The sequence below is a fragment of the Methylophaga sp. UBA3603 genome, from assembly GCF_002375335.1.
Taxonomy (GTDB): Bacteria; Pseudomonadota; Gammaproteobacteria; order Nitrosococcales; family Methylophagaceae; genus Methylophaga.
This window is the reverse complement of sequence record NZ_DFMC01000008.1, coordinates 294,275-376,608: the sequence shown is the minus strand read 5'-3', so window position 1 is coordinate 376,608 and position 82,334 is coordinate 294,275. Positions and strand designations below refer to the sequence as shown.

The window sequence follows — 82,334 nt, the reverse complement described above, 5'->3', positions numbered from 1 at the left end:
TACACAGAAATCAGGACAGGCTCACTAATGCAGGTGACCTATGTGGTACTACATAACTAAAGTTGTCGTTAGCGCTGTTGTTATTGTCGTAATTTCTGAACTAGCTAAACGAAGTTCCGTCTTTGGTGCCATTATGGCCTCAGTACCTTTGATTTCAGTTATTGCTATCATTTGGTTGTATCAAGAAACGGGTGATGTAACAAAAATCAGTATCTTGGCATCCAATATTTTCTGGTTGGTTCTTCCCTCTTTGGCTTTGTTTATCACCTTGCCTATTTTGCTGAACATGGGCGTAAATTTTTACTGGAGCCTTTTGATTGCCATCAGTGCCACCGTTATTTGTTATTACTTTATGCTGATTGCATTACGAACATTTGGCATTAATCTCTAGACTTATATTCCTGATGACATTCTCTATGATGTCCGCCTTATTCGTTTATTTGATTGAGGTTAATGTTCTGTTAATACCATCTGAAATATTTTAATGAATATCCTATTTATCTAAATAGCATCTCGTGTAAACCTCCCCTCAACTTGTTTAACTATAACTAGGAATCTCTTATGAAAACTATCGGTTATGCAGCTCAATCTTCTGATTCTCCCCTAGCACCGTTATCTTTTGAAAGACGTACATTACGTGCCAATGACATTGCCTTGGAAATTTTGTATTGCGGTGTCTGTCATTCTGATTTGCATGTGGCGCGAAATGATTGGGGGAGCTCGACCTATCCTGTGGTTCCTGGCCATGAAATCGTTGGCCGAGTAATCGAAGTGGGATCTGCGGTGACCAAATTCAAACCAGGTGAAAACGTTGCGGTGGGTTGTATGGTGGATAGCTGTCAGGATTGTGATGAATGCCATAATGACCATGAGCAATACTGCCGTAATGGATTTACCTTGACCTATGGCTCTCCCGATAGAATCACCGGTGATATAACTCATGGTGGTTATTCCAAACATCTGGTAGTGCGTGAAGAGTTTGTATTACGTATCCCGGAAAATCTGGATTTGGCACTTGCCGCCCCACTCCTTTGTGCCGGTATTACCACGTATTCACCACTCAGAGAATGGAACGTCGGTCCAGGTAGCCGCGTAGGTGTTGTCGGTATGGGCGGTTTGGGTCATATGGCAATTAAACTGGCGGTGGGTTTAGGTGCTCACGTAACAGTTATCAGTACATCACCGAAAAAAGAACAAGATGCCATGGATCTTGGTGCCCATGCTTTCCTGGTCTCTAAAGACGAGGCAGCGATGGAAGGCGCAGGTTCGAGCTTTGATTTAATTATCGATACCGTTCCAGTCAATCATGATCTGAATCCCTACATTCCATTGCTGGATAATGATGCCACACTGGTATTGGTTGGGCAGATCGGCCCGGTTGAAGGGCCAAATACGGCACCTATGATTTTCGGACGACGTAGGATTGCAGGCTCGTTAATTGGCGGGATTGCTGAAACGCAGGAAATGCTGGATTTTTGTGGACGTATGAACATCTTGCCGGAATGCGAAATGATCAAAATGGATGAGATTAATGAGGCATTTGATCGTATGGAAAAATCCGATGTCCGTTATCGTTTTGTGATTGATATGGCTTCATTAAGCGCATAACTTAATTAATGATTTACAACAGATTTTTTAATCGAAATGCCTAGGCGTTTTGCCATTCTGACCAAATTGGCCCGATCGATTTTCAGTGATCGGGCCGCTTCACTCCAGTTTCCATCAGCTTGTGTAACGGCCGTTAAAATACAATGTTTTTGAAATTCATTGGTAGCGGTTTTGAGATCCATGTCGAGGGATAGCATAGGTTTAATTTCAGCCGTTTTTGCAACTGAATTCTCAGCAATAGTTCTTGCTGGCAACTCAAGAAACGCTCTATTTAATGAAATAATACCGGTCGTTGTCGGTTTTGCCTTGGCTTTTAACGAAGCACGGCTGATCACATGTTCAAGTTCACGAACATTGCCCGGCCAGTGATAGCTTCTTAATGCCAGTTCAGCATCCTGAGCGAGACGTAATTGCCTGATACCTAATTTACGACTGGTTTTTTCCAGAAAGTAACCTGCCAGTAATAAAACATCCTGATCTCTATCTTTTAATGGTGGAACCTTGATTGGATAGACCGACAAACGGTGATAGAGATCGGCTCTGAAACGTCCCTCGCTAACCTCTTCTTCAAGATTCCGGTTGGTCGCAGCAATAACACGAACATTAACCTGTTCGACATTATCTTTACCCACCGGTTGTATTTCACCACTTTGTAATACCCGTAACAGCTTACTTTGTACAGCTAACGGCAACTCTCCGATTTCATCAAGAAACAGAGTGCCACCATGGGCTAATTGAAATTTACCGGCTCTTTCACGATCGGCTCCGGTAAATGCGCCTTTGGTATGACCAAATAATTCGGCCTCAGCCAATGTTTCCGGCAAAGACGCACAGTTGATATGAACTAAGGGTTTATCTTTTCGCAATGACAATTGATGCACAGTGCGTGCAACCAGCTCTTTTCCCACGCCGGTTTCACCGGTTATCAGCACGGTATAATCCGAACCGGCGACCAGCTGGATTTCGTTTTTCAACGTCTGCATGGCAGTACTTTGCCCAATCAGTTCTCCCCCATCTTTTAACAAGGCTTCCTGAGTCAGTTCCTGCACCAGTTGCTGCGCATGCTGGGCGCTAATTTCGAGCTTTTTAAACTCGAGGGCTGTTTTCAATGTGGCTGCAGACAATGCGGCTATCAGTTCCAGCGTTTTGGGACTGATTGCATTAAAACTCCCAGACTGCAGACTGTCGATGGTGACCAGACCAATGACTTTTTGGTCAGAATACAATGGCAACCCCATACAAGAATGCACCGGAAGATCGCCGGTTCTGGCTAATAGCAAACCATCATAGGGATCGGGTAAATCACAGTTATCGGGGAAAATAAGTGGTTTAGTGGCATTGCATAGCTGCTCAAGTCTCGGGTGCTCAGTTAGATAAAAACGTCGACCCAATACTTCGGAGGACAAGCCTTGAATGGCCAAAGGCGTTAGCAGGTTTTCATGCAAGCCCAATAATGCAACGGCATCGCATTTAATGGCTTTGCGAATGGATGCCAACAGGCGATCAAAACGATCATCGTTATTAATACTGTTCGCCAGATCCAGCGCGACTTCAAGTAATAATGTTGAATCAAAATCTTGCATAGCCAACTCAATTATTCAATTAAGGTCAATCTATCACTAAAAAGTCAAAAAGACACGTTTTTTCCATGTCAATATGACACATCTACTGATGAGTATTTATGTATTTAATTGATTTATATGCTTTTTTATAAATGGCACAACCTCTGCAACCTCTAAAAAGAATCCGTTGTTTGAATTAGTTAAGAGGTTATTTATGTTAGATAACAGAACCATTGAAATCGTAAAAAGTACCCTGCCATTGCTGGAAAATGCCGGGGTTGAGGTCACAGACCATTTTTACAAACGCATGTTCAGTCACAATCCTGAATTAAAAGATATTTTTAACCTTGCTAATCAGGCAACCGGAAGACAGCAGTTTGCCTTGTTCAGCGCCGTAGCAATGTACGCCAAGCATATTGATGATCTGGGCGCTTTAGGTGAACTGGTCGAAAGAGTGGCCCATAAACATGTCAGTTTTGATATTCAGCCTGATCAATATCAGATTGTCGGTCATCATTTGATTGAAACGTTGAGAGAAATGGCGCCAGAAGAATTTACCGATGAAGTAGCCGACGCCTGGGTGCAGGCTTATGGACTATTAGCCAAAGTGTTAATTGGTCGAGAACAGGATATCTATAGCGAATACCAAAACAAAAGCGGCGGCTGGACCGGTTCACGTTTATTTAAAGTGAAAGATAAAAAACCGGAATCAGAACTGGTTACCAGCTTTACCTTTGTTCCGGTTGATGGTGGTGAAATTGCCAATTACCAACCCGGTCAATATCTGGCCGTTAAAGTAAAACCTGAGCAGGCAGAAAATATTGAAATCCGTCAGTATTCTATTTCTGATAAATTCAATGGCGAAAGTTACCGGATTAGTGTCAAACGTGAAACCCAGCCAAGAGCAGGTTTGGTTTCCAATCATTTGCACGACACAGTGCAGGTTGGTGATCATGTTGAGTTAATGCCACCCACTGGGGATTTCTATTTGGCACATTTAGACAAACCGACGGTGCTGATATCTGCCGGTGTCGGTATCACACCGATGATGGCGATGCTTGGAACCCTGTTGGAGAATCAAACCGAGCAACCAACCTGGTTTTTGCATGCCTGTGAAAATAAGAATCAGCACACTTATGCCGATCAGCTTAAAAACGCGGCAAATCAGCTGGATAAGCTGCATTATTACTATTGGTATAAGCAGGATGATGCTGATGATAATCAGGCGCTAAATGGTCTGATGCAATTAGACCGCCTGCAATTTGAGCTGCCCCTGACAGATGGTCACTTTTATATTTGTGGGCCCGTTGGATTTATGCGCTTCATCAAACAACAATTGTTGGATTTAAACGTGGCTGCAGATCGAATTCATTACGAAGTTTTTGGTCCTCATAGCGATATCTGACAAATGCATGGAGAGCAAATCATTGCTCTCCACTTTTTGAATTGGCTTACTCAAACCAAGCGTTGCCAAACGCCCAGAAAGCTGGAAAGAATCACTACAGCCCAAACAAATATCGCCACACCGGCAGCTGCAGCAGCGATATCTTTAATGATGCCGATTTTATGGTTATGACGTTCTTCCACGAAATCACACATGGCTTCAATGGCAGTATTAAACAATTCTGCACTCAGGGCAAAGCCAGTTGCCATAATGATTAATGCGGCATCCACCCATTTGTGAAACCACAACGAAACCAGTACAACGATGACTGAGACAACTACTTTGTAAAGTACACTGAAGTCACTTAATACTGCATAACGCAGTCCTTTAATAATGGTGCGAAATTTTTTCAGTGGGTGATAGCCTGCTTCGCCACTTTCCAGAAATTTATTTTTCATCGCGATCACTTTATTGTCTTATGAATTCTACAGAGCATCATGGCGTGACTCTAAGCCAATTCACAATAACCTAAATCATCAAAAAAGTTGTTCGCTCAATCCTTTGACAAAATCTTCATCTCGCTATCAGTAAAGTTATCGTATAAAAATTTAGGATTTTATAAATGAAACAAATCGTGTTGAGTTTCTTCTTTGGTGGCTTTTTGCTGACAAATGCCATTGCCGTTCAGGCTGAGCAGGCACAAGTTTGTGAGGAATGGGCCAGCAAAGCCGGCTCATATATGCTATTTCGACAAATGAATACACCGATTCACGAGGCAATGGAAAACGCCATGGGTAATGTTACGCGGGGCTTGCTTCTGAGTGCCTATCAACAACCGGTTGCTGAAACTAATGAAGGTAAGCAGCAAGCTATTGATGATTTTAAAAACAAAACGCTTGAGGAATGCATTTCACAAATGCAACAGCGTTAAAACTCATATTCCAATAATGCACGCCAGTTGGTATCGGCGGTTTTGGCAGACAAGCCGGTCAGAACGCCAATTTCCCAATGCAGTTTTTTACCGGGAGAAAGACTGATATCGCCCAAAAACACTGGACCTAATGCACGAGTATCTTCGCCAGCATAAAATTCAACCGCCGGCTCAAAATAGCGAGAAAGTCGATAACGGGTTTGTAACGATAAAGCGGTTTCAAATTCACTTTCCTGCGATTCGCCCCATTCATATTTAAGCCAAAAATTGCTGGTTGCAACCCATCTCCCCCACTCTTTCAAAGCGATTAATCCTGCAGCTGCTTCCCAGTTATTATCATCACGTTGTCGTTCAAGTTCGGTTATAAGCCCCCAGTCAATACCGTATTCACCTTGCTCGGTCAGTTGCCAAAGCGCTTCGATTTCATATGCCTGTAAGCGAAAATCATTATTTTGATTATCTTCACCGATCAAATAGCCTTCAATAAACAGTCGGTCGGTAAGACTTTTGCCCACCCCTAATCGTTGAAACTGCTGCCCATCTGAATCGGTCATTCTCCATTCAATTTCACGCTCCAATGGCTGTACATAAGGCGCATAGACTTTATCGACCGGATTACCATCGGCATGACTGAGCGCCGGGAGCGTAACAATAAAAAATAAAAAACTGAGGCGTTGAAAATTAAACATGCGAAATAGCCCTTGAAAATCGTCCCGAAAGAATCACGATCAACATGAGTAACAAGCTTGTCAGATAAATTATTATCTGACTCCAGGTAGGCGTCGCTTCATACGCCATCAATGCATAAAGTAACTGACCGGGTAACGAGTGTTCACTGATAATATGAGAGCTGTCCCAGACGGGTTCTGTTGAGGCTAACCAATCTGCTTGAATAAGAAACTGAGTGGCCTGAGACATCATGCTGCTCCCTACAATCACAACCAGCACGCAGATGAATTTGGCTGCGGCTGCAGGTTTTAAAGCAATCATCAGGTGATATAAAAAAATACCGCAGCTAACCCCGATGCTTAAGCCAATTAAACTGCCTGACACGACGGATTGCAGCAAAAAATGATCACTGCGAAAGCCGGAAATATATAACATGATTTCGGCACTTTCCCGACTAATTGCCAGGATAATGGCTGCCATCATCATGCCTTTTACCAGCCGATTGGGGAGGACAATATCTCTGGAAATAAGCCATAAAAACCCCATCAGAAATACATAAATACCTATATGAATAATGGTATTGGTTATTTCCTGACCAACGCCCTCCAGCCAGTTTGATATCTCGGGTAAAAAATACGCATAAGCGCCACCGGCAATCAATCCCAGCAGAATTGCCTTGAGCAGAAAGCTACGTGCTTGCTGACTCACAGTGGTAAATGCCATGAACAGGCTTACGACCATGGCGGCTTCCAGTACTTCACGTAACACCAGAATAACGCTATTCAGCAACATGATTATTTACCGCTCTCTTTGACAATTATTCTGCCTTGGGCCGTTTTAGGAAAAAACTCACCAAAAAATGGATACGTCCCTGGCTTTAATGGGCCGACAAAAATGATCGCCTGAGTATTGCCGGGGATGACTTTTTCACGGTTAAGCTCATAACTTTCAAATTCTTCAGGAGTAGCATCTTGATTTTTGACCAGTAATTTCACCTTGGTATCAGCGGGAATCACTAGTTCATCCGGATAAAATAGATGATCTTTGATGAGGATTTCAAATACGGGTGGCGCAGCGTAACTCTTTATTGGAATCAATAGGATAGCCATGCATATAAAAAAATACTTCATCATTTATTCATCACTGCAGGAAAATCTATAATGACCTTAAGGCCTGTTTCAAATGCTGATTTGGTCAGTTTGATCTCAGCATGATGCATTTCAATAATATGTTGAACGATAGCGAGACCTAGACCACATCCGGGTAATTGGAGATCACTGTTTTCGTTCTGGTATCGATAAAACCGGTCAAAAATACGCTCATACTGGTCTGGCGGAATACCGGGACCATCATCCTCAACGGTTAATCGCACACCTTTCTCAGTGGGATGAACATGAATGACAATATGCCCCTTTGACGGTGCATATTTGTTGGCATTGTTTAGCAGGTTCTGTAACAGTGTTTCCAGGGCAAATAAATGACCATACACCTGAGCAGATTCACCAATCAATTCAATATATTGCTGACGCTTCTCAAACTGTTGATAATCTCGTGCAATAACCTCGCTGGCCAATTTGTACAGATCAATGGCTTCGGCTTTCGCTGCAATTTGCTCAGGCGCTGTCCGATACAGCATCAGGATCTGGTTGACCAGATGGCCCATCCGGTCAACAGCAGCCTGCATGAGTTGCCAATCTTCTGTGTTATCCCCGTAGGTTTGTCGAAGATTATGTAAATGTATCTGCAAGGCACTGATAGGGGTACGTAATTCATGTGCCGCATCAGCCGCAAAACGCTGTTCACGTTGAAAACTTTGGTCAAGACGCCAGAATAGTTGGTTAATAATTTTCACCAACTGACTCATTTCAATGGGCAATGGGGCCAATTCAATCGGTCTTAAATCATCAGCCTGTTTGCTGGAAAGTTGCGCAGAAAGCGTTTTCAAGGGCTTTAACCCGGTACCAATTAACCACCAGATTACTATGGCTGCCACTACGATGCCGAAAAACGCCGGTAATATGGTGGCTAAAACAATATCTTCCGCCATAGAACTGCGAACATCACTGCGTTCTCCGACGATAATCCATCGTTCAAATTGCAGATCAGGATGTACATAGTTATGCCAGCGAAAGCCTTTGAAATTGACGTCATAAAATCCTTGTTCAAATTGACTTAGCGCAATATGGGGAGCAGTTTTAGAGCGAGTTAATAATTGGCCGTTGGCATCCCAGATTTGAAAAAACAGATAATCACTGGTGGGACTTTGCGTCGAATCGACTGTATTTTGACCAATGTGAGCGGAGGCAATCAGTTCAGCGGTGTTGATTAAACGTTCATCAAACAATTGTTGTGCCGTTTCAATACTGGACTGATACCCTTTCAGTAACGACACAAACATCACCAGTACCAGAGTAGCTACTAATATCAGCAGGAGATACAGTCGGATTGATTTCATGGATTACTGATTTGATACCCTACGCCGCGGATGGTTTTAATAAAGCCTTCTGGAAGTTTTTTACGTAAATGATGAACATGTACTTCGATGGCATTACTGCCGACCTCTTCACCCCAGCTGTACAGCTTTGATTCCAGACTATCCCGGGTCTGTACACGACCAACATTCTCCATTAAGATTTTCAGCAACATAAATTCACGTCGCGGTAATTCCACCAACGCATCATCCACTTTTAACTGCATGGCTTTGCTGTCCAGACTGACGGAACCGATTTGTAATGCAGCGTGTTGCTGACTGCTCAATCGGCGTTCGAACACTCTTAATCTGGCCAGCAGTTCATCAATATCAAACGGTTTAGCCAGATAATCGTCGGCACCGGCATCCAGTCCGATGACGCGATCATTAATACTGCCACGAGCCGTTAATACTAATATAGGTACTGTAGCATTGTGCTTTCGGATCTCTGCCAGCACGTCGGTGCCATCCATATCGGGCAGTCCCAGATCCAGAATTACCATATCAGGCGGTGTAGTTTTGATGCTGTTAATCGCCTGACGACCAAGACTTAAATGATTTACCGTAAACCGGTCATGCCGCAGCGACCGCATAAGACCTTGCGCCAATGACAGATCATCTTCAATTAACAGTATTTGCATGCGTTTGGTTATTCATATGTTTGTTGACTTCTGCCAATGCCTTATCAATTTCCATTAAACGGCCTTTATCAGCCAGTGGTCTATCTGCTCTGGGTGCCGCCTTTTTCGCGAATAACAGATAAGACTCCGCTTTTTTATATTGTTTTTTATCTACTAAAAACAAAGCATAAAAATAATTACTATCAATGCCTTGTGGATTTAATCTCAATGCATTTTTTAATAGCTTTTCTGCGGTAGCCTTATCACCGAACCCCAATGGCCAACCTGGGACCTTATAATACAGTGTCCCTAATGTAGTATAGGCTGAACCATTCAATGCCTGATCATCAATTTCAATGGCTTTTTCCAGATCCGCTTTGGCTGTTTTTGCCATGGATAATGCACCAAGGCCGCCTTTAATACCGGCATAACTGGCATAAATAATTCCCCGCCAGATTAATACATCCGGTTGATCAGGTGAGAGTTTTTTTATCTCATCCGCCTTTGCAGTTAATGATTCAAACGCCTCTATCTGTTGTTTGTCAGTTAACTCATAATTGGCATGTTCCCAGGCGGATTGCAATTGCAATGCTTCAGGCGATATTGCCTGAGCCGATAGACTGAAAACAAATAATCCCAGACTATAGAATAAAACAAATACTTTTTTCATTTTGCTGCTCCTGTCCAATAACGCTGAATCAGCGGAAGTTTTTTGGCTAGGCCTTGATCCACCCAGCGACTATTGATTGAATTCAACCAACCGAATAAACGTTCGGGCCAGCCTAAGAACTGTTCACTACGTTGTGTTTTCTGATAAAAATCGACGAACTGACTTGCCACGTTTTCAACACTATCACTATGATTTCCAAGTGCTTTATTCATTGCAGTCACGTTGTCATCGTTCATTGCTGTAGTAATGGTGCGGGGCGCAAATAAACGTACAGTGATAGGCGTATCGGCTAACTCTCGACGCATTGCTTCCGTAAAGCCTCGCAGACCAAATTTGCAGGCACTATAAACACTGAATCCCGGAAACCCGAGTCGGCTGAATGCCGAACCGATATTGATGATCTGGGCTTTATCTGCTTTTCCCAGTAATGGGAGTAGTAAGCGTGTTAATTCGATAGGTACCATTAAGTTGGTGATGAGCATCTTCTGAATGCTGCTTTCATTCATCTCTTTGAGTGGACCGAAATGATTGCTGGCCGCATTATTAATTAATGCATTAATACCTCTGGGAAACTGTTGGCAATACGAAAGCACTGCCTGACGGCCTTCACTTGTCGTTAAATCACTGGCAATGCAGTGATGTTGACCACCTAATGTACGATTAAGCTGTTCCAGTTGAACATGATTCCGACCACACAACACCAATAAAAAACCTTGAGCAGACAAGACTTTAGCCAGTGCAGATCCCAGTCCACCGGTGGCACCGGTTAAAACGATAGTGTTGGACGATGAATTCAGGGGCGTATTCATACTGTAAGGCTCCGAAAAATATCGCCATACAAACGATAGAACATTTTGCTACTGTGAATGATCAGTTGTTGTGCCTCTGGATCGTCAATCCGGTTCATCAAAGCTTCAAAAAATTTCACATGCTCCTGATCCAAAGCGCCATGTGAACGTAGATAACTAAAGGCTTTATCAGGCAAAAACAACGCATTTTGAATCGCTGTCGCGGCATTATCTGCGGTGGCAATACTGGTGCCCTCAAGTACATGAACCATGCCAAAAAAACCCAGTGGATTGACGCGGAAAACCGTATCGTAGGCATAGGCCACCATCAGCTCGGTGGCAGAATTTGGACGACTGTTTCGCACCAATTCTTTATCATGACCGCATGCAGCGATATCATTCAGAATCCACTCTTGATGCCCCAGCTCTTCTTCGATATATTCCGCAACAGCTTCCCGTAACCACTCATACTGTTCTGGCAATTGTGAGCCAACGGCCATCAGCAATGGAACGGTATGTTTAACGTGATGATAAGCCTGCGTTAGAAAAGCTATATAAAGATCCAGCGTCACTTCACCCCGCATCGCCTGATTAATAATTGGGGCAGAAAATAAGTGTTGTCGCTCAACGTCTGTCTGCTGGCAGAGTGTGTCAAAAAATCCCATACTGTGACTCCTGATAGATAGCTTCCAAATCATGCTGAAAAAAAGTAAAAATTCGATCGCGTTTTGGTCGACCATTGGCTGTGAGTAGTCCAGCTTTTGCTGTTAACGGCTGTTCAAGACGCTGCCATTTGGTAATTTGTGCGTAGACTGGAAGCTTTTTATTAACGTGTGATAGCCAGTTTTCCAATGCGGCATCGTTTAAATGGGTATAAATTAATGCGGTGCAATACGGTTTAGCATCACCAAACAAAATACATTGCAAAATCCCAGGACGAGCAAGTACTTCGCTTTCTACCCATTCGGGATTTATATTTCTACCGTAACTCGAAATGAGCAGCTGTTTTTTACGTCCCTGGATGACTAAGAATCCATCCTGATCCAGATAGCCCATATCGCCGGTGGAAACAGTATTTTGATGTGATAGGTCCGTGCCGATATAGCCCAGAAAAGTATTACCCGACACCATTATTTCACCCTTTTCAATTTGGATATCTACATGGGGTAATACCTTTCCGGCTGTTCCAGGATTGTCTTGTACTGGCGTATTGAGACTGACCACTGAACTACATTCAGACAAGCCATATCCTTCATATACTGGGAGACCAATCTGACGAGCACGTTCAATCATTTCGCTGGCGACGCGACTTCCCCCTACCGCAATAAATTGCAAGGATTCAGGTGGCTGCCATCCCTGTTCAGCGGCGATTAGTAAAGCCGACAATAATTCTGGAACCAGAATCAGACTTTCTGGTTGATAATGCGAAATGGTGGTTAATAACTGAAAAATGTTGCCTGACAGACTGCCGGAAAAACCGGTTTTCTCCATGCCAAGTAATATAATCTCTCCACCACTTAATAAAGGTGTGTAAAGCCCAGCAATATTTTCCAGTAATGTGCTTAATGGAAGTAAGGCCAGATGCCGAACATTTTCCATTTTCAGCACGCTTAATAAACTCTGACTGACTTGGTATTGATTGTCGTTACTCAGGCACACCCCTTTTGGGTCGGCTGTTGATCCTGAAGTAAATGTAATTTTTGCCGTGCCAGGAGGCAATGCGATGACTGAGATATTTCGGCAGGCTGTAAAGGTCAACATCAAACTTTTTACAAAGTGACTTTCACCCAGAAACTCATCATCAATCATTAATGGACGATCATGAATCAGCCCAATAGCCCCCGCACTCTGTAGTGCATGTTGCAGTTGATCTGGGGTAAAAAATAATGGCAATGGCAATAAAATGATTCCGGCGCGCTGTGCTGCCAGATCCATAATCAACCATTGCACGCTGTTATCAGCCAGTAAACCAATAACCTGATGTTGATATTCCATTAATTCGGTTGCGACCGCTTCAACCTGCTGCATCACCTGTTGACGTGTTCGTTGCTGAACGTCATCTAGCACACAAATGTTGTCTGGCTGTTCAATGGCTAGTTTTTCAAAGGATTGTAAAATTTTGCTGTTCATTGACGAATTATCCTCGCCGTGCTTTCCACAAAATCCTGATGGGTTTCCAGTAACGATTGAATCACCTGATGTTGGCGCAGGTGTGCAATAGCTGTCGCAAGATGACCAGCCAATACCATCGGTTGATGTTGGTAATAACTGCCCCACTGTTGAGTTTTATCAATCAAACGCTGGGGATCAGCTTCACCTAACATGATGGTTGAGAGCTGGAGTCGAGAAATCAGATGCCTGACCTGGCGGGTTGCAGTGAATACCACCCACTGATAGTTAGCCTTATCCAATACGGCGGCCAGTAAAATAAATAATAATGGACTACCACTATTAAAACTGGCTGCCAAATTACCTATTTCGACCATGTCCGACCGTTGGGTGTGGACACCATACAACTTCAGGGTGTGTTCAACTGGCTGCGAAAGATATTGTTCCAGAAATAATGGGTGCTGCTGAACCGGTTGAAAACCAATGGCAGAGTCAATCTCACCTTCCATATGACTGGCGAGAAAGTACGGCAAAAAATGGCAGATTTCCGCTCCGAAAGCATCATTAAACCGCTCACTGATAAATGACTGAACAGCCGGTTTATCAATTGATTGATTATCTATGAACGAAAGTGATTTATGTGGAAACAACAAACGTTGTTGCCAATGCTTTGCAGTCTTCAGTGTCGTATTATTTAATATGGTTGCTTCCATAAATCATCTCCAGATGTTTATGGTTGCCTAGCATAAAGCCGGATACTTAAGAAAAGCTTAAGCTGCTTTTAAATCTAACAGTGATAAAAAAAAGCCTGAAACTATCTGACAGATAATTTCAGGTCGGTTATTTATTTCCAGACTGTTTTTACTGTATTAAATTGGGCATATCGTAACGTTGTTCCCGATACAGCCATGAGGGTAATAGCACATGTGCCAACGCTTTTCGTTCATCTTCTGCAGCGGCAGGCCCGATGATTTTCAATTGCCGGGTACTCGGTGAATAATATCCTTCAAGCGCCGTATTTTGCGGCCTGAGAACAGTGACTTTCTCACCCTGCATCAAGGCGTAATAGTCGGCAAATTGCATCAAAGCCCGGCCGCTCGACTGCTGCTCTCTTTCCAGACTTAAATCACGGCCAATCATCGGGGTTTCCGCACTTATTCCCATTAAGGATAACAAGGTAGGCGGCATATCAATCTGACTGGCAACTGTGGGTATGCTCCGTGGCTGGATATCCGCGCCTAAAATTAGCCCTGGGATCTGAAAGCGCTCTATCGGCACTAAAGCATCACCAAACACATTCAAGTCATGATCGGCAATCACCAGAAATAGGGTATCTTTCCAGTAATCGCTTTGCATAGCCTTATCAAAAAACTGGCCCAACGCATAATCAGCATATTTCACTGTATTGGTATTACTGTGTTTAACAGGATTGTCTAATTCAATGCGGCCATCGGGAAATTCATAAGGTGAATGATTACTGGAAGTGAATACCAAGCTGAAATAGGGTTGTCCTTCAGCATGTTTTTGTTGCAGTTGCTGGTGCGCTTTATTCAATAAATCTTCATCGGATACACCCCAACTTCCGGTAAAGACCGGATTGTCATAATCATGCTGATCAATCACCGACTCGAAGCCATTGCCAATAAAAAAGCTCGCCATATTGTCAAAGTGTGACTCTCCACCATAGATAAACTCAGTGAAATAACCTTGTTGCTTTAATAGGTCGGCAATGGTGAAAAAGTTTTGTTGAGAGAGCGATAACTTCACCACACTTCGTGCAGGCGTCGGCAAATAGCCACTGATTACCGCCTCGATACCTCTCACTGATCGGGTGCCGGTGGCATAAAGCTGTTCAAACCACCAGCCTTTTTTCTTTAGGCGTTCAAGTTCAGGAGTGACAGAATATTCGCCGCCAAGCGATTCCACAAACGTAGCTCCCATACTTTCTTGCAGAATAATCACCAGATTGAGTGGCTTATCTCGCTGTACAGAGGCCTGACGGGTATTCAAGGTGGGAAATTTACGCTGAGTATCTTCATCAATCCATGGATAATTTTTATGTAGTTCCGACAGGATCGCTTCATCAGTCATCGTGCCATACACTTCAGCAGCATTGGATTCGTGCTGCATATTGTAAATCGCAAAATATACTGACCAGGCTGAGTTCAGCATAAGACTATTGACCATGGCATCCGGTGTCAGAGCAAAGCTGGACGGATTGGCAGGTCGATGACCAATAGACGATCGAATCATTAAAGCAAGTATCAGCAGCAACAGTGGCCAGGCAAGCCAAATCTTCCATACTGGCCAGGGTTTCTGATTATTGTTCAACCAGCGCTGCAATAGTTTTACTGCCACGCTGCCGGAAATAACGGTGAGGGTCACTCCAATCAATAACGGCCAACGAAAACCCTGCCAAAGTGTGGCAAAGACTTCTTTTGGATAACGTAGATATTCCACAAATAAGCGGTTAGGACGCAGATCATACTGACTGATAAACGCGGGGGTAGAAGCTTCCATAAAACTGATAAGGACAATAACCAGCACGCCCCAAATCAGAACCAGTTTTTGCCAAATCTTCCATCCTAATTGATTTGCCAGTAATGGCAAGCCCAGCGCCAATGGCACAAGCAGCATACCCATCATAATCAAATCTGCACGAATTCCTTGCCAGAAAATAGTGGGCAGTGATGTCGCAGCAACCACCCTATCCCACTGCCACACGACTAAGCCTATACGCGATAAACTCAGAATAACCAAGCCGGTGAGAAGCAGCTTTATCAATATCAGATAAGGGCCAAAAAAAGACTGTAATTTAGTCATCATCAGCCTCGCACTATTAATGGCCACAAGATGGTCAGCCAGGTAGCCAGAGCGATAATGAGGGCAATAAGCACCGCCAGAGAACCATAGTCTTTGGCTCGTCCCGATAGCAGATGAGGTTCGGTGCTAATACGATCAACAACGCATTCAAATGCTGAGTTCAGTGCTTCAACCATTACCACAAGCAATAAAACCGTGATCATGGCTAGTCGTTCAACGGATGATACCTCGAGAAAGAAACTCCCAATGCCTGCAATTAATAACAGCAGAAAGGCTTGTCGAAAAGCGGTTTCATAACGCAGTGCAGCGAAAAGCCCCTGTATGGAATAACCAAAAGCATAAAGCAGCCGTTTGCATCCAGTATGTTTTTCCACAAAATTGCCCCATTACTCAAAATGAGGCTAATGCTACGACACCAATACTTAACTAAACCTTACGGAATTGAATTTTGTTTGATTAGTCAGTCTTTTTGTTTTAAATCTTGTCTAGAAGTTAATAGCATCAATTAACGGGAGACTTTATGAGATCCAAACTAACTTTCTGGCACTATCTTGTTATGGGGATTATTGCCTTTGGTTTTATTGATGCTGCGGTGATGTTTTATCTTGCCACCATGCATTGATATCAGCGTCGGGTATGTGGACGATCCAGATTTAAGATTGGCCCGGCAGGAACCACACCCGTTGGATTAATCGTTTTATGACTACGATAATAATGATTTTTGATGTGTTGCATGTTGACGGTTTCAGCCACGCCGGGCCATTGATATAACTCACGAACGTATTCAGAAATATTCGGATAATCTTCAATGCATTTCAGGTTGCATTTGAAATGGCCGTGATACACGGCATCAAAACGAATCAATGTGGTAAACAATCGCCAGTCTGCTTCGGTAATATCATTACCGACTAAATAGCGATTTTTGCTCAGACGCTCTTCAACCTCATCCAATGCATTAAATAATGGAAAAACAGCCTCTTCATAAGCCTGTTGTGTGGTGGCAAAACCCGCTTTATACACACCATTATTAATGTTGTCGTAGACATCATCATTAATGGCATCAATTTCTTGTCTTAACGCCTGGGGATAATAGTCACCGGCCTTGGCACCGATTGAATCAAATGCACTGTTGAACATACGGATAATTTCAGCAGATTCATTGCTGACCATCGTGTTCTGCTTTTTGTCCCACAACACCGGTACCGTTACCCGTCCACTGTAATCTGGATCGGCAGTGGTATAAATCTGATGCAGAAATTTCGCCTGATGCAGCGGATCTTCAATCACCCCTTCCGCGTAATCAAAGGTCCAGCCATGTTCCAGCATCAATGGATTGACTACCGAAAGGGAAATCATATCTTGCAGATTTTTAAGTTTGCGAAAGATAAGCGTTCTATGTGCCCATGGACAGGCTAAAGAAACATATAAATGATAACGACCCGCTTCAGCTTTAAAACCACCCTCTCCACTTGGACCGGCACTTCCATCAGCAGTCACCCAATTGCGGAACTGTGATTTGCTGCGAATAAATTTTCCCTGATTGGAATCTGTGTCATACCAGCGATCGACCCACTGGCCTTCCATTAATAAACCCATAAAATACCTTCCTTAAAATAGTTGGATGTTTGCTGTAATTTTCATTGACTGTTTTATTGGCGAAGCTCACAATTTGTGCACTTGATAGCGAATAAGTTCATGAAACATCTCCACACACAGCAGCTTGACCAGCACCCTGCCAATTTCTGGCAACTGTTTGTATTGCTATTTTTGCTTAATAGCCTGGCCTTTGCTGGCTGGGTAGATTTCCGTCAGGTAACGGTTTCAGCCCACTCCGGTTTTGTCGCCGAGTTCGATCAGCTTACCTTAGCTAATCAACGTGATCATTTCCGGTCCCTGTTAGATATTGAAAATCTGGCTACACCAAGTGTAGATGATGGTGATAACGAACAACACTGGCTGGTTTATTCATCTGTTCTGATACTTCCTGCTGCGGCACTATTGCTTGCTGAGGATCTGTATTATTTGACGTTACTGATTATCAGTGACGGCAAATATCATTTACCGTTAAATCGCGCACCTCCACTCCAATAATCCTTTTAAAAACTTTTTTGTTTAACGAAGCTTTCTTCGAGGATTATGTATGCGTTCATTCTATTCACGGGCTGTTTTATTCAGTCTGATTATTATTGTGGGCTTGCTTAGTGCATTGCCTAATGTGTTGCCGCATTCTACGACACAACATTTACCTTCCTGGTTTACCGACAATACCTTTAAATTAGGATTGGATCTTAGTGGTGGTTCCCATTTGCTGATGCAGGTGGATATCGATGATTTACGACTAAATGATCATCAGCAATTAGCTGAACAGATCACAGATGCTTTACGTGAGGCAAGAATCTTTATTCAGCCAGTTTCAGTCAATAAAAACCAGCTGATTATCATCCCAAAAGATTCCAACCGCCTGACTGAAATCAAGCAAATCGCTCGTTCCTATATAAAAGATCCAAAAGGTGGTTTGGCCTTGTTTTCAATAGAGGATGACCATAATCGCTTAACCATTACCCCCACTAAAGCGCATAGCGAAAATCTTACGAAAGATGCCGTTGAACATAGCTTGAAAGTTGTTCGGCAGCGTCTGAACGAAAGCGGTCTGGTTGACCCGACTATTACTAAACAAGGTAGTGATGGCATTCTGGTGCAATTACCTGGGGTGGATGATCCAGGTTATATCCGCACCCTGCTTGGAACCACCGCCAAAATGACCTTTCACTGGGCGGCTAATGCAGAAACATCGGGTGTAATCAAAGCTCAGGGTATGACTGAAGGTGAAGTCTATACTCTGGAAGAGCGGGTGGCGCTTGAAGGTCAGCATATTAAGGACGCCAATCTGGTATTCAGTCAGGAAAATGGCCAGCCAGTGGTCAGTTTTGAGCTGGATAAAGAAGGTGCCCGGTTGTTTGGTGAAATGACCAAGAACAATATTGGCCGCTCTTTGGCGATTGTATTGGACGATAAAGTTATTACCGCTCCGGTTATCCGCAGTGTCATTGCTGGTGGTCGTGGAGAAATCAGCGGTTCCTTTACGGTGGCAGAAGCCAATGAACTTGCCTTGTTGTTACGTGCCGGTGCATTACCTGCACCACTAAACGTTATAGAAGAACGTACGGTGGGACCGGATTTAGGCAGTGATTCCATTTCGATGGGTATTACTACAGGGGTGATTGGTGCCATATTGGTATTGGTCTTTATGCTGGCTATTTACGGCAGCTGGGGTTTTATTGCCAGTTTGAGTCTTACGCTCAATATAGGTCTGATTTTTGGTGTTTTGAGTGTATTAGGTGCGACACTGACACTGCCTGGAATTGCCGGAATTATTCTGAGCATTGGTATGGCAGTTGATGCCAATATCCTGATAAATGAACGGATCCGCGAAGAAACCCGTCGTGGCAAACGTGCACTAATTGCTTTGGATGCTGGTTTCAGACGCGCTTATAGTACGATCCTGGATTCCAATATCACCTCATTGATCGCGATCAGTCTGCTGTTTATGTTTGGCAGTGGTCCAGTGCGAGGTTTTGCCGTGGCAATGGCGATTGGTCTGATTACGTCAATGTTTACCTCGATTTCTTTTACCCGGTTATTGATGGAATGGCGGGTAAAGCGGATGCCAAAACAGACATTACTAAGTATTTCGGGTATAAAGTCGCTGGATCGTCTCAGCAATAGCAAGATTGATTTTATGCGGGGACGGTTTGTAGGTATTACGGTTTCTGCCATCCTGTCACTGGCAGCGATTGGTTTATTCTTTCAACCCGGTTTGAAATATGGCATCGATTTTAGCGGCGGCACGGTGATGGAAGTGCAGGCGCCAGATACCAATGTTGAACAACTGCGTAAAGCCCTGCAGGATAAAGGTTTTACCCAGGCAGCAATCCAGGAGTTTGGAGATAATGACTATTATCTTGTACGGTTACCTATGGAAGGAGCCGAACAAGTAGCGAGTGGTAAGGTGGTTGAAACCATCAAAACCACGGTAACGGAAATATCGGCTGATGCCAGTTTTCCGCGTGTTGAAATGGTTGGACCAAAAGTCAGTGGTGATTTCCGCGATGCCACTATTCTGGCCATTGTATTTGCCGGATTCGGCATGCTGGCGTATCTGTGGATCCGTTTTGAGTACCACTTTGCTTTAGCCGCTACATTAACCATTGCGTTAGATTTAACCAAAACCATCGGTTTTTTTGTACTGGCCGGGGTAGAGTTCAATCTTACGGCGGTTGCTGCGTTATTGGCATTGATTGGTTATTCGGTGAATGACAAAGTGGTAGTGTTTGACAGGGTTAGGGAAAATCTACGCTTAACGCCTGACAAACCGATGCTGGAATTACTTAATGAAAGTATCACTTCAACGCTGACTAGAACGGTCTTTACGTCAGTCACCACATTTCTGGCATTAATACCGATGGCAGTTGCCGGTGGCAGCGCAGTAGCTAGTTTTGCTCTACCGATGTTATTCGGTATCGTGATTGGTACAAGTTCATCGGTGTTTATCGCTGCACCGATTGTGTTTTGGATGGGCCAGCAACGCTTACGCAAAGGTCTGCCACAATTACGACTTTCTGCTGAAGAAATGCAAAAGAAACTGGACGCCATTATGTAGATAAATTCAGATTTAAATTTAAACGCTAAGTAATTAATAATTAATGCTTTATGGTGAACAAGATCTCACTGTAAAGCATTTATCAAGGATAAAAAGATGACGTGGTTGATGTTGGTTGCAGGATTAATTCTACTGATTATAGGAGCTGAATTACTGGTGAAAGGCGCCTCGCGTTTAGCAACCAGTTTCGGAATTCCCGCTTTAGTGGTTGGTTTAACGGTGGTGGCATTTGGCACCAGTGCTCCTGAAATGGCTGTCAGTGTCAAAGCGGCTTTTTCCGGTCAGGCTGAACTGGCCATCGCCAATGTGGTGGGCAGTAATATTTTCAATATTCTGTTTATTCTCGGTCTCGCGGCTTTAATCATGCCGTTGATGGTTTCACAACAATTGATCCGTCAAGACGTACCGATAATGATTGGCATCAGTTTTGTCGCGTTGTGGATGATTCAGGATGGCACCATTGGCAAACTTGAAGCAGCCATTTTGTTAGCTGGTGTTATTTTATACACGGTGTTTCTGTTTTATCAGGGCAAAAAAACGGGCATTGATGCAACAGTAGAGGTTGATGAGAAACCGGCACCGACCTGGCTAAATATATTACTAATTATCGTCGGATTAGCCTTGCTGGTTTTGGGTGCGCGCTGGTTGGTTCAAAGTGCGGTGACGATTGCCTCATCGTTTGGTGTCAGTGAAGCCGTTATTGGCTTAACCATTATCGCCGCTGGCACGTCACTTCCAGAAGTCATGACCTCTGTTGTTGCGACCATCAAAGGTGAACGGGATATTGCTATTGGTAATGTGGTAGGAAGCAATATCTTTAATATTCTGGCGGTATTGGGTTTGTCGGGTTTGTTTTCCCCTACTCCATTACTGGCAAGCGAACAGCTGATGCAGATTGATGTACCTGTTATGTTGGCTGTGGCGATTTTATGTTTACCCTTATTCTTTTTGGGAAGCACGTTAAATCGATTTGAAGGCTTCTTATTCCTGGTGTTATATGTCGCCTATGTCTGGTTTACCATTGCAATGGCCTTGTCTTTACCGTACCTCCCACAACTGCAAGCCGGACTAGTCTATGGATTGGCTCCACTGGTTGGCTTTTACGTGTTACTTTGCCTGGTAAACGATTTATTACGCAGACGCTATAATTAGTGTTAACCATTATCTCTCACTTCAAATAGGTATTATTTGGGGTGAGGGATAATTATTTTATGGAGCATTTTCTATCTCAGGCCAGCCGTTAATCTCCGGGTCAAACCCGGGTTCCAGCGCCTGTATTCGTTTTACCAAAGGTGGATGTGTAGACAGCATTCCAGACATTTTATTTGAAAGCTCGGCAAACAACATGTGCCTAGCCTCTTCCAGTTCATCATGTCTGACTTTATTGGCACCTTGTTGACTGAGGGCCCCTATTTTTTTTAACGCGCCCGCTAACGCAATAGGATCACCGGTATAACGTGTGGCATCCGCATCAGCAAGATATTCACGTTGACGAGATATCGCTGCCTGCATGATTTTTCCCATAAAAGCCCCTAGTAATCCCAGTAGAATCAGAGCAATTCCGATTAACAGTATTTGAGCACCACCTTTTCTGCCGCGCCCACCTGAATGCATCAGAATCCGTCCGACAACATAAAGTGCCATCAAGCCGTGAATCAAACCGATTACACGAAGGTTGAGCCGCATATCGAGGTTACGAATATGAGCAAATTCATGGGCGACTACTGCTGTCAGCTCATCACGATTCAATAACGTTAATGCGCCACGAGTCACGGCAATAGCCGCATTATCGGGAGAGCTACCCGCAGCGAAAGCATTAATTCCGGGTTCGTTTTCAATGATAAAAACCTGCGGTGTCTGAATGCTGGCTCCCAGCGCCACTTCCTCAACGATGTTTTGATAACGTGTAACCAAGGGATCACCGGTTATCTCGTTAATATCAGTCGCTCCCAAAGCCTGAGCAACCTTTGCACCGTCACCGCCCATGGTGACTATTTTCCAAACAGAGGTCAGAACAATCACCATAGCAACGCCGGCAGCAACCAACCCAAATAGTTGCCAGTTAACCATTAATTGTTCAGTCTGATTAATACTGTCGCCGCTCATCCTGACAGAAGCCAGCGAGGCAATCACGGCTGCAATCAACGCCACAGAAAAAATAAACAAAGTCATCATCAATCGACTTTGTTTTCGGGCATATGCACCCAGTTGATAGCTGCTCATTGCAGCCATTTTTAAAACTCAACCTTGGGCGCGTCTTGAATCGCTTCACGGTCATCAAACTCCAGCTCTGAGGCGCGAGTAAAGCTGAACATATTGGCTAGGATATTGGTCGGAAAAGTTTCCAGAACATTGTTATATTCAAGCACCGTATTGTTGTAGCCGCGGCGCGAGGCTGCCACTTTGTTTTCAATGCTGGTCAGCTGTTCCATCAGATCACGGAAAGCACCATCCGCTTTCAGATCCGGATAAGCTTCTGATAAAGCGAAGATGCCGCCCATTGCTTTACCTAACACACCTTCAGCCTGTCCAAGCGCCAGCATTGACTTTGCATCGCCCGAGTCGGTTTGATCACGCATTTTTTCTGCTTGATTGCGGGCTTCAATTACCCCATTAAGCGTTTCCTGTTCATGCTTGGCATAGCCTTTAACGGTGCTGACCAGCTGCGGAATCATGTCGTGACGTTGCTTAAGTGTAACGTCTATCTGTTTGAATGCATTCTGGAAGATATTGCGATGCCGAACCAATTTATTGTATTCAATAATCACATATAAAATCAGCAGGCCGACAATCCCTAGTAATATCCATTCCATATTTACTCTCCTTCTATTGAATTTAATGTCGTGATTGATTATGGATTAGTTACCCATAGTATTAAACAGCTTACTGACTATGAAAGCTAAGGGCTATTAACGTTCAGCCAAATACTATCTCAAAATCACGATCAGTCTTATTAACGTATTACTGCCAATATCGCATAGTTTGACTGATTACCATTTGTCTGTATTATCGCAGGCAGTTTCAGGTGCCTTTATTGCTACATGTGATTAAGGTTAAACGGGAAACAGGTGCGCCTCTTATTTGGTTATTCCTGTACTGCCCCCGCAACGGTAAACAGTTATTTCATTGCTCTGGTCGCTATCTGCCTGATAGATCGACAGTCACTGTACTTAACAGTATGGGAAGACGAGACATGATGCCGAGGATCTGTTTTTATCTTTCATCGCCAACATTCGTAATGGCCAGTAAAGAAAATCAGCCCCCAATATGGCTAAGCTGTAAGTCCGGAGACCGGCCCGAAGCTAACTAAGGAGTCGTGGCGGGGTGCCTGAACGTTCCGAGATTACACCCATACTGTCCCCTGCCCGCTATTTACCTAACTGGTAGCTGCTTTTGCTACGGCAGGATGTCTGATGTCTTATATTGTTAAATATCGCTTGTGTTTTCACCGACCCATTTTTCTATTTGCCCTGTTGTTTTCTCTGATAACTTCAAGTGCGTATGCCAGTGAGCATCATGTAATGGTTATTGTGTCAGATCGCTCTGCCCCGACTTTGGTCTCTGGAGCACATCAATTATTACAACAACAGCCTGATGCAGACATTCAAATCCGCACGGTCAGTCAGCTTAATGCTTTGACTGATGCTGACTTACAGCAATTGATTGATAACAGTGCAAGCATATTAGTGGTTGGTGTATTTGGCGATCCTGTGGAACGATTACTCGTTCGGCAATATAACAATGATCAAAAACGCTATGTTTTACATAGTGACCAGCGGCTTATCGAATTAAATAGCGATCCGGTTACACAATCTATTCCTAATCATATCTTGAGTGATAAAGCCTCATTAAGCACAACAACTCTGTTAGAGGCCAAACAGGTTCAATATCCCGAGTATGCTAACTGGTTACAGGCTCGTGCTTACTGGGTTAACCGTTCGACAGAGAATTCACGCAGTCTGCTGGACATGTTGCTCACAGAAGGCAGTAAAAAAGCCGAATTACAACCTGTTGGGGCTTTACGCTTTGCTTTGCATAAAGACGATAAAACTCAATGGTTAAGCCCAACTGAACTAGCCAAACAACTTGATACAACAAATCCTGTTGTCTGGTTGGTCGATCATGATACCGGCGATTTAACAGGTGAATGGAAACTGCATCAGCAGTATTGTCAGGCGCTGAACAGTCAATGTGTTTCCGTATTGGCCGCCTGGGGCGAACCCAGTGTTGAGGCTATTGAGACGATCAAAAAGGTGATGAACAAATCTTTGCCAAACACACCATGGGGAATCGTTTCTTTTCAGGACTTTGTGATTGGTGGTGGTGATGGTCGTGAGCAGGTTGAACAATTATTTACTGAGCTTAATGTTCCGGTTTTAAAAGGTATTCGTCTTAATAAATTAAGTGAGGCGGATTATGCCTTATCTTCACAGGGTATTCCTCGCGATTCGATTCATTATCGGATTGCCATGCCGGAGTTGCAAGGTGTCAGTCAGCCACAGATTCTGGCATTGACCGAGCCTGCAAAGATGGACCCACAAACCGGGGCCCAGCTGACGCAAAGTCTACCAATTAAAGAACATATAAACCGTCAGGCACTGCGCATGCAAGGCTGGCTGGCTCTACAACAAAAAGACAATGCCGATAAGCGTGTCGCCATTGTGTATTACAACCATCCCCCCGGTAGACATAATATCGGTGCTGATAATCTGAATGTGCCTGAAAGTCTGCTGGAAATATTGAATAGCCTGAAAAATGCAGGTTATCAGACTGGTGAGCTGCCAAAAGATGCGGAATCTTTGCTGGATATGCTGCAACTTAAAGGGGTGAATTTACCTGAAGACGCACAAGCATTATCAGCGATGTCCAAGGTCGCCAACACCATGACAGCGGATGAATATCAACGCTGGTTCAAACAGTTACCGGCAACTGTTCAGGCTGAAATGATTGATGGTCCTTTGGCAGCATTACAGCAGCGGATGCGTGATGCTATTGAGCAGGCACTGGCATTGGACAGTGTGACAACTCGCCAATCTCAACTCAATTTGCTAACGGCATTTATGCAGCAAACATCCACGGATCTGCATCATGCACTGGATGGTTTACGTCATCCCGGCCGCAGTCGAGCATTGGATTTATTAAATCAGCTGGAACAGGATTATCAGCAGATCATCGATGCAGCTGCTCAAGGCCATCAGCCCGACTGGCAGCATAGCGAATCCTTACATGATGCATTATTGGAAATGCAGATTGAAGGTATTCGCGGTTGGGGTGAAGTACCCGGCAAAGTGATGGTCTGGGATAATCGATTACTGATTCCCGGCGTGCAATTTGGCAATGTGTTTATCGGCCCGCAACCACCGCGTGGTTGGGAGATTCACGAAGAACTGTTGCATGCCAATATGTCTTTCCCTCCGCCACATCAATATCTGGCGTTTTATCACTATATTCAGTCGCAATTTAACGCTGATGCCATGGTGCATGTTGGTCGACATTCAACCTATGAGTTTTTACCCAAACGCAGTGTTGGCCTGGGTGAAGATGATTATCCCACTATTATTGCCGGTGATGTTCCTGGTCTATATCCTTATATAGTTGATGGTGTCGGTGAAGGCATACAGGCCAAACGCCGTGGTCAAGCGGTAATTATCGATCATTTGACTCCCCCGCTCGCCGTCACTGAACTTTATGACGATCTGCTACAACTACGTCAGTTGATTGAAAGCGCCGAAGCTGCTTCAGATAAAGCCACACGGGATCGGGCTATTCGCAGCCTGCGTGAACAAATCGAAACTATGGGTCTGCGTAATGAATTGATCGCCAGCATGGATGAAGAGCTGCAAGTGCGTGGTGCCGGTTTCGATGAAATTGATGATGATTTTCTACTGCATGAAGTCGGTCATTATCTGACAAATTTTCAAGAGACCTTTATGCCACTGGGTCTGCATGTATTTGGCCGGGATTGGTCCGCGGATGGACTCGATACCATGATGAACTCAATTCTGGACAACACCGATTCCAGCGAGGCTCAACGTCAAGCTATCTATCAAAAATTGCAAATGTCTCCAGCGGCTGAGATTGAAGCGCTTTTGAATGGTTTGAATGGTCGTTTTATCTCTCCGGGGAAAGGCAATGATCCCATTCGCACGCCGGATGCTCTGCCCACTGGCCGTAATTTTTATGCGTTGGATGGCAGCCTGCTGCCAACCCGTGTGGGTTTTGATATCGGTCAACAACTGGCCGCACCGGTCTTGGCCGGCGAAAAGGGCAATATTGAAGGTCATGAAGTAGGCGATCGCAATAAACAAGGGGTGATTTTATGGGCCTCTGATTCAGTGCGGGATGAAGGTGCCATGATTGCGTTTGGTATGAAGCTGCTGGGTGTCCGCCCGATATGGAATAGCCGTGGCATTATCAAAGGTCTCGAACGTCTGCCATTAAATGAGGAACAACCACAGCGGCTGGATGTGTTGTTTACCACTTCAGGTTTATTCCGGGATTTATATGGCGAACATCTGGTATTGCTGGATAAAGCCAGCTTATTGGCCTTGGATGCCAGTCGGGATCTGATTATCCGTGATTATCCTGCTTTGGCTGTCGCCCTTAACGCTGCTTTGGAAGCTTTAGGTGAATGGCAACAAGGCGGCGATGAAGCGTTGGATAAAAACTTGGTGGCCGCCAATTGGGTAAATGAGGCCATACAACGGCTGGCCCAACAACCGGATATCGATCCGGCACAATTAGGTCGTGAAACAAGCCTTCGTGTATTTGGTATTGCCCCGGGGGCTTATGGTGCTGGCATTAATCGTCTGGTTGAACGTTCAGCTGCCTGGGAAGATCGCAGTGAACTGGCTGACGTATTTATCAAACGTATGGCACATGCTTATGGCAGTGGTTTGCAGGGTGAATCGCAACCGGACTTGTTCAAACAGCAACTTGCCGGAGTGTCACAAACCTTTTTGGGTCGTGCCAGTAATCTGTATGGCCTGATGGATAACAATGATGCATTTGATTATCTGGGTGGTTTTAATCTGGCGGTGGAAACAGTTAGTGGTCAGCAACCAGGCAGCGCGGTGATTAATCACAGTAACAACGATAATCTGCGAATCGATGACTTGCCACAAGTCCTGCTGGGAGAGCTGCGTGCCCGTTATCTGAATCCACAATGGATTAAGCCGTTAATGAATGAAGGTTATGCCGGTGCGCGCACCATGGGCAGTGAATTTATCGAATATCTTTGGGGGTGGCAGGTAACCAGTCCAGAGATCATTACCGATCAGGTTTGGGAAGAAGTGAAAGCCGTTTATGTGGATGACAGTCTGCAACTGGGATTGGATGAGTTTCTAGGTGATGGTCATCAACAACATGTTCAAACCAATATCCTGGCAGTGATGCTGGTCGCCATAGATAAAGGATTCTGGGATGCTGATCTGGATACTCAAAAACAATTGGCCGAGCAGTTTGCTGCCAATATTATTGAAAAAGGCATTCCCGGAAGTGGTCATACCCATGCGAATCATCCAATGTATGATTTTGTGAAATCACATCTCGATGCGGATCAGGCTAAAGCTTTGGAAGCCGTATTGGCGCGAAGCCGAATACAGACTTCAGAAATGGCCTCCTCTCCAAGTCATATACAGGAATTACAATTGAATCAGCAGGATAGCCAGCAAATCGAGAATAGTAATCAAGCTGCTGAGGATACTACAGAAACCAGCTCCACCGATAGCAAAATGCTTTGGCTGTGGACGTTGCTGGCATTATCAGTAATCGTTGCCGCAGGATTATGGCGCGGTCGTAAAGGAGCTATGTAATGTATCCACATTTTTCACTGGAATTGATGCACCAGCTGACCGGACTGTTATTAACCCCGGTCGTCTGGGCGTTATTGTTTTTTGTCGGTTTGGCCGTATATGAAACCGGTATTGCCATTGGTGAGCGCTTCTGGGGAATCGCCCGTTTATCACAGCATTCTGATAGCCAAGCATTGATTGCTCTGGGCAAACGCCGAATTGAACGGGCCGATTTTATTACCAGACTGGCACCCATGCTCGGTTTGATGGGCACCTTGATTCCCTTGGGCCCAGGCCTCGCCGCATTAGGCGAAGGACAACTAAAAATTCTGACTACGGCGATGACAGTGGCGTTTGATACCACGGTTATTGGATTATTGGCTGGCATGTTCGGCTTTGTCATTGGTCGGATGCGTCGGCGTTGGTATGACGCTGCTTTAACTGAATTGGAAAAGCAAAATGGATAAATGGCGTCGCAGTTCATTTCTCGATACCGATGAAGATCCGTTAGGTCCATTGGCCAATTTGATTGATATTGTGCTGGTATTTGCCTGTGGGCTAATCGCTGCACTGGTCGCGTTCAGTTCGGACTTACAGGATCATTTTGAAGTGCAGCCGCAGGAAATCACTCTCGGTAAGGAACTGCCAACAATGCCAGATACTATGCAGCAGCAGGTGCAGGATGGTAGTGGTTACGAAGCTGTTGGTCAGGTATATCGAGATCCACAAACCGGTAAGCTGATTTTAATTGATGACTAATTTTTTCATTAAAAGATTTTCGCTCAGCCCGCGAATCCAAAAGTAATTTCAGGTAGAATCACCGCTTCTACTGAACTCCTGTTTTATTGGATTTTAAAATGGCTCAATACGTATATAGCATGAACCGCGTTGGCAAAATCGTGCCGCCCAAACGCGAAATTTTAAAAGATATTTCCTTGTCATTTTTCCCTGGTGCCAAAATCGGTGTATTGGGTTTAAATGGCTCTGGTAAGTCTACCCTGCTCCGCATCATGGCGGGTGAGGATAAAGATTATATTGGCGAAGCCAGACCGATGCCGAATATGAAGGTCGGGTATCTGCCTCAGGAACCTGAGCTGGATGACAGCAAAACCGTTCGGGAAATCGTTGAAGAATCAGTCTCTGATGTCAAAGCCGCTTTGGATGAACTGGATGCGATTTATGCAGCTTATGCCGAACCGGATGCCGACTTTGATGCACTCGCTAAAAAACAGGGTGAACTGGAAAATCTGATCACCGCTAAAGATGGTCATAATCTGGACAATGCTCTGGAACGTGCAGCAGATGCGTTACGCCTGCCGCCCTGGGATGCCAAAGTAGCGGTGTTATCCGGTGGCGAGCGTCGTCGTGTTGCATTATGCCGGTTATTACTCGATCACCCGGACATGTTATTGCTTGATGAGCCGACTAACCATCTTGATGCTGAATCGATTGCCTGGATTGAACGCTTCCTGCAGGAATACCCCGGTACCGTAGTTGCCATTACCCATGATCGCTATTTCCTGGATAATGCCGCGGGCTGGATACTTGAGCTTGATCGTGGTCGTGGTATTCCTTATGAAGGCAATTACTCTTCATGGCTGGAACAGAAAGATCAACGTCTGGCTCAGGAATCGAAACAGGAAGCCTCACACAATAAAGCCATTCAAGCTGAGCTTGAGTGGGTACGCCAGGGAGCCAAAGGTCGTCAGGCAAAATCCAAAGCGCGCTTGAAACAGTTTGAAGAAATGAATTCAAAAGAATTTCAAAAACGTAATGAAACCCAGGAAATCTATATTCCACCTGGCCCGCGTTTAGGTGACAAAGTGATTGAACTGCATAACGTCACTAAATCCTACGGCGACAAACTGTTATTCGAAGATCTCAGTCTGACGATTCCCCCCGGTGCAATTGTCGGCATCATCGGCCCTAACGGTGCCGGTAAATCTACCTTGTTCCGCATGATTACCGGTGAAGAAAAACCCGATTCCGGTGAAATCGAAATCGGCAGTACCGTGCAGCTGGCTTATGTAAACCAGGCACGTGAACTGGATGGCAAGAAAACGGTATTTGAAGAAATAGCTGATGGTGCCGATATGATTACTGTCGGAAATTATCAGACCCCTTCTCGTGCCTATTGTGGACGGTTTAATTTTAAGGGCTCAGATCAGCAGAAATATGTGAAGGATCTCTCCGGTGGTGAGCGTAACCGCCTGCATATGGCCAAACTGCTTAAAGAAGGTGGCAACGTTTTATTACTCGACGAACCGACCAACGACCTGGACGTGGAAACATTACGTGCATTGGAAGAAGCCATATTGGCCTTTCCGGGTTCAGCAGTAGTCATTTCGCATGATCGCTGGTTCCTGGATCGTGTCTGTACCCATATGATTGCCTATGAAGGCGATTCCAGCGTGGTGTTTTTTGAAGGTAACTATAGTGAATATGCCGAAGATTACCTCAAGCGTTATGGCAAAGATCATCAGCCGGAACGTATCAAATACCGCCGGATGAATTAAAGTTAGGTTTTGAATGATTAACCACAGAGACACAGAGTGCACAGAGGTTTAAAAGAAATATATCCGCAGATTACGCAGATTTTCACAGATATAAATAAACAATAAGGTGAATGCAGGTTTGTTCCAGAAGTAGGTCGGGTTAGCGTAGCGTAACCCGACACAAATCAAATATTTCGTTTAAAAAATCTGCGCCAATCTGCGTAATCTGCGGATAAAAAATCTCTGTGACTTCTGTGTCTCTGTGGTTAACTTTAATCTTTTAAAGGCTTATGCATCATTTCTGGTGTACGTTCGGCGCCGAGGATACCGACACGGATCAGAAAGTCGCCAAAATGCTCGTCTTTCTCACGTTCAGCAGCAAACTGTTCAATCATTGGTTTTAGCGTATTCAGGATGGTGGCTTCGTCCACATTTTCAAGATACAGACGGTTTAGTCGCTGACCACTGAAATCAGCCCCCAGATTCAGGTTATAGCGTCCTATCGCTTTACCGGTTAACGCAATTTCACCCAGGTAAGGTCTGGCACAGCCATTCGGACAGCCGGTGATGCGGATATTAATCAGCTCTTCCGGTAGGCCCACATCACTCATTATTTGTTCCAGCTTACTGAGAAACGTGGGTAAATAACGTTCTGATTCAGCCATCGCCAAAGCACAAGTAGGCAATGCTACACAGGCCATCGCATTTAAACGCAATGCCGGACGGCGTTCACCGATATCCAGTTGGTACTGCTCAACCAATGCTTCAATAACCGGTTTTTGTTCAGGGCTGATATTGGCAATAATCAGGTTCTGATTACAGGTCATGCGAAATTCGCCAGTATGGATTTTGGCGATTTCACGCAATGCTGTGCGCAATTGAAGTGTTTCAGTATCCTTAACCCGCCCACTGTAAATATATAAGGTCAGATGCCATTGACCATCTTCACCCTGGATCCAGCCAAATCGATCACCATTGCGTAATAACTCAAAGGGTCTGGCAGACGTCATCGCCTCACCATGGTATTCGGTAAATTTTTCGTTAAACCAGTCAATACCATGATCATCAATGGTGTATTTAAAACGAGCATGCGCCCGGACACTGCGATCACCAAAGTCACGTTGAATGGCAGCAATGGTTTCGCAGGCTTTGACAATCTGGTCTTTTGGCACAAAACCGGCCATGGTGGCTAAGCGTGGGAAAGTTGCCGTTTCACCATACGTCATGCCCATACCGCCACCGACGGCAACATTGAATCCAACTAATTCGTCGTTTTCAATAATGGCAATTAACGCAATATCATTGGCCAGTACATCACTGTCGTTTTCAGGTGGAATGGCGATACCGATTTTAAATTTACGTGGTAAATAGCGATCCCCATAAAACGGTTCTTCAGATTTACCCGGTTGATAGACACATTTTTCGCCCAGCCAGATCTCGGCATAGGCACCCGACTGCCAGCACAAATGATCACTTATAGCTTGTGAAATCTGATGAACTTCGGCATGCACCGAAGACTGATGCGGATTGACATTTGTCACCACATTTCGATTCACATCACCGCATGCGCCTTTTGTATCCAACCCTAATGCATTGACTTGCTGCATTAATGAACGCAGATCTTTTTTCAAAACCTCGTGATATTGAAACGTCTGCCGGGTAGTAATACGTAACGTGCCATTGGCGCAATCATCAGCTATCGCATCGAGTCCGAGCCATTGCTGTGGAGTCACCACTCCACCGGCAATACGCAGTCGAACCATAAATGAATATAACGGTTCCAGCTTTTGACGACGGCGTTCATCACGCAGATCGCGATGATCCTGCATATAGCTGCCATGGAATTTGGTCAGTTTGTTGTCATCTTCCGAGATCGCACCGGTAACGGCATCTTCAAGCCCTTCGGCAATGGTGCCACGCAGGTAACGACTGTCGAGTTTGAGTTGTTCGGCTTCAGGTAATTTTGTATTCATTAGTACACATCACGTTGGTAGCGTTTATCACGCGTCAGCTGACGCAGATATTCAGTGGCATCTTCGCGGCTTTTATTGCCTTGCTGACTGATAATATCAATCAGGGCTTCATTAACATCCGGTGCCATATTGTCCGCATCACCACATACATATAGATAGGCTCCTTCCTGCAACCAGTTCCATATTTCAATGGATTTTTCACGAATACGGTGCTGTACGTAGATTTTCTCGGTCTGATCACGAGAAAATGCCACATCCAGATGGGTTAATAATCCAGATTTACGCCAGGCCAGCCACTCGGTCTGATAGAGAAAATCAGTCAGGAAATGCTGATCACCAAAGAACAGCCAGTTACGTCCCCGAGCTCCTCGCTCTTCACGCTCCTGCATAAAGCTTCTGAATGGGGCCACGCCGGTGCCAGGACCAATCATAATAATTGGCGCATCGTCATCGGCAGGCAATTTGAAGTTTTTATTGGGATCGATGTACACCGGAATAGTGGCATCTTCGGCCAAGCGATCGGCTAACCAGGTTGAGGCTACACCGCCCCGTTCACGGTTATGGGCGTTATACCGAACCGTTGCCACGGTGATATGTACTTCTTCATCAACTGCGGCCTGACTGGATGCAATCGAATACAATCGTGGCGGCAATTTACGCAGCAACTTGATAAAACCGTTGGCATCTATATCGGCTAATGGGTAGCTTTGAACTAAATCCAGAACATCACGGCCTCGGATCCATTCAGTGACAGCAGCTTTGCTTTCCATCAGCTTATTCAGTTCATCGGATTGCGCCAATTCAGCCCATTTTTCGACCAATGGGCGGGTCAGCACGGTAATTTCACGATGGTGCATCAATGCATTGGTTAAAGTTTCGGTTTGTTCTTCAAGCTCTACTGGAGTATCAGCATCGAATCCCAGCGCATCAATCAGCATGGAGACCAAAACGGGATCATTCTGTGGATATACACCTAATGCATCACCCGGCTGGTAGTGCAATCCCGAACCTTCAAGTGAAATTTCAATATGCCGCACTTCCTTGCTGGAACCGCGACCACTGAGGATCTGGTTTTCCAGCAAAGGTGCGGAAAATGGATGTTTGCGATCATATTGAACGGAGGTTTCAAGCTGGCTCATTGCAGCAGAGGCTGACGGTGGTGCGGCACTGGCCTGCATGGAACTGGTCAGTGACTCAATAAATTCAGCGATCCATTTTTCCGCCAAATCATCATAATCCACATCACAATCAACTCGAGGAATTACCGCGGTTGCACCAAGTTTTTGCAGACGTTCATCAAAGTCTTTGCCGGTCTGACAGAAATATTCATAGCTGGAATCACCCAGTGACAGCACACTGTATTTCAAACCCTTTAAACCAGGTGCTTTACGGCTTCCCAGAAACTCATATAAATCCATTGCGTTATCAGGCGGCTCACCCTCACCATGTGTCGAAGTTAAGACTGCCAGATATTGCTCGTTCTTCAGTTCTCGTGGTTTGTATTCCGCCATATCCCATAATTTGACTTCAATACCACTGGATTTTGCTTTCTCAGCTAGTTGGCCGGCAACCGTTTCGGTATTACCGGTTTGTGAACCATAAAGCACGGTCAGTTTGATCGTTTGGTCCGGCAGAGAAGGTGCAGCTTCCGTAGCAGCTGTTCCACCCTGAGCCGCACGATAACCTGACAAATAGCCTGACAGCCAATCTACCTGCCAGCCTTCCAGGCCTTGCAGTAAATTATTAAGCTGTTGCAATTGTTCATCGGTTAATGGAGCGTTGGGCAACCTGATATTCATGTTGTTGGCTTATCTCTTAAAAGTTGAGCTTTGAGTCTGCACAAAATAACAAAAACTATATATAAATAGAAACTATATGTTTGGATTTCCATATAATTAAAATAAATATACTTCGATTCTAACAATCATTATGTTAGAAGAATTAATGCAAAATATTGTGAATGTTTTGGTGTGAAGCAGTAAAAATTAATGAACTACCTTTAATATTGGTCCATCGCTTTATATTTCAACCGCTTTAAGCTGTGTTGAACTTTCAGAGACGGCTATGAAAGATCAACAAGCCCTAGTGACTTTTATGCTCGTATAGATCGGTATCTGCGTACATATATAGAGATTGCAAATCGATGTTGTCCATCGAGCGACTGGAAGCCGTACCAACAGTATATTCTACATTTAGATGTGGGCTGACATTAGCATTATAGTTTTTTACTGCGTCAGCCAGTTGTTCTAGTTTGTTTTCTGATTGCTCACATACACTCAAAACGACAAACTCGTCATCGACCAGTCGAGATATTAACTCTGTATCGGTAAAGATTTCTGTCAATATTCGGGAAAAATGAATAAGGGCTTCATCACCTGCAGAAATCCCGTGAGCATGGGAGATGCGCTTGTAATTATTCACATCAAAGTAATACATGGTAATACTGGCTTGGTACGGTACAAAAATATTCAGTAATTTTTGTGCTCTGCGTTCGAAAGCCTCACGATTCAGTAAGCCGGTCAACTTATCTTCATCTAACAGTGGGTTATAGTCGATTTCTTCTTCGACCATTTCGGTCAGTTGTTTTAATAATTGTTTATCTTTATCTGTAAAAGTTCTGGGAATAGAGTGTTTTAAACATAAAGCCCCCAACTTCTCCCCCGATCTTGCCCGAATTGGACAACCAGCATAAAACCTTATGTGGGGTGCTGACGTAACCATGATGTTTTCTGCATAGTGTTTATCATTCAGCGTATCGGAAATAACAAAAATATCTTCCTGAGCAATCGTCTGATTACAAAATGCCACTGAACGTTCGGTTTGCCGTTGACTGAATCCCTGTGACGATTTTATCCATTGTCGATCTTCGTCTATCAGCGAAATCAGGCTAATCTCCACATCAAATAAACGTGTACAAAGTTTGGTTAACCGGTCATAGCGATGTTCCGGTTCACTATCCAGAAGTCCCAGACCATGTAGGCGTTTTAGCCTTTGTAAATCAATATGTTCTGACGTGTTTTTCGACCAGTCAATAAAAGCCTCAGGTAACATGGGACGACCAATAAAATATCCTTGAGCCTGATCACAGCCCATTTTACGTAGCAGCTCCAGTGCAGCATTATCTTCAATTCCTTCTGCAGCCACCTGCATGTTCAGACTGTGGGCAAGTTCAATAATCGCCTTAATAACCAGTCTTGATTCGCGTGAATCCGCAGAAGTCATGACAAAGGTTTTATCCACTTTGACTTCTGAAAACGGCATACGAACCAAGGCCAACATCGACGAAAAACCGGTCCCAAAATCATCTATGGATAAACGAAATCCTCGCAGTCGCAGTCTGGTCAGAATATCCAGAGATATCACAGGGTCATCCATTGCGGCTGTTTCCGTCAACTCCAGGATCAGTTGATCCGGTTTGATATTATGGGCTTCACAAAGCATTTCAATTTGTTTGAATAGCTCGAGGTTACTGAGTGATGCCGCAGAAATATTGACCGAAAGCAATAAGCCCCTGTTCTGGACTTTTAGCGACGGATCGGCTTCCTGAAGCTGATTTAGAAAAGGTAATGCCTGTTCAAATACCTGTAAGGTTAATTTGTCGATAAGATCATTCTGTTCGGCTAAGGGAATAAATTTTTCCGGTGAAATGAAGCCCTTTTCTGCGTGCTGCCAGCGTGCAAGCGCTTCAAGGCCAGTTAGCGTGCCACTGACACAGGATACTTTTGGTTGATATACCAGATAAATGTCATGCGCGTTAATCGCTTGTTCCAGCTCATTGACGGTAAGGGTATTGGTCTGGTTTTCAGCGCGGAGTTGCTGACCAAAGGTGTTGTCAGCTGTGTTGATGGATTCAGCGTTAATCAAATCCCGGAAAGCTTTGGGATTAAAGGGCTTGGGAAGAATCCCCAGAACATTAAGACCATGCGCACCGGCCGAACGTGCTGCAGCATGCAATAGTTGCTGCCCGGCGCCACTTGTGATGATTAACTGGGCATCGATTTGCATACGGCCCAATTCGCCAAGCACTTCCACCCCATCCATATCCGGCATAATCAAATCAATAATCAGATATTGTGGGCTCCAGTCATTGATGATCTCCAGAAAACTTTGAAAGTCAGAGGTTATTTTGGCTGACAGACCGATAAATTCAGCGACATTAGCAATTGCTCTTGCAGTGAGATTGTTGTCATCCAGAATGAGTACTTTTAATTCGGTCATCGCCCCAGATTACTCTTGGTTATCCAATAAAAATAAACTCTGTAGACACTTTGACATTTATGACTCGTTCTGCAAAGACTTTCGGATTTTCGTGGTGAGTTCATCTCGACTATATGGTTTACTCAGTAACATGACTCCAGGGTCCAACCGACCATGATGGACGATAGAGTTCTCGGTATATCCTGAAGTGAACAAAACTTTTAATTGTGGTCGGATTCGCTGCGCCTTATCAGACAGCTCTCTTCCACTCATACCACCTGGCATCACCACATCGGTGAATAATAAGTCAATATCTGCATCACTTTGAATGATTTCCATTGCTTCGCTTCCATTTGATGCACTTATTACCTTATATCCCATAAACTCTAATTGCGAAATAACATAATTGCGAACCAATTCATCATCTTCAACAACAAGTATGCTTTCATTGCCGATTTGCGGTTGAATATGCAGTACAGAAGCGTTTTCTGCCGTCGCAACCTCCTCAGGTGAGCGGGGTAAATACAGTCTGATGGTCGTTCCCTGACCGACTTCCGAATAAACGTTTATGTGACCATAACTCTGTCGGGCAAATCCATAGACCATCGCCAAACCAAGACCGGTACCCTTATCTTTGCTTTTTGTGGTGTAGAACGGTTCAAACACTTTATCCAGATTCTCTGGAGCAATACCTACCCCGGTATCTGACACCCCAATGATGACATAATCACCCGGGGTAACATCGTGTTGTGAACCATAGTCTTCGGAGAGTGAAACATTGAGGGTTTCAATTAATAACCTGCCACCTGATGGCATCGCATCACGCGCATTGATGGCCAGATTCAACAGTGCATTTTCCAATTGTCCCGGATCTACCTGCGCCAACCAGAGATCTGGTTCCAACGCCAGCTCAAGCTGAATCGCCTCGCCAATTGATCGGCTTAGTAACCCCTGAAAATTATTTAATAATTGATTGGCATCAATATGTTTTGGATCCAGTGCCTGCTTTCTGGAAAAGGCCAGCAAACTGCGAATTAATTCTGCTCCGCGGTCTGCTGCCTCCTGGATCATTTCAGACAGGCCACGTAGTTTGGAATCGCTGGCAAGTGACTCAGTAATAATTTCGGCATTGCCGACAATGACTGTCAACAAATTATTAAAGTCATGAGCGACGCCACCGGTTAATTGACCAACGGCTTCCAATCGTTGGGATTGCCGTAATTTTTCTTCTATTTCAAGACGATCGGTTATATCCGTAATACCACCAACCATTCGGATTGCTTCGTTAGCGTTATTGTAAATAACATAACCCCGGTCAATAACATCTGCATAGTCCCCATCCTGACGTTGAAACTTATAGTTCTCTGACCAGCTCTGCTGTTGGGTTTCAATTGCTCGCTTAAGGTTGTTTAGGACTCGATTACGCTCATCAGGATGAATGCGTTTTTCCCAGCCTTTAATAGAAGGTTTTTTTGATTGGGTATCAATGCCAAACAAGGTTGCAAAACTATCGCTCCACCAAAGTTCGTTTGTCAGGAGATCCCAGTCCCAGATCGCATCGTTGGTTGCTTTGGATAATAATTGAAAGCGTTGCTCACTCTCCCTAATATTGGCGTCTGCTTCTTTTTGCAGCGTAATATCGGTCATGTAGCCTTCAATCGCTACTATGTTGCCGTCTTTATCTCTTACACCGCTACCCTGCTCCCAAAACCAGCGAATACCACTATCTTTATGAATTATTCGATACTCGACCTGAAACGGCTGGTTTTGCTCAATTGCTTTTATTGTTTCAACATACATCTTCTCGCGATCATCTGGATGGATAAGGCTGGCAAATTCAATCCGCTGGTTGCCGATAACATCTTCAGCGTTATAGCCGGTTAAACGTTCGAATGCTTCGCTTACATAGAGCATAGTCCATTGCTCATCAGATAGACTACGATAAGCAACTCCCGGCAGATTACGCAGTAACTGCATTAATGATCGTTCGGCCTCAGAACGCTGCGCCTCGGCAAGCTTGGTATTGGTAATATTTTCGGTGATGGCAATAAGATGCAACGGATTGCCACTGTCATCACGTTGCAAGGTGATACTTAATCTTGCCCAGACCGTTTCGCCGGTTTTATGGATGTAGCGTTTTTCCAGAATACGGCTATCAAGGATACCAAGCAGAATATCGCTGATTTCCTGCTGGTTCTGTTCTTTATCATCAGGATGGGTAAGCTGATGAAAATCCAGTTGCGTCAGTTCTTCAGCTGAATACCCCAGCATTTCACAATAAGCTTGATTGCATTCCAGAAAACGGCCGTCTGTTGAGGCAATGGCCACACCGGTAGCCGCATCCTGAAATGCTTGACGAAACCGGCTTTCGCTACGACGAATTCGTTCTTCATTGCGGTGCTTGGCAATGGCAATAGAAATAATTTTTGATATACGCTCGATAGTATCAAGCTGCTCGGGTTCCGGGGTTTTTACCGTGTTGTGATAAATGGCAAAAGTCGCGATAACGTTAAGTTTTTCATCAAATATAGGATGAGACCAGCAAGCCCTTAAATCATAAGCCAATGCAAAGTTGCGATAATTTTCCCACAGAGGATCATTTTCAATATCACATACAATGACTGGCCGTTTAAGAAATGCTGCTGTTCCACATGAGCCCGCAAGCGGGCCTATAGGCTCGCCATGAATGGCATCGTTATAACTGACCGGTAAATTGGGTGCTGAACCATGCAGCAGGCGTTTACCCTCTTCATCAATCAGTAAAATGGAAGCGATGGTATTGGGCAGAATTTCTTCGATCCCCAGTACAATTTGCTCCATAATCTGTTGTAAATCCAGAGAGGAAGCCACGGCTTCAACCATGCTGGATTCCAGTTTTTGTATCATCTCCAGGCGTTTACGTTCAGTGATATCGATAATCATGCCTAAACGACGAACTTCCTGACCACTGGCATTAAATACTGATTTGCCACATTCAAATAACCAGCGAATGCTTGCGTCGTCTTTACGGGTAATTCGATATTCAGCCTCTACTATACCGCTGTTACTGGGTTTTGCCCGTGCTGATTCCAGAGTTTTTATATCTTCTGGCAGAATAAATTGCTGAAAACTCTCTATTGTTCCATCAAATTCTTCAAGCGTTATGCCAAAGAGTTCAGCCGTCTGTTCAGACCAGGTTACTTTGTCATTGAGCAAGTTGATTTCCCAACTTCCCATATGACCTATACGTTGACTTTCATCCATCAAACGCAACATATGATCTATATGACCCATATGTTGACGAATATCTGTCAAATCCAGCACTGTGCCAAATAATTCATTTTTATCAGGCTGCCAGGTGGCACGTTGTCGGATAAACCTTAATTCATTATCAGCCGTTAATATCCGGTGACACACATCAAGACTGTCCTGCTGTTCAATCGCACGATTGAAAGCCCGTGTAACGTCAGCTTTATCATCCGGATGTACCTGCTGTAAGTGACCTCCCAGTGTGGGAGAAAACTCTTCTAATGATTTTGCAAATATTTCAAATGTCTGTTCCCCCCACCACAAATTTGATGTTTCAGGGGTATAGACCCAGTGACCTATAAGCGTTGGAGAAGCCCCGAGGTCTGTAGCCATCCATTGTTGTACCGGACCTGGAAGAATTTCGCTGGATAAGATAACCAGCAATTTGTTGTCATCATCATCCAGAACTAATGTTGCTGGGTAGCGCTGAGCCTCGCTTCTACCAATAAGGGTTAATGGGGAATGAAATGGAGATCGTGGATTGAATGTATTTCTATCTAGTTCTTCAGCAAAAAATGCTTCAAATGGCAAGCCAATAATATCGTTTTCATCAGAAGCTTCGATTAACCGCAAAGCCTCTGAGTTTGCGGTTAACAGTAAGTTCTCGCGAAAAATAAAGACAGCTTGGTTGTGCTGGTTCATTAGCACGGTTAACAGATAATCATGAGCCCCAGAGTTATTACTCAATTTTTCACCCACTTCTAATAGTTAAGGCCAACTCTGTTTACCAAGATATACCAGAGTTGGCCTGACCGGCTAGTGAAATATTAAATTTTGAACTGACTGATTTGTGTTTCCAGTCCATTCGCCAGTCTGGCCAATTCCTGACTGGTTAACGTGGTTTGATTGGTACTTTCAGCATTTTCCTCAGCCACTTGAGCGATACTGACAATATTTCGGTTTATCTCTTCAGCAACGGCTGACTGTTCCTCTGCCGCACTGGCAATATGGGTATTCATATCACGAATCGAGGCAACTGATTCGGCTATAACATCCAAAGATTGGCCCGCTTTCTCTGCTTTTTCAACACTACGGCTAGCCTGCTCAAGCTCTTCATCCATTACCTGAACCGATTTTTCGGCTTCTTTTTGCAGTCGTTCGATTATTTTTTTAATTTCTTCTGTTGAGTCGTGGCTACGTTTAGCGAGTGTTCTGACTTCATCGGCCACCACAGCAAAACCTCTACCTGACTCACCAGCTCTGGCGGCTTCAATCGCGGCATTTAAAGCCAATAAATTGGTTTGTTCGGCAATCCCTTGAATGACAGTAAGTACACTACCAATATTTTCGCTTTCTTTTTGTAAATCCTTGATCGATACTGCCCCCATTTCCACCTGTTTCGCCAGTTGCTTGATTCCGTCAATTGCATCCATCACCACTTGTTTTCCGGCTTTGGTTTCGTTATCTGCTGTACGCGAAGCATCAGCAGCCTGCGAAGCATAACGTGCCACTTCCTGGACTGTGGCCGCCATTTCATTCATTGCTGTGGCAACCTGTTCACTATCGCTTTGCTGGCTCATTACACCACGACTTGTTTGCCCGGTAATGACGGTTAACTCTTCAGCAGCCACGTTGAGCTGTCTGGACGAATCAAAGACTTCTTGAATCAGGTTACTGAAAACGCCCATCATCTGATTAAAAACATGTGCCATCTGCACTATTTCATCTTTACCCTCTATATCTGCGCGCTCTGTGAGATCTTTATTTTGTTGTGCCCGTTTCATCACTTCAGCCAGCAAATTGATGGGATTCACTACACTACGACTGATGAATCTGGATAATAGAACCAAGATGGCTAAAATCAACACAATTGAAATAATAGCCGTAATAAAAATGGATCTTTCGTGTGCCAGAACTTCATCAGTTATTTGTTCCGATGTGGTATGAAGTAAGTCCTGTATTTGATAGACAATCGATCGCATTTCACCCATCCGACCTAAATCTTCGTTAAAACCAAATTGTTGTTCAGCATTGACCAGCTGAGTAAAGTCATCGCTGTACTTCATCATCAAATCTGATATCTGCCGTTGCTCAAAGTCACTTAAATAGCTTTGCTGCAAATTTTGATAAAAAACGCTGAGGTTATTATTAAAGGTTTCGAAGTAGCTCACATCTCTACGCAACATAAAATCTTTTTCATTACGGCGTAACATCAGCATATCTTTCAATAAAGCATCATTTTGAAAATTGCCAAGCATCTTTTCAGCTTCCTGAACTGAGCTACGGAGATTGCCGTAAAGTCCATCTTTATGACTGAGTCCGATAGTCTGCCGTAAAGCGACTATCTCGTTAAATGCCGTATGATATTGTTCGATTAAGGTAAGCAGTTGTGGAATCTGTTTAATCTGAATATTTTCAGATTGCAGTTCAGCATTCAACTGAGAGAGTTGCTGTGTTAATAAGCTGATATTGTCATTAAAAACAGTTTGATATTTCAGATCCCGTCGTTCCAGGAAGTCTTTTTCATTTATTCGTAAGTTTCGCATTGTGGTTTCAGCCTGAAGACTCAATGCGGCTGACTGTCCAATTTGTACAAGTGAATGCATGCCAAGGCTAAGTATTACTGCCAGGATGATAATCCCGACAACCATAAGGCTACTTAAAAGCAACATTTTTGCTTTGACGGATAATGACTTCAACATGCTGGCTCCAGGGGCTGACGGGATTATTTCCTAATAATTCCTGTATCGTCTTCCCATGGTAAAACTTTAAAAAATCACATTAAATAAAGCAGCCAATTGAATCAGTGTCTGTTGAACATTCATAGCCGCCTCTGTTGTGGCTTTGAAAGATCAACAGACCCTAGCGACTAATTGCACCAGAATCAATGAGTAAACGATGTATTGATTGCGCGAATTGTTGATAGCCAAGCGCATTCGGGTGCACATGATCAGCCTTTAATGATGAATCAATTAACACCTCACTGAGAATAGTCGGCTCGACGGGTATACCTTTTGATTCAGCAATATCAAGATAAAGTGGTAATGGTGCTAAATTGAGACCCAACGCAGGTACGGCAATTAATATTACCTGCGAACCTGAAGCGATTATCTCATCCACCATCGTTTGAAGGTTTGCTTGTAGTTGCGTTCGACTCTGCTTACGCAATAGATCATTACCACCATGGCACAACACAACCAGATCAGGTTTGGTTTCTTCAAGAAGTTTTGCTAAACGCTTTTTACCATCACTGCTGACTTCACCGGGTACACCTGCATTGATCACTTTGCGGTTAGTCATTTCAGCAAGCAAGGCGGGATAACTCTGTTCTGGCGCAGCACCGGTTCCAAAGGTCAGACTGTCACCAAAAGCCAGGATCACGCCATCCTGGCTAAGCGGTTTTAGTTTGGCAGAAGGCTGATCACAACCTGAAAGTGTAGAAATTCCAATACAAACAATTAAAAAATATTTAAACGCAGCGACGAAATTTCTATTCATCAAGCAGCCAGTCTGGCAGAGGGAAACAAACGGTAAAAATTTTCGGTGGTCACTGCAGCAATCTCTTCTATTGACTCACCCCTTAATTCAGCCAGGAAAGCGGCGACATGTTTAACATATGCTGGCTGATTGGTTTTACCACGATGAGGAACCGGTGCCAGATAAGGAGCATCGGTTTCAATCAGAATACGATCCAGAGGCAGTTTTTGAGCAACCTCCTGTAACTCACGGGCACTTTTAAATGTCACGATACCGGATAACGAGATATAAAAACCAATATCCAAAGCACGTTTTGCCGTTTCCCAGTTTTCGGTAAAACAATGAATAATGCCGCCTGCATCTTTGGCATTCTCATTTTCCAGCATTGTCATGGTATCTTCACGTGCTTCACGGGTATGAATGATCAATGGTTTTTTAGTCTGTCGGGCGGCTTCAATATGGTAACTGAAACGATCCCGTTGCCAGCCCAAATCACCTTCGCTACGAAAATAATCCAAACCAGTTTCGCCAATAGCTATTACTTTTGGATGGTTAGCCAGTTCAATCAATTGTTCCGTACTGAGTGTGCCAGCTTGATCCACATTGGGGTGAATTCCTACACTGGCTGTGAGCTGAGGATACTGCTCAGCAAGTTGACGAACTTCAGCAATACTGTCGTTATCAATGGCAATACAAAGGATATGTTCAATTTGGTTTTCCCTGGCCTCAGCAACCATTGCGGCAATACCGCCAGGTTGATCAGCCAGTAAATTCAGATGGCAGTGTGAATCAATATACATAAATAACCCGGTTGCTGACGGCATAAGCACCGCCATTTTTTTACATCGTATAGGTGGCTTTATCTGATTTCAATTTATCGACCAGATGGTTTTCGATTTTGCCGCGGACCACATTGGCACCGCCGTCACCTTCACTAAAGTGCACGCCTATGCCCGCAGCCTGATTGCCCTGCGCGCCTCTAGGGGTAATCCAGGCAATAGTGCCGGCAACAGGTATTTTTTCCGGCTCATCCAGTAAGGTCAGCAAAATAAAGACTTCTTCGCCCATTTGATAGGGTTTATTGGTGGGGATAAATAAGCCACCATTCTTCAGAAAAGGCATGAAAGAGTGATACAGCATGTTCTGATCACTTATTTTCAGTGAGAGGATGCCTTTACGTGGATTCATGCTCATATAAAAACTCTTTAATTATTTGCCGGTGACGAGATTAATGATTTGCTGCTTTGGTTTGGGTAATACGCATCACTGAAACCATAAAGTCTTCAATTAACAACGTCTTGTTGTAGTTATTTGAAGATGATATTAGCTTTATTGTACTCACTATGCAATCAGCGATATGCCAGTAATGCTGCGTTAGACTGGCATCAGCATACTCCAAATACTGCTGCTGAAGTCGGGCTTTAACAGTCGATAACAATTGATGCATCACTTTAACCAGATCCAGTTGTTGCCATTGGCTGGCAAGTTGCACGGGATTTGCCTGCTGTTGTATCAATTGATCAAAATCCTGCTGAATCTGTTGATATGACTGCCACTCATTGGTCTCGAGCGCATTGACGATAGCAAAAGGCGCATCCAGCGTTAATGAGGAAATTTTTCGTAACTGATCAGCATCAGTAACAACGCCCTGAGAATCCAGCCATTTTAATGTCATCGAATAATCGGGAGTTGACAGATGCATCTGCTGGCAACGACTGCGAATAGTCACTGGCAGTCGATGTACTGCATTGGTGGTTAAGATTAAAATAGTATTGTTCTGTGGTTCTTCAAGCAGTTTCAATAAACTGTTTGCAGCACTGTTGGTCATTAAATCTGCTGACTCAATTACCACTGTTTTCCAATTTGCAACGCTTGGGGTAAGTGATTGTTTTTCTTTTAGTGCACGAATCTGGTCGATTTTGATCGATTTACCGGCCTCCTCCGAACGAATAGTCAGATGATCCGGATGATTCCCTGCCTGCATTATCTGACAGCTGTGACACACACCACAGGCGTTAAACTGTTTGTCAGCAGCAAGACACAATAAACTCTCAGCCATTTTGCTGGCTAACTGCTTTTTCCCCAGTCCGGAGACACCTGTCAACAAGACAGCATGCGGCATACGCTGTTGCTCTACTCTGTCAACAATATGTTGCCAGACCGTCTGTTGCCATGGGAAAAGCGCTGTCATCAACGTGTTGATTCCAGTAGTGGTAACAGCTGATGTTTGAGTTGTTGCTGAATCGCTTCAATATTCTGGCTGGCATCAATTCGCTTGATCCGCTTCGGTTCTGCCTCAGCACGGGCAAGATAACAATTCCTGACGCGTTCAAAAAACTCCTGTTTTTCCTGCTCAAACCGATCTTTTTGCTGTTTTCGTTGTTCTACCCGGGTTTGACCTAAAGCCACGGGCAAATCAAATAAAAATGTGACATCCGTATTACAGCCTTGCAAGGTCCATTCAGCAAGCTGTTTTATGCGTTGTTCATTAATTCCTCGCCCGCCACCTTGATAGGCAAACGTAGCATCAACAAAACGATCAGAAACAACCCAGTCACCACGTTTTAATGCTGGCAAAATAACCTGTTGGATGTGCTCAGCACGAGCAGCAAACATCAACAACAACTCAGTATCTTCAGCCATCGCCTGATCAGTTGGCTTGAGTAACACCTCACGGATTTCTTCGCCCAAAGGGGTGCCACCTGGCTCGCGGGTCACTACAACCTGTTTACCGTGTGAGCGAATATAATCAGCAATAAACTGCAGTTGGGTCGATTTACCGGCACCTTCAATGCCTTCGATACTGATAAATTTTCCATTCATTGTGTTATCTGCTTGTTTTTCCAATATTTTCTAACAGCTCGATTATGGTCCTCCAGATTGTCCGAGAAAACATGACCACCGTTTTCCGCACCGGCAACAAAATACAGGCTGCTGCCTTCAGCTGGATTTATTGCAGCCTCAATGGATTCTTTACTGGGCAAACAGATTGGTGTTGGAGGCAAACCAAATCGGGTATAGGTATTGTAAGGCGTATCCGTTTGCAGATCTTTTTTACGGATATTGCCATCGTAACTGTCACCCATGCCATAAATAACAGTCGGATCAGTCTGCAAACGCATGCCTTTATCCAGACGGCGAACGAAGACACCGGCAATTTCAGGGCGCTCTTCGGGTACGGCACTCTCTTTTTCGATAATGGACGCCATGATCAGTACTTCATATGCAGAGTCATAAGGTAGCTCTTCTGTCATCAGCTGCCAGGCATTCTCCAGCTGAACCTGCATATTCTGGTAGGCACGCCTTAAAAACTGGACATCAGTTGTATTGGCAGGAAAATGGTATGTCTCAGGTAAAAATAAACCTTCAACCCGTTCATTTTCTATAGATAACGCTTCACGAACTGTTTCATTGTTCAATTCGGGCAATGTCTTTTTAATTTTTGGGTGCCCCAGCACTTTTTCAAATAGCTGCTTGGCTGTCATGCCTTCCACGATGGTTATGGAGTATTGGACAACTTTGCCACTGATAAAGAGATTTAATAAATCCGGTAAAGTGGCGTCAGATTCAACCCGATATTCACCGGCCTTTATCTGCTGCGCATTGCCTTGCATTCGAGCATAAATATCCAGATAAACACTGGGGACCGGGCTCAAACCACTATCGTATAGACGCTGGCTGACTTTACTGATGTTATCACCTGGATAAATAGTAAAAATCGTTTCATCTTCTATTAAATTAACCGGCTGATGCAGGAATCGCTGATATTCGCTCCAGGCAACTAACGCGATAATCGCAGCTACTACGACTAAAAAAAGCAGTTTGATATATAAAGGTATTTTCATTCGTTTCTGTTCAGTGAATTTAAAGTGTGCTGCAACGTTTGAGTAATTGGACCATGACTGTAATGCATATCAAGATCAGTAATACGAGTCACTGGCCATATGCCAATCAAACTGTTGCACACAAACACTTCGTCCGCTGACTTGAGATCATCAATGGTCAGCGATGTGATATGCAGGGGTATCGACAATCTGTCAGCAATTTTAATCAGCTGTTGACGCATAATACCAGCGATTCCTGAGTCTGAAAGCTCGGCCGTCGATAATTGGTTGTTATGTACCAGAAACACATTCGACATTGTTCCCTCTATCAATTGATTCTGATAATCAAGCATTAAACCCTCTACGATACTGTCGTCCTGCCATTCATTTCGTGCAAGCACCTGTTCCAGACGATTAAGATGTTTGATTCCAGCCAATGCGGGGTTGATCGCCAAACGCTGTTGACAGAGGCGCACAGTAATGCCGGACTGGTGGGATTCGGGATATTTTGGCATAGCATGCGTGCTGATAATTCGGCTGGTTTGCATATCAGTTTGATAACGATACCCTCGTCCACCGGAACCACGAGTAACCATGATTTTAATAACTGCATCATTATTCAATTGACGACAAACAGTATGGACTTCTCCCGCGAGAGATTGCTGTTGTTCAACAGGAAAGGCAATTTTCAGCCGATGACAGCCTTCAAGCAATCTGGAGAGATGCTGGGCGAAATATTCGAGTTGCCCATTACGATAGGCGATGGTTTCAAACAAACCATCGCCATATTGCAAACCTCGATCTGTAACTTCGATTCTGTTTTCGGGTTGGCCGTTAATCAGAATCATCCGTCACCGACTAATCGAGTTTTTTGAAAATAACAGTACCGTTGGTGCCACCAAAGCCAAATGAATTCGACATGGAAATATCGATAGGCATTTGTCGAGCAGTATGTGGAACATAATCAAGATCACATGCTTCATCCGGGTTATCCAGATTGATGGTGGGTGGTGCAACCTGATCACGAATGGCCAGAATACTGAATACCGCTTCAACACCACCTGCAGCACCTAACAAGTGACCAATCATTGATTTGGTTGAACTGACTGCGACCTGCTCTGAGGCATTGCCAAGAGCGGTTTTAATCGCCTGCGTTTCTGCAACGTCACCTGCAGGGGTAGAAGTACCGTGAGCATTAATATAATGAATATCTTCTGGATTAATGCCAGCATCATTCATTGCATTGACCATACAACGGGCTGCACCCTCGCCACCTTGTGATGGCATGGTCATATGATAAGCATCACTACTCATTCCAGAGCCAATTAATTCGGCATAAATGGTAGCGCCACGTTTTTTGGCGTGTTCATATTCTTCCAGGACAATGACACCAGCACCATCTCCCAATACAAAGCCATCACGATCTTTATCCCACGGACGGCTTGCAGCAAGTGGATCATCATTACGGGTCGACAGAGCACGTGCCGCAGCAAAACCACCTAAACCGGTTTTGGATGTCGCCATCTCAGCACCGCCGGCGATCATCACATCGGCATCGCCATATTGAATCATGCGACCGGCAGCCGAAATACAGTGTGTTCCGGTAGAACATGCCGTGACAATGGCAGTATTTGGCCCTTTCATACCATACATAATCGATAAATTACCGGATATCATATTAATGATGTTACTGGGCACAAAAAATGGTGAAATTTTACGTGGCCCGCCATTTAAAAAGCTGTCATAGCCAGCTTCAATACCTGGTAAGCCACCAATTCCGGAGCCAATAGCCACACCAATACGTTCAGCATTGGCATCGGTCACTTCCAATCCGGCATCTTTAATAGCTTCAACCGCTGCCGCAATTCCGTAATGGATAAAAGTATCCATTTTTTTAGCGTCTTTACGAGAAATAACTGTCTCAACATCAAAGTCTTTGACGCTAGCACCAAAACGAACTGGGAAATCAGTTACATCAAATGATGTAATCGGAGCCACACCACTTTTGCCAGCCAGGATATTCTCCCAGCTTTCTGCTACCGATAAACCGACCGGTGTTACCGCGCCCAGCCCGGTAACCACAACGCGTCTTTTAGACATCAGTTTTCCTCATGCAAATCTTCTCTATAGATACGACATAGCCGTCTAGCATGACCTGCACGCTAGACGGCTACATCTGAAGCAATCTGTAATATTAAGACTGAACAGAATTAATATAAGCGACAGCTTCTTTAACAGTGGTGATCTTTTCAGCTTCTTCGTCAGGAATTTCACATTCAAATGCTTCTTCCAGTGCCATAACCAGCTCTACAGTGTCCAGCGAGTCAGCACCCAGATCATCAATAAATGAAGCATCTGCAGTTACTTCATCGGCATTTACACCTAATTGTTCAACAACAATTTCTTTAACACGAGCTTCAATATCACTCATAACATCTGTTTCCTTTGGTGGTTAAGTACAAACAACGTGCTCGCATTTTATAGTGCGAGCACTGCGGAGACAAGCTGGAAGCCTTGTCCTAAAAATATCTCCACAATAAAAAACCTGAGTCTAAATAGATTCAGGCCCTTAATTCATATACATGCCGCCATTTACGTGCAGCGTTTCGCCAGTAATATATCCTGCTAAAGGACTGGCCAAAAAGCTGACAGCAGCGGCAATTTCTTCTGCTTCTCCGAGGCGTTTAACCGGAACTTGTTCCAGTAATGCGGTTTTATGTGCTTCAGGCAGCCCACTGGTCATATCAGTGTCTATAAAACCGGGAGCAACACTGTTTACCGTAATCCCCCGAGCACCGACTTCACGGGCTAATGACTTGCTGAAACCAATTACACCGGCTTTAGCAGCAGCATAGTTGGTCTGACCGGCATTACCCATTACACCAACAACTGATGTGATATTGATAATGCGACCCCAACGGGCTTTGGTCATAGCACGTATGCAACGTTTGCTTAATTTGAAGATTGGTGTGAGATTAGTGTTGATAATATCGTCCCATTCTTCATCCTTCATCCGCATCAGTAAATTGTCACGGGTGATACCAGCATTGTTGACCAGAATATCCGGCGCGGCGAATTCGGCTTCAATCGCCGTAACAGTCTCATCAATGGCATTTTCCTGCGTCACGTTCAACACCAGACCTTTTCCCTTAATACCGGCTGCCTGCAGGTATTCACTGATGGTAGCAGCCCCCTTTTCTGAGGTGGCAGTACCAATCACGGTGGCACCCTGTTCACCGAGACTTAATGCAATAGCACGGCCGATACCGCGAGTTGCACCAGTCACCAAAGCAACTTTACCTTGTAGGCTCATGATGGTTCTCCTAATACTTCTTGAGTTTTTTGCAATGTAGCCGAATCAAATACCGGTAAGGCCTGTAAGGATTTATCAATACGTTTGGTTAAACCAGCCAGAACTTTACCCGGTCCACATTCAACCAGAATCTCAACGCCCTGGGCAGCAAACCACTCAACAGTTTCTACCCAACGCACAGGATTGTATAACTGTTGTGCCAGTAATTGGCGAATCTGGTCTGGATCAGATGTAGAGGTGACACTGGTATTATGAATCACTGGGATGTTCGGCGTTTGAATAGAGACAGACTCAAGCTCAGCTGATAATTTCTCAGCGGCTGGTCGCATCAACGCACAATGCGAAGGAACGCTCACCGGCAATAACAAGGCGCGTTTGGCGCCTTTTTCCGAAGCCATCATTACGGCTTTATCAACTGCTGATTTACTGCCGGCAATAACTACTTGTCCAGGTGAATTAAAATTCACTGCTTCAACGATTCCGGCATCACTCGCCTGCTCACAGACAGCTTTTACAGTGTCATCATCAAGACCAAGGATGGCGGCCATAGCCCCTTCACCCGCAGGAACGGCCTGTTGCATGAACTGGCCACGTTTTTCCACCAGTTTGATGGCTGTTTTAAAATCCAAAGCGCCAGCGACAACCAATGCAGTATATTCGCCCAGGCTATGGCCGGCCAGATACGCTGGTTTATCATCACTTACTGATTCCCAGCAACGCCAGACAGCAATGCCTGCTGCCAGCATGGCAGGTTGAGTTTTATCGGTCTGATTGAGTTCGGCTTCAGGTCCATTTTGCACAAGTGCCCATAAATCATAGCCAAGGGCGTCACTGGCTTCTGCAAATGTCTGCTGCACTTGCGGAAAGGATTCAGATAACTCGGCTAACATGGAAACAGATTGTGAACCCTGGCCGGGAAAGACAAAAGCTGAATGCATTGGTAAAAATACCTCAGATTAGAATTTGATGAGCGCTGAGCCCCAGGTAAAACCACCACCAAACGCTTCAAACAATAATGTTTCTCCACGCTTGATACGACCATCACGCACGGCAACATCCAGTGCCAGTGGAATAGATGCCGCAGAGGTATTACCATGGTCCTGAACCGTGACAACAACACTTTCCATCGACATGCTCAACTTTTTGGCTGTCGCAGCGATAATACGAATATTCGCCTGATGTGGGATGAGCCAGTCAATATCATGTTTCTTTAGCTGGTTAGCCGCCAGTGTTTCGTCAACAATTTTACTCAGGGTTTTTACAGCAATTTTGAAAACGTCATTACCCTGCATTTCAATATAGGCAGGATCTTCGGTAATAGTACTTCCAGGTCCTGTTGGGACATGTAACAGTTCATTGAAACTACCGTCGCAATGAATATGAGTCGACATGATACCGGGTTCGGCAGATGCCTGTAACACGACTGCCCCGGCGCCATCACCGAATAAAACACAGGTATTGCGGTCAGTCCAGTCAACAATCCGAGATAAGGTTTCCGCACCAATGACCAGAACATTTTTTGCACTGCCAGACTTAATAAATTTATCCGCAACGGTCAGTGCGTAGACAAAACCAGTACAAACCGCCTGAATATCAAATGCTGGGCAACCATGAATTCCCAGTTTTTGCTGGACCAGTGCGGCTGTACTTGGAAAAATCCGAGTTGGCGTCGTTGTGGCAACAATTATCATGTCTATATCACGCGGCTTTATACCCGCTGCAGAAATAGCATTTTTGGCGGCAAAATAAGCTAAATCTGTTGTCGTTTCGTCATCACCGGCAATATGTCGTTTTTTAATTCCAGTACGATCGGTAATCCATTCATCACTGGTTTCAACCATTGACTCGAGTTCAATATTGGTCAGAAATTTTTCCGGCAAATAGCTGCCCGTTCCGGCAATTCTGGAATAAATCACAACATCTGTTCCTCTAAAAGAGTTTCAAGATGTTTAGTAATATTCTTTGGAACGTCTTTTCGGGCTTCAAGAATGGCGATATTAATTGCATTGCTGAAAGCAAATGTATCTGCGCCACCATGACTTTTAATCACAATACCTTGTAAACCAATCAGGTTTGCGCCATTAAATGCACGAGGATCAAGCTCTTTGCTAAAGCTTTTCAACACAGGAGAAGCGATTAATCCGGCAATTTTAGTTAACCAGTTACGATGAAACGCCTGACGCAAATAATGTCGGATCATATGCGCCACACCTTCACTGGCTTTCAGCGCAACATTCCCCACAAAGCCATCACAGACCAATACGTCGACCTCGCCATGATAAAGACCATCGCCCTCGACATAGCCGTAGTAGTTGAGATCAGTCTTGGCTAATAAACGAGCAGCTTCTTTAACCCTCTCATTACCTTTGATTTCCTCTGCACCAACATTTAGCAGGCCAACAGTGGGATTAGGCTTACCATCAATCAACTCGGCTAACACAGACCCCATTAATGCGAACTGCACCAGATGTTCTGCAGTTGAGTCTACGTTAGCCCCCAGATCGAGAACATAAGTATGACCACGCATAGTGGGTAAGGCAGTAATGATTGCAGGACGCTCAATTCCCGGCAGCGTCTTCAGCACAAACCGCGCAGTGGCCATCAAGGCACCGGTATTACCGGCACTGACACAAGCAGCCGCTTGCCCCTCTTTCACCAGGTTAATAGCTACCCGCATGGAAGAATCTTTTTTGCCGCGAAGAGCCGAAGAAGGAGGTTCATCCATACCAACTGTTTGGGAGGCATGCTGAATTTTCATCCGGTGTTTATCACTGAACTGATGTTTAGCTATTTCTGCTGAAATAATGGCTTCATCGCCAACTAAAATCAGCTCTACATCAGAATGCCTTTGCAGTGTTGATATAGCAGCGGGGATCACGACTTGAGGTCCGTGATCCCCGCCCATAGCATCAATCGAAATTGTTAAAGTCAATTTCTGTTAAGCCTTATTCACTCTTATCAGCAATGACTTTACGGCCACGATAGTAACCGTCAGCAGTAACATGATGACGACGGTGTAATTCACCTGAAGTCGAATCAACTGCTAATGTTGACTCGGTTAATGCATCATGTGAACGACGCATACCGCGACGTGAAGGACTCTTTTTACTCTTTTGAACAGCCATGGCTTAAACTCCTAAACCCAAAACGACAAATAAATTATTTCTTCGATTTCAACGAAGATAAAACGGCAAACGGTGAGACTGGTTTTTCAGGCTCAATTTCTTCATCTCCTGCTTGCCATAATTCTTCTGGCAAACATGGATAATCATGTTTTGGCACTATTGGTAAGGCAAGTATTAACTCATCTTCCACAATCTGTGCCGGATCAACTTGTTTTGCATCATTCAAGATCCATGGCTCGTATTGTTCGGCAAGACCTTCAATTTTCCCTTCGTGCCGAACCAGTGCCAATATCGTTGTAATGTTCATTGAATGAGCCATCGGCTCCATACAACGTTCACATAACAGATTAACCGTTACAGCAAACTGTCCACGCATATAGGGCGTGCCGGTTGTATCAATATCAAACTGCATATCGACCGACACTGTTCCTGAATTGTCGTGCAACATTTCGCTCAACCGCGACATTTTACTGACCGGGATTTCCCCCGCTATCTGTAAACCGCTGTGAGCAAAACGAAACGGATCAATCTCTTTTGGCAATTGCTGATGCATAATCGACGGGATTATATAAGAATTGGTATCAAACAGCAAAAAGCTGTTGATTCCTGCTGATTTCAGCAGGAATCAAACGTTTGAAATTAGTACGATGACTGTGCAATTTAAACGTCATTATGTAGCTCAATAGTAACGTTACCTTCTTCTTCAGTCTGTTTGGACATGTCATTACGCAGCGCATCAATGTAATACAAATAGGTTTCATCAATATCGCCGGTAATGTAATCACCATCGAAACAGGACGTATCAAAGCGTTTAACATCACTTTTCTTGTTAATGGCTTCAACCAGATCGTTTAAATCCTGATAAATCAACCAGTCTACACCCAGCTCTTCTGCAATTTGCTTAACATTGCGATTATGCGCAACAAATTCAGAGGGTGAAGGCATATCAATACCATACACATTAGGGAAACGAACTGGTGGTGCGGCGGAAGCAAGATAGACTTTTTTCGCGCCAGCATCTCGAGCCATTTGCACGATTTGCTGGGAAGTTGTACCACGGACGATTGAATCATCGACCAGCAACACATTTTTATCACGAAACTCCAGGTCAATAGCATTGAGCTTTTGTCTCACTGATTTTTTACGTTGCTGTTGTCCGGGCATAATGAACGTCCGGCCGATATATCTGTTTTTAATAAAGCCTTCGCGGTAAACCACACCTAAATCATATGAAAGTTGTAATGCAGCGCTGCGACTGGTATCGGGAATTGGAATGACCACATCAATGTCATGATCAGGAAATTCGCGCTTGATTTTCTCTGCCAGTTTAGTGCCCATTCGCATACGGCTTTTGTGAACAGAGATACCGTCCATCATTGAATCAGGACGGGCAAAATAAACGTATTCAAAGATACAGGGTGATTTAACAGGGTTCTCTGCACATTGCTGGCTGTGGAAACTGCCTTCCATGTCAATAAAGATACATTCTCCCGGCTGGACATCACGCATAAATTCGAAATCCAGCGTGTCCATCACGACACTTTCAGAAGCCACAACATACTCGGTACCCTGCTCTGAGTCGCGCTTGCCAATAACGGCAGGACGGATACCATAGGGATCACGGAAAGCCAACATACCCACGCCAGCAATCATCGCTACTGCAGCATATGCACCTTTACAACGTTTATGTACTTCTGAAACCGCTTTGAAAATATCTTCGGGTTGTGGTTTGAGCTTTCCGGAAGTCTGCAATTCGTGAGCAAGTACATTTAATAACACTTCGGAATCTGAACCGGTATTAAGGTGACGACGATCACTTTTAAACAATTGATCTGATAACAGCTGTGTGTTGGTCAGGTTACCATTGTGGGCCAGTGCAATACCGAAAGGCGAGTTGACATAAAATGGCTGGGATTCAGCTGAGTTGGAACACCCCGCGGTAGGATAGCGTATATGGCCAATGCCCATTGAACCTTTCAGACGAATCATATGACGGGTATGAAAAACATCTTTTACCAGTCCATTATCTTTGCGAAGATAAAACCGTCCGTTCTGGTCACACGTCATGATTCCCGCGGCATCCTGACCACGATGTTGTTGAACGGTCAGTCCGTCATAAAGTGCCTGGTTGACTTCTGAATGACCTACGATTCCGATAATTCCACACATATATTAAGACCCTGTCAGGATTAGTTGAAGTTAACGTGTTCGGCGACATCAGCTGGTAAAAACTGTTTGACCCAAATCGCCAGATCTTCAAAGTGTTGTAACAATAAAGAATTTTGCCACCAACTGTCAGATGGCATGGGTGTTACTCCGGCAGCCAACACTAATATAGTGACAATTGCTGCACCTCTAAGAATACCAAAAATCACTCCCAGAGCACGGTCAGTGCCGCTGAGACCTGTTTTTTCAACCAATTGTGAAATCAAATGATTAACCAGTGCCCCGAGTATTAATGTGACAACAAATAAGACAAAGAATGCAATAAATAGACGTAGTGTAGCTGTATCAATATAGGGCGTTAACAAACTGGCGAAGTTTGCAAAAAACATGAATGCAACCCAAATCGCCACTATCCAGCTAATTAACGAAAGTACTTCTTTTATAAAACCGCGAACGATACTGATGCCCGACGAAATCAAAATAATGCCGATTATTAAATAATCTACCCAGTTCATTATGACTCCGCGTCGAGCGAGCGTGTTAAAAGGAGAATTTTATCAGAATTGCACAAACGAACCCAATATATTTACTTTAAATAACTAGTTAATTGAGTTGTTTGTGATGCATTACTGATATGGGAAAACCTGGGTATTTATATTCAATTGGTTACGTATTGACTCAGCAGTTTTTTCCAGAGCAGATCGATCTGCACTCGGTTGCAATCTCACTCGATAAATAACGTTTCCACCTGAACGGGTTTGCTCAATCGTAGGTTTATAACCCAGCTCTTCCAACTGCTTTTTCCGACTGATTGCATTCGCTTCCATTGAAAAACTGCCTAACTGAAGAATCCAGCGCGAATTTGCTTCTGCCGGAGCAGGAGTCGATTCTGTTTTAGGCTCGGGTTGACTTATCTTGGGAGCTGGAGCTTCTACTACCGGTTCAGGTTCGGGAGCTTTTGGCGCGGGAGCAGGTTTGGGAGCCTCAGGTACCGGAGCTGGTGCTACAGTTTCAGGTTCAGGTGTTACAGGAGCTGGTGCTACAGTTTCAGGTGTGACAGGTTCTGACACAAAAGCGTCAGGTAGCTGCGGAGCAGTATTGTCTTTAACTTTAGGATCAATATCGACAAAAGCTTCGGAGGAAGACATAGCTGTTTCCAACTCTGAGTCATCATCTACCTTTTCCTGTAAAGGCTCAATCACCGATGAAAACTGAATGGGTTCTTCTTCGACTTCCTGTCTGCCGGATTCTGTCTGACTAACTTTGGATAAAACGATATAAGCGAGCACGGCGATGAAAAAGACAAGCAATAGCGTCCCGATTAAACGCTGTTGTTGTTTTTGGGTCATCATAAATCTCCGCTACTCGCTTTTATCAGATTAGTGCCGGTTTTGTGTATTAACTTCGTGAAAACTGGCCTGTTCTGGCGGCAGAACAGTTGCAGTATCCGGAGTCGGTAACACTTTTGTTGGCATATGTTGCAAGGCTTTTTCCAGAACTTCATTAATCCAGCGTACCGGAATAATTTCCAAACCGGATTTTACATTATCTGGAATTTCCCGTAAGTCTTTGACGTTATCTTTGGGAATTAAAACCGTATCAATTCCACCGCGATGTGCAGCAAGCAATTTTTCTTTCAAACCACCGATTGCCAGGACCTCACCACGCAACGTGATTTCACCAGTCATCGCCACATTGGATTTAACCGGAATTCCGGTAATCGCAGATACCAGCGCCGTACACATACCGATACCCGCGCTAGGACCATCTTTTGGTGTAGCACCTTCAGGAACATGGATATGCAAATCGTGACTTTGAAGATAATCCTCAGCAATACCCCACTCTACTGCTCTTGAACGAACAACAGTGGTTGCTGCCTGAATAGATTCCTGCATCACATCACCCAGTTTACCGGTATAACTCGCTTTACCTTTACCTGGCATCACCGCAGATTCAATAGTCAGTAATTCGCCACCGACTTCAGTCCAGGCCAGACCAGTGACCTGACCGATGCGATCATCTTCCTCGGCAACACCATATTGATAGTGGTAAACACCAAGATAATCTTCCAGGTTATCCGCTGTTACAACCACTGTCTCTTTAGGTGATTCACGAAGAATCTGTTTAACCAGTTTGCGACAGATTTTCGAGATTTCGCGTTGCAGATTACGAACACCCGCTTCGCGTGTATAACGGCGAATGATTTCCATCACTGCAGCTTCGGTAATCTCAATTTCTCCGGCCTTTAAACCATTGTCTTTAATAGCTTTTGGAAGCAGGTACTGTAAGGCAATATTCAGTTTTTCATCTTCGGTGTAACCCGCCAGTCGAATGATTTCCATCCGGTCACGCAATGCATCCGGAATATTAAGTGTATTTGCAGTACAAACAAACATCACATCAGACAAATCATATTCAACTTCCAGGTAATGATCGGCAAATGTTGAATTCTGTTCAGGATCAAGGACTTCCAGCAATGCCGAAGCGGGGTCGCCTCGGAAATCCTGAGCCATCTTGTCTATTTCATCTAGCAAAAACAATGGGTTCCGCACACCGGTTTTGGAGATATTCTGAATCACTTTACCCGGCATTGAACCAATGTATGTACGACGATGACCACGGATTTCAGCTTCATCACGTACCCCACCCAGCGCCATTCGGCTAAATTTACGATTAGTCGCACGCGCAATTGATTGAGCAATCGATGTTTTACCAACACCAGGCGGTCCAACCAAACAAAGAATCGGGCCTTTCAGTTTTTTTACCCGTTTCTGGACAGCGAGATATTCAATAATGCGTTCTTTAACTTTTTCCAGACCATAATGATCTTCATCCAGCACTTTCTGAGCGTGATCCAGATCCAGAGTGACACGTGAACGTTTTTTCCACGGCACTTCGAGTAGATATTCGATATAGTTGCGAACCACTGTGGCTTCAGCAGACATCGGCGACATCATTTTTAATTTTTTCAGCTCAGATTCAGCTTTGTCACGTGCTTCAGGGCTCATGCCCGCATTGGCAATTTTTTCCGCTAATTCTTCGACTTCATTACCAGTGTCATCCAACTCGCCAAGCTCTTTCTGCACGGCTTTAAGCTGCTCGTTCAGATAATATTCGCGCTGACTTTTTTCCATCTGTTTTTTGACGCGATTACGAATGCGTTTTTCAATCTGCTGAATATCGATTTCCGATTCCAGAAAAGCCATTAATTTTTCAATGCGGTCTTTTACATCCGCCATTTCCAATAACAGCTGCTTATCTTCAAGTTTTAACGTCATATGCGCAGCAACGGTATCCGCCATGCGCGCGAGGTCTTCAATGCTCGATAAAGAAGCAATAACTTCAGGTGGAATTTTTTTGTTGAGTTTGACGTACTGCTCAAATTGACTGAGCAACGTGCGCATTAAAACGTCAGCCTCACGCTGATCAGGATGTTCATCGATAAAACTGGCAACTTCTGCCTCGCAAAATGCGTTGCTATTATCATACAAAGCAACTTTGGCACGTTGCGTTCCCTCAACCAATACCTTCACGGTACCATCAGGTAATTTTAACAATTGCAGAATATTGGCAAGCGTTCCGGTTTCATAAAGATTTTCGGGCGCAGGTGAATCTTCACCGGAATCTTTTTGAGCGACCAGCAGGATTTGCTTGTTTTCATCGGTAGCATGTTCAAGTGCTTTGATGGATTTTTCACGTCCAACAAACAAAGGAATAACCATGTGAGGATATACAACAACATCACGAAGAGGCAGCACAGGCACTTTTTGCAGTGCATTGCCATCAGTTAATGTAGTTTCAAATTCTTTTTCCATCAATGCGGACCTCTTAAGGGAGTCAACTGACACAGTAATTGTGTTCGTGAAAACAATATGGGGACAGGCATCAAGAAATCAAGCGTCCGGAGAAACCGGACGCGTCGATATCAGCCAAAAATTTAAAGATCCAACAGGTGGGAAATTATTTATCACCTGAAGCGAGATCAGCAGGATGATCTTCGTAAATCAAAATAGGCGTGTTTTCACCGTTGATAACACTCTCATCAACAACCACTTTGGTCACATTATCCAAAGACGGCAGGTCAAACATGGTGTCCAACAGGACGTTTTCAATAATGGAACGCAAACCGCGAGCACCTGTTTTACGCTCCATTGCTTTGCGGGCAATGGCTCTTAGCGCATCCGCTCTGAATTCCAGCTCACAGTTTTCCAGTTCAAACAGTTTTTCATATTGCTTGGTCAGCGCATTTTTCGGCTCAGTTAAAATCTGCACCAAAGCAGCCTCATCAAGCTCTTCAAGCGTTGCAACTACCGGCAAACGACCTACAAATTCAGGAATCAAACCATATTGGATTAAATCTTCTGGCTCAACGCCACGTAATGCTTCACTTGTTGGTGAGTTGGAATCGACACTCTTAACATCAGCAGAAAAGCCAATGCCACCTTTATGGGTACGGTTACGGATAACTTTATCCAATCCGGCAAATGCACCGCCACAGATAAACAGGATCTTGCTGGTGTCAACCTGCAAAAACTCCTGTTGTGGATGTTTTCTGCCACCTTGAGGTGGTACAGAAGCGATGGTGCCTTCAATCAACTTCAATAAAGCCTGCTGGACACCCTCACCTGACACATCACGTGTAATGGAAGGGTTATCAGACTTTTTAGAAATCTTGTCGATTTCGTCGATGTAGACAATACCTGTTTCAGCCTTTTCGACATCGTATTCACATTTCTGCAGCAGCTTTTGAATGATGTTCTCAACGTCTTCACCCACATAACCGGCCTCGGTTAATGTAGTGGCATCAGCCATAGTGAATGGAACATTAAGCTGTCTTGCCAGGGTTTCAGCAAGAAGCGTTTTACCACTACCTGTAGGTCCAATTAGCAGGATATTACTTTTGGATAACTCAACATCATCGTTTTTGTTGCCGTGACGAAGTCGTTTGTAATGGTTGTATACCGCTACCGATAACACTCGTTTAGCTTTTGCCTGACCGATAACGTAATTGTTTAGCGCTGAATCAATCTCATGGGGTGATGGCAATCTCGAATCAGCGGCCTCATCGGTTTTTTCTTGTAGCTCTTCACGAATAATATCATTGCAAAGTTCAACGCATTCATCGCAGACAAATACTGAAGGTCCAGCGATCAGTTTTTTAACTTCATGTTGGCTTTTACCGCAGAATGAACAGTAAAGTAATTTGTCGTCGTTTTTTTTGTCATCGCTCATCGCACTACTTTCCTAACGTTTGTGATTGCTCAAGACTTTTCTTCAGGTCGGCTTTTCATAACAGAATCAATTAAACCATATTCTGCTGCTTGTTCACCATTCATGAAATTATCACGGTCAGTATCACGTTCAATTTTCTTAATATCCTGACCAGTGTGATGGGCCATAATTCCATTTAATCGATCACGAATGCTTAAAATTTCTTTTGCATGAATATCGATATCCGATGCCTGCCCCTGAAATCCGCCTAAAGGTTGATGCACCATAATGCGTGAGTTTGGCAAGGCAAAACGTTTTCCCTTAGCACCCGCAGTGAGCAATAATGCGCCCATGCTGGCGGCCTGACCAATACACAAAGTGCTGACTTGGGGTTTGATAAATTGCATTGTGTCATAGATTGCCAGACCGGCGGTCACAGCACCACCCGGCGAATTGATATAAAGATGAATATCTTTGTCCGGATTTTCAGATTCAAGAAACAACATCTGGGCGACAATCAAGTTCGCCATATGGTCTTCAACCTGACCCACTAAAAAGATAATACGTTCTTTTAGCAGACGGGAATAGATATCGTAAGAACGTTCACCACGTGAAGTTTGTTCAACTACGATTGGAACCAATGCATTTTGAACTGGATTGAGTTGCTCAGAAAATTTAGTGCTCATAGCGGTCCTGTTTTAATGCCAAATAAAAAATAACCCGTGCCCAAAAGTTTGAGCACGGGCTGTCTTTGTAAAAAAACTTGCTAGTGCCTTTAGGCTACAGCATTCATCACTTCAGAAAATGAAGATGCTTTTTCTTCAACTTTAACATTATCGTAGATCCATTCAACAACAGTATCTTCGACAACCATCATTTGGATTTCAGATAATTTATCCTGATTGGTCATGTAATAGTTCATAACGTCTTCAGGATCTTCATAACTGGCAGCAATAGCTTCAATGGCTTCACGAACCCGTTTTTCTTCAGGTTGAATGTTGTTATCAGAAATAATCTTACCGATAAGCAGACTCAGTTTGACACGTTTTTCTGCATTTTCCTTGAAATTACTTAATTCAAAAGGTAAGCCTTCAACGTTAACACCTTGATTGCGCAGGTTATTCTTAGCCTGTTCCATCAAGTAATTAGCTTCACGCTCAACCGGTGCTTCAGGTAAAGCAATTTCATTATTGGCTGCAACACTATCCATTGCTTTGCGCTTGTTCACATTTTTAAGTGCCGCTGCAAGTTCACGTTCCATATTTGAACGGACTTCTTTTTTCAAAGCGGCTAAGCCACCTTCAACGCCACACATTTCAGCAAACTCTTTGTCCAGTTTTGGCAATTTCTTTTTGGCCACCTGTTTAACAGTGACAGCAAAATCGGCTTTTTTACCTCGCAGGTGCTCAGCGCGATAATCTTCCGGGAAGGTCATTGAAATAGTCAGTTCCTGGTTGGGTTTGACGCCAACCAGTTGCTGTTCAAATTCAGGCAGCATACTGTTATTACCAATGACAACGAGAACATCCTGACCTTTACCGCCCTGAAATTCTTCGCCATCAATACTGCCGACGAAATCGATGGTGACACCATCTTCTTCTTTAGCGGCACGTTTTAATGGTTCCCATGTCATGCGTTGCTCACGCAAGGTTTCAAGCATTTTGTCGACATCTTCGTCACTGACTTCTGCAACGGTTTTTTCCAGCTTGATATCGTCTACCTTTACTGCATCGATTTCCGGAAAGATCTCATAATTCAACGTATATATTAATGTTGAATCTTCTTCTTTCATGCTATCGATATGAGGAGGGCTTGCAGGATTAACATTTTCTTGAGTGAACGCTTCGCGCATGCTGTCTTGAACAATCTGATCAATCACATCACGGCGTGCTGAGGGACCATGCGTTTTAACCAGCATCTTCATCGGAACTTTACCGGGACGGAAACCAGCCATTCGAACAGTCGGGCGGATAGAAACCAAGCGTTTTTCAACAGCCTGTTCAATATTTGCATCTTCCACGGTGATGGTCATTTTACGACCGAGTTCGCTGACATTTTCTACAGTTACTTGCATTCTTTAAACCTCAAACACGGGGATTAAGCGCATTGCTGGCGTCTATGCGCCGACAATTGTAAATGGTACGAGAGGAGAGACTCGAACTCTCACAGGTTACCCTACTGGAACCTAAATCCAGCGCGTCTACCAATTCCGCCACTCTCGCAAATCGTTATTAATATGCATTCATATCAAATCAAGTCGGCCATTATAGCCAGATAAACTAACCAAAACTAGCCTTGTATTGTCAAAAAGGTGAATGCCAATGATGCCTGCTGGCAAAATTGACGAAAAGCGATCAGATCCTGACGATTTAATCCCCGCTCAGAAGCATGTCTATCAGCCAGAAATAACCCCACCGGTTTGTTGGATTTTTTTAACGGCATAGCCAGCATCGGTTTGCCCGCCATTAGTTGATTACTTTCCCTGTGCAGTTTTTTTAACAGCGCAGGTTGTGAGTCGTCGATCAATACGGCATCTTCAGCAGCGAGTAAATCTTTAAAAAGGGTTTGAGCATTGCTCTCCATTGATACCTGAAACAACTCGCAAAACTGTTCGTTTTGATTACCAAGTACATAACGACAATTCAGTTGCTTTTTATCTGCGGATAATACGGCAAAAATCACTCTATCCATTCCCGCGCCGCGATAAATACCCTCCATCACCATTTCCAGTATCAGATTGATACCACAATGCTCCTGGATAGCTTGTGAAATGTCTTGCAGAATGCGTAGCTGCATAGATTGGTCGGGTGCCGGATAATCTGAGGTTTCTTCAAAATCACTCACAAAATCCTGCTGCTCTCCTTCAGCTTTTAATTCTGGAGGAAGTGGTATCAAACCTCTCACACGCTCACTACCGGTGAGGTTAAGTAACTTTTGTGCCGACAATGCACTGTCATATACAGAGGGTTTCAAGGTTTCCAGTTTTTGATGTGTCAACGAGACAACTTTCTCAAACCATGGGTTAAGTTTGTCCGCATTCCAACCTTTACTGGTTTCAATCGCCAACTGTCCAGCATATCTAATGATTAGAACGGATTCGGATTTCACATTCGGCCGAAAACTATCGATTAATAAATCATTTAACGACCAGGCTTCTGCCAGGCCCTGAGTAAGTTGCTGAAGCGTAAAACCCAACACGTCACTCTCGGCAGCAACACTGCAATCCTGGTTTTCAAACGCGGTTACGGTTTTGTCATCAGCAAACGCCCAAAAAGTTAAATGTCCTAAACGTGATAACAATGCAGCGATAAAAATATCCTCAGGCGTTTCGGAATGACAGAGGATTGCCATATTTTGTGCCTGAACAGCGGCATGCAGGGAAACAGCCATTTCCTTAAGTACTTTGTCGTGGCGTTTGGTGGCCTTTAGAGAGTCAATCAACACCAGTGTCAGCGCGAGCACTTTGACTTGTTCAAACCCCAACAACATCAATGCCCGCGATACAGTATTAATATGGTGACCCTGAGGATTGTAGTAAACACTATTGGCCATTTTCAGCAAACGACTGGTTAATGCTGCATCACGAAGAATGACCTGCGCAACATCAACTGCCGCGCTATCTTCCTGCTCGAGAATCTGGTTAATCTCCAACATGGTATTTGGAAATACCGGCATGTGTTTATTGGTCAGCTGATGGATAAACCGTTGTGCGGCAACAGGAATTGGTGTCATTCGTTGTTATCTTTCAATATAAGCTGATTGGCAATGCCATGCGGAACATGGCCTGTTGCCACGTGATCTTTTGCAGATATGCAATGTCGTTCCTGATCATCAAAAAAGATATCAGCACCAAACGATTTAAGGAAAGGCCCTTTTTCCATCCCACCCAGAAAAATGGCTTCATCAATACGAATGCCCCATTCTCTCAAGGTACGGATGACCCGTTCATGAGCCGGAGCAGAACGTGCGGTGACTAATGCAGTACGAATCGGCGAACTGTTTTCTGGATATTCAGTTTGAATTTTATTCAGGGCCATTAAAAAGTCTTTAAAAGGACCACCCGTTAGAGCCTGTCTGGCTGTTTGCTGCTCATTTTCGGTGAAGGCTTCAAGACCGCGTTCTTTAAATATTCTTTCAGATTCATCCGAAAAAATCACAGCGTCCCCATCAAAGGCGATGCGCAATTGTTCTGACTCAGAGTTATGTCCCAGATTTGATGGCAGGATAGTCGCAGCGGCAATACCTGCCTCAAGAGCCATACGAACATCTTCGGGGCTGGTAGACAAAAACAGGTTGGCGCTAAATGGTGCAACGTACCGATATGGACTGCTGCCGGAGGTAAACACGGCGCGAATGATGCCTAAATTATGATATTGAATTGAATTGAAAACCCGTAATCCGGTATCTGCACTGTTACGTGACAGTAATATAATTTCAACCCGCGGTGTTTTAGGATTATTGTCGTTTAAGGCAAGTAACTTTTTGACCAGATTAAATGCCCCACCTGGTTCCAAAGGCACATCTTCATTTTCTATCTGAAAGCGGCAATAGGCCTCTGTGCCCTGCTCTTCGTAGATACGGTGGCTTTCATCCAAATCAAACAAAGCACGTGATGAAATAGCCACTACCAATGGTTTTGTCCCCGTCTCCACGTTTACTCCCTGATCAATGATTGAGCATCGTTGCGTATATTTTGTTTAATCACGTTCCACATTTGTTCTCGGCTCTCTTTTGGCAGTTTCGGGCTATTAAACAACCTCTGCATATCCTGTTCAAAACTCGTCAATACTGAAACGGATGCGGGCTTACCTTTGGGAAAATTACTCTCTGCAGTAAAAACCACATGACAGAATACCGGCATTTTAGGAATCAAAGAGCGGATGGCCTGCCGCGCATTTTCAAGATGATGCAGGGGGTTAGTAAATTTATAACTCCGCCCATCCACAATTTGCGTCCATTGTTCAATTTGTTCTGCACCGAATAAATGACCACTAATTGGATAGTCCCGCAAAATCAAAATACCTTGTTCCAGCAGAAAAAGCTTTTCAATTTCCAGTATACCGCCGACCCCGTCTGGAAGAATGACATTGTTAAGTTCATCCTGTTTGTAGGGTTTTAACACTTGCTCGATTTGGAGCTGTGAAGGACTTCTACGAAAAAAAAGCCGATAGAGTAAACAGATAATAATTACTGCAACAATGCTTAGCCCGACGGCCAACTCTACAGAAAATTCTTCAAGCAAATGAATGGTACTCCCGAAATTTATATTATACGGCGATTAAGCCGGGCTTTGTTCAATTGACTGATCGTTGATTGGATCCTGATGAATTATAACTTCTGACTCATCAAATAACCCCTGAATATCCTGACTTACTGCCACACTGACATCATGGGCCTGTTGCAGACTCAGTTCGGGATCCAGTTCCAGATGTAATTGTATAAAGGTAGTGGTACCCGAGCGTCTGGTGCGTAAATCATGTACACCTTTTGCTTGAGAATGCGTTAAGGCAGTTTGGATTATCTGTTGTCTCTCTTTATCAGTAATTTCATGATCCATTAGTAGATCAACAGCATCTCTTAATATTCTCCATGCACTGAACAAAACATAAATTGCGATGAAAATCGCCATGAGCGGATCCAGCCAAATTAACCCAAAATGGGATAAAAACAGCGCGATAATGACACTGAAATTGATTAATAAATCAGATCGATAATGCAGAGAGTCGGCCCGAATGGCAGACGAATTAGTTTTAATGATGACAAAGCGTTGCACAAACAATAAACCGATAGTGGCAAGCATGGAAAACAGCATCACCGCTATTCCCAATTCAATACCGGTTGTTAAGGGTTGAGGAGTTATCAGTCGACCACTGGCCTGAAACAACAGCATTATCGCAGAACCAGTGATAAACATGGACTGACCTAATGCAGCAAGAGGCTCGGCCTTACCATGACCAAAACGGTGTTCTTTATCCGCGGGCTGAAGGGCATGCCGAATGGCGAGCAAATTCACCAGTGACGCCAGCAAATCCAGACTGGAATCAATAAGACTTGCCAGAATACTCATGGAATCAGAAATATACCAGGCGGTTAACTTGGCAGTAATAAGCGCTAATGCAGTAATGACCGACGCATAACTTGCTATTCGCATTAAAGCGGCATTACTGAAGTGTTGAGACCGTAACATGTTCTCAGTATAGTGAGACACAATCACAGTGGAAAGCAAAATTACATTGTATTAACCAATCAGAAATTATTCGCCATTTTCAGGAAATATCATGTCGACCACCATCAATAGTCAGCCGTTTAATGATCAACGTCCTGGCACCTCTGGACTGCGTAAACGAGTCCGGGTTTTTCAGCAAAAACATTATCTGGAAAACTTTGTACAGGCAATGTTTGACTCTGTTGGTGACACTCAAGATCAGACATTAGTTATTGGCGGAGATGGGCGATTTTATAACCAAACAGCCATCCAGACAATTGTCAAAATGGCAGCAGTCAATGGTTTTAAAAGACTGATTATCGGCCAGCATGGGCTGCTGTCAACGCCAGCAGCTTCCTGTGTCATTCGTAAATACCATGCCTTTGGTGGCGTGATACTCTCAGCCAGCCACAATCCTGCTGGTCAGGAGGGTGATTTTGGTATCAAGTTCAATATCCGTAATGGTGGACCGGCTCCCGAGAGTATTACTGAAGCTATCTACAAAAACAGTCAACATATTTCTTCTTACCAGATATTGGAATGTGCAGATATTTCGTTGACAGAAATTGGTACACAATATTTACAGGATATGCAGATTGATATTATTGATCCGGTTGCCGATTATGCTGAATTGATGTCTGATATTTTTGATTTCCCGGCCATCAGAGCCCTGCTATGCAATGGTCGTTTCCAAATGCGTTTTGATGCCATGCATGCCATAACTGGCCCTTATGCAAAAGAAATCCTTGAAAAACGTCTGGGTGCAGAAGCTGGTACGGTCATTAATGGAGTTCCACAACCCGATTTTGCCGGCGGACATCCTGACCCCAACCTAACCTACGCCGCAGAATTGGTGGAAGAATTGTTTGCCGATATTGGTCCGGATTTTGGTGCGGCTTCGGATGGCGATGGCGATCGCAATATGATTCTGGGTCACGGTATATTTGTCACTCCTTCCGACAGTCTGGCGATACTGGCAGCGAATGCAGAATTAATTCCGGCTTATCAAAAAGGACTTAAAGGTATCGCCCGTTCCATGCCGACCAGTCAGGCCGCTGATCGTGTCGCTCATGCTTTAAATATCCCCATGCATGAAACACCGACTGGCTGGAAGTTTTTTGGCAACCTTCTTGATGCTGATATGGCAACTATTTGCGGTGAAGAAAGTTTTGGCACCGGCTCTAATCATATCCGGGAAAAAGATGGTTTATGGGCAGTATTATTCTGGCTGAATATTCTGGCAATCAGACAGCAATCTGTCAGTGAAATTGTACGTCAGCACTGGCAGAAGTATGGTCGAAATTATTACACTCGCCATGATTATGAAGAAATTCCAATCGAGATAGCCAATCAGTTGATGGAAGGGTTACAGCAGCAATTGCCTGACTTAGCGGGTCAGTCTCTGAATGGTTATATCGTCGATTATGCGGATAATTTCAGTTATCACGATCCAGTCGACAAAAGCATTGCTGAAAACCAGGGTATCCGTATTGGCTTTACTGATGGTTGCCGTATTATTTTCAGACTCTCCGGCACCGGCACCCAAGGGGCAACTCTAAGGGTATATATCGAAGCTATCGAGGATAATCCGGATAAATTATTTGAGGACACCCAAACACGATTGAAGGATTTGATTGAGCTTGCTGATAGTCTTGCCAAAATCAAATCGCTTACTGGTCGCAATGTTCCAACTGTCATTACCTAGGTTAACTACCACGCATGCAAACATTAATTTTAGGTTCCAGCTCCCCTTTCCGTGCTGAACTGCTTGCTAAATTACATTTGAGCTTTCTGACAGCTTCACCAGATATTGACGAAAGCCCAAATCCCAATGAAACGCCAGACCACCTGGTAAGACGACTGGCAGAAAGCAAAGCCCGTAAAATTGCTGAACAGTATCCTGACAGCCTTATCATTGGCTCTGATCAGGTCGCCGTATTGAATGGTCAGGTGATGGGTAAACCAGGAAATCATCTCAAAGCGATTGAACAGCTTTCTGCAGCTTCCGGTAATACCGTAACGTTTATGACCGGACTGGCTTTGTTTAATGCTGCCACGGGAAATATGCAATCTGTAGTCGATTATTTTGAAGTAGTTTTCAGAGCACTTTCTGCCGAACAGATTGAGTTTTATCTAACGACTGAACAGCCCTATCAATGCGCAGGAAGTTTTAAATCGGAAGGATTTGGCATCAGCCTGTTTAAGGAGTTGCGCGGACAGGATCCAAATAGTTTGATTGGTTTACCGCTGATTCGCTTGATAGAACTGCTGGCCAACGAAGGTGTGGATGTGTTGGCACAGCAGTGCGATTAAACCACGTTTATTGCTTTTTACTTTTTTCAACGTTTTCCATTGCTGCAGCCTGAGCTGCCAAATTGTTCATCGTCTGTCCCATCAACTGACGGGCTGCTTTTGAACGTAAACTTCTTGCCATTCCTTCGGTAAGACCGGGATTCACATTATTAGCCGTCAACAATTCTTTCAGTTCGTCGAGTTTAGGCTCACATGATTGCAGAATATCATCAGCATTTTGTGTAGCTGAGTTGCCGGTTTTACTGGCATTTAACCGTGACTCCATCATGCACTTGTTGTAAGCGGTGATATTACTTGTCATTTCATTAATGGCTTCCTGGGGCATATCCCAAGGGGTCAGAATCGATTCTTCTGCTATTGCAAAAGTACTGAAAATTGCCAGTGAACCAGCAGCCAGATAGTGCTTAATCATTACATCCTCTCCAGATATTTATAGTTTTTTTGTTGCCATGCTGAGACCGCGCTTATAGGTCAAATTATCCCATTGAGTGCGAATACGCTACAATCTGCCATCCAATTCAATGCAGTTATCTCACTTGTTGGGATAATTTCTTAAACTTAATAACGCACATCCCAGATGAACCATAAACAAGATATACGCTTTCAACAATTGCAACAATGGTTGCAAGACTTCGTGACCGATAAAAACTATTCGTTAACACCTGCCTCCAGCGATGCCAGTTTTCGACGTTATTTTCGATTACAGCAAATGGATGCCAGTTTTATTGTTATGGATTCGCCTCCGGAGCATGAAGATAATCATGCATTCATTCACGTGGCGACATTGCTGGAGCAATACGGGCTGAATGTACCCCATATTTACGAGCAGGATCTGCAGCAGGGGTTTCTAATACTGAGCGATCTGGGTAATACCCCTTACCTTTCACAGCTATCCATTGAAACGGCTGATGAGCTTTATAAAAAAGCCATTGACAGTCTGATAACCCTGCAGCTGATTCCCTGCGAAAACCATTCATTACCTCAATATGATGCCGCATTATTACAACGTGAAATACTGCTGTTTGATGACTGGTTTTTGCAGCGCCATTTGGGATTACATCCGCCCGAATGGTTAGCTGCAACATTCGAATTTTTAACGCAAAACGCTTTAGAACAACCTCAGGTTATTGTGCATCGGGATTTTCATTCACGAAATCTGATGTACCTGCAGGGACAAAAACCGGGAATAATTGATTTTCAGGATGCCGTGATTGGCGCCATTAGTTATGACTTAGTTTCATTGTTGCGTGATGTGTATATCCAATGGTCTTCGGCTGAACAACAGCAGTGGGTTGGATATTATATTGAACAGGCACAACAACATGGATTGTTAACAACCGAGCAAGCAGAAAAATTTCCTCGTTGGTTTGATTTAATGGGCTTACAACGCCACCTTAAAATACTTGGGATCTTCTGTCGCCTGAATTATCGCGACAATAAACCTAATTATATGAATGATTTAGCATTGACTTTAAATTATGTCTATCAAGTTTGTGAGCGCTATCCAGAGCTACAAAATCTCTATCAATATCTTATTGAACAACCTAAAATTGCGGCCATAATATGAAAGTAATGATTCTCGCAGCAGGTCGCGGTGAACGGCTCAGACCGCTTACCGATCACACTCCTAAACCTTTGCTGCATGCTGGTCCAAAACGCTTGATTGAATATCTGATTGAGAAACTGGTCGATGCAGGGCTTAATGATATTGTGATTAATCATGCTCATCTTGGTGAGCAATTTGAGCCAATATTGGGCAGTGGTGAACGCTATCATGCCCATTTTGAATATTCAGCTGAAGTCGCTGGCGGGCTGGAAACCGCTGGTGGAATAATTCAGGCATTACCAGTGCTAGGCAATGAACCTTTTCTGGTGGTAAATGGCGATATCTGGACAGATTTTCCGTTTGCTGATTTCGCCAAGATTGAGTTATCTACAGAGCAACTATGTCACCTGGTTATGGTGAATAATCCTGCGCACAACCCTGCCGGAGATTTTTATCTTGATTCAGAAGGTTTGCTATCACTTGAAGGTGAACCAAAACTGACATTCAGTGGTATTGGAATTTACCGTCCGGAAATGTTTGCAGAGCATCCGGTTGCCAAACGTGCCTTAAAGCCATTTTTTGTTGAGGTTATGAAGCAGAAAAAAGCGACTGGGCAACATTATCAGGGTCAGTGGTCTGATATTGGAACGGTCGAGCGCTTAACTGTACTGGCCAAGCAACTCGACATTTAACGGCCTTCAGGCGCAGAGAAACTCCAGTAAGGCTTTTTGCGCATGAAGTCGATTTTCAGCTTCATCCCAAACGACACTTTGCTGGCCATCAATGACATCTGCTGTGACTTCTTCACCACGATGTGCTGGCAGACAATGCATAAATAATGCATTTGTAGCGGCATGTTGCATGACCTTTTTATCCACCTGAAACGAAGCAAAGGCGGCTTCTCGTTTTCGCTGTTCCTCTTCCTGCCCCATGCTGGCCCATACATCGGTTACCACTAAATCAGCATGCTCAGCAGCCTGTACAGGGTCATTAAACAGGCGAACCTGTGCATCTACTGCATTGATAACCTCTGCTTTGGGCTCATAGCCTTCAGGGGTGGCAATATTTAAATTAAAACCAAACTGTTGAGCAGCATTAATATAGGAATGACACATATTATTGCCATCACCAATCCACGCAACCGTTTTTCCACGAATATCACCACGATGTTCCTGATAGGTTTGCATATCAGCCAGCAATTGACAGGGATGAAAATCATCAGTCAAGGCGTTGATCACCGGTACCGATGAATATTTAGCGAAGGTTTCAATCTTGCTATGCTCAAAGGTTCGGATCATGACGGCATCAACCATGCTGGAAATGACTCTCGCGGAGTCCTCAATCGGCTCGCCTCTGCCCAGTTGGGTATCATCGGGTGATAAAAAGATTGAACCACCACCAAACTGCACCATCGCTGATTCAAACGATACGCGGGTACGAGTTGAAGATTTTTCAAAAATCATTGCCAGGACTTTATTTTTCAATGGCTGGTAGATTTCGCCCGCCTTGTGCATCTTTTTCAGTTCTGTGGCACGTGCAATCAACTGCCCCAGTTCGGCTGGCGATAAATCCTTAAGCGTAAGAAAATGTCTCATATCAGGCTACGCTCTCTACAGGCCGTGACGCCAGAAAGGTTTTGATCAATTGACTTACCTTATTGACGATCAACACCGCTTCCTCAGCATTAATAATCATTGGCGGCAATAAACGAATAACTTTTTCAGATGTTACGTTGATCAAAATATTTTCCTGCAAAGCCAATTTAACCAGTTCTGCACATGGCGTGGTGAGCTCAATACCAAACATAAAGCCCAGATGACGTACTTCTTTCACGCCTTCAGTCTTGCCCAGCTGTTGTTTAAATTGCTGAAACATCTGCTCACCCAGTCTGCTGACATGACCCAATAACTGTTCTTTTTCAATCGTCTCCAAAACGGCTAGAGCAGCACTACAGGCTAACGGGTTACCACCAAATGTTGAACCATGATTACCGGCCTGTAATACGCCTTTAGCCAAACCAGCAACCAGACAGGCGCCTACAGGCATACCATTGCCCATACCTTTTGCCAACGTCATGACATCCGGCAATAAATCCGCTTTATGTTGAAAGGCAAACCATTTTCCAGTCCGACCCACACCTGTCTGTACTTCATCGAGCATCATCAATAATTTGCGCTGCGTACAGAGATCCCGAATAGCAGACAAATATTCACTGTCGGGAACCTTGATACCGCCCTCACCCTGAACCGGTTCAACTAAGACCGCTACCGCTTCAGGCCAGTGGCTGACCGCCATGCGTACCGCATCAATGTCATTGAATGGAACCCGCACAAAGCCAGGAAGCAATGGCTCAAAACCAGCCTGAACCTTGGCATTACCGGTTGCCGTTAAGGTCGCCATTGTCCGACCATGGAAGCTTCCATCCATAACAATAATCACCGGTTTATCAATGCCTTTGCTGTGACCATATTTACGGGCAATTTTAATGGCTGCTTCATTTGCCTCAGCACCGGAATTACAGAAAAAAACCTGTTCCATACCAGACACTTGTGTCAGCTTATCTGCCAATAGCTGCTGTTTTTCGATGTGGTACATATTCGAGGTATGTATTAATGTTGACGCCTGCTCAGAAATCGCTCGCGTCACCGCAGGGTGGCAATGCCCAAGATTGCAAACCGCAATACCACTTAATGCATCAAGATATCGTTCGCCACGGGTATCAGTCAGCCAAGCACCTTCCCCTTTAGCAAAAGTAATATCCAAACGTCCATAAGTAGGCATGACAGATTCGGTCATGGCATTTATCTCCCTGCCTGTTTTTCAAGGCGACATATCAGCAGATATTTCTGCTGGATTGAAACGAAAAATGGCAGTTTCAAAAGAAAACTGCCATATTCCAAAAACCATAAATTATATAACGAATCAGTCAGCAGTCATAAGACTACTGACTAATCTTAACGTTTATGCCGCGAAATTAGCCGCAACAAAATCCCAATTTACCAGTGTCCAGAATGATTCCAGATATTTAGGACGGGCATTTCGGTAATCAATGTAGTAAGCATGTTCCCAAACATCACAGGTTAGTAATGGTGTTTGGCCTGCTGTAAGCGGGCAACCAGCATTGCTGGTATTCACAATCTCAATGCTGCCATCAGCATTTTTTACCAGCCATGTCCAACCTGAACCGAAGTTTGTGGTCGCTGACTTGGTAAATTGATCTTTAAATTCTGCAAATGAACCAAACTTGGCATCAATTGCAGCAGCCAGATCACCAGAAACAGCATCTTTGCCATTCGGTGTCAGGCAGTTCCAGTAGAAAGTGTGATTCCAAACCTGTGCAGCATTATTGAAAACACCACCACTGGATTTAGTGATAATGGTTTCCAGCGGTTGACCTTCAAATTCGGTTCCAGGAACCAGATTGTTCAGGTTATTTACATATGTTTGGTGATGTTTACCGTAATGGTATTCAAGAGTCTCTGCAGAGATGTGTGGTTCCAAAGCATCTTTTGCATAAGGAAGTGGTGGCAATTCAAAAGCCATAAAAAATCTCCTTGATTGAAAATAACCAACGTAAACACGTTAGTCTAAGTGAGGGCATGTCTTATAGCAAGTTTTGACCAAGCTGCGCGAACATGCCAAGTTCCAGTCCCATCAAAACGCCATCTTCCCTGCCCTGTTCAGCAGGATAATAACCTCGACGTACTGACATTTCATTAAAACCGGTTGATAAATAAAGCTGTTGAGCCCTGAAGTTACTGGCTCGAACTTCTAATACAATAATTGCAGCAGATTGCTCCAGTGCAATCTCAATAACATGATTCAGAATTTGTCTACCAAAGCCTTTACCCTGATGACCGGGTTTGACGCAAATATTCAGTAAATGAACTTCGTCCAGTACAGATTGTACAACGCTGTAGCCAATTATCTCATTATCTATTGCGTAGAGAAATGTTCGATAACCGCTTTTCAGACAGTCTTCAAAATTACCTTTGGACCAGGGAAAACGATTTGACTGTTTTTCAATCTGCCAGACTTTTTCTATATCTGCCAGTTGCATATGACTAATTGCTAACTCAGTCACTCGGGTATGCTCTTAAGTTCCGAAGTCTCTGGATAGTTTGCCACATCTCGAACTTAAGCAGTGGTTGCTCCAGCATTGTTCGCAGACTTGGCCCGACCAACGTTTGCAGATTATTTTCGAGTTGCTGGCAGGATAATGCTTCATGGGGCTTTACGTTCAGTTTCGCTGCCAATTCTGAACCTAATACCAATGCTACGGTTTTATCAGCCGAAAACATCTTTAGAACGTTTACATACTGCTTATCCATCACTGTCACATCGTCCAGACTAATACCAATACTAACAAAAATGGCTCGTAACAGTCGGTTTTCCACTGGTGTAAGTGCATTTTCAGAAATAACTAACCAAGAATTTGTATAATCAATATGATTAACAATTTCACTTTCCGAAGTGGTTAAATCAGGTTGAACAGCGTCATCTTGTCTTTGCACCCAGACAGGAATACCCATCTGTTCAAGTGCAAAATATTGTTCAGCAGATAAACTCATCAGACTTGCGGATGCGCCCGATCAGAGGGCAATAACATTTTATTGAGGGCATTGATGTAAGCTTTGGCTGAAGCGATAACAATATCAGTGTCAGTACCCTGACCACTGACAATACGACCACCTTTTTCCAGCCGGACGCTGACCTCTCCCTGAGAATCGGTGCCACTGGTAATGTTGCTTACAGAATACAACTGCAATTCCGTATGGCTCTGTACCATTGATTCAATCGCTTTAAAAGCGGCATCAACCGGTCCACTGCCTTTCATCTCGGTTTTAACTTCGCTATCGTCAACCGCAAGGGTGACATTGGCTACCGGAATCTCTCCAGTTTCACTGCATACTCGCATTGAAATCAAGCGAATCCGCTCGTTATCCTCCGTCAAGGTATCACTGACAAGTGCTTGAATATCTTCATCAAAAACTTCATGTTTTTTATCTGCCAATTCCTTAAACCGCATAAATGCTGTATTTAAATCTTCTTCGGACTCCAGTTCTATTCCCAACTCTTTTAATCGTGAACGGAAGGCGTTGCGTCCGGAATGCTTGCCAAGAACCATACGATTGGTATTCCAGCCCACATCTTCAGCTCGCATGATTTCATACGTTTCGCGATTTTTCAGTACACCATCCTGATGAATACCGGACTCATGGGCAAAGGCATTGGCACCGACTATCGCTTTGTTCGGCTGCACTACAAAACCGGTGACACCTGAAACCAGACGTGAAGCTGCCAATATTTGTGTGGTATCCAGGCGGGTATCACAATCAAACATATCCTGACGTGTTCGCACGGCCATCACCACTTCTTCTAAAGAAGCATTGCCGGCTCTTTCACCCAACCCATTAATGGTACATTCAACTTGTCGGGCACCATTCATAACGGCTGAGAGCGAATTAGCCACCGCCAGACCCAAATCGTTGTGACAATGCACCGAGAAAATGGCTTTATCCGAATTTGGAATTCTTTCCCGCAGATTTTTGATTAATTCGCCAAATTGATGCGGCAGGTTGTAACCAACAGTATCCGGAATATTCAAGGTTTTAGCGCCGGCATCAATAACAGCTTCCAGCACCCTACAGAGAAAGTCCAGATCACTGCGCCCGGCATCTTCCGGTGAAAACTCAACATCATCAGTATAAAGTCGTGCCCGTTTCACCGCCTTTACAGCATTCTCAATCACTTCATCCGGCTGCATCCGCAATTTCATCTGCATATGGATGGGTGAGGTGGCAATAAAGGTATGAATACGAGACGCATTGGCTGATTTAAGCGCCTCACCGGCCCGATCAATATCTTTGTCCAGGGCACGAGCCAGGCCACAAATACGACTGTCTTTAACCGCTTTAGCAACAGCTTGCACGGCCTCAAAATCACCTATACTGGCAATTGGAAACCCAGCCTCAATAATATCAACCCGCATACGTTCCAGAGATTTGGCAATCCTCACCTTTTCATCTTTGGTCATCGATGCGCCAGGACTCTGCTCCCCATCACGTAACGTGGTATCAAATATTATTAACTGGTCTTTCATTTCGCTCGCTCCGAACATTCTGCTCATCGCTGAGCACATTTTTTATTGTCATTATAATGAGGTTAAATGAGGGTTGCAGAAAGAATTGCAAGATTATTTTTCCTCATAAACATCTATTTCTCGCACTGATGTGAGAAATGGTTGGTCTCACTACTATCCGTTGGTTTATTTTGATTGTGCGCGTTCGTTACGATGCTTACGTAATTGAATCAGTGTAAAAACAGGTCCGGAAATCGCATAAAGTAAAAATGCGGTGAAAAGAACAATTGGCGGATCTGTTGCAATTAGTGCAAAAACCAACACCAAGCCCAGCATCACCATAAAGGGTACTTTTCCACGCAAATCCAGTTCTTTAAAACTGTGGTAACGCACAGTACTGACCATAAGGATTGCGGTGGCAAACGTCAGTGGCACACCTACAAATGATAACAATGAAGGATCCAGTTGATTGTTATGTCCTACCCAGACCCAGCCAGCGATACAGGCTGCGGCAGCAGGACTTGGCAATCCTTGAAAATAGCGTTTATCAGCAATTCCTACCTGAGTATTAAAGCGTGCGAGACGTAACGCACCGCAGGCAGCGTAAATAAATGCCACCATCCAACCAAACTTACCCAAACCATTCAAAGCCCATTCAAACATGACCAAAGCAGGCGCCAGACCAAAGGCAACCATATCGGCAAGGCTGTCATACTCTGCTCCAAAAGCGCTCTGGGTATTGGTTAAACGAGCAATGCGTCCATCCAACCCATCCATAATCATCGCAACAAAGATTGCGACTGCTGCAGTGGTAAAGTCGCCTCTTATAGCAGCGACAATGGCGTAGAAACCAGCGAACAGGCAGGCTGTGGTAAATAGATTCGGTAAAAGGTAAATGCCGCGTTTTTGTTGTTCTTCATGATTATCCATAAATGTCCTGTATTCAGAGAAGAAGTAGTTTCATTATGACATCCGTACCTTCATAAACAAAACAAGGGCAGATTGCCAAGCAACCTGCCCTTGTTTGAGGACAACTCAAAAAACTAATTAGTTTTTGGTTTTATCGACGATTTTTTGAATCCAAGGCATCATTTCACGCAATTTGGCACCGGTTTTTTCAATCGGGTGCTCTGCATTCAGCCTACGCATAGCCGTCATTTCAGGATAGCCAGACTGACCTTCCTGAATAAACTGTTTGGCGTATTTGCCTTCCTGAATGTTTTTCAACGCTTCACGCATCGCCCAACGGCTTTCTTCGTTAATGACTTTCGGGCCAGTAACGTATTCACCATATTCTGCATTGTTAGAAATTGAGTAATTCATGTTGGCGATACCGCCTTCATACATCAAGTCAACAATCAGTTTCAGTTCATGCAAACATTCGAAGTAAGCCATTTCAGGCTCATATCCTGCTTCCACCAATGTTTCAAAACCGGCTTTAACTAATTCTACTGCACCACCACATAATACCGCTTGCTCACCAAACAGATCCGTTTCAGTTTCATCACGGAAAGAAGTTTCAATGATACCGGTACGACCGCCACCAATAGCTGAGGCATAAGATAAAGCGATTGCTTTGGCTTTACCTGAGGCATCCTGTTCAATAGCGATCAAATCAGGAATCCCACCACCACGGGTAAATTCACTGCGAACGGTATGACCTGGTGCTTTTGGAGCAACCATGATGACGTCCAGATCTTCACGTGGCAGAATCTGGTTATAAACAATCGCAAAACCATGAGCGAAAGCCAAAACAGCACCTTGTTTAAGGTTTGGTTCAATTTCATCTTTATACAAAGAAGATTGGAACTCATCCGGTGTGAGCACCATTACCAAGTCAGCTTGTTTTACAGCTGATGCGGTATCGGCAACTTTCAGACCCGCACCTTCCGCTTTAGCAATAGAAGACGAACCCGCACGCAGAGCTACAGTTACATCAACACCGGAATCTTTCAGGTTACAGGCGTGAGCATGGCCTTGTGAACCATAGCCGATAATTGTGACTTTCATGCCACGGATCAGCGACAGGTCACAATCTTTGTCGTAATAGATATTCAAACTCATTATCAATTCCTTCGTTTTTAAATCAATTCAATTGCAGACATTTTTCGCCACGGGCAATGCCCGAGACGCCACTGCGTACGGTTTCAAGTATTTTATGTTCAGATAGAGCTTCAATGAACGAGTCGAGCTTACTGCCAGCCCCCGTGAGTTCAATCGTATAGGTCGAGGCAGTCACATCAATAATATGTCCACGGAAAATATCAGACAGACGTTTGACGTCATCACGTTGATCCATGGTCGCAGCCTTGACCTTAATCAACATCATTTCCCGCTCAATGTGCGGACCTTCAGACAACTCCATCAACTTCACAACATCTACAAGTTTATTGAGCTGTTTGGTTATCTGCTCAATAATTCGATCAGTACCGGTTGTGACAATCGTCATCCTTGACAGCGACGCATCTTCAGTGGGCGCAACAGTTAACGATTCAATGTTATAGCCACGTGCAGAAAATAACCCCGCAACACGCGATAAGGCCCCTGCTTCATTTTCAATCAGAATCGAGATGATATGACGCATTATGACAGCTCCCGCTCTGGATCTTGTGGTAGATCGCAATAGGGCGACATATGCATTTCATTATGCGCTTTACCCTGAGCGATCATCGGATACACGTTTTCAGTTTGATCAGTCACGATATCCAGAAACACCAGGCGATCTTTCATCGCAAAGGCTTCTTCCAGTTTGGGACGCAAATCTTCAACCCGTTCAATACGAATACCCACGTGACCATAACTTTCTGCCAGTTTGACAAAATCAGGCAAGGATTCCATATAGGAATGTGAATAACGATTCTGATAGAAAAACTCCTGCCACTGACGCACCATGCCAAGATAACGATTATTCAACGCTACAATTTTCACCGGCAAACCGTATTGCAGACAGGTAGATAACTCCTGAATACACATCTGGATGCTACCTTCACCTGTAATACAGATGACCGTTTCCTCAGGAAATGCCAATTGAACACCCATCGCTGCAGGCAAACCAAAGCCCATTGTTCCCAAACCACCTGAATTAATCCAGCGGTTGGGTTTGCTGAAACCATAGTATTGTGCCGCCCACATCTGATGCTGACCAACATCTGAGGTTACATAGGCATCACCGTTAGTGATTTCATGAACCATCTCAACAACTGCCTGCGGTTTTATCTGATCGCTATTGCGATCATAGGACATACATTTTTTAGCACGCCAGCCGTTAATGATATTCCACCAGTCAGTCAACGCTGTTTGATCAGGTTTGGTCTTGCTGGCTGAAAGCAATTGATTCATGTCATTCAGAACATCGGCAACATTACCAACAATCGGCACATCTACTGAAATTGTCTTGGAAATGGATGACGGATCGATATCAATATGAACGATCTTGGCATGCGGACAGAATTCAGCAATTTTTCCGGTTACCCGATCATCGAATCGTGCACCAATCGCAATCAGCACATCACAATCATGCATTGCCATATTGGCTTCATAGGTGCCGTGCATTCCCAGCATGCCGAGAAACTGTTGATCATCCCAGGGAATAGAACCAAGTCCCATCAAAGTTGAAGTCACCGGATAACCCAAAGTGCTGACAAACTTACGTAATGGTTCAGCAGCGTTACCTAACACGACACCACCACCGGTATAAATCATTGGTTTTTTGGCACTCAGCATCAACTCAACTGCACGCTTTATCTGCCCAGGATGACCTTTAGTAACAGGCTGGTAAGAACGCATTTTAACGCTCTGCGGGTAAACGTACGGAATCTTGATATTGGGATCAGTAATATCTTTCGGTACATCAACCACAACTGGACCAGGACGGCCTGTTGTTGCTACATAAAAAGCTTTTTTAATGGTTTCTGCCAGATCGTTAATATCTTTAACTAAAAAGTTATGTTTAACGCATGGGCGGGTAATACCAACCGAATCAACTTCCTGAAATGCATCACTGCCGATATTGGCCGTCGCCACCTGACCGGTGATAACCACCATTGGAATCGAATCCATATAAGCTGTAGCAATACCGGTTACCGCATTGGTTGCGCCAGGACCGGACGTTACCAATACAACACCAGGGTTACCTGTGGCGCGCGCATAACCATCTGCAGCATGGGTTGCCGCCTGTTCATGGCGCACAAGAATGTGCTTGACCTCTTCCTGGTTATACAGTGCATCGTAAATATGCAGCACTGCACCACCCGGATAGCCAAACAAATACTCAACCCCTTCGTCTTTTAGACAATGGACCAGAATCTCGGCGCCGCTTAATTCCACGTCTTCCTCTCTCGTATCGCTAACGCGATCTGCTTCAAAATATCAAACGGGTAAAGTTACTGTGAATGCCCGTCAAGGTCAAGAAAAACCGCCTTCTGATGCAATATCGCTGATTTGACAGAAACAACTTTTCAACTGCAAAGCTAAACAGCTATGGCATAATCTGCTTTATGAAAAAAACAGCATTAAATTCAATTACCATTAGCCAGCCTGATGATTGGCATCTCCACTTGCGCGATAATAATGCCTTAAAGCGTACTGTTACAGATAGTGCAAGATGTTTCAAACGCGCAATTATTATGCCTAACCTGCGTCCTCCAGTGACCAACGTAGAACAGGCAACTGCTTATCGACAACGCATTCTTGAAGCTCGTCCAGCACACTCTGACTTTGAGCCATTGATGACGTTATATCTGACTGATAATACGACTCCCGAAGATATTGTTGCGGCCAATCAAGCTGGATTCATTAAAGCCGTCAAGCTTTACCCGGCAGGTGCAACAACAAATTCAGATGCTGGGGTCACGGACATCAGTAATTGTTATAAAACTCTGGATACAATGCAAAAGGCAGGTATGCCATTATTATTGCATGGTGAGGTGACTCATCACGAAACCGATATTTTTGATCGTGAAAAGGCGTTCATTGATGAAAAACTGATTCCACTGTTAAGAGACTTTCCAGAACTGAAAATTGTTTTTGAACATATAACGACCAAAGATGCTGCAGACTTTGTCGCTCAAGCCAGCAACTTTGTGGCAGCAAC

The 82,334-nt window shown here is 44.2% G+C and carries 75 protein-coding genes, 1 tRNA gene and 1 riboswitch (1 of these 77 cut by a window edge); of the genes, 16 read left to right on the top strand and 60 right to left on the bottom strand.

Annotation, left to right across the window (positions count from 1 at the left end; genetic code table 11):
* Window positions 1–40: 40 nt before the first annotated feature.
* Together B4F66_RS07200 and B4F66_RS07195 are read left to right on the top strand one after the other, a co-directional pair.
* Entirely contained in the window at window positions 41–391 is a 351-nt protein-coding gene (locus B4F66_RS07200) for a DUF3147 family protein (protein ID WP_292357112.1), read from the top strand.
* Window positions 392–561: 170 nt separating this feature from the next.
* Window positions 562–1,608 carry an NAD(P)-dependent alcohol dehydrogenase gene (locus B4F66_RS07195; RefSeq protein WP_292357114.1) on the top strand — a complete coding sequence of 349 codons (1,047 nt, stop codon included), beginning with the start codon at window positions 562–564 and terminating at the stop codon, window positions 1,606–1,608.
* A 5-nt stretch (window positions 1,609–1,613) separates the two neighbouring features.
* Here the strand turns inward: B4F66_RS07195 and norR are convergent, their stop codons facing one another.
* On the bottom strand, window positions 1,614–3,191 hold the full coding sequence (gene norR / locus B4F66_RS07190) for a nitric oxide reductase transcriptional regulator NorR (protein ID WP_292357116.1): 1,578 nt from the start codon (window positions 3,189–3,191) through the stop codon (window positions 1,614–1,616).
* A gap of 166 nt (window positions 3,192–3,357) precedes the next feature.
* On the opposite strand from norR, the gene hmpA reads away from it, so the two are divergent.
* Window positions 3,358–4,575, top strand: coding sequence for an NO-inducible flavohemoprotein (hmpA, locus tag B4F66_RS07185; protein ID WP_292357117.1), 1,218 nt, complete (start codon window positions 3,358–3,360; stop codon window positions 4,573–4,575).
* A 50-nt stretch (window positions 4,576–4,625) separates the two neighbouring features.
* Here the strand turns inward: hmpA and B4F66_RS07180 are convergent, their stop codons facing one another.
* Complete coding sequence (locus B4F66_RS07180; protein ID WP_292357119.1) at window positions 4,626–5,012, bottom strand: diacylglycerol kinase; 387 nt, start codon at window positions 5,010–5,012, stop codon at window positions 4,626–4,628.
* A 164-nt stretch (window positions 5,013–5,176) separates the two neighbouring features.
* Here B4F66_RS07180 and B4F66_RS07175 point away from each other — a divergent pair, with 164 nt between their 5' ends.
* Entirely contained in the window at window positions 5,177–5,485 is a 309-nt protein-coding gene (locus B4F66_RS07175) for a hypothetical protein (RefSeq protein WP_292357121.1), read from the top strand.
* Here B4F66_RS07175 and B4F66_RS07170 read toward each other — a convergent pair.
* From B4F66_RS07170 to B4F66_RS07110, 13 genes are all read right to left on the bottom strand, one after another.
* Window positions 5,482–6,174 carry a hypothetical protein gene (locus B4F66_RS07170; protein WP_292357124.1) on the bottom strand — a complete coding sequence of 231 codons (693 nt, stop codon included), beginning with the start codon at window positions 6,172–6,174 and terminating at the stop codon, window positions 5,482–5,484. The two genes, B4F66_RS07175 and B4F66_RS07170, sit on opposite strands and share 4 nt — an antisense overlap.
* A complete protein-coding gene (locus tag B4F66_RS07165; RefSeq protein ID WP_292357125.1) occupies window positions 6,167–6,946 on the bottom strand; it encodes an FTR1 family protein in 780 nt (259 codons plus the stop codon). Before B4F66_RS07165 ends, B4F66_RS07170 begins: the two co-directional genes overlap by 8 nt.
* Before the next feature lie 2 nt (window positions 6,947–6,948).
* The gene (locus B4F66_RS07160; protein WP_292357127.1) at window positions 6,949–7,287 is read right to left on the bottom strand and encodes a cupredoxin domain-containing protein; all 339 of its coding nucleotides are present in this window, start codon (window positions 7,285–7,287) and stop codon (window positions 6,949–6,951) included.
* Complete coding sequence (locus B4F66_RS07155; protein WP_292357129.1) at window positions 7,284–8,609, bottom strand: ATP-binding protein; 1,326 nt, start codon at window positions 8,607–8,609, stop codon at window positions 7,284–7,286. Before B4F66_RS07155 ends, B4F66_RS07160 begins: the two co-directional genes overlap by 4 nt.
* Window positions 8,606–9,265 carry a response regulator gene (locus tag B4F66_RS07150; RefSeq protein ID WP_292357130.1) on the bottom strand — a complete coding sequence of 220 codons (660 nt, stop codon included), beginning with the start codon at window positions 9,263–9,265 and terminating at the stop codon, window positions 8,606–8,608. The genes B4F66_RS07155 and B4F66_RS07150 overlap by 4 nt, the downstream gene beginning before the upstream one ends.
* Window positions 9,246–9,914 (bottom strand): tetratricopeptide repeat protein, encoded by a 669-nt coding sequence (locus tag B4F66_RS07145; protein ID WP_292357131.1) that lies wholly within the window; start codon window positions 9,912–9,914, stop codon window positions 9,246–9,248. The genes B4F66_RS07150 and B4F66_RS07145 overlap by 20 nt, the downstream gene beginning before the upstream one ends.
* Window positions 9,911–10,723: an SDR family oxidoreductase gene (locus tag B4F66_RS07140; RefSeq protein ID WP_292357133.1), complete on the bottom strand. Its 813-nt coding sequence runs from the start codon at window positions 10,721–10,723 to the stop codon at window positions 9,911–9,913. Before B4F66_RS07140 ends, B4F66_RS07145 begins: the two co-directional genes overlap by 4 nt.
* Window positions 10,720–11,367 carry an iron-containing redox enzyme family protein gene (locus tag B4F66_RS07135; protein WP_292357135.1) on the bottom strand — a complete coding sequence of 216 codons (648 nt, stop codon included), beginning with the start codon at window positions 11,365–11,367 and terminating at the stop codon, window positions 10,720–10,722. The genes B4F66_RS07140 and B4F66_RS07135 overlap by 4 nt, the downstream gene beginning before the upstream one ends.
* Complete coding sequence (locus B4F66_RS07130; RefSeq protein ID WP_292357136.1) at window positions 11,354–12,832, bottom strand: AMP-binding protein; 1,479 nt, start codon at window positions 12,830–12,832, stop codon at window positions 11,354–11,356. The genes B4F66_RS07135 and B4F66_RS07130 overlap by 14 nt, the downstream gene beginning before the upstream one ends.
* A complete protein-coding gene (locus B4F66_RS07125; protein WP_292357138.1) occupies window positions 12,829–13,524 on the bottom strand; it encodes a thermostable hemolysin in 696 nt (231 codons plus the stop codon). Before B4F66_RS07125 ends, B4F66_RS07130 begins: the two co-directional genes overlap by 4 nt.
* Before the next feature lie 148 nt (window positions 13,525–13,672).
* Entirely contained in the window at window positions 13,673–15,637 is a 1,965-nt protein-coding gene (locus B4F66_RS07120; RefSeq protein WP_292411195.1) for an LTA synthase family protein, read from the bottom strand.
* Window positions 15,637–16,008, bottom strand: coding sequence for a diacylglycerol kinase (locus B4F66_RS07115; RefSeq protein ID WP_292357141.1), 372 nt, complete (start codon window positions 16,006–16,008; stop codon window positions 15,637–15,639). The genes B4F66_RS07120 and B4F66_RS07115 overlap by 1 nt, the downstream gene beginning before the upstream one ends.
* Window positions 16,009–16,258: 250 nt before the next feature.
* On the bottom strand, window positions 16,259–17,230 hold the full coding sequence (locus tag B4F66_RS07110) for a glutathione S-transferase family protein (RefSeq protein ID WP_292357142.1): 972 nt from the start codon (window positions 17,228–17,230) through the stop codon (window positions 16,259–16,261).
* Window positions 17,231–17,329: 99 nt separating this feature from the next.
* Here B4F66_RS07110 and B4F66_RS07105 point away from each other — a divergent pair, with 99 nt between their 5' ends.
* From B4F66_RS07105 to B4F66_RS07095, 3 genes are all read left to right on the top strand, one after another.
* Complete coding sequence (locus tag B4F66_RS07105) at window positions 17,330–17,725, top strand: hypothetical protein (RefSeq protein WP_292357143.1); 396 nt, start codon at window positions 17,330–17,332, stop codon at window positions 17,723–17,725.
* Window positions 17,726–17,774: 49 nt separating this feature from the next.
* Window positions 17,775–20,294, top strand: coding sequence for a protein translocase subunit SecD (secD, locus tag B4F66_RS07100; RefSeq protein WP_292357145.1), 2,520 nt, complete (start codon window positions 17,775–17,777; stop codon window positions 20,292–20,294).
* A 96-nt stretch (window positions 20,295–20,390) separates the two neighbouring features.
* Window positions 20,391–21,446, top strand: coding sequence for a calcium/sodium antiporter (locus B4F66_RS07095; protein ID WP_292357147.1), 1,056 nt, complete (start codon window positions 20,391–20,393; stop codon window positions 21,444–21,446).
* A 57-nt stretch (window positions 21,447–21,503) separates the two neighbouring features.
* Here B4F66_RS07095 and B4F66_RS07090 read toward each other — a convergent pair whose 3' ends face one another.
* Both B4F66_RS07090 and B4F66_RS07085 read right to left on the bottom strand, forming a co-directional pair.
* A complete protein-coding gene (locus tag B4F66_RS07090; RefSeq protein WP_292357149.1) occupies window positions 21,504–22,526 on the bottom strand; it encodes a M48 family metalloprotease in 1,023 nt (340 codons plus the stop codon).
* Between the two features lie 2 nt (window positions 22,527–22,528).
* Window positions 22,529–23,107 carry a LemA family protein gene (locus tag B4F66_RS07085; RefSeq protein ID WP_292357151.1) on the bottom strand — a complete coding sequence of 193 codons (579 nt, stop codon included), beginning with the start codon at window positions 23,105–23,107 and terminating at the stop codon, window positions 22,529–22,531.
* Window positions 23,108–23,300: 193 nt separating this feature from the next.
* Window positions 23,301–23,608, top strand: a riboswitch (cobalamin riboswitch).
* Between the two features lie 99 nt (window positions 23,609–23,707).
* On the opposite strand from B4F66_RS07085, the gene B4F66_RS07080 reads away from it, so the two are divergent.
* From B4F66_RS07080 to ettA, 4 genes are all read left to right on the top strand, one after another.
* Window positions 23,708–28,108, top strand: coding sequence for a cobaltochelatase subunit CobN (locus B4F66_RS07080; protein WP_292357152.1), 4,401 nt, complete (start codon window positions 23,708–23,710; stop codon window positions 28,106–28,108).
* Window positions 28,108–28,554: a MotA/TolQ/ExbB proton channel family protein gene (locus B4F66_RS07075; protein WP_292357154.1), complete on the top strand. Its 447-nt coding sequence runs from the start codon at window positions 28,108–28,110 to the stop codon at window positions 28,552–28,554. Before B4F66_RS07080 ends, B4F66_RS07075 begins: the two co-directional genes overlap by 1 nt.
* Complete coding sequence (locus B4F66_RS07070; protein ID WP_292357156.1) at window positions 28,547–28,846, top strand: DUF2149 domain-containing protein; 300 nt, start codon at window positions 28,547–28,549, stop codon at window positions 28,844–28,846. The genes B4F66_RS07075 and B4F66_RS07070 overlap by 8 nt, the downstream gene beginning before the upstream one ends.
* Window positions 28,847–28,944: 98 nt before the next feature.
* A complete protein-coding gene (gene ettA, locus B4F66_RS07065) occupies window positions 28,945–30,603 on the top strand; it encodes an energy-dependent translational throttle protein EttA (RefSeq protein WP_292357158.1) in 1,659 nt (552 codons plus the stop codon).
* Window positions 30,604–30,854: 251 nt separating this feature from the next.
* Here the strand turns inward: ettA and B4F66_RS07060 are convergent, their stop codons facing one another.
* The 32 genes from B4F66_RS07060 to B4F66_RS06905 form a co-directional block, all read right to left on the bottom strand.
* Window positions 30,855–32,555, bottom strand: a complete 1,701-nt coding sequence (locus B4F66_RS07060; protein WP_292357160.1) for an NADPH-dependent assimilatory sulfite reductase hemoprotein subunit — start codon at window positions 32,553–32,555, stop codon at window positions 30,855–30,857.
* Complete coding sequence (locus tag B4F66_RS07055) at window positions 32,555–34,354, bottom strand: assimilatory sulfite reductase (NADPH) flavoprotein subunit (RefSeq protein WP_292357162.1); 1,800 nt, start codon at window positions 34,352–34,354, stop codon at window positions 32,555–32,557. The genes B4F66_RS07060 and B4F66_RS07055 overlap by 1 nt, the downstream gene beginning before the upstream one ends.
* A 283-nt stretch (window positions 34,355–34,637) precedes the next feature.
* Window positions 34,638–36,773, bottom strand: a complete 2,136-nt coding sequence (locus B4F66_RS07050; RefSeq protein ID WP_292357163.1) for an EAL domain-containing protein — start codon at window positions 36,771–36,773, stop codon at window positions 34,638–34,640.
* Window positions 36,774–36,830: 57 nt separating this feature from the next.
* On the bottom strand, window positions 36,831–40,727 hold the full coding sequence (locus tag B4F66_RS07045) for a PAS domain-containing protein (RefSeq protein WP_292412728.1): 3,897 nt from the start codon (window positions 40,725–40,727) through the stop codon (window positions 36,831–36,833).
* Between the two features lie 80 nt (window positions 40,728–40,807).
* Window positions 40,808–42,682 (bottom strand): methyl-accepting chemotaxis protein, encoded by a 1,875-nt coding sequence (locus B4F66_RS07040; protein WP_292357167.1) that lies wholly within the window; start codon window positions 42,680–42,682, stop codon window positions 40,808–40,810.
* Window positions 42,683–42,842: 160 nt separating this feature from the next.
* Window positions 42,843–43,478, bottom strand: a complete 636-nt coding sequence (locus tag B4F66_RS07035; protein WP_292357169.1) for an arylesterase — start codon at window positions 43,476–43,478, stop codon at window positions 42,843–42,845.
* The gene (locus tag B4F66_RS07030) at window positions 43,478–44,257 is read right to left on the bottom strand and encodes a TatD family hydrolase (RefSeq protein ID WP_292357715.1); all 780 of its coding nucleotides are present in this window, start codon (window positions 44,255–44,257) and stop codon (window positions 43,478–43,480) included. Before B4F66_RS07030 ends, B4F66_RS07035 begins: the two co-directional genes overlap by 1 nt.
* 40 nt (window positions 44,258–44,297) lie before the next feature.
* Complete coding sequence (locus B4F66_RS07025; RefSeq protein WP_292357171.1) at window positions 44,298–44,651, bottom strand: PilZ domain-containing protein; 354 nt, start codon at window positions 44,649–44,651, stop codon at window positions 44,298–44,300.
* 34 nt (window positions 44,652–44,685) lie between these two features.
* Entirely contained in the window at window positions 44,686–45,648 is a 963-nt protein-coding gene (gene holB / locus B4F66_RS07020; protein WP_292357173.1) for a DNA polymerase III subunit delta', read from the bottom strand.
* Window positions 45,648–46,280, bottom strand: coding sequence for a dTMP kinase (tmk, locus tag B4F66_RS07015; RefSeq protein ID WP_292357175.1), 633 nt, complete (start codon window positions 46,278–46,280; stop codon window positions 45,648–45,650). The genes holB and tmk overlap by 1 nt, the downstream gene beginning before the upstream one ends.
* Window positions 46,277–47,302: an endolytic transglycosylase MltG gene (mltG, locus tag B4F66_RS07010; RefSeq protein ID WP_292357177.1), complete on the bottom strand. Its 1,026-nt coding sequence runs from the start codon at window positions 47,300–47,302 to the stop codon at window positions 46,277–46,279. Before mltG ends, tmk begins: the two co-directional genes overlap by 4 nt.
* Window positions 47,299–48,129, bottom strand: a complete 831-nt coding sequence (pabC, locus tag B4F66_RS07005) for an aminodeoxychorismate lyase (RefSeq protein WP_292357179.1) — start codon at window positions 48,127–48,129, stop codon at window positions 47,299–47,301. The genes mltG and pabC overlap by 4 nt, the downstream gene beginning before the upstream one ends.
* A gap of 10 nt (window positions 48,130–48,139) precedes the next feature.
* A complete protein-coding gene (fabF, locus tag B4F66_RS07000) occupies window positions 48,140–49,381 on the bottom strand; it encodes a beta-ketoacyl-ACP synthase II (protein ID WP_292357180.1) in 1,242 nt (413 codons plus the stop codon).
* 94 nt (window positions 49,382–49,475) lie between these two features.
* The gene (acpP, locus tag B4F66_RS06995) at window positions 49,476–49,712 is read right to left on the bottom strand and encodes an acyl carrier protein (protein ID WP_014707198.1); all 237 of its coding nucleotides are present in this window, start codon (window positions 49,710–49,712) and stop codon (window positions 49,476–49,478) included.
* A 138-nt stretch (window positions 49,713–49,850) separates the two neighbouring features.
* Window positions 49,851–50,594 (bottom strand): 3-oxoacyl-ACP reductase FabG, encoded by a 744-nt coding sequence (gene fabG, locus B4F66_RS06990; protein ID WP_292357183.1) that lies wholly within the window; start codon window positions 50,592–50,594, stop codon window positions 49,851–49,853.
* Window positions 50,591–51,532, bottom strand: coding sequence for an ACP S-malonyltransferase (gene fabD / locus B4F66_RS06985; protein WP_292357185.1), 942 nt, complete (start codon window positions 51,530–51,532; stop codon window positions 50,591–50,593). Before fabD ends, fabG begins: the two co-directional genes overlap by 4 nt.
* 18 nt (window positions 51,533–51,550) lie before the next feature.
* The gene (locus tag B4F66_RS06980) at window positions 51,551–52,510 is read right to left on the bottom strand and encodes a beta-ketoacyl-ACP synthase III (protein WP_292357186.1); all 960 of its coding nucleotides are present in this window, start codon (window positions 52,508–52,510) and stop codon (window positions 51,551–51,553) included.
* Window positions 52,507–53,526 (bottom strand): phosphate acyltransferase PlsX, encoded by a 1,020-nt coding sequence (gene plsX / locus B4F66_RS06975; RefSeq protein WP_292357189.1) that lies wholly within the window; start codon window positions 53,524–53,526, stop codon window positions 52,507–52,509. Before plsX ends, B4F66_RS06980 begins: the two co-directional genes overlap by 4 nt.
* Window positions 53,527–53,539: 13 nt before the next feature.
* Window positions 53,540–53,719: a 50S ribosomal protein L32 gene (rpmF, locus tag B4F66_RS06970; RefSeq protein ID WP_014707203.1), complete on the bottom strand. Its 180-nt coding sequence runs from the start codon at window positions 53,717–53,719 to the stop codon at window positions 53,540–53,542.
* A gap of 34 nt (window positions 53,720–53,753) precedes the next feature.
* Window positions 53,754–54,311, bottom strand: a complete 558-nt coding sequence (locus tag B4F66_RS06965; protein ID WP_292399013.1) for a YceD family protein — start codon at window positions 54,309–54,311, stop codon at window positions 53,754–53,756.
* A gap of 68 nt (window positions 54,312–54,379) precedes the next feature.
* A complete protein-coding gene (purF, locus tag B4F66_RS06960) occupies window positions 54,380–55,888 on the bottom strand; it encodes an amidophosphoribosyltransferase (RefSeq protein WP_292357193.1) in 1,509 nt (502 codons plus the stop codon).
* Between the two features lie 20 nt (window positions 55,889–55,908).
* The gene (locus B4F66_RS06955) at window positions 55,909–56,400 is read right to left on the bottom strand and encodes a CvpA family protein (protein ID WP_292357195.1); all 492 of its coding nucleotides are present in this window, start codon (window positions 56,398–56,400) and stop codon (window positions 55,909–55,911) included.
* 111 nt (window positions 56,401–56,511) lie between these two features.
* Complete coding sequence (locus B4F66_RS06950; protein WP_292399016.1) at window positions 56,512–57,237, bottom strand: SPOR domain-containing protein; 726 nt, start codon at window positions 57,235–57,237, stop codon at window positions 56,512–56,514.
* A 27-nt stretch (window positions 57,238–57,264) separates the two neighbouring features.
* Entirely contained in the window at window positions 57,265–59,700 is a 2,436-nt protein-coding gene (lon, locus tag B4F66_RS06945; RefSeq protein WP_292357199.1) for an endopeptidase La, read from the bottom strand.
* Between the two features lie 145 nt (window positions 59,701–59,845).
* A complete protein-coding gene (gene clpX / locus B4F66_RS06940; protein WP_292357200.1) occupies window positions 59,846–61,117 on the bottom strand; it encodes an ATP-dependent Clp protease ATP-binding subunit ClpX in 1,272 nt (423 codons plus the stop codon).
* A 29-nt stretch (window positions 61,118–61,146) separates the two neighbouring features.
* Entirely contained in the window at window positions 61,147–61,782 is a 636-nt protein-coding gene (gene clpP, locus B4F66_RS06935; protein WP_292357202.1) for an ATP-dependent Clp endopeptidase proteolytic subunit ClpP, read from the bottom strand.
* 89 nt (window positions 61,783–61,871) lie between these two features.
* Entirely contained in the window at window positions 61,872–63,170 is a 1,299-nt protein-coding gene (tig, locus tag B4F66_RS06930) for a trigger factor (RefSeq protein ID WP_292357204.1), read from the bottom strand.
* 63 nt (window positions 63,171–63,233) lie between these two features.
* A tRNA-Leu gene (locus B4F66_RS06925) sits at window positions 63,234–63,318 on the bottom strand.
* A 67-nt stretch (window positions 63,319–63,385) separates the two neighbouring features.
* Complete coding sequence (locus B4F66_RS06920; RefSeq protein ID WP_292357206.1) at window positions 63,386–64,828, bottom strand: HDOD domain-containing protein; 1,443 nt, start codon at window positions 64,826–64,828, stop codon at window positions 63,386–63,388.
* A complete protein-coding gene (locus tag B4F66_RS06915) occupies window positions 64,825–65,748 on the bottom strand; it encodes a 5'-nucleotidase (RefSeq protein WP_292357208.1) in 924 nt (307 codons plus the stop codon). Before B4F66_RS06915 ends, B4F66_RS06920 begins: the two co-directional genes overlap by 4 nt.
* Before the next feature lie 2 nt (window positions 65,749–65,750).
* A complete protein-coding gene (locus tag B4F66_RS06910) occupies window positions 65,751–66,338 on the bottom strand; it encodes a nuclease-related domain-containing protein (RefSeq protein ID WP_292357210.1) in 588 nt (195 codons plus the stop codon).
* Window positions 66,339–66,374: 36 nt separating this feature from the next.
* Window positions 66,375–67,283, bottom strand: coding sequence for a cation diffusion facilitator family transporter (locus tag B4F66_RS06905; protein ID WP_292357212.1), 909 nt, complete (start codon window positions 67,281–67,283; stop codon window positions 66,375–66,377).
* Window positions 67,284–67,371: 88 nt separating this feature from the next.
* On the opposite strand from B4F66_RS06905, the gene B4F66_RS06900 reads away from it, so the two are divergent.
* Together B4F66_RS06900 and B4F66_RS06895 are read left to right on the top strand one after the other, a co-directional pair.
* A complete protein-coding gene (locus B4F66_RS06900; RefSeq protein ID WP_292357717.1) occupies window positions 67,372–69,006 on the top strand; it encodes an alpha-D-glucose phosphate-specific phosphoglucomutase in 1,635 nt (544 codons plus the stop codon).
* Window positions 69,007–69,020: 14 nt separating this feature from the next.
* The gene (locus B4F66_RS06895; RefSeq protein WP_292357214.1) at window positions 69,021–69,614 is read left to right on the top strand and encodes a Maf family protein; all 594 of its coding nucleotides are present in this window, start codon (window positions 69,021–69,023) and stop codon (window positions 69,612–69,614) included.
* Between the two features lie 7 nt (window positions 69,615–69,621).
* On the opposite strand, the gene B4F66_RS06890 is transcribed toward B4F66_RS06895, so the two are convergent.
* Window positions 69,622–70,026 (bottom strand): hypothetical protein, encoded by a 405-nt coding sequence (locus B4F66_RS06890; protein WP_292357216.1) that lies wholly within the window; start codon window positions 70,024–70,026, stop codon window positions 69,622–69,624.
* 165 nt (window positions 70,027–70,191) lie between these two features.
* On the opposite strand from B4F66_RS06890, the gene B4F66_RS06885 reads away from it, so the two are divergent.
* Together B4F66_RS06885 and murU are read left to right on the top strand one after the other, a co-directional pair.
* Window positions 70,192–71,181 (top strand): aminoglycoside phosphotransferase family protein, encoded by a 990-nt coding sequence (locus B4F66_RS06885; RefSeq protein WP_292357218.1) that lies wholly within the window; start codon window positions 70,192–70,194, stop codon window positions 71,179–71,181.
* Window positions 71,178–71,852 (top strand): N-acetylmuramate alpha-1-phosphate uridylyltransferase MurU, encoded by a 675-nt coding sequence (murU, locus tag B4F66_RS06880; protein WP_292357220.1) that lies wholly within the window; start codon window positions 71,178–71,180, stop codon window positions 71,850–71,852. The genes B4F66_RS06885 and murU overlap by 4 nt, the downstream gene beginning before the upstream one ends.
* A gap of 6 nt (window positions 71,853–71,858) precedes the next feature.
* On the opposite strand, the gene argF is transcribed toward murU, so the two are convergent.
* From argF to B4F66_RS06830, 10 genes are all read right to left on the bottom strand, one after another.
* A complete protein-coding gene (argF, locus tag B4F66_RS06875; protein ID WP_292357222.1) occupies window positions 71,859–72,755 on the bottom strand; it encodes an ornithine carbamoyltransferase in 897 nt (298 codons plus the stop codon).
* A gap of 1 nt (window position 72,756) precedes the next feature.
* Window positions 72,757–73,956 (bottom strand): aspartate aminotransferase family protein, encoded by a 1,200-nt coding sequence (locus tag B4F66_RS06870; protein ID WP_292357223.1) that lies wholly within the window; start codon window positions 73,954–73,956, stop codon window positions 72,757–72,759.
* Window positions 73,957–74,121: 165 nt separating this feature from the next.
* Window positions 74,122–74,703, bottom strand: a complete 582-nt coding sequence (gene sodB / locus B4F66_RS06865; RefSeq protein WP_014707224.1) for a superoxide dismutase [Fe] — start codon at window positions 74,701–74,703, stop codon at window positions 74,122–74,124.
* 61 nt (window positions 74,704–74,764) lie between these two features.
* A complete protein-coding gene (rimI, locus tag B4F66_RS06860) occupies window positions 74,765–75,244 on the bottom strand; it encodes a ribosomal protein S18-alanine N-acetyltransferase (RefSeq protein WP_292357226.1) in 480 nt (159 codons plus the stop codon).
* The gene (locus B4F66_RS06855) at window positions 75,237–75,731 is read right to left on the bottom strand and encodes a DNA polymerase III subunit psi (protein ID WP_292357228.1); all 495 of its coding nucleotides are present in this window, start codon (window positions 75,729–75,731) and stop codon (window positions 75,237–75,239) included. Before B4F66_RS06855 ends, rimI begins: the two co-directional genes overlap by 8 nt.
* Entirely contained in the window at window positions 75,731–77,263 is a 1,533-nt protein-coding gene (locus B4F66_RS06850) for a 2-isopropylmalate synthase (RefSeq protein WP_292357230.1), read from the bottom strand. Before B4F66_RS06850 ends, B4F66_RS06855 begins: the two co-directional genes overlap by 1 nt.
* A gap of 165 nt (window positions 77,264–77,428) precedes the next feature.
* Entirely contained in the window at window positions 77,429–78,172 is a 744-nt protein-coding gene (pssA, locus tag B4F66_RS06845; protein ID WP_292357232.1) for a CDP-diacylglycerol--serine O-phosphatidyltransferase, read from the bottom strand.
* Between the two features lie 117 nt (window positions 78,173–78,289).
* The gene (gene ilvC, locus B4F66_RS06840) at window positions 78,290–79,300 is read right to left on the bottom strand and encodes a ketol-acid reductoisomerase (RefSeq protein ID WP_292357719.1); all 1,011 of its coding nucleotides are present in this window, start codon (window positions 79,298–79,300) and stop codon (window positions 78,290–78,292) included.
* A gap of 28 nt (window positions 79,301–79,328) precedes the next feature.
* Complete coding sequence (gene ilvN / locus B4F66_RS06835; RefSeq protein WP_292357234.1) at window positions 79,329–79,826, bottom strand: acetolactate synthase small subunit; 498 nt, start codon at window positions 79,824–79,826, stop codon at window positions 79,329–79,331.
* Window positions 79,826–81,568 (bottom strand): acetolactate synthase 3 large subunit, encoded by a 1,743-nt coding sequence (locus B4F66_RS06830; protein ID WP_292357236.1) that lies wholly within the window; start codon window positions 81,566–81,568, stop codon window positions 79,826–79,828. The genes ilvN and B4F66_RS06830 overlap by 1 nt, the downstream gene beginning before the upstream one ends.
* Before the next feature lie 170 nt (window positions 81,569–81,738).
* Between B4F66_RS06830 and pyrC the strand changes: the two genes are divergently transcribed.
* Window positions 81,739–82,334, top strand: the 5' portion of a protein-coding gene (gene pyrC, locus B4F66_RS06825; RefSeq protein ID WP_292357238.1) for a dihydroorotase. It continues 451 nt past the right edge of the window; only the first 596 of its 1,047 coding nucleotides appear in the window; its start codon is at window positions 81,739–81,741; its stop codon lies beyond the right edge, outside the window.

What these genes read in the sequence shown, in the direction of transcription:
- B4F66_RS07200 (WP_292357112.1), top strand. Translation starts at nt 41, where the DNA reads ATGTGGTACTACATAACTAAAGTTGTCGTTAGCGCTGTTGTTATTGTC.
- B4F66_RS07195 (WP_292357114.1), top strand. Translation starts at nt 562, where the DNA reads ATGAAAACTATCGGTTATGCAGCTCAATCTTCTGATTCTCCCCTAGCA.
- norR (WP_292357116.1), bottom strand. Translation starts at nt 3,191, where the DNA reads ATGCAAGATTTTGATTCAACATTATTACTTGAAGTCGCGCTGGATCTG.
- B4F66_RS07180 (WP_292357119.1), bottom strand. Translation starts at nt 5,012, where the DNA reads ATGAAAAATAAATTTCTGGAAAGTGGCGAAGCAGGCTATCACCCACTG.
- B4F66_RS07175 (WP_292357121.1), top strand. Translation starts at nt 5,177, where the DNA reads ATGAAACAAATCGTGTTGAGTTTCTTCTTTGGTGGCTTTTTGCTGACA.
- B4F66_RS07170 (WP_292357124.1), bottom strand. Translation starts at nt 6,174, where the DNA reads ATGTTTAATTTTCAACGCCTCAGTTTTTTATTTTTTATTGTTACGCTC.
- B4F66_RS07165 (WP_292357125.1), bottom strand. Translation starts at nt 6,946, where the DNA reads ATGTTGCTGAATAGCGTTATTCTGGTGTTACGTGAAGTACTGGAAGCC.
- B4F66_RS07160 (WP_292357127.1), bottom strand. Translation starts at nt 7,287, where the DNA reads ATGATGAAGTATTTTTTTATATGCATGGCTATCCTATTGATTCCAATA.
- B4F66_RS07155 (WP_292357129.1), bottom strand. Translation starts at nt 8,609, where the DNA reads ATGAAATCAATCCGACTGTATCTCCTGCTGATATTAGTAGCTACTCTG.
- B4F66_RS07150 (WP_292357130.1), bottom strand. Translation starts at nt 9,265, where the DNA reads ATGCAAATACTGTTAATTGAAGATGATCTGTCATTGGCGCAAGGTCTT.
- B4F66_RS07145 (WP_292357131.1), bottom strand. Translation starts at nt 9,914, where the DNA reads ATGAAAAAAGTATTTGTTTTATTCTATAGTCTGGGATTATTTGTTTTC.
- B4F66_RS07140 (WP_292357133.1), bottom strand. Translation starts at nt 10,723, where the DNA reads ATGAATACGCCCCTGAATTCATCGTCCAACACTATCGTTTTAACCGGT.
- B4F66_RS07135 (WP_292357135.1), bottom strand. Translation starts at nt 11,367, where the DNA reads ATGGGATTTTTTGACACACTCTGCCAGCAGACAGACGTTGAGCGACAA.
- B4F66_RS07130 (WP_292357136.1), bottom strand. Translation starts at nt 12,832, where the DNA reads ATGAACAGCAAAATTTTACAATCCTTTGAAAAACTAGCCATTGAACAG.
- B4F66_RS07125 (WP_292357138.1), bottom strand. Translation starts at nt 13,524, where the DNA reads ATGGAAGCAACCATATTAAATAATACGACACTGAAGACTGCAAAGCAT.
- B4F66_RS07120 (WP_292411195.1), bottom strand. Translation starts at nt 15,637, where the DNA reads ATGATGACTAAATTACAGTCTTTTTTTGGCCCTTATCTGATATTGATA.
- B4F66_RS07110 (WP_292357142.1), bottom strand. Translation starts at nt 17,230, where the DNA reads ATGGGTTTATTAATGGAAGGCCAGTGGGTCGATCGCTGGTATGACACA.
- B4F66_RS07105 (WP_292357143.1), top strand. Translation starts at nt 17,330, where the DNA reads ATGAAACATCTCCACACACAGCAGCTTGACCAGCACCCTGCCAATTTC.
- secD (WP_292357145.1), top strand. Translation starts at nt 17,775, where the DNA reads ATGCGTTCATTCTATTCACGGGCTGTTTTATTCAGTCTGATTATTATT.
- B4F66_RS07095 (WP_292357147.1), top strand. Translation starts at nt 20,391, where the DNA reads ATGACGTGGTTGATGTTGGTTGCAGGATTAATTCTACTGATTATAGGA.
- B4F66_RS07090 (WP_292357149.1), bottom strand. Translation starts at nt 22,526, where the DNA reads ATGGCTGCAATGAGCAGCTATCAACTGGGTGCATATGCCCGAAAACAA.
- B4F66_RS07085 (WP_292357151.1), bottom strand. Translation starts at nt 23,107, where the DNA reads ATGGAATGGATATTACTAGGGATTGTCGGCCTGCTGATTTTATATGTG.
- B4F66_RS07080 (WP_292357152.1), top strand. Translation starts at nt 23,708, where the DNA reads ATGTCTTATATTGTTAAATATCGCTTGTGTTTTCACCGACCCATTTTT.
- B4F66_RS07075 (WP_292357154.1), top strand. Translation starts at nt 28,108, where the DNA reads ATGTATCCACATTTTTCACTGGAATTGATGCACCAGCTGACCGGACTG.
- B4F66_RS07070 (WP_292357156.1), top strand. Translation starts at nt 28,547, where the DNA reads ATGGATAAATGGCGTCGCAGTTCATTTCTCGATACCGATGAAGATCCG.
- ettA (WP_292357158.1), top strand. Translation starts at nt 28,945, where the DNA reads ATGGCTCAATACGTATATAGCATGAACCGCGTTGGCAAAATCGTGCCG.
- B4F66_RS07060 (WP_292357160.1), bottom strand. Translation starts at nt 32,555, where the DNA reads ATGAATACAAAATTACCTGAAGCCGAACAACTCAAACTCGACAGTCGT.
- B4F66_RS07055 (WP_292357162.1), bottom strand. Translation starts at nt 34,354, where the DNA reads ATGAATATCAGGTTGCCCAACGCTCCATTAACCGATGAACAATTGCAA.
- B4F66_RS07050 (WP_292357163.1), bottom strand. Translation starts at nt 36,773, where the DNA reads ATGACCGAATTAAAAGTACTCATTCTGGATGACAACAATCTCACTGCA.
- B4F66_RS07040 (WP_292357167.1), bottom strand. Translation starts at nt 42,682, where the DNA reads ATGTTGAAGTCATTATCCGTCAAAGCAAAAATGTTGCTTTTAAGTAGC.
- B4F66_RS07035 (WP_292357169.1), bottom strand. Translation starts at nt 43,478, where the DNA reads ATGAATAGAAATTTCGTCGCTGCGTTTAAATATTTTTTAATTGTTTGT.
- B4F66_RS07030 (WP_292357715.1), bottom strand. Translation starts at nt 44,257, where the DNA reads ATGTATATTGATTCACACTGCCATCTGAATTTACTGGCTGATCAACCT.
- B4F66_RS07025 (WP_292357171.1), bottom strand. Translation starts at nt 44,651, where the DNA reads ATGAGCATGAATCCACGTAAAGGCATCCTCTCACTGAAAATAAGTGAT.
- holB (WP_292357173.1), bottom strand. Translation starts at nt 45,648, where the DNA reads ATGACAGCGCTTTTCCCATGGCAACAGACGGTCTGGCAACATATTGTT.
- tmk (WP_292357175.1), bottom strand. Translation starts at nt 46,280, where the DNA reads ATGAATGGAAAATTTATCAGTATCGAAGGCATTGAAGGTGCCGGTAAA.
- mltG (WP_292357177.1), bottom strand. Translation starts at nt 47,302, where the DNA reads ATGAAAATACCTTTATATATCAAACTGCTTTTTTTAGTCGTAGTAGCT.
- pabC (WP_292357179.1), bottom strand. Translation starts at nt 48,129, where the DNA reads ATGATTCTGATTAACGGCCAACCCGAAAACAGAATCGAAGTTACAGAT.
- fabF (WP_292357180.1), bottom strand. Translation starts at nt 49,381, where the DNA reads ATGTCTAAAAGACGCGTTGTGGTTACCGGGCTGGGCGCGGTAACACCG.
- acpP (WP_014707198.1), bottom strand. Translation starts at nt 49,712, where the DNA reads ATGAGTGATATTGAAGCTCGTGTTAAAGAAATTGTTGTTGAACAATTA.
- fabG (WP_292357183.1), bottom strand. Translation starts at nt 50,594, where the DNA reads ATGAGCCTACAAGGTAAAGTTGCTTTGGTGACTGGTGCAACTCGCGGT.
- fabD (WP_292357185.1), bottom strand. Translation starts at nt 51,532, where the DNA reads ATGCATTCAGCTTTTGTCTTTCCCGGCCAGGGTTCACAATCTGTTTCC.
- rpmF (WP_014707203.1), bottom strand. Translation starts at nt 53,719, where the DNA reads ATGGCTGTTCAAAAGAGTAAAAAGAGTCCTTCACGTCGCGGTATGCGT.
- purF (WP_292357193.1), bottom strand. Translation starts at nt 55,888, where the DNA reads ATGTGTGGAATTATCGGAATCGTAGGTCATTCAGAAGTCAACCAGGCA.
- B4F66_RS06955 (WP_292357195.1), bottom strand. Translation starts at nt 56,400, where the DNA reads ATGAACTGGGTAGATTATTTAATAATCGGCATTATTTTGATTTCGTCG.
- B4F66_RS06950 (WP_292399016.1), bottom strand. Translation starts at nt 57,237, where the DNA reads ATGATGACCCAAAAACAACAACAGCGTTTAATCGGGACGCTATTGCTT.
- lon (WP_292357199.1), bottom strand. Translation starts at nt 59,700, where the DNA reads ATGGAAAAAGAATTTGAAACTACATTAACTGATGGCAATGCACTGCAA.
- clpX (WP_292357200.1), bottom strand. Translation starts at nt 61,117, where the DNA reads ATGAGCGATGACAAAAAAAACGACGACAAATTACTTTACTGTTCATTC.
- clpP (WP_292357202.1), bottom strand. Translation starts at nt 61,782, where the DNA reads ATGAGCACTAAATTTTCTGAGCAACTCAATCCAGTTCAAAATGCATTG.
- tig (WP_292357204.1), bottom strand. Translation starts at nt 63,170, where the DNA reads ATGCAAGTAACTGTAGAAAATGTCAGCGAACTCGGTCGTAAAATGACC.
- B4F66_RS06920 (WP_292357206.1), bottom strand. Translation starts at nt 64,828, where the DNA reads ATGACACCAATTCCTGTTGCCGCACAACGGTTTATCCATCAGCTGACC.
- B4F66_RS06905 (WP_292357212.1), bottom strand. Translation starts at nt 67,283, where the DNA reads ATGTTACGGTCTCAACACTTCAGTAATGCCGCTTTAATGCGAATAGCA.
- B4F66_RS06895 (WP_292357214.1), top strand. Translation starts at nt 69,021, where the DNA reads ATGCAAACATTAATTTTAGGTTCCAGCTCCCCTTTCCGTGCTGAACTG.
- B4F66_RS06890 (WP_292357216.1), bottom strand. Translation starts at nt 70,026, where the DNA reads ATGATTAAGCACTATCTGGCTGCTGGTTCACTGGCAATTTTCAGTACT.
- B4F66_RS06885 (WP_292357218.1), top strand. Translation starts at nt 70,192, where the DNA reads ATGAACCATAAACAAGATATACGCTTTCAACAATTGCAACAATGGTTG.
- murU (WP_292357220.1), top strand. Translation starts at nt 71,178, where the DNA reads ATGAAAGTAATGATTCTCGCAGCAGGTCGCGGTGAACGGCTCAGACCG.
- argF (WP_292357222.1), bottom strand. Translation starts at nt 72,755, where the DNA reads ATGAGACATTTTCTTACGCTTAAGGATTTATCGCCAGCCGAACTGGGG.
- B4F66_RS06870 (WP_292357223.1), bottom strand. Translation starts at nt 73,956, where the DNA reads ATGACCGAATCTGTCATGCCTACTTATGGACGTTTGGATATTACTTTT.
- sodB (WP_014707224.1), bottom strand. Translation starts at nt 74,703, where the DNA reads ATGGCTTTTGAATTGCCACCACTTCCTTATGCAAAAGATGCTTTGGAA.
- B4F66_RS06855 (WP_292357228.1), bottom strand. Translation starts at nt 75,731, where the DNA reads ATGAGTTTATCTGCTGAACAATATTTTGCACTTGAACAGATGGGTATT.
- B4F66_RS06850 (WP_292357230.1), bottom strand. Translation starts at nt 77,263, where the DNA reads ATGAAAGACCAGTTAATAATATTTGATACCACGTTACGTGATGGGGAG.
- pssA (WP_292357232.1), bottom strand. Translation starts at nt 78,172, where the DNA reads ATGGATAATCATGAAGAACAACAAAAACGCGGCATTTACCTTTTACCG.
- ilvN (WP_292357234.1), bottom strand. Translation starts at nt 79,826, where the DNA reads ATGCGTCATATCATCTCGATTCTGATTGAAAATGAAGCAGGGGCCTTA.